The 115,343-nt window shown below is 44.5% G+C and carries 113 protein-coding genes (2 of these 113 cut by a window edge); 51 read left to right on the top strand and 62 right to left on the bottom strand.

The features are described from left to right. The 16 genes from AC6H1S_RS18165 to AC6H1S_RS18090 form a co-directional block, all read right to left on the bottom strand. On the bottom strand, positions 1–621 hold the 5' portion of the coding sequence (locus AC6H1S_RS18165; RefSeq protein ID WP_497564528.1) for an oxygenase MpaB family protein. 204 nt of this gene lie to the left of the window's left edge; only the first 621 of its 825 coding nucleotides appear in the window; it begins with the start codon at positions 619–621; its stop codon lies off the left edge, out of view. A 187-nt stretch (positions 622–808) separates the two neighbouring features. Continuing rightward, a complete protein-coding gene (locus tag AC6H1S_RS18160; protein WP_199139999.1) occupies positions 809–1,249 on the bottom strand; it encodes a pyridoxamine 5'-phosphate oxidase family protein in 441 nt (146 codons plus the stop codon). 110 nt (positions 1,250–1,359) lie between these two features. Beyond that, the gene (locus AC6H1S_RS18155; protein WP_497564527.1) at positions 1,360–1,878 is read right to left on the bottom strand and encodes a thermonuclease family protein; all 519 of its coding nucleotides are present in this window, start codon (positions 1,876–1,878) and stop codon (positions 1,360–1,362) included. Then, positions 1,857–2,069 carry a hypothetical protein gene (locus AC6H1S_RS18150; RefSeq protein WP_199140003.1) on the bottom strand — a complete coding sequence of 71 codons (213 nt, stop codon included), beginning with the start codon at positions 2,067–2,069 and terminating at the stop codon, positions 1,857–1,859. Before AC6H1S_RS18150 ends, AC6H1S_RS18155 begins: the two co-directional genes overlap by 22 nt. Before the next feature lie 9 nt (positions 2,070–2,078). Beyond that, positions 2,079–2,585: a hypothetical protein gene (locus AC6H1S_RS18145; RefSeq protein ID WP_497564526.1), complete on the bottom strand. Its 507-nt coding sequence runs from the start codon at positions 2,583–2,585 to the stop codon at positions 2,079–2,081. 1 nt (position 2,586) lies between these two features. Then, on the bottom strand, positions 2,587–4,551 hold the full coding sequence (locus AC6H1S_RS18140) for a J domain-containing protein (RefSeq protein ID WP_497564525.1): 1,965 nt from the start codon (positions 4,549–4,551) through the stop codon (positions 2,587–2,589). Next, a complete protein-coding gene (locus AC6H1S_RS18135) occupies positions 4,548–5,531 on the bottom strand; it encodes a DUF4407 domain-containing protein (protein ID WP_497564524.1) in 984 nt (327 codons plus the stop codon). The genes AC6H1S_RS18140 and AC6H1S_RS18135 overlap by 4 nt, the downstream gene beginning before the upstream one ends. Continuing rightward, positions 5,531–6,766 (bottom strand): DUF4407 domain-containing protein, encoded by a 1,236-nt coding sequence (locus AC6H1S_RS18130; RefSeq protein WP_199140011.1) that lies wholly within the window; start codon positions 6,764–6,766, stop codon positions 5,531–5,533. Before AC6H1S_RS18130 ends, AC6H1S_RS18135 begins: the two co-directional genes overlap by 1 nt. 6 nt (positions 6,767–6,772) lie before the next feature. Then, positions 6,773–7,240 carry a hypothetical protein gene (locus AC6H1S_RS18125; RefSeq protein ID WP_497564523.1) on the bottom strand — a complete coding sequence of 156 codons (468 nt, stop codon included), beginning with the start codon at positions 7,238–7,240 and terminating at the stop codon, positions 6,773–6,775. Positions 7,241–7,243: 3 nt separating this feature from the next. Further along, positions 7,244–8,311 (bottom strand): type I restriction endonuclease, encoded by a 1,068-nt coding sequence (locus tag AC6H1S_RS18120; protein WP_497564522.1) that lies wholly within the window; start codon positions 8,309–8,311, stop codon positions 7,244–7,246. 34 nt (positions 8,312–8,345) lie between these two features. Beyond that, entirely contained in the window at positions 8,346–8,678 is a 333-nt protein-coding gene (locus AC6H1S_RS18115) for a YegP family protein (protein ID WP_497564521.1), read from the bottom strand. Between the two features lie 13 nt (positions 8,679–8,691). Continuing rightward, positions 8,692–8,976, bottom strand: a complete 285-nt coding sequence (yidD, locus tag AC6H1S_RS18110) for a membrane protein insertion efficiency factor YidD (protein WP_199140019.1) — start codon at positions 8,974–8,976, stop codon at positions 8,692–8,694. 2 nt (positions 8,977–8,978) lie between these two features. Continuing rightward, positions 8,979–9,209 (bottom strand): hypothetical protein, encoded by a 231-nt coding sequence (locus tag AC6H1S_RS18105; RefSeq protein WP_199140021.1) that lies wholly within the window; start codon positions 9,207–9,209, stop codon positions 8,979–8,981. A gap of 217 nt (positions 9,210–9,426) precedes the next feature. Beyond that, positions 9,427–10,092 (bottom strand): helix-turn-helix transcriptional regulator, encoded by a 666-nt coding sequence (locus AC6H1S_RS18100; protein ID WP_497564520.1) that lies wholly within the window; start codon positions 10,090–10,092, stop codon positions 9,427–9,429. Positions 10,093–10,095: 3 nt separating this feature from the next. Beyond that, positions 10,096–11,754, bottom strand: coding sequence for a sensor histidine kinase (locus tag AC6H1S_RS18095; protein ID WP_497564519.1), 1,659 nt, complete (start codon positions 11,752–11,754; stop codon positions 10,096–10,098). A 116-nt stretch (positions 11,755–11,870) separates the two neighbouring features. Beyond that, a complete protein-coding gene (locus tag AC6H1S_RS18090; protein ID WP_497564518.1) occupies positions 11,871–12,095 on the bottom strand; it encodes a hypothetical protein in 225 nt (74 codons plus the stop codon). 382 nt (positions 12,096–12,477) lie between these two features. Between AC6H1S_RS18090 and AC6H1S_RS18085 the strand changes: the two genes are divergently transcribed. Then, the gene (locus tag AC6H1S_RS18085; RefSeq protein ID WP_497564517.1) at positions 12,478–13,422 is read left to right on the top strand and encodes a hypothetical protein; all 945 of its coding nucleotides are present in this window, start codon (positions 12,478–12,480) and stop codon (positions 13,420–13,422) included. Here AC6H1S_RS18085 and AC6H1S_RS18080 read toward each other — a convergent pair. Together AC6H1S_RS18080 and AC6H1S_RS18075 are read right to left on the bottom strand one after the other, a co-directional pair. Beyond that, on the bottom strand, positions 13,419–14,210 hold the full coding sequence (locus AC6H1S_RS18080) for a CPBP family intramembrane glutamic endopeptidase (protein ID WP_497564516.1): 792 nt from the start codon (positions 14,208–14,210) through the stop codon (positions 13,419–13,421). The two genes, AC6H1S_RS18085 and AC6H1S_RS18080, sit on opposite strands and share 4 nt — an antisense overlap. Before the next feature lie 157 nt (positions 14,211–14,367). Continuing rightward, positions 14,368–16,755 (bottom strand): TonB-dependent receptor, encoded by a 2,388-nt coding sequence (locus tag AC6H1S_RS18075; protein WP_497564515.1) that lies wholly within the window; start codon positions 16,753–16,755, stop codon positions 14,368–14,370. A 109-nt stretch (positions 16,756–16,864) separates the two neighbouring features. On the opposite strand from AC6H1S_RS18075, the gene AC6H1S_RS18070 reads away from it, so the two are divergent. Next, entirely contained in the window at positions 16,865–18,538 is a 1,674-nt protein-coding gene (locus tag AC6H1S_RS18070) for a histidine kinase (protein ID WP_497564514.1), read from the top strand. Beyond that, positions 18,535–19,233: a LytR/AlgR family response regulator transcription factor gene (locus tag AC6H1S_RS18065; RefSeq protein WP_497564513.1), complete on the top strand. Its 699-nt coding sequence runs from the start codon at positions 18,535–18,537 to the stop codon at positions 19,231–19,233. Before AC6H1S_RS18070 ends, AC6H1S_RS18065 begins: the two co-directional genes overlap by 4 nt. A gap of 1 nt (position 19,234) precedes the next feature. On the opposite strand, the gene AC6H1S_RS18060 is transcribed toward AC6H1S_RS18065, so the two are convergent. Beyond that, on the bottom strand, positions 19,235–20,905 hold the full coding sequence (locus AC6H1S_RS18060) for a MutS-related protein (RefSeq protein WP_497564512.1): 1,671 nt from the start codon (positions 20,903–20,905) through the stop codon (positions 19,235–19,237). A gap of 188 nt (positions 20,906–21,093) precedes the next feature. On the opposite strand from AC6H1S_RS18060, the gene AC6H1S_RS18055 reads away from it, so the two are divergent. The 4 genes from AC6H1S_RS18055 to AC6H1S_RS18040 all read left to right on the top strand — a co-directional run bounded on the left by AC6H1S_RS18055 (position 21,094) and on the right by AC6H1S_RS18040 (position 23,622). Beyond that, a complete protein-coding gene (locus AC6H1S_RS18055; RefSeq protein WP_497564511.1) occupies positions 21,094–21,648 on the top strand; it encodes a hypothetical protein in 555 nt (184 codons plus the stop codon). Between the two features lie 3 nt (positions 21,649–21,651). Next, complete coding sequence (locus AC6H1S_RS18050; protein WP_199140040.1) at positions 21,652–21,858, top strand: helix-turn-helix domain-containing protein; 207 nt, start codon at positions 21,652–21,654, stop codon at positions 21,856–21,858. A 538-nt stretch (positions 21,859–22,396) separates the two neighbouring features. Then, positions 22,397–23,233 (top strand): M23 family metallopeptidase, encoded by an 837-nt coding sequence (locus AC6H1S_RS18045; RefSeq protein ID WP_233165852.1) that lies wholly within the window; start codon positions 22,397–22,399, stop codon positions 23,231–23,233. After that, positions 23,233–23,622 carry a bactofilin family protein gene (locus AC6H1S_RS18040; RefSeq protein WP_497564510.1) on the top strand — a complete coding sequence of 130 codons (390 nt, stop codon included), beginning with the start codon at positions 23,233–23,235 and terminating at the stop codon, positions 23,620–23,622. The genes AC6H1S_RS18045 and AC6H1S_RS18040 overlap by 1 nt, the downstream gene beginning before the upstream one ends. 45 nt (positions 23,623–23,667) lie before the next feature. Here AC6H1S_RS18040 and AC6H1S_RS18035 read toward each other — a convergent pair whose 3' ends face one another. After that, positions 23,668–24,237 carry a DinB family protein gene (locus tag AC6H1S_RS18035; protein ID WP_497564509.1) on the bottom strand — a complete coding sequence of 190 codons (570 nt, stop codon included), beginning with the start codon at positions 24,235–24,237 and terminating at the stop codon, positions 23,668–23,670. 45 nt (positions 24,238–24,282) lie between these two features. After that, complete coding sequence (locus tag AC6H1S_RS18030; protein WP_497564508.1) at positions 24,283–24,822, bottom strand: Crp/Fnr family transcriptional regulator; 540 nt, start codon at positions 24,820–24,822, stop codon at positions 24,283–24,285. 183 nt (positions 24,823–25,005) lie between these two features. Here AC6H1S_RS18030 and AC6H1S_RS18025 point away from each other — a divergent pair, with 183 nt between their 5' ends. From AC6H1S_RS18025 to AC6H1S_RS18015, 3 genes are all read left to right on the top strand, one after another. After that, complete coding sequence (locus AC6H1S_RS18025) at positions 25,006–25,320, top strand: DUF6660 family protein (protein ID WP_497564507.1); 315 nt, start codon at positions 25,006–25,008, stop codon at positions 25,318–25,320. A 75-nt stretch (positions 25,321–25,395) separates the two neighbouring features. Beyond that, positions 25,396–29,766, top strand: coding sequence for a CusA/CzcA family heavy metal efflux RND transporter (locus tag AC6H1S_RS18020; protein ID WP_497564506.1), 4,371 nt, complete (start codon positions 25,396–25,398; stop codon positions 29,764–29,766). 2 nt (positions 29,767–29,768) lie between these two features. Beyond that, positions 29,769–30,962, top strand: a complete 1,194-nt coding sequence (locus tag AC6H1S_RS18015) for an efflux RND transporter periplasmic adaptor subunit (RefSeq protein WP_497564505.1) — start codon at positions 29,769–29,771, stop codon at positions 30,960–30,962. Between the two features lie 149 nt (positions 30,963–31,111). Here AC6H1S_RS18015 and AC6H1S_RS18010 read toward each other — a convergent pair whose 3' ends face one another. The 3 genes from AC6H1S_RS18010 to AC6H1S_RS18000 all read right to left on the bottom strand — a co-directional run bounded on the left by AC6H1S_RS18010 (position 31,112) and on the right by AC6H1S_RS18000 (position 34,082). Beyond that, complete coding sequence (locus tag AC6H1S_RS18010) at positions 31,112–31,828, bottom strand: LytR/AlgR family response regulator transcription factor (RefSeq protein WP_199140056.1); 717 nt, start codon at positions 31,826–31,828, stop codon at positions 31,112–31,114. Next, on the bottom strand, positions 31,797–32,903 hold the full coding sequence (locus AC6H1S_RS18005) for a sensor histidine kinase (RefSeq protein ID WP_497564504.1): 1,107 nt from the start codon (positions 32,901–32,903) through the stop codon (positions 31,797–31,799). The genes AC6H1S_RS18010 and AC6H1S_RS18005 overlap by 32 nt, the downstream gene beginning before the upstream one ends. A gap of 90 nt (positions 32,904–32,993) precedes the next feature. Further along, positions 32,994–34,082, bottom strand: a complete 1,089-nt coding sequence (locus AC6H1S_RS18000; protein ID WP_497564503.1) for a sensor histidine kinase — start codon at positions 34,080–34,082, stop codon at positions 32,994–32,996. Between the two features lie 200 nt (positions 34,083–34,282). Between AC6H1S_RS18000 and AC6H1S_RS17995 the strand changes: the two genes are divergently transcribed. After that, on the top strand, positions 34,283–36,649 hold the full coding sequence (locus tag AC6H1S_RS17995) for a TonB-dependent receptor (protein ID WP_497564502.1): 2,367 nt from the start codon (positions 34,283–34,285) through the stop codon (positions 36,647–36,649). 116 nt (positions 36,650–36,765) lie between these two features. Here the strand turns inward: AC6H1S_RS17995 and AC6H1S_RS17990 are convergent, their stop codons facing one another. After that, a complete protein-coding gene (locus AC6H1S_RS17990) occupies positions 36,766–38,379 on the bottom strand; it encodes a discoidin domain-containing protein (RefSeq protein ID WP_497564501.1) in 1,614 nt (537 codons plus the stop codon). 594 nt (positions 38,380–38,973) lie between these two features. Here AC6H1S_RS17990 and AC6H1S_RS17985 point away from each other — a divergent pair. After that, on the top strand, positions 38,974–39,147 hold the full coding sequence (locus AC6H1S_RS17985; RefSeq protein WP_199139645.1) for a DUF6496 domain-containing protein: 174 nt from the start codon (positions 38,974–38,976) through the stop codon (positions 39,145–39,147). Positions 39,148–39,229: 82 nt separating this feature from the next. Here AC6H1S_RS17985 and AC6H1S_RS17980 read toward each other — a convergent pair whose 3' ends face one another. From AC6H1S_RS17980 to AC6H1S_RS17970, 3 genes are all read right to left on the bottom strand, one after another. Next, on the bottom strand, positions 39,230–39,559 hold the full coding sequence (locus AC6H1S_RS17980; protein ID WP_497564500.1) for a four-helix bundle copper-binding protein: 330 nt from the start codon (positions 39,557–39,559) through the stop codon (positions 39,230–39,232). A gap of 94 nt (positions 39,560–39,653) precedes the next feature. After that, positions 39,654–39,812, bottom strand: coding sequence for a hypothetical protein (locus tag AC6H1S_RS17975; RefSeq protein WP_199139650.1), 159 nt, complete (start codon positions 39,810–39,812; stop codon positions 39,654–39,656). A gap of 116 nt (positions 39,813–39,928) precedes the next feature. Beyond that, complete coding sequence (locus AC6H1S_RS17970) at positions 39,929–40,429, bottom strand: DUF1579 family protein (RefSeq protein ID WP_199139652.1); 501 nt, start codon at positions 40,427–40,429, stop codon at positions 39,929–39,931. 52 nt (positions 40,430–40,481) lie between these two features. Between AC6H1S_RS17970 and AC6H1S_RS17965 the strand changes: the two genes are divergently transcribed. The 3 genes from AC6H1S_RS17965 (at position 40,482) to AC6H1S_RS17955 (ending at position 42,244) form a co-directional block, all read left to right on the top strand. Beyond that, a complete protein-coding gene (locus AC6H1S_RS17965; protein WP_199139654.1) occupies positions 40,482–41,096 on the top strand; it encodes a hypothetical protein in 615 nt (204 codons plus the stop codon). Positions 41,097–41,189: 93 nt separating this feature from the next. Continuing rightward, positions 41,190–41,753: a thiamine pyrophosphokinase gene (locus AC6H1S_RS17960; RefSeq protein WP_497564499.1), complete on the top strand. Its 564-nt coding sequence runs from the start codon at positions 41,190–41,192 to the stop codon at positions 41,751–41,753. Continuing rightward, positions 41,750–42,244 (top strand): GNAT family N-acetyltransferase, encoded by a 495-nt coding sequence (locus AC6H1S_RS17955; protein ID WP_199139658.1) that lies wholly within the window; start codon positions 41,750–41,752, stop codon positions 42,242–42,244. The genes AC6H1S_RS17960 and AC6H1S_RS17955 overlap by 4 nt, the downstream gene beginning before the upstream one ends. On the opposite strand, the gene AC6H1S_RS17950 is transcribed toward AC6H1S_RS17955, so the two are convergent. The 3 genes from AC6H1S_RS17950 to AC6H1S_RS17940 form a co-directional block, all read right to left on the bottom strand. Then, positions 42,241–45,552, bottom strand: a complete 3,312-nt coding sequence (locus tag AC6H1S_RS17950) for a S41 family peptidase (protein WP_497564498.1) — start codon at positions 45,550–45,552, stop codon at positions 42,241–42,243. The two genes, AC6H1S_RS17955 and AC6H1S_RS17950, sit on opposite strands and share 4 nt — an antisense overlap. 242 nt (positions 45,553–45,794) lie before the next feature. Further along, a complete protein-coding gene (locus AC6H1S_RS17945; protein WP_497564497.1) occupies positions 45,795–47,111 on the bottom strand; it encodes a M20/M25/M40 family metallo-hydrolase in 1,317 nt (438 codons plus the stop codon). Between the two features lie 36 nt (positions 47,112–47,147). Then, entirely contained in the window at positions 47,148–48,974 is a 1,827-nt protein-coding gene (locus tag AC6H1S_RS17940; RefSeq protein ID WP_497564496.1) for a M61 family metallopeptidase, read from the bottom strand. 196 nt (positions 48,975–49,170) lie between these two features. Between AC6H1S_RS17940 and AC6H1S_RS17935 the strand changes: the two genes are divergently transcribed. Both AC6H1S_RS17935 and AC6H1S_RS17930 read left to right on the top strand, forming a co-directional pair. After that, complete coding sequence (locus AC6H1S_RS17935) at positions 49,171–49,764, top strand: Panacea domain-containing protein (protein WP_199139666.1); 594 nt, start codon at positions 49,171–49,173, stop codon at positions 49,762–49,764. Continuing rightward, positions 49,764–50,219: a hypothetical protein gene (locus AC6H1S_RS17930; protein WP_199139668.1), complete on the top strand. Its 456-nt coding sequence runs from the start codon at positions 49,764–49,766 to the stop codon at positions 50,217–50,219. The genes AC6H1S_RS17935 and AC6H1S_RS17930 overlap by 1 nt, the downstream gene beginning before the upstream one ends. On the opposite strand, the gene AC6H1S_RS17925 is transcribed toward AC6H1S_RS17930, so the two are convergent. Then, complete coding sequence (locus AC6H1S_RS17925) at positions 50,216–51,331, bottom strand: DUF4407 domain-containing protein (RefSeq protein ID WP_199139669.1); 1,116 nt, start codon at positions 51,329–51,331, stop codon at positions 50,216–50,218. The two genes, AC6H1S_RS17930 and AC6H1S_RS17925, sit on opposite strands and share 4 nt — an antisense overlap. 155 nt (positions 51,332–51,486) lie before the next feature. Between AC6H1S_RS17925 and AC6H1S_RS17920 the strand changes: the two genes are divergently transcribed. Both AC6H1S_RS17920 and AC6H1S_RS17915 read left to right on the top strand, forming a co-directional pair. Next, entirely contained in the window at positions 51,487–51,804 is a 318-nt protein-coding gene (locus AC6H1S_RS17920) for a rhodanese-like domain-containing protein (RefSeq protein ID WP_199139670.1), read from the top strand. A gap of 109 nt (positions 51,805–51,913) precedes the next feature. Next, complete coding sequence (locus AC6H1S_RS17915) at positions 51,914–52,099, top strand: DUF6358 family protein (protein ID WP_199139671.1); 186 nt, start codon at positions 51,914–51,916, stop codon at positions 52,097–52,099. A gap of 47 nt (positions 52,100–52,146) precedes the next feature. On the opposite strand, the gene AC6H1S_RS17910 is transcribed toward AC6H1S_RS17915, so the two are convergent. After that, positions 52,147–53,172, bottom strand: a complete 1,026-nt coding sequence (locus AC6H1S_RS17910) for a dipeptide epimerase (RefSeq protein WP_497564495.1) — start codon at positions 53,170–53,172, stop codon at positions 52,147–52,149. 68 nt (positions 53,173–53,240) lie between these two features. On the opposite strand from AC6H1S_RS17910, the gene AC6H1S_RS17905 reads away from it, so the two are divergent. Both AC6H1S_RS17905 and AC6H1S_RS17900 read left to right on the top strand, forming a co-directional pair. Then, a complete protein-coding gene (locus AC6H1S_RS17905) occupies positions 53,241–54,377 on the top strand; it encodes a hypothetical protein (RefSeq protein ID WP_497564494.1) in 1,137 nt (378 codons plus the stop codon). A 98-nt stretch (positions 54,378–54,475) separates the two neighbouring features. Continuing rightward, positions 54,476–55,441, top strand: coding sequence for a hypothetical protein (locus AC6H1S_RS17900; protein ID WP_497564493.1), 966 nt, complete (start codon positions 54,476–54,478; stop codon positions 55,439–55,441). On the opposite strand, the gene AC6H1S_RS17895 is transcribed toward AC6H1S_RS17900, so the two are convergent. The 4 genes from AC6H1S_RS17895 to AC6H1S_RS17880 are packed head-to-tail and all read right to left on the bottom strand — an operon-like array spanning position 55,424 to position 59,271. Then, on the bottom strand, positions 55,424–56,053 hold the full coding sequence (locus AC6H1S_RS17895) for a rhomboid family intramembrane serine protease (RefSeq protein ID WP_199139675.1): 630 nt from the start codon (positions 56,051–56,053) through the stop codon (positions 55,424–55,426). The two genes, AC6H1S_RS17900 and AC6H1S_RS17895, sit on opposite strands and share 18 nt — an antisense overlap. A gap of 4 nt (positions 56,054–56,057) precedes the next feature. Beyond that, the gene (locus AC6H1S_RS17890) at positions 56,058–57,800 is read right to left on the bottom strand and encodes a M14 family metallopeptidase (RefSeq protein WP_497564492.1); all 1,743 of its coding nucleotides are present in this window, start codon (positions 57,798–57,800) and stop codon (positions 56,058–56,060) included. Between the two features lie 60 nt (positions 57,801–57,860). Continuing rightward, positions 57,861–58,535 carry a putative outer membrane beta-barrel protein gene (locus AC6H1S_RS17885; protein ID WP_199139677.1) on the bottom strand — a complete coding sequence of 225 codons (675 nt, stop codon included), beginning with the start codon at positions 58,533–58,535 and terminating at the stop codon, positions 57,861–57,863. A 16-nt stretch (positions 58,536–58,551) separates the two neighbouring features. After that, entirely contained in the window at positions 58,552–59,271 is a 720-nt protein-coding gene (locus tag AC6H1S_RS17880; RefSeq protein WP_497564491.1) for a hypothetical protein, read from the bottom strand. Between the two features lie 83 nt (positions 59,272–59,354). Here AC6H1S_RS17880 and pepT point away from each other — a divergent pair, with 83 nt between their 5' ends. Beyond that, positions 59,355–60,608, top strand: a complete 1,254-nt coding sequence (pepT, locus tag AC6H1S_RS17875; protein WP_497564490.1) for a peptidase T — start codon at positions 59,355–59,357, stop codon at positions 60,606–60,608. Here the strand turns inward: pepT and AC6H1S_RS17870 are convergent. Next, the gene (locus tag AC6H1S_RS17870; protein ID WP_497564489.1) at positions 60,605–61,291 is read right to left on the bottom strand and encodes a class I SAM-dependent methyltransferase; all 687 of its coding nucleotides are present in this window, start codon (positions 61,289–61,291) and stop codon (positions 60,605–60,607) included. The two genes, pepT and AC6H1S_RS17870, sit on opposite strands and share 4 nt — an antisense overlap. A gap of 49 nt (positions 61,292–61,340) precedes the next feature. After that, the gene (locus tag AC6H1S_RS17865; protein ID WP_497564488.1) at positions 61,341–61,547 is read right to left on the bottom strand and encodes a YtxH domain-containing protein; all 207 of its coding nucleotides are present in this window, start codon (positions 61,545–61,547) and stop codon (positions 61,341–61,343) included. Positions 61,548–61,632: 85 nt separating this feature from the next. Between AC6H1S_RS17865 and AC6H1S_RS17860 the strand changes: the two genes are divergently transcribed. From AC6H1S_RS17860 to tsf, 6 genes are all read left to right on the top strand, one after another. Beyond that, a complete protein-coding gene (locus tag AC6H1S_RS17860) occupies positions 61,633–61,938 on the top strand; it encodes a hypothetical protein (RefSeq protein ID WP_497564487.1) in 306 nt (101 codons plus the stop codon). Positions 61,939–61,943: 5 nt separating this feature from the next. Beyond that, positions 61,944–62,333 carry a hypothetical protein gene (locus AC6H1S_RS17855; protein WP_497564486.1) on the top strand — a complete coding sequence of 130 codons (390 nt, stop codon included), beginning with the start codon at positions 61,944–61,946 and terminating at the stop codon, positions 62,331–62,333. 271 nt (positions 62,334–62,604) lie between these two features. Further along, a complete protein-coding gene (gene rplM / locus AC6H1S_RS17850; protein WP_199139686.1) occupies positions 62,605–63,048 on the top strand; it encodes a 50S ribosomal protein L13 in 444 nt (147 codons plus the stop codon). 16 nt (positions 63,049–63,064) lie between these two features. Then, complete coding sequence (gene rpsI, locus AC6H1S_RS17845; RefSeq protein ID WP_199139688.1) at positions 63,065–63,451, top strand: 30S ribosomal protein S9; 387 nt, start codon at positions 63,065–63,067, stop codon at positions 63,449–63,451. A gap of 18 nt (positions 63,452–63,469) precedes the next feature. Continuing rightward, the gene (gene rpsB, locus AC6H1S_RS17840; RefSeq protein WP_199139690.1) at positions 63,470–64,291 is read left to right on the top strand and encodes a 30S ribosomal protein S2; all 822 of its coding nucleotides are present in this window, start codon (positions 63,470–63,472) and stop codon (positions 64,289–64,291) included. A gap of 101 nt (positions 64,292–64,392) precedes the next feature. Next, positions 64,393–65,238, top strand: a complete 846-nt coding sequence (tsf, locus tag AC6H1S_RS17835) for a translation elongation factor Ts (protein ID WP_199139692.1) — start codon at positions 64,393–64,395, stop codon at positions 65,236–65,238. A gap of 108 nt (positions 65,239–65,346) precedes the next feature. Here the strand turns inward: tsf and AC6H1S_RS17830 are convergent, their stop codons facing one another. Further along, positions 65,347–66,558: a metallophosphoesterase gene (locus tag AC6H1S_RS17830; RefSeq protein WP_497564485.1), complete on the bottom strand. Its 1,212-nt coding sequence runs from the start codon at positions 66,556–66,558 to the stop codon at positions 65,347–65,349. Between the two features lie 232 nt (positions 66,559–66,790). Here AC6H1S_RS17830 and nagA point away from each other — a divergent pair, with 232 nt between their 5' ends. From nagA to AC6H1S_RS17800, 6 genes are all read left to right on the top strand, one after another. Next, positions 66,791–67,882 (top strand): N-acetylglucosamine-6-phosphate deacetylase, encoded by a 1,092-nt coding sequence (gene nagA, locus AC6H1S_RS17825; protein WP_497564484.1) that lies wholly within the window; start codon positions 66,791–66,793, stop codon positions 67,880–67,882. Positions 67,883–67,951: 69 nt separating this feature from the next. Further along, the gene (gene pyrH / locus AC6H1S_RS17820) at positions 67,952–68,659 is read left to right on the top strand and encodes a UMP kinase (protein WP_330108602.1); all 708 of its coding nucleotides are present in this window, start codon (positions 67,952–67,954) and stop codon (positions 68,657–68,659) included. Positions 68,660–68,712: 53 nt separating this feature from the next. After that, positions 68,713–69,531: a hypothetical protein gene (locus AC6H1S_RS17815; protein WP_497564483.1), complete on the top strand. Its 819-nt coding sequence runs from the start codon at positions 68,713–68,715 to the stop codon at positions 69,529–69,531. Positions 69,532–69,618: 87 nt separating this feature from the next. Beyond that, positions 69,619–70,182 (top strand): ribosome recycling factor, encoded by a 564-nt coding sequence (gene frr / locus AC6H1S_RS17810; protein WP_199139700.1) that lies wholly within the window; start codon positions 69,619–69,621, stop codon positions 70,180–70,182. Between the two features lie 96 nt (positions 70,183–70,278). Next, on the top strand, positions 70,279–72,030 hold the full coding sequence (locus AC6H1S_RS17805) for an ABC transporter ATP-binding protein (RefSeq protein ID WP_497564482.1): 1,752 nt from the start codon (positions 70,279–70,281) through the stop codon (positions 72,028–72,030). Positions 72,031–72,121: 91 nt separating this feature from the next. After that, positions 72,122–72,373 carry a PLDc N-terminal domain-containing protein gene (locus AC6H1S_RS17800; RefSeq protein ID WP_497564481.1) on the top strand — a complete coding sequence of 84 codons (252 nt, stop codon included), beginning with the start codon at positions 72,122–72,124 and terminating at the stop codon, positions 72,371–72,373. Here the strand turns inward: AC6H1S_RS17800 and AC6H1S_RS17795 are convergent. The 8 genes from AC6H1S_RS17795 to AC6H1S_RS17760 all read right to left on the bottom strand — a co-directional run bounded on the left by AC6H1S_RS17795 (position 72,370) and on the right by AC6H1S_RS17760 (position 80,394). Further along, entirely contained in the window at positions 72,370–73,662 is a 1,293-nt protein-coding gene (locus tag AC6H1S_RS17795) for an MFS transporter (protein ID WP_497564480.1), read from the bottom strand. The genes AC6H1S_RS17800 and AC6H1S_RS17795 overlap by 4 nt on opposite strands. Before the next feature lie 115 nt (positions 73,663–73,777). Next, positions 73,778–74,437: a hypothetical protein gene (locus AC6H1S_RS17790; protein WP_497564479.1), complete on the bottom strand. Its 660-nt coding sequence runs from the start codon at positions 74,435–74,437 to the stop codon at positions 73,778–73,780. After that, positions 74,437–74,832 (bottom strand): group III truncated hemoglobin, encoded by a 396-nt coding sequence (locus tag AC6H1S_RS17785; protein ID WP_497564478.1) that lies wholly within the window; start codon positions 74,830–74,832, stop codon positions 74,437–74,439. The genes AC6H1S_RS17790 and AC6H1S_RS17785 overlap by 1 nt, the downstream gene beginning before the upstream one ends. 242 nt (positions 74,833–75,074) lie before the next feature. Next, positions 75,075–77,456 (bottom strand): TonB-dependent receptor, encoded by a 2,382-nt coding sequence (locus AC6H1S_RS17780; RefSeq protein ID WP_497564477.1) that lies wholly within the window; start codon positions 77,454–77,456, stop codon positions 75,075–75,077. A 316-nt stretch (positions 77,457–77,772) separates the two neighbouring features. Beyond that, the gene (locus tag AC6H1S_RS17775) at positions 77,773–78,312 is read right to left on the bottom strand and encodes an AAA family ATPase (RefSeq protein WP_497564476.1); all 540 of its coding nucleotides are present in this window, start codon (positions 78,310–78,312) and stop codon (positions 77,773–77,775) included. Continuing rightward, positions 78,296–78,919, bottom strand: coding sequence for a nicotinamide riboside transporter PnuC (pnuC, locus tag AC6H1S_RS17770; protein WP_497564475.1), 624 nt, complete (start codon positions 78,917–78,919; stop codon positions 78,296–78,298). The genes AC6H1S_RS17775 and pnuC overlap by 17 nt, the downstream gene beginning before the upstream one ends. An 11-nt stretch (positions 78,920–78,930) precedes the next feature. Further along, entirely contained in the window at positions 78,931–79,728 is a 798-nt protein-coding gene (locus tag AC6H1S_RS17765) for a hypothetical protein (RefSeq protein WP_497564474.1), read from the bottom strand. A gap of 207 nt (positions 79,729–79,935) precedes the next feature. Next, a complete protein-coding gene (locus tag AC6H1S_RS17760) occupies positions 79,936–80,394 on the bottom strand; it encodes a hypothetical protein (protein WP_497564473.1) in 459 nt (152 codons plus the stop codon). 285 nt (positions 80,395–80,679) lie between these two features. Between AC6H1S_RS17760 and AC6H1S_RS17755 the strand changes: the two genes are divergently transcribed. Then, entirely contained in the window at positions 80,680–80,997 is a 318-nt protein-coding gene (locus AC6H1S_RS17755; protein ID WP_497564472.1) for a peptidase associated/transthyretin-like domain-containing protein, read from the top strand. A gap of 259 nt (positions 80,998–81,256) precedes the next feature. Continuing rightward, positions 81,257–84,154 (top strand): carbamoyl-phosphate synthase large subunit, encoded by a 2,898-nt coding sequence (carB, locus tag AC6H1S_RS17750; protein ID WP_497564471.1) that lies wholly within the window; start codon positions 81,257–81,259, stop codon positions 84,152–84,154. 166 nt (positions 84,155–84,320) lie between these two features. On the opposite strand, the gene AC6H1S_RS17745 is transcribed toward carB, so the two are convergent. The 4 genes from AC6H1S_RS17745 to radA all read right to left on the bottom strand — a co-directional run bounded on the left by AC6H1S_RS17745 (position 84,321) and on the right by radA (position 88,280). Continuing rightward, positions 84,321–85,277: a DUF3137 domain-containing protein gene (locus AC6H1S_RS17745; RefSeq protein ID WP_497564470.1), complete on the bottom strand. Its 957-nt coding sequence runs from the start codon at positions 85,275–85,277 to the stop codon at positions 84,321–84,323. After that, positions 85,277–85,834, bottom strand: coding sequence for a LemA family protein (locus AC6H1S_RS17740; RefSeq protein WP_497564469.1), 558 nt, complete (start codon positions 85,832–85,834; stop codon positions 85,277–85,279). The genes AC6H1S_RS17745 and AC6H1S_RS17740 overlap by 1 nt, the downstream gene beginning before the upstream one ends. A 126-nt stretch (positions 85,835–85,960) precedes the next feature. Further along, entirely contained in the window at positions 85,961–86,422 is a 462-nt protein-coding gene (locus AC6H1S_RS17735; protein WP_199139935.1) for a DUF4920 domain-containing protein, read from the bottom strand. Between the two features lie 481 nt (positions 86,423–86,903). After that, a complete protein-coding gene (radA, locus tag AC6H1S_RS17730) occupies positions 86,904–88,280 on the bottom strand; it encodes a DNA repair protein RadA (RefSeq protein WP_497564468.1) in 1,377 nt (458 codons plus the stop codon). 275 nt (positions 88,281–88,555) lie between these two features. Between radA and AC6H1S_RS17725 the strand changes: the two genes are divergently transcribed. Together AC6H1S_RS17725 and AC6H1S_RS17720 are read left to right on the top strand one after the other, a co-directional pair. Further along, entirely contained in the window at positions 88,556–88,960 is a 405-nt protein-coding gene (locus AC6H1S_RS17725) for a hypothetical protein (protein ID WP_497564467.1), read from the top strand. A 94-nt stretch (positions 88,961–89,054) separates the two neighbouring features. Continuing rightward, on the top strand, positions 89,055–89,222 hold the full coding sequence (locus AC6H1S_RS17720; protein ID WP_199139941.1) for a hypothetical protein: 168 nt from the start codon (positions 89,055–89,057) through the stop codon (positions 89,220–89,222). 77 nt (positions 89,223–89,299) lie between these two features. Here the strand turns inward: AC6H1S_RS17720 and AC6H1S_RS17715 are convergent, their stop codons facing one another. From AC6H1S_RS17715 to AC6H1S_RS17705, 3 genes are all read right to left on the bottom strand, one after another. Beyond that, the gene (locus AC6H1S_RS17715) at positions 89,300–90,850 is read right to left on the bottom strand and encodes an Rne/Rng family ribonuclease (protein WP_497564466.1); all 1,551 of its coding nucleotides are present in this window, start codon (positions 90,848–90,850) and stop codon (positions 89,300–89,302) included. 249 nt (positions 90,851–91,099) lie between these two features. Further along, the gene (locus AC6H1S_RS17710; protein ID WP_199139945.1) at positions 91,100–91,963 is read right to left on the bottom strand and encodes a tetratricopeptide repeat protein; all 864 of its coding nucleotides are present in this window, start codon (positions 91,961–91,963) and stop codon (positions 91,100–91,102) included. A 10-nt stretch (positions 91,964–91,973) separates the two neighbouring features. Further along, complete coding sequence (locus AC6H1S_RS17705; protein ID WP_055133196.1) at positions 91,974–92,276, bottom strand: HU family DNA-binding protein; 303 nt, start codon at positions 92,274–92,276, stop codon at positions 91,974–91,976. A gap of 171 nt (positions 92,277–92,447) precedes the next feature. Here AC6H1S_RS17705 and mutY point away from each other — a divergent pair, with 171 nt between their 5' ends. Together mutY and AC6H1S_RS17695 are read left to right on the top strand one after the other, a co-directional pair. After that, positions 92,448–93,497: an A/G-specific adenine glycosylase gene (gene mutY, locus AC6H1S_RS17700; RefSeq protein ID WP_497564465.1), complete on the top strand. Its 1,050-nt coding sequence runs from the start codon at positions 92,448–92,450 to the stop codon at positions 93,495–93,497. A 13-nt stretch (positions 93,498–93,510) separates the two neighbouring features. Then, entirely contained in the window at positions 93,511–93,939 is a 429-nt protein-coding gene (locus tag AC6H1S_RS17695) for a single-stranded DNA-binding protein (protein ID WP_199139949.1), read from the top strand. Positions 93,940–93,991: 52 nt separating this feature from the next. On the opposite strand, the gene glmS is transcribed toward AC6H1S_RS17695, so the two are convergent. The 3 genes from glmS to AC6H1S_RS17680 all read right to left on the bottom strand — a co-directional run bounded on the left by glmS (position 93,992) and on the right by AC6H1S_RS17680 (position 98,173). Next, entirely contained in the window at positions 93,992–95,830 is a 1,839-nt protein-coding gene (gene glmS, locus AC6H1S_RS17690; RefSeq protein ID WP_199139951.1) for a glutamine--fructose-6-phosphate transaminase (isomerizing), read from the bottom strand. A gap of 81 nt (positions 95,831–95,911) precedes the next feature. Next, positions 95,912–97,324 carry a DUF4270 domain-containing protein gene (locus AC6H1S_RS17685; RefSeq protein ID WP_497564464.1) on the bottom strand — a complete coding sequence of 471 codons (1,413 nt, stop codon included), beginning with the start codon at positions 97,322–97,324 and terminating at the stop codon, positions 95,912–95,914. A gap of 24 nt (positions 97,325–97,348) precedes the next feature. Further along, on the bottom strand, positions 97,349–98,173 hold the full coding sequence (locus AC6H1S_RS17680; protein WP_233165844.1) for a glycogen/starch synthase: 825 nt from the start codon (positions 98,171–98,173) through the stop codon (positions 97,349–97,351). Between the two features lie 150 nt (positions 98,174–98,323). Here AC6H1S_RS17680 and panC point away from each other — a divergent pair, with 150 nt between their 5' ends. After that, on the top strand, positions 98,324–99,172 hold the full coding sequence (panC, locus tag AC6H1S_RS17675; RefSeq protein ID WP_497564463.1) for a pantoate--beta-alanine ligase: 849 nt from the start codon (positions 98,324–98,326) through the stop codon (positions 99,170–99,172). A 181-nt stretch (positions 99,173–99,353) separates the two neighbouring features. After that, entirely contained in the window at positions 99,354–99,704 is a 351-nt protein-coding gene (panD, locus tag AC6H1S_RS17670; RefSeq protein WP_199139959.1) for an aspartate 1-decarboxylase, read from the top strand. A gap of 8 nt (positions 99,705–99,712) precedes the next feature. Here panD and AC6H1S_RS17665 read toward each other — a convergent pair whose 3' ends face one another. Both AC6H1S_RS17665 and AC6H1S_RS17660 read right to left on the bottom strand, forming a co-directional pair. Continuing rightward, complete coding sequence (locus AC6H1S_RS17665; RefSeq protein WP_497564462.1) at positions 99,713–102,091, bottom strand: TonB-dependent receptor domain-containing protein; 2,379 nt, start codon at positions 102,089–102,091, stop codon at positions 99,713–99,715. A gap of 107 nt (positions 102,092–102,198) precedes the next feature. Further along, the gene (locus AC6H1S_RS17660; protein WP_497564461.1) at positions 102,199–103,275 is read right to left on the bottom strand and encodes a helix-turn-helix domain-containing protein; all 1,077 of its coding nucleotides are present in this window, start codon (positions 103,273–103,275) and stop codon (positions 102,199–102,201) included. A gap of 196 nt (positions 103,276–103,471) precedes the next feature. Here AC6H1S_RS17660 and AC6H1S_RS17655 point away from each other — a divergent pair, with 196 nt between their 5' ends. Continuing rightward, a complete protein-coding gene (locus AC6H1S_RS17655; RefSeq protein WP_497564460.1) occupies positions 103,472–104,611 on the top strand; it encodes an acyl-CoA dehydrogenase in 1,140 nt (379 codons plus the stop codon). 143 nt (positions 104,612–104,754) lie between these two features. On the opposite strand, the gene AC6H1S_RS17650 is transcribed toward AC6H1S_RS17655, so the two are convergent. Further along, positions 104,755–105,102: a phage holin family protein gene (locus tag AC6H1S_RS17650; RefSeq protein ID WP_199139967.1), complete on the bottom strand. Its 348-nt coding sequence runs from the start codon at positions 105,100–105,102 to the stop codon at positions 104,755–104,757. Between the two features lie 19 nt (positions 105,103–105,121). On the opposite strand from AC6H1S_RS17650, the gene AC6H1S_RS17645 reads away from it, so the two are divergent. The 6 genes from AC6H1S_RS17645 (at position 105,122) to AC6H1S_RS17620 (ending at position 112,397) form a co-directional block, all read left to right on the top strand. Then, entirely contained in the window at positions 105,122–105,553 is a 432-nt protein-coding gene (locus AC6H1S_RS17645) for a hypothetical protein (RefSeq protein ID WP_199139969.1), read from the top strand. A 114-nt stretch (positions 105,554–105,667) separates the two neighbouring features. Beyond that, positions 105,668–106,132: a ribosome assembly cofactor RimP gene (gene rimP / locus AC6H1S_RS17640; protein ID WP_199139971.1), complete on the top strand. Its 465-nt coding sequence runs from the start codon at positions 105,668–105,670 to the stop codon at positions 106,130–106,132. 4 nt (positions 106,133–106,136) lie between these two features. Then, positions 106,137–107,372, top strand: a complete 1,236-nt coding sequence (gene nusA, locus AC6H1S_RS17635; RefSeq protein ID WP_199139972.1) for a transcription termination factor NusA — start codon at positions 106,137–106,139, stop codon at positions 107,370–107,372. A 72-nt stretch (positions 107,373–107,444) separates the two neighbouring features. Then, on the top strand, positions 107,445–110,366 hold the full coding sequence (gene infB, locus AC6H1S_RS17630; RefSeq protein WP_199139974.1) for a translation initiation factor IF-2: 2,922 nt from the start codon (positions 107,445–107,447) through the stop codon (positions 110,364–110,366). Positions 110,367–110,444: 78 nt separating this feature from the next. Beyond that, positions 110,445–111,518, top strand: coding sequence for an acyltransferase family protein (locus AC6H1S_RS17625; RefSeq protein ID WP_199139976.1), 1,074 nt, complete (start codon positions 110,445–110,447; stop codon positions 111,516–111,518). 12 nt (positions 111,519–111,530) lie between these two features. After that, positions 111,531–112,397 carry an FkbM family methyltransferase gene (locus tag AC6H1S_RS17620; RefSeq protein ID WP_497564459.1) on the top strand — a complete coding sequence of 289 codons (867 nt, stop codon included), beginning with the start codon at positions 111,531–111,533 and terminating at the stop codon, positions 112,395–112,397. A gap of 2 nt (positions 112,398–112,399) precedes the next feature. On the opposite strand, the gene AC6H1S_RS17615 is transcribed toward AC6H1S_RS17620, so the two are convergent. Further along, positions 112,400–113,500 carry a glycosyltransferase family 4 protein gene (locus AC6H1S_RS17615; RefSeq protein WP_497564458.1) on the bottom strand — a complete coding sequence of 367 codons (1,101 nt, stop codon included), beginning with the start codon at positions 113,498–113,500 and terminating at the stop codon, positions 112,400–112,402. Between the two features lie 62 nt (positions 113,501–113,562). On the opposite strand from AC6H1S_RS17615, the gene AC6H1S_RS17610 reads away from it, so the two are divergent. After that, entirely contained in the window at positions 113,563–114,351 is a 789-nt protein-coding gene (locus AC6H1S_RS17610; protein WP_497564457.1) for a glycosyltransferase family 2 protein, read from the top strand. A gap of 10 nt (positions 114,352–114,361) precedes the next feature. After that, positions 114,362–115,343: the 5' portion of a glycosyltransferase family 4 protein gene (locus AC6H1S_RS17605; protein WP_497564456.1), read on the top strand. Its footprint extends 128 nt past the window's final position; only the first 982 of its 1,110 coding nucleotides appear in the window; the start codon lies at positions 114,362–114,364; its stop codon lies beyond the right edge, outside the window.

Here is a 115,343-nt window from a genome sequence, read left to right as displayed (position 1 = left end):
TTGCGGTACCAATAAGCGTTGGGCCAGCCTTAAAATAAGAAACCGGAACCCGCCCAAATGTTTGCGGTATTGCAGGTAAAGATCTTTGGTAAAATCGCCGTATTGAAGGTTTGCAACCAGGGCAGAGTTTCTTTGAACAAGCCATTGTGTATAGTTGCTGGGCAGGCTGTGGAGCTGCATGCCCGTACCTAATCGGTAAAACACATCAAAAATCTCTTCTTTTTCGGCCATCTCTAGTTTTCTTTCCAATAATTCATACGCCCGTATTGAATAATCGATCAGCAAATACAATACATCACGGTAGGCCCAGTCGGGGATGTTTTGGCCTCGCTGGTTTTCAACGCCTTTGTGGATAGACGCAATTTTGTCAATAGCCTGCAGGGCATCGCCGTAAGTGGCGAAAACAATTTGGCGTGCATAAGATACCGTTGAGAACAGGCGCTTGAGCGGATCGGCAGGCAGCTTTCCGGTAAAATAAAGCCAGTCTACCGCTTTGTTCAGGGCAAACTCTGCGGCGGCTCCCGCAAAAATCAGCAAAATGGTATCGCTGCTGCCCCAAATTTGGCGCACAATCGAATTTTTATCGACGAAGTATGATACATTTTCTCTATCCAAAACCATTACGGCCGTTTAATAAGTGGCCGGCAATCACAAAGTTAGGATATATATTTTATACTTTGAAATAAAAAGTGCTTTGTAAAAATAAATCCGGCTAATGAAGCCTTCCTTTAAACCAGGCAAAGCCTAGCGCATTGCCATGTGGCAGGGCGTACGGATTAGGAAATTGGTTAAAAGGCTTGTTGGGTTATTATTCGTTATGGCTTTCGAAACGGCCGCTTACGGTATCGATGGCAATCTTATACACAATCAACTGATTGTGCTTAGCGGGGTCAATGCCATGCGAAGTTTCCCTTGGCGTGTTTTCCTTTAACGGCATCATTTTTTGGATAATGCCCTGCATCACCTGTTGCCGCTCCTGATCGTGGAGTTCTTCAAACCGACCATCAATAACAACGCTTTTCCAGTGGAAGGAGTTTTTGATATCGCCAATCTGGAAACAAACCTTCGGGTTTTGGCGCATCATGTCGATCTTTTTGCCGGGACCAGAATGTGCGTAAAGCGCATTTTCGCTGTAGATAAAATTGACTGGCACCACATAGGTTTCGCCATTGGCATGGCAACCTAAGTAACCATATAACTGATTTTGAAGCAGGTCTAGAATTTCCTTTTTGCTGAGTTCTCCGAGCATAGCCTATAGTTTAATGGGTTGGTGATTTGGCACTGTCGAGATAATTAATTATAAAGCAATATACGGTTTAATTGGCGAAATATATCTGCATTTAGGAGGGTTTCCCTTAATTATTGAATAGCCCGTTTCCTGAGTTTTCTCCATTCCCATGGGGCAACGGGATGGGCATCTTGCCAAACCCCTATTTTTTGTTTTCGGGCTTCCTGTTCCAGTTTGGCGTAAACCGGGTCTGCTGAATATTTTACAAAATGCCAGGCCATACCCAATTTAATCATTTCCTGGTTTACGATTTGGTGCTGCTGGTTGGTGACAATAGCCACCAGCCTTCTGTAACGGTCGTACTTTTGGGACTGAACCTTTACCTGCTGCCCAAAACATAAATCGGATAATGCTTTTTTGGCTTGTGTGCCAAAGGGCTGCGCATGCCTTTGCTCCGGGCAATCGATGTGGGCCAAACGCAATTTGATGGGTCGCTGTTGGTAAAGCACCTCCAAGGTATCGCCATCCATAATGCGGATTACTTTGGCGGTAAAAGTCCTGTTTTGAAAATCTGTATCATGCTGTTGCTGGTTTAGCAAAGGGCAGCAACAGCAGATTAAAAACGTCGCTACTGTTTTTCCCAGCCACATAAGGTTTTCCCTTCTTTTTTAGCTTTTTCTAAGGTCGTTTTAAGGGTTTTATAGCTACAGTTACGCAAAGCACGACAGTTGGAGCTGAGGTGGTATTTTTTGGTCTTGCCATTGTTGCAGATGTATACATCGGTTGGTTCGGCACAAGAAAAATAGGTAGAGAAAGCCAAAAATAGCAATAGGGTTTTCATGATGATTGTTTAATGATAATAGGGTATTTGAATGGCAGGAATAAACGTTCTCAAGAGTAGGGAAATGACAGCCGATAAAGAAAAAACCATTCCGATCAGCATGGCACTTTTAATGATAAAATAGCCCACATGGTCGTCTTCCATTTCTTCGTTCTCGTTGGTCTTGAACAGTATGAGCTGTATAAAGGTCTTTGTGATAAAAACACACGACACAAAACAGATAAAAGCAGAGCCGCTTACCAAAGCAATAGCTTTGCAGAGCGTTAAAAGGAGCGCAGCAGGATGTATTTTTATCAGATTGTCTATGATTTCGATCGAAATCTCTAGTACCTGCGCTATAATTTTTGCCCCAGATAGGAAAATAGCGGCATACCAAATGGCATAGGAGCGTTTCAGCTTTCCATCCGCATTGAGCTTTGATTTATGTCTTTTGGTTAACAGATAAGCTGTAAGCAACAACAGCATCAACAATAGGATAACGGTGCCTGCAATGGCAATTGGTTTTAAGGAGTTCATGTTATTTTGATTTTAAGGATATCCGCCAATAATTGGTGTTTGAAACATCGTTGGAGAGGATGCCTGGTCGGGCATTAGGCACAGTGGTTTCCCATAGCACGTACCTTTGGTTATTGTATTCGTATGTAAGGCCATCATAAGGTAAATTGATGCCCAGAACGGAATGACTGTAATACGAACTGCTTAATAGCGCTACATCATAACCATAATGCGATAGTACGGTATACAACAATAAGGTTCTGGTATCGCAGTCGCCATTTAACGAAGCCATAAATTCTACCGGCGTATTAATTCCGAACCTTTCATAGCCGTCGCAACGGGCATCGGCGCTGGCCAAATAGCTGGCGGTAAATTCGTCTTGGTAAAGCTGTGCATCGCAGGCCTTAGGTAACACCAGGGTATACGGAATACTTTGCACAAACGAAACAATGATTTCGGCAAATTCTGTTTGACTTGGTTTGCTGGCCCGTTTTAACGAATCAAACATAGCGTATAGCCCTGATAGGCTGTTCTTGTCGTTTTCTTTAAGCGAATAAATGACCCTATCGTAGCTTTGCTCGCTATTGGCCTGAACAGCTAAAGTGTCTTTATAGGCGTGTGCACGGCTAAGGGCACTTTTTTTAATGGCAAAGTGGCCTTCGTAGATCTTTCCATTGTAATCGCTCCAGGTTATATCGTGAGAAATTAGGGTGTCGATTGTTTTGTCGCTTGTATCCGGACTACGTACAGGCGTATGCCTTGGGTTTTTAATGGTGGCCGTTTTTGGCTTTTCTACGGATGCTTCTTTTCTTTTGCCGGTACCTGACCGAAAAGCAGCAATGATAGCGCCGAAGTAGACAAGTGCAAAAAGCATAGAAACAATTCTGGCAATCCAGCCCCAAATGCGGGATGGAATCAGTTTTAACAGCAGCAACAGTATAATAAGCGAAACGAAGAAGGCCAGCTTGGGCAGGAGCAACCAAGAAAATAGTGCGCCAGTTAACAAGGCGAAAATACCGCCTGTTGAACCGAGGCAGCCACTGGCGTTGCTTTGGTAAGAATTGCTTCTAAAAGGCCTTCGATGAGGCCGGCTATAGCTTCCTGTTGAGCCAGCTGTAGTTCGAGATGAACTTGTGCCATGTGCCGTTAAATCAAATGCCCAGTTTCCCCAATAGGTGCTACAGTTGGCATGGTAATATTCTTTTCGGCGGTATTTGATTCCATTATCTATCTTTTCTTCATAGCGGCCGGTTTCTCCATGGCATTCTTCCACTATTGTTGATTCTTCATGGCTTTTAAATTCTCTTACATAGCCATAAAAAGTTCCTGTTACCGTGCCAAAGCTTTCATCTTCATGTTTGGTTACCTTAACGATTTCGGGCTTGGGAATGGTAAGGTCAAGTATTTCTAGCTTATAGTTAGAAGTGTTGTTTAGCCCATCTTTTACCGTGCAGTTGATGGGCTGACTGATGTTGAGGCTGATGGGCTTGTTTGCCGAAAAGACCGCTTGAAATTCGGGCGTTAAATTTTGCCGATAAATACTTTCAATGATGGCATCGGTTTGGGTAACCGTAATTTTGTAAAAAGTTTCCCTTAAAATATCTTCTGCTTGTTGGTTGATATGTTTGCCGAAATATTTGATAAAGATTTGGCCCTTTACATAGGTTCTTTCTTCGGAATATACGGTTGTTGTTTTGGTATAGTGCCGTTTATGGTTTGATGCGGTTTTTTCAGCAGGTTGTTCTTTTTTTTGTTGGGCCTGTTTGTTTACTAAATACTGGTCGTATGCAAAGCGCTCGTCTTTGTTGCCCAAAACCTCATAAGCCTCGTTGATTTCCTTCATCAGGTCTTCAAATTGGGTATTGCCCGGGTGCAGGTCGGGATGGTATTGCTTAACCAACTTTCTATAGGCGAGCTTGATTTCATCGGCCCTAGCCGATGAGGATATCTCCAATATCTTATAGTAATCCTTCTTAAAGTCGCTCATTGCTCAACCAGGTTATTGAAAAAATCAGCTTGCGATAAATAGTTGGGTTGTGGCTTGCGGACCGTATTAAATGGGGGATCGAGAAAGGGCTCGTAAAATACTATGTTTTGGAGCTGGTATTTCCGCTCGAACAACAAGCTGTATCTTGCTTTAAAGAGCGCATATTCTTTCAGAACCAGATTTTTGTCATTCTTTTTCTTTAGGCTGTAATACCTGCTGGTGCCAGATATGGAATAGATCAATACAATAGGTGCAAAGAACAAGACAACAATTAAAAACACCACGATTTTGGCTGTGAAATATTTGCCGGCGAAAGCTATTCTTTTGATGAAAAAATTAGAACCCGAAATGTTGTTTTTGGCTTTCAGGTTGGCCATGGCAATTCGTTGGTCTATCAGGTAAAGTGCGGTATCTATTTTAGCTATTTCGGCAACAAGCGTTTGCGAATATGGCATGGCTTGATACCTGTTCTTGTCGCTTAGCAATTTGTTGATGTCGTTGAAATACAGTTGCTGGTTTACCTTGCAAAAATCTTGATATAGTTGCGTTTTATAGGTTTCAATGTCGGCATCTAATTGTGTCTTGAGTAAAAATATCTTTACGGGTTGTGCAATCAGGAAACCAATCATGAGTACAAAGCCCACCCTCGATAAATTCGACAGGTTGAAGAACTTGACTTTGCTTGTCGTTGGAAATACCTCTTTAGAAAAAGTCTGTATCAGGAAAATGTAAATGGTAAAGAACATGAGCGAGAAAAAAGAGGAAAGCAACAGCTCTGCATGCCACATGTCAAACATCAGGTCGAAGGCATAAAACACGGACAAAAAACTTATCCAGAGAATGCACAGGACCAAAAAACCGGCCAAATAGAATTTAGGGAGGTTGTCGAGTTCAGATTGCTCGAGAATCGGATAGTCGATGCCAATCAGACTCACGATCGACCTCCTGCTCCAAAACCTTACATAGCGTGGCTTCTCCATCAGGCTTCACTTATGTATTCTTCTGGATTTTGAACAATGTCATCCTGTTTCTTTTGTTTCCAGGCATTAATAGCTTCATTGCTCAGCTCACTCTGTACTTCAAGTAACCGGATTTTTTCTTTTAGCAATTTGATCGCCTGATGGTTGATGACCAGATCTCTTTCTATGCCTTCGCCATTGGTATAAAAATCGTGCTGTATTTCTATGCCCTTATCGGCCTTGATCAACTCCTTGATGTTTTCTTCCATGTAATCGTAAGGGCTTTTAATCAGCATCAGCTTGAAGAAGATGGGCGTTAATTCGATGGTCATGAACAAAAGGGTAACAAACAGCGAAATGACCCAGCCAGCCTCCTCATGGGCCAGTTTTATTCTTTCGAGCAACCCATCCAAACCTGCGGCGACCTTGCCGCTTTCTCTCAGCTTGGTTTGCTTGTCTGTTTCTAGTTTTTCGAGGTCTTTTTTGACCTTGATAAATTCTGGGTCGCTGTTTATTTTCGATACTTCTGCTTGGTTTTGTGCCAGTTGTTCTTTAAAGGCATCACACTTTCCGTGGCATCCGCCATGCGAAATTTCGTAGGCGATATCCGCCTTTCTTACCGTGCTGATGCTATCGAGTTGCGCAATCCTGTTCAGCTGTCGCTTAATAATGGCTTGCTTTTTTTCAATCTCGCTGTTGGCCACCTTCTCGATTTCGGTTTTGTACAATTGCTCTTGCTTAATTTGCTTGGCATGCAAGGCTACATCGATTTCGGTTTTGAACATTCTGATCTCTACAGGCTTAGAAATAGTTAAGGCTATAATGGCGCCCATAATGATACGCGGCAAAGCGCCGATCAGTTCTTTTCGGGTAATGGCTTCTGTGCCATCGCCCTTGCCTGTGCTGGTTACGATAAAACGGTCGATGTTGAATATGATGGCCCCCCAAATGAGTCCGAATACGATGGAGATGAGGGCCGTCGGAATGTGCGTAGGATCGTAATCGCCCTGGATGCCTTCTACGGCCTTAAACGAATCGATGGCGTTGCCTTTTGGGGCAAAAATGGTATAGAAGGCATAGCCTCCAGCGATGGCTGCCATTACACCGGTGGCAATGATAATGCCACCCAGGCAAACATATTTAATCTGGTCGCCATAAGTGCTTCTTTCCAGGATATACCTGTCGGCACCTGCGGCTTTCCAAAACAGGCGCATAAAGCGGCTCGATTTGGGCGATTGGTACAATTGATTGTCCATAATAATTTAATTTTCAGCGTAGTTTAGATTGATGATGGTGGCTTGCCCGACTTTAGGTACAACGGTTACAGGCTTTAGCCGAGGCTCCTTTTTGTTAAAGTTGATTTGCGGAATGAGTACGGTATTTTTGTCCAGTTCCTTCACGCGCATACAGCTGTAATCGGGTTGTGCGGGCATTACCGTTTTTAGGAGCTTAACGGTTTCGCTACACGACCACCAGGTATTGGAAATCTTGATGGTTAAGTGTTCGGCTAGGTCGGAAACGGCAACATAAGCGGTGGCCTGTTTTTTGAACGAGTGGAAACCCAATTCGGGAATTGTTAATCGATAGGCCTTCTCCAATTGCCAAGACAGCAAAAACATAGCGTTGCCGTCTACAACAAAGTCGACATACTCCAGGTTTAGAAAGGTAGGTTTGGAGAATGTGAGCGAGTTGAATAGCCAAAATTTAAAGAGCGTTAATTTAGTGGCCATGTGCTATGTTTTGTTTTCTAATTTGGCCACCGATTCTTTGAGCAAATCGTCGTGGCTATAGATTTCGTCTATGCTGTTAATCGGGTGTCTTATTTCCTTTTTGGCCGTGTCTAAAACCACCAGGTATTTTTTGGTGCCCAGGTAAAGTCTGCAGATTGTTTTCCGGTTGTTGTCGTCTAAAAGGATGGCAAAATAAGTCTGCGCATCGCGGTAGCTGATTCTTTTGGGATCAGTGGCTTCGCGCAGGATGGATTTGACGATAAAGAAAGCCTCAATTTCTTCTTCGGTGGTTACGATTTTGTCTTCGGCCATTACCGGTTGCGTAGTGGTGATGGCTTCCTTGTCGTTGCTGTTTGCCTCCTCTTTGTCTAAAGCCGTTTTTAGCCTGTCGGTTATGGCATCGTTCAGCACTTGGTTAGACGACCGTTTAACAAGTTCGGTAAACTGCGTCAGGATACGTTCGGTGATTTTGCCCGGGTACACCTGATTGGCAAAATGCCTGACAAAAATTGGGGTAGGCTCCTTCAGTTCAGAAGTGATGAGGGCCTTGAGTTCATTGGTGTATTTCAAATCGGATGCCGTGTTCGAGATGCTTTCTACATCGAAATATGATTTATGGAACTTTTTGAGCTCCTCAATTTGCGCCTCTTTGATTTCGGCAATATTGAATTCGAAAAAGGGCTTTTCGTCCATCTTGTTGGCATCGTTCAAATCAGTGTAGAAGCGATAGATCAGGCCATTGGTTAAGAGGCCAAACTTTGCCTTACAGGTATGGAAATAGCGAAATAGTTGCGAATTGTGCGGGTCTAGCTTCTCCAGGTGATGCTTGCATTCGATGATGATGATGGGCTCGCCATCTTTCATGATGGCATAATCCACTTTCTCGCCTTTCTTGATGCCAATATCGGCGATAAACTCTGGGTTTACCTCAAACGGATCGAACACATCGAAACCCAGTAATTTGATAAAGGGCATGATCAGAGCATTTTTGGTGGCTTCTTCGGTTTGGAGCTGCGGAAGCATTTTGCTTGCTCTGGCGCCCAGTTGTTTAACCTCGTCTTTAAAATCCATGTTGTTTGTTTGGTTAGGATAGCTTGGGTTTTAACTAAACAGTTTCGTCAACAATTGTAGCCTCTGGCGCATTGGCTTTTACCGATTCGATACCGTTTTCGCGGTTATACACGGAAGTGTACATCTGGCTGGTGCCAATAATTTCGCCATTTCCGGCTTTGAGGTTAAAATAATATTTGTCGTTTTTGGCCATCTCGCGCGCATATCGCGAATCGAGTGGCGCATTGGTCTTTACCGATTCGATACCCGTTTTGCAGGAAGCTTTAGTGGTGTAGCCTTCGCTGGTTAAGATCACCTGCCCGTTTGTGGCTTCGAGGTTGAATTGAAATTCTTCGTTTTTTCTTTTAGTGATTATAAATTTTCCCATGGTTTATATACTTTTATTTGTCGATAAATCTTTCGGCTATTTCGTGTGTTTGCAAAAGTTGGGTATTAGGCAGGATCATCATTCTGCTGCCGTCAATCGGGCTGTCAAAAAGCTGAAAGCCGCTTCTGCAATTCTGAAAGCGATAGCGAAACGCCATCAATCCCTTGCAAAGCCCTTGTGCTTTTGTCTGCTCGTAAACATGCTTAGAGCAGGAAACCCTGAAAAGGCATTTTCGCCTTTTATGCTTGGGGATAACTGCCCAATAAACCTTTATGATGAAGAGTAAAAAAAGCTTCATGCTTAGCTTTTGCTAAAGACAACCATTTGGTAAGCGGCCATACGGCCCGGCTTTGCGCCAATTCCGAAGCAACCAGAGTCGGGCTGAACATAAGTTGAAACACTTTCTAACCTGATGTATGTCCAGCCCTCTTCTGCAAATTGAGCGATTAATTGTTCCAATTGTCTTGCAATCACGCCAGTAGATTCCTTTTGGTTAAAGGTGGCGACGAAGGGTACTACTTTATATTCCATGACCTAGTTTTTGAGTTTGATTATTGATTTAACTCTCCAAAACTAGGCTGCTTAACCGAGGGTTTTTTACGGGAAACCGTAAGAAGTAGAATTTTATAAAATTTTGAAGTACAGCTTATTGTGGCATATTCTTAGCCCCTAAGAAAATAGAAAAGCCATCGGATTTGATAGGCAAACCAGCGATGGCAATGTCGGAAAGGGATAGGATGTTAAGCGGTTAGATAATATTTCGCTCCTTGCAGTACGCAATGAGCTGGCCATTGTTGTTGAAATCAAAAGCATCGCGCATGGTTTTGAGTCGCTTTTCTACGGTGCTAAGGCTTGACGAACCAAACTTTAACGCTTCTAGGTAATCCGGAATTTGCTTCTGCGATTTGCCGTCTAGTAAAAGGCGGATAATGGTTTTGTCCAATGCGTCAAAATCATGGTATTTTTCTTCTGGTTTGAGTTTTGCAGAAAGGTATTTTTTATCTTGATAAACTTCGGTTAATGCATGCTTAAGGTCTTGCGCATCGCCACGGCCCTTGGGTACATAAGCGTCTATGCACAAATCGGCCATCAGACGCTTGGCTTCTGCAACCTTGTTTTCTGCAGAAAATACCAAAACCTTAATGTCGCCCTGCACTTCTTTGACGGCCTTGATCAAAGCCTTTCCATTGTCGATTTCCGGCTTGTGGAACTCGTCTTCTGCAAACGAAAGGTCGGTAAGCAACAGCTCGTAGGGCTCGCCATCGCGAAGCGCTTTTTTGATGCGCGACAAAGCTACGTCGCAATGAGAAACATAATCGGTATCTTTTAAATCAATCTCGAGGCTTTTGAGCATGCTGCAAACAGAAAGGCTCATCATTTCTTCGTCTTCGGCAATTAATACTTTTTTAAACATAAGCTAGGTTTTTGATGAAACGGGAAAAGAGAAATTGATGCGTAATCCTTTCTCTGAACCGGTTTCAAAAGTAATTTGCCCATTTAGGTTTTTTATACGGGTTTCCGTATTGCGCAGCCCGTTGTTTGATTTTACTTCTCCTTTAATGCCGATGCCATTGTCTTCATAAATAATGTGCAGTTCGTGTTCGGTTTTTGTAAATTGAAGCGTTACCTCGCTGGCCTGGCTGTGCTTGCGCATGTTGACGAGCAGTTCCTGCAGGATGTGTATGACTTCGTCTTTTGCCGTTAGCTCTACCTTGTTCCATAAAGCGGCGGTGTTGCCCATAAGGTGTACCTCGATTTGGTCGGTATTGAACGAGTAGATAAGGTTGGCTATTTTTTGATGAAAATGAGCAGTTGGTGCAAGTGGCTTTTCGTAGGAAATGTCGCGCGATTTTTCGTAGAGGTCTTCTATCTCATCCAGCAAAACTTCTTTGTCTAGTTCGGGCTGGTATTCGATCTTGTTCATCACGCGGTAAAGGCCATTGGCCACTACGTCGTGTACTTTTTTGGAAGTTTTAAGGCGGCTTTCCTTGATGGCGTTTTCCTTCTCCATTTCCAACCTTTGTTTTCTTTTCCTGTACCAGAAGGTGCCAGCGCCTAACAGAATCGCCAAAGTAACTACTGCATAGGTTTTTTCGGTATTTTCTTTCTGCAATTTAAGATTGTCTGCCCGATGTTTTTCTATTTCATATCGGATTGGCGCAAATTGGTTTTTGTCATTGTTACGGGCAGTTTCAAGGCTATCTTTTAGGGGTTGATAAAGATTAAAATATTTTACTGCTTTGGATGGGTTAAGTCTAATAAGTTTTTCTAAAGCCTGGCTCTTGTCATCTGGACTATTTGCCGTTTGGGCCATCAGATACATCTTATTGGCAAAGAATAAGGCTGAATCTGGACGTTTTCTTTCATAGAAGTCTGCTAAATGAGCATAACTAGAATTACGACTTAAAATATCATTTTCTTCTTCACGAATATTCATTGCCTTAATTAGCTCCGGAGCAGCATCATAGTTAGGATTCTGCAACCATTTAGTAGTCGCAATATTAGTCGTAACAGTGGCATATTGTTTTGGCGTGTTATGGATTTGATTTAAGATTTTATGATATATTTTTAACGCCGATCTATAGTCTTTAAGGTCTCTATAAACAGTGGCCTCATTGCCCAAATAAGCAAGTGAGTCGGGTGAGTTTTTAGAAAATTTAATTGCCAGATCGTAGTATTTCAATGCATTTTTATATTCTTTTAATCGATAAGACGCAATTCCAAGATTGTTAAAATTAGATCTGATAAATACATATTGCTCTTCGTCTTGTTCCTTGAAATATGACCTTGCATTTAATGAAAGCTCTTGGCCCCCAAAATAATCCCCTTTTTCTGTCGAAAGGATAGCCATATTTAACAAGCTTTTGCCTACACCTAGACTGTCTTTCTTCTCGGAAAAAACATTCTTTGCGAGATCGAAATAAAGGAAAGCACTATCATAAACCTTTAGAGTATCTCTAAACTTAAAGGCTTTATCATAAAAGATGTTCTCTGTTTTTGGCTGTTTCTGTGGCGACTTTTGCGAACATGACACTATAAACAGTAATGAAGATAGGAGCAAGATGAGGCGTTTCATGGTTCAATAGTTTACCCTAAATTATAAAAATAAACTATAGTGCAAATGAAGATGAGCACAGGCCAAATTATGAAGACAAAAAAATAAGGCGGTATTGCCGCCTTATTTTTCTATTGTTATGGTTTTGGTGGAGGAGTTTGGGTAGTGTCGCCACCAGTACCATCTTCACCTGAACCGCCTTCGCCTGAGCCCCCGCTGCCTGGATCGCCAGTACCTGGTTCGTTGCCAGGATCGCCTGGGGTAGTTGAGTTAACGGTTACGGTGCCACCTTTGCATTGCGAATGGCGCATAGTTGGGTTTACCAATCCCAACAGGATGGCTATAAAAATCGGAATAATCATTTGGATAAAAATTTTAAGGTTAAAAAATTGGCCGCGCCCGAAACGGATCAGGAGTTGGGCGTTGCCGTTGATTTTTTAAGAAGCGCTTCTTAAAATTTTTGGGAAGGATTTTGAGCGTCTATCGCGGAAGCAGGTCACTGCTTCCCAAACCAGGTACGAACTCCCGCAATGTCGGCTCTTGGTGTAATTGGTTCTGTTTAAAGGAACTGTTCATAACACAACTCCCGAACTGATTACGAAAGCAAATGTAAAATCGCTAACTTGCTTATGGTTAAGGAATTCCATTGTTTCCTTTTTTCCGGGTTTTTTCCAGCCTTATTCCGGAAAACCGTAAAAATTCCAGAAATTCCAGTTTAGATTTGTCTGATTAATCCTCTTAAAAATGCTCAAGGAATACAAAACAGCGGTACTAAAATTTTATGAAGAAAAGAAAGAAAACAACCTGCTTCGTGACAATTTAAAAGAACCCACTAGGGCCAGGCTGAGAGAAGAAAGCCTTTATGTTTTAAAGGAGAGATATCTGGAAAAGGACGGGCCAACCCTTAAGGCTTTTTTTGACCCAAAATCGAAATACAACGACCACGTACGCAGCATCGAAAATTTTGATGGAGATGGCTTTAAGTCTATGTACGATTTCTTTTTAAACCAGCCAGACATTAGGAAGAAAGAGAACATAGAACTGTTGGCCTGGTTGATAGATTTTGAACCAAGACCCTATAACAATTGGAGTGGTGAAATTGTCCAGCCTCCACCACCACCACCAGTGGATCCCCCTCCACCTCCTATTCCTCTTGGGGGGCGGCTTCCTTTCGAAATCAAAATAATGATCGTTGTCGCCTCGTTGTTGCTGATTTCAGGTGGAGGGATCTACTATATTTGGAATAACAAAAGACACGAGAAAAATCCGTTTGTTGGCCAAAGTGATTGCATGTACTGGGCCGGTGATCACTACGAACTGGTTTCTTGTAATCCAACGGTTGGCTATGCCCAGCATAAAATTCCTTTCGATGCCTTTGAATGGAAGAATCTCAAAAAAATCAATTGCCCAGATACGCTTACCGACAATGATATTGGCAAGGTTTGGTACATGAAAGTGAAAAATGATATCGAATTGTATACGGCCAAAGGGCGATACCCCTTGGACACCAATAGGGTATTAAGGCCGCTCACCAAATACATGTTGGATCAATATATCCCTAGGAAGAAAAAAGTAGCTTTTTTGGAATGGGCATTGAAGGGAATTAGCGGCGTAGCCATTGTTGCTTTTCTAGGCCTGATATGGGCCTTGTGGGCGAAGACGAGAGCCAAAAAACCAAGACTTTCTTAGCAAGATTCCCGTTTCTTCAAAGCATACTTTAACAGCAAAACCGCAATAATGGCACTTCCAAACCTGAGCAGGTTGCCCTCCCAGCCGGTAGCGGCCGAATCGGAAACTACAAAGACATTCCAGGCGGCATTGAGCGAAACATGAAAAACAAAGCCGCTCCATAAGGTGTAGCCATCCAAATGGTTGAGGATGGCAAATAAAATACCTCCTGAAAAAGTAATGAAAAATACCTGCAGGGCTATACCGGTGCCGCCACCCATACCAAGCCAATGTATGCCTCCAAAAATCAGCGATTGCAACAGTAGGGCGGGAATCATAGACCAACCCAGAGTCTGGCGCACAAAGATGAAACCCAAGCCCCTAAATACCAGTTCTTCGGCGAAAGGAAATAATACCGAGAGATATAACAAATCGGTCAGGCCCAGCTGGGTATTCAGTTTGCTGGTTGCGCCAAGCCCAATCCAAAAAGGTAGGGTGGCAAGCAAGGCCAGCAATGGTCCGCGCAGGCCGTTCCAGCCTAGGCCCAGGGCCTGTATCAAGTTTTTTGAAGTTTTGGCCAGTAATCCATAAGCCACCAACAAGGCCAAAATTACAGCCAAAAGGTTGTCTAAAATAGCGCCTCCATATGGAATGGGGAAGCCCGGAATTTTAAAACCCATCCACTGGGCTATATCGCGGATTTCTAAAGCGCTTAACAATGCCAATACTAGGACTAATGCTTTGAGGATTACGTTGGCTGAGCCCGGTTTTTCGCTAGCCAGCAGTTCATGTTGGTGTATTACTCTCATCGTTGTTTGTTGGTTTTTCATTAACAAGATGAGGAGGCCGTAAAAAAGGTTGCAAGCCCTAAGTAAGTTGGCAGCAATGCCCTCGCGAAATTTCAAAGTTTCGCAAGGGCATAAAGATTGGATTGGAAGTGAAGGTGGATATAACCAAAAACGATAACTAATTGCGATTGCCTGCCTTGGCCTGACGGATAGCCTGGTTTTCTTTAAGGTTAAGCCGGTACACAAAGGTCAGCCTGTAACGGGCCGCATTGGGACTGTCCATCCGGTTTAGGGTGTAATCTGCCCCGGTGGTTGTACTCTTGAACTTGCGCAGGTTAAACAAATTGCCCACATCGAACAATAAAGTCGCCTTGTCTTTAAACAGGTTTTTGCTCACGCCAAACTCGAGGTTATGATTGGCCAGCGTACGGGTTTGGGCATTGCTTTGGCCACCAACAAAACTATAACGGCTTTGGATGCTGAGCTTATTGGCAAATTTGAGCTGGCCACTTAGCCTGCTGGTCAGTACATGGCCTTCGTGGCTAAAGTCTTGCGATTGGTATTGTCCCTGTTGGGTAAAGCTGTAGGCGTTCATTTCCAAATTAAGCTGCAGCCATTTGATGGGATTGTAGAGCAAGGAAAGCTCTATGCCCTTGCGGATTTCGCGCTGAATGTTGACCGGTGAAGTTATAAATACATTGTTCTCGTTTCTGAAAGTATAATCGACTATAATACCATTGTTGCGCTGGTAATAAACAGCCGGATTGAACGTAAGCACGTTCCAGTTTTTAATGTAGCCTACTTCAAACACATGAGCGTACGAAGGATCAAGCTCTGGATTGCCCACATAACGCGAGTTGTAATCGGTCAACTCGTTAAAGGGATATAAATTGTTGAGCGAAGGCCGGTTGATTCGTTTGCTGTAGCTGCCTTGCAAAGTGGCGTTGGAGGCGAAACGATAGCTCAGGTTAAGCGTTGGAAAAAGGCGCGTATAGTTTTTGCGATCGTTATAAGTACCCACCCTGTCTTCTATTTTAATGCGGGTGAGTTCGCTGCGCAGGCCCAATTGGTACGAAAAATTGCCAAGCCTGCTCCTCACTTGTGCATAGGCGGCGCCAATCAGCTCGCTATAGGCCAGTTTGTTGTCTATGTTTTCAAAAACACTCCAAGTATTGCCGTTTTGTTGTTCGGCCTTAAAATTGGAGCTTACGCTGCGGTTTTCCATTTTGAGGCCTACTTCCAAACGCGAGGTACTGTCTAAGGGCTGTACCAAGTCGGTTTGTACCATCAAGTCTTTGCTGGCCCCAACAGAGCCGGTGCGGATGCCCGGTAGGTTAAGCAGTGCCGGAAATGTTCTTTGCGTATTGAGGTTCCATTCCTTGTCACTGTCCCAAAAATCATATTGCATGTCGACGGTATATTTCTTAACCGGATTTTTAAAGGTTCTGGTGTAATTGAATTCCAGTTGGTTGTAGCTCCGGGTTTCGAACGATTCGCCTTGGCGCAACAGGCTGCTGTCTGGACCTGCACTGGCATAATTGTAATTCAATGCGGTCTTGTCATGATCTTTGGTGGCATTCTTTAAAAAGGCTGCCGTTAATGTATTGTGGTCGTTAATTTGGTAATCGGCACCCACATAAAGCAGCTTGGCATTGTCGTGGCGATTTTCGTCCTGGCGCTGGTTCAAGGTAGAGGTTAGGCTATGGTTGCGGATCGATTGATCGGTGGTATAAAGCCCTACGTAATCAGATAAACGGATGCCTACGGTAGAAAAAACATTCAGCTTTTCAGATTTGTAATTGATGCTTGGCGTAATCCGGGTTTCGTTCGGAATGCCGCCCACCAACCTCAATTGGCCATTAAAACCGGCTGTTTTGTTTTTCTTTAAAATAATATTGATTATGCCTGCCGATCCGGTGGCATCGTACCTGGAAGAAGGATTGGTAATCACCTCAACTTGGCTAATCTGGTCGGCGGGCAACTGGTCGAGCGCATTGGCGGCGGTAAGACCCGATCTTCGACCATTGATGAGCACCAGCACATTGCTGTTTCCCCGCAGGCTGGCTACGCCCGCTGGGCTTACGCTTACCGAAGGCACGCCATTGAGCAAATCGACTGCCGAACCGGTTTGCGATAGTACATCTTTGCCAGCGGTAAACACTTTTTTGTCTATTTGCAAACTAATGGTTGGTCTTTCGCCGGTTATGGCCACTTCTTGCAGCAACTTGGGGTCGGGTTCAAGGTAAATGGTGCCCAAATTGATGCGGCTGCTAAGGGCGGTTATTTGGAGTGGCCTGCTCAACGCTTGGTAGCCCATAAAGCTAAACTCGATGGTTAGGTTGCCGGTTGGGATAGAGTCCAGCACAAAAGCACCTTTCTCGTCGCTGATGCTTCCAGCCACTATTTTTGCATTTTCGTTTTTTACGGTAATGCTTACATAAGGCATTGCCGTTTGGGTTGATTTTTCTTTAATAAGGCCATGTACCGCCTTTTTGGCTGGGTTGGTTTGGGCCATAGCCAAGGCGCTAAAAAACAGGCCTATGCAGAGCAGAGCAATTCGTTTCATGGTGCAAGATTAGCCCAAGGCCCGGGGCTAACCTAAGAAAAACATGCCAACGGCTCTATATCCTTTTCAAATGCACCTGATGCCCTTATCTTTATCCTAACTTTACCATATGAAAAGGCTCGGCTTCATCTTCGCTTTAATTTTATTTGCCTCCTGTAAAAACAGCACTATCGTTTACGAAGCATCCGATCTGCGCTTTCGAATGGGCGATGACCGGCTTTGGGCCAATAAAAATTATGTGGATACCAATTGGGAAACGGCAAGAGGTTTTACCGAAGACAAGGTGTTTTGGGTGCGCTTTAACATGGCTTTGAAAGAGCGTCCAGACCCGCGCATTCCCCTCGGATTGCAGGTTAACGCCTTCGGCGCTTTCGATGTGTATTGGGATGGCGTGTATTTGGGCCATAACGGAGAGCTTGCCCAGCCTGGAAAATCCGAAATCGCGGGAACAGAAACAACTTATTACCTGGTGCCCGATTCGCTGGCCTACAAAGGCACGCACCTCATTGCGCTCAGAGCCACCCAAAGTTTTAAGAAAACCGAACAGCGGAGTGTTAATGTGAAGCTCCAAGATTATCCCGACCTGCTCCGGTCGTCGCTGCTCACCACTTCGTACATGAACCTCATTGCAGGCGCTTTTCTCATTGCATGCCTCTATTATTTCTTTCTCTACATCAACAGTAGGCGCAAACAGTATCCGGTACTCATTTTTGCCGTTATCTGTTTCTTTTTTTTCGCGTTGCTGATTTTAGAATATGTCAAGTTCTATGTCGCTATTCCCTACACCTATTTTTACGTGCGGCTAGAAGCTATTGGCTGGATAACCTTTCTGCTGGCCTTTTTGGTGCCGTTGTACTTTTGCCTGCAATTTGACTTTAAAAGAAAATGGTGGTTGCTAGGTTTGTTGCTCTGTGTGCTTGTTACAACCTATGTGATCAAATTTGGGCATTACGATGTAACAGCCATTTACTACAGTTATACCATGTGGATGGTTACCATGCTGGTGGTAATCGATGCGGTTGTTAGGAAAGAAAAAGGAGCTTGGGTGGTGTTAATCGGTCTCAGCAGCAGGGTGGTGATCAACTACTTTTTTTATTATGATTTTAGCCTGTTTATCAGCTTTGCCATCGTGGTGCTTTGTATGCTTTACCTGCATGCCATACGCACTCGGGTGATAGAAGAAGAACATGAGGCTTCGCTCCTGCTTTCGGCACGTTTGCAGCTCGATTTGGTGAAGAAAAACATTCAGCCCCATTTCCTTAAAAATACGTTGCTCTCCTTGATCGATTGGGTGGAAGAATCGCCACAACAAGGCGTCAAGTTTCTGCACGCCCTTTCCAACGAATTTGATATCATGAACAGCATTGCGGAGGAGGTGCTCATTCCTGTAAGAAAAGAAATTGAGCTTTGCCAGGCACATTTATCGGTAATGCAGTTTCGAAAGGAAATTGACTATCAATGGCAGGACCAAGGCATTGTAGAAACCGAACTGGTGCCACCGGCGCTTTTTCATACCTTGCTGGAGAATGGCATTACCCACAGCATGCCCATTGATAGACAGATACGCTTCAAGCTGAGCTTTTCGGTAAACGAGGGCTATAAAGTTTATATTTTCGAAACCTTTGCCCTCAACCGCATCAAATCTGGAACCAGGGTTGGTGGCAATGGCCTCAATTATATCAAAGCCAGGCTAACCGAAAGCTATGGCCAGCACTGGGAATTTGCTTCGGTAGCCACCGCAACAGGCTGGCGCAGCACCATTAAAATTAAAGACATTGCATGAGGATATTGATTATAGAAGACGAAGAAAGAATTGCCAAAAGAACACAGCGCATGGCCACGGTTTTTTTTGGTCAACAGCTCGAAGCCCTGGCTGTTTGCGATTCGCTGCAAAAGGGCTTGGCTTATATCGAAAAACATCCAATAGATCTTTTACTGCTCGACCTGAACCTGAACGGCGAAGACGGCTTCGATATTTTGGGCACCGTAGTTGCCGGGTCTTTTCATACCATTATTGTTTCGGCCTATACTGATAAGGCTATCACGGCCTTTGCCTATGGGGTAATTGACTTTGTGCCTAAGCCATTTGACGAAGAAAGGCTTTTTCAGGCTTTTAGAAGGACCATAGCCAGTGTGCAGAAAACCGGCGGACCAATTAAATATTTGGCCGTAAAGAAATCGGGCAACCTGAAGTTGATTGATGTTAATGACCTTCATTACATTAAAGGCGCGGGGATTTACAGCGAACTGCACCTGCGCAACGGCAAGCAGGAGCTTCACGATAAATCGCTCGAAACCCTTGGCCAGTTGCTGCCCAGTTCTTTTGAGCGTATCCATAAATCCTACATCGTGCCACTAAACCAGGCCGAAAAAATAGTAGTCGAAGCGGGCGGCCGTTATAGTCTGTTGCTGAGCAATGGCGAATTGCTGCCTATTGGCCGTTCACGATACAAGGAGCTGAAAGAAAAAATGATCTGAGCTACAGCTGGTATTTTTGGCGCAAAGCGGTGCTGATTTGATTGGCATTGACCACAATTGATGGCGGAAAACCCAGTGCCGACAAAATAGCGATGGCATTTTTGTTTTTGAGCAAACCAGGTTTGATTTTGTAGTCGAATACCAGGCGCGTATCCGATACCACCTCTTCGAACGAATAAACTGCGTATTCTTTGCCCAATAGTTCGGCCAGTTCCAGGTCGTGGGTTGACACGAATGTGAAATTTTGGTGTGCATTGAGGTAAGAGAGGATGGCTTTGGCTCCGGCAACCCTTTCGATGGTATTGGTACCTTTAAAAATCTCGTCGATGATGATGAGGTTGCGGCTTTGCAGGGATTGGCTGTTGTTGATGATGTGGAGCATGGCCATGGCTTCGGCCTTAAAGTAACTTTTGTGTTCCTCTAAATCATCGTTGTTGCGTACGCTGGTCAGCAGCTGCATAAAAGGAGCCGCATAATAATGGCTGCAAGAAGTATATAAAGTTTGGGCCATAAGTGTGTTGATGGCCATGGCACGGATAAAAGTAGTTTTGCCCGACATGTTGGAGCCCGTAACCAGTACGCCCTGCGTGGTGCTGGCCTTGATAGAATTGGGTACGCAATCTTCGATCAGCGGGTGGTAAAGGTCCAAAACTTCCAGCTCCTGCCCGTTTGGTACCAGCTGCGGTTTGCAATAATAAGGCAGGCCTTCTCTTAGCGACTGGATGGCAATGGCCAGGTCTATTTCGGCCACGTAATTAAACAAAACCTCGATGTGCTGGCGTTGCTGGTTAATCCGGTCAACAGAAATCAGGAACATGAGAGGCTCTATCAGCAACAAGGTCTTGATCAGTTCCAGAATACCAGCACTGATATCGGTTGGGTCGCGGTCTACATTGTTCTGAAAATTAACATAGCTTAACGAGCTTTGCAGCGGTTTTAAATTGCCAAGGCTCTGCTGTACCATAACGGCCTTTGGCGTAGCGCTCAACTTTGATAAATTTTTAGCGCAATTAACCAGGGTATAAAGTTGCGGCAGCGAATAAACATAGCCAGAAATTTTCTTCTTGTTGCCGTAGTGGATGTAAAAGTTGAAAAGCGTTAGCCCCAGCAGTGCCAAAAAGCAAAACTGGTTGCGCAAAACGATGGTAAGCACCAGAGAGGCGATCCATAAAATGCCGGCCATTCTTACATATAGGTTTAAACTCTTGCTATACAGCGACTGATAGCTGCTGGTAAACAATTCGTAAATGTAGTAGGCGTTTTTGTTGCCGAGCTTGGCGAGCTCGAGCGATGTGGCCAAACGCAGGTCTTCGTTCGAGCCAAATTTCTCGCTCAATTCATCCAGTTGCTGCAAGGCGTTTACTTCTTGCTGGCTTCTCAGCTGATGATAGAGGTACTGCTGGCCTGGGCTGCTGTTGCAGCGATCTGCATATTCGAATAGGTTTTCGAGATCGATATCGGTGGCAATGGTATCCGATAAGCTGGTGTTTTCGTCGTGATGTTTGGCAAAATGGTAAGCCGAAATGAGGTTGAAATTGCGGTTCACATCGCGAGGCTGGCCCCACTGGCTCAACAACTCCTCTTTTTTCTTGAGCAGATCTTGGCCGTTTTTGTACCTGAAGAACAGGAAAACAAGCAGCAATAAAACCAGCAATACAGCTAAATAGAACATATCGATAAATTACCTAACAAAGCTAAAAACTTTGAGCAATCGGCTTGCCGCATCACAAAATTATTATCGTAGGTAAAATTTTTTCCGCCCAAATGATATTGTTTAAGCTGATTTATCGAAAATAAAAAATAATTTATTGTTTTTCAATAAATAATTATTCATATTTGATGAATTAAATTTTTAAAACCATGACAATTAGAATTAGTGCAAAGCACATGCTACAAGTTTTATATGTTCTTTCGTGGATCATATTTATCGGCGTATGTATCGAAGCCGGAGCCTTTATATTCAATGCCGTTTACACCTTGGCCATTAATCCGGCTGGCGCCAAGTTTGCCGTTCCGGCAATAGACCTAACGTCCCTTTACCATTACGATGCGGGCTATTTTGGAGTGTTTACCTTCATCATGTGTATCGTAGCCATTATGCGCGCCCTGCTGTTTTACCTCATTGTAAAAATTTTGCATGAAAGAAAGCTCGATTTGTCTGCGCCTTTTAATGATGTGGTGAGGCGTTGTATCGCCAATATGGCTTACCTTTCGCTTTTTATTGGCGCATTTTCGTTTAGGGGCGTTAAGTATGCAGAATGGTTTGCCAAGGAAGGGGTAAAAATGCCCGATATAGAATCTTTGCGCCTGGGCGGTGCCGACGTGTGGCTGTTTATGGGGGTTACCCTTTTGGTTATTGCCTACATGTTTAAAAGAGGAATCGAAATTCAATCAGAACACGAACTAACCGTATAAGCTATGCCTATTGTAGTGAATCTGGATGTGATGATGGCCAAGCGGAAAATGTCGCTGAATGAACTTTCGGAAAAGGTAGGCCTTACCTTGGCCAACTTGTCTATCCTTAAAACCGGCAAGGCAAAGGCAGTAAGGTTTAGTACCCTGGAGGCTATTTGCGATGCGCTCGACTGTCAGCCTGCCGATATTTTGGAGTATACCAAGAAATAGTTTTAACCAGTTTTTAGCATTGATGCCTATGTTGTTTCTAGTTTTTGTAGTGGTGCTGCTGTGGTTGCTGGTAACATATGTTTGCCATTTTAAGGGCTATTGGATTTTTTAAATAAACAACCCACCTAAGACACCTTTGAAAGGCTAAGAATTATTTTGCTAAAGTTTTCTGGGGAGACTTAGGTGGCAACATAAGATGTTTTGTTTGCTGGGAGGTTATTCTTCCACAATTTCCAGGTCGCCCTTTCGTTTTTTCATCAAAGTTTAAGAGGGCTTGGCTTTCGGTCGCGAATATAGGGCAAGATGTTCCTCCTGCTATTCAAATTAAAAACCGGAAATCATATCAAATTTTAAAAATCGCCGTTTAAAAAGGCAGACTAAAGTAATGGGAATATTAATTAACTATTAATTAAAAAACGATTTGCTTTGCCTAGCCTATTTCTCTGCCAGCATTTTAAATGGCTAAGCGAGGCGGGGCTTTTATATGGCGCTGAAAATCATATATTTGCATCCTAACCAAAAAAACAAACCACAAACTATGACAAGGAAGAAGGACAAAACCACCATCATCTTTGTAAACAAGAACCAAAATATAAACAAGCCTATCCACGTGCCAAGTACTTATATCAGGCATTGGAAAAAATATGTATGGGCTTTGGGGGCTTGTTTTGCATTGTTGTTGGGTGCTATTTTTTACCTCAGCTACAGCAGGGCATCGGTTCAGTTATCCAAGGATCAGTTAGCCAGGGAATTGGCCAAGGCCAAAAACCAAACCGCGGCATTAGATACCTCGCTCATTAAAAGATATTATCAGTCTATTGACCAGAAATTGGGCAAAATCAACAAATATTTAAAGGCCAGGGGCATTAAGCCCATCACCAAAGCTGCTGGTGGCGAAAAGAGCGACGATTTGGTTTCAGTAGAAGAAATAGGCCAATTTTATGAGGGCTACCTAAACCGCATGGCCAATTATGTAGCCTATACCCCCTTGGGCTACCCGCATTTTGGTGCCATTACTTCAGGTTATGGCCATCGCGAAAATCCTTTTACCGGCGAAAACGTAGAATCGCACAAAGGATTAGACATCAAAGGCAATTATGGCGAAATTGTACGCAGTACCGCTAGTGGCCGTGTGGCTTTTGCAGGCCGAAGAGGTGGCTATGGCAATTGTATCGTGATCAATCACGGCAACGGTTTCGAAACCTATTATGGCCATTTGTCGAAAATCTTGATCGAAGAAGGTCAGAAGGTAAATGTAGGCGATCAGATTGGCAAAATTGGCTCCACTGGCCGTTCCACTGGTCCGCACCTGCACTATGAAGTACATAAAAACGGCAAAGTCATTAATCCCCGTTCCTTTTTAACTTTAGAGTAATGTTCAAGAAAACCAAACAAGCGCCCACCGCGATAGACCAGCAAGAAATATCTACCCTTATTGGCGAAGGATTTGTGCTGAACGGCGACATAACAGGGCAATCGGTAATTAGGATTGATGGCAAAATTGTGGGCCAGGTGAAAGTTGGCGGAGGGATTATCCTGGGCGAAAAAGGCAGCATTGTGGGCGATATCGAAACCACATCGGCCATCATTTATGGTTCGGTTAAGGGCAACGTAAAAGCCAAGCAGCTCGAAATCAAAAAAACGGGCGAAGTAAACGGCGACATCAAAACCGAAACCCTCGAAATAGAATTTGGCGCGCAGTACAATGGCAAGCTCGAAATGAAGCAGCTCATTAAATCGGAAGAAAAGGAACGGCAAGACTAGGGGTTCATTTGCTCACTGGTTATTGGCCAGTTGCTTCTTTTTAAACTATTTGCTGCCGACTGAGAACTGCCTAAGCATCCGTTCCGCCTGATCAACGTGCCTTTCGTTGTGATAAACCACAAAGCGAAGGGTATCGCCCAGCTTTAGCCTGATCAACCTGCTGATGGAGACCGACGTTTTGATTTTGCCTAGATCGAGCGTTTGGGCGCGCTCAAGCAATGCCTTTAATCGTTCTTGTTGCCTTAAAAAGCGATCGATGATGGTAAGGCGAAGCTGCCGATGTTGCTTTGCCGGGTTTTTATCGCTAGTTGTATTCATCTTCTTTTGCTTTGCCTTGACGCGGACGAGCTTTACAAAATAATTGCCCAACATTCCTGGCGTGTAGTTTCCGGTCGTTGTTGTTTTGTGCTCCAGCATTTTGATCTCTATGGCGGGCAAATAAAAATCGCCATACAAATTAAGGTGCTCCAAGCATTCTAATATGTTCCATTCGCTTAGATTGCGCTTAAAGGTGAGCTGCGCCAAATCCAACTTTTTAAAGCCTGCTGTAACGCTGATGAGCCGATTGGTAATGCCCAGCAATTCGGCAATAAGTTGTGTGTTGTTGATTTTCATGGAGGCAAAGATCAAAATTGGCAGGTTCTCAATTCTTGATTCCAATCAAGAATTTCGGATTCGGCTCAGGGTTTCGGGGCTCATGCGCAGGTAAGAGGCAATGTACTTGAGCGGTACCTGCTGAAAAAGATGCGGGCTTCTCTTCAACACCCTTTGCAAACGTTCGGTTGGCGATGCCGTTAAGAGGTCTACTTCCCGTTCCATTTGTTGCGCTATTACGGTTTCCAGCAAGTTGTTGTAGGCCTTTAGGCTGGTCGTGCTGGCTTGGCTAATTTCGATGACCTGCTCTTTAGAGATGACGTTGACCACCGTTTTTCGGATGGCCTCGACATAAAACTCGGATGGTTGTCCGGTTAAAAATGATGCCAGCGAATTGATGATGGAACCCTCATAGCCCAGTCTGATGGTATGCTCTTCGTGGGCCGATGGAAGGAAAATGCGAACAGCGCCGGACACTATAAAATAAAGGTTTTTTTCGGTTTCGCCTGCCCGGAGCAAGTACTGTGCCTTGGCATAGGTTTTTTGAACGCCTGCGGTTTGTAGCGAGTGGATAAGCTGTGGCAAAAAGGATTCTAGGTTGGCCATGATGGAGGATAAAATTAATGGTTTTTGGGCAAAGCTGTTCATCGAAGAACCCAGTATGAAAGCAACTTTTGCTTGGTTGGTGCTCCCCGGCTCTAAACCAGCTGCTAAAGGCTACGAATGATTGACAATCGAGCCCCAATCAAGAACTTCTGACTTTCAAATTTCTTTCCTACCTTTGCCTCCATGAGATACCTAACCATCATCTGTAGCGTGTATATGCTGTTGCTAGCTTTTATGCCTTGCAAGGATGAACTGGTTAATGTCATTTCGCAAACGCAGCAAACACTGCAGAAAGATTCAGGCGGTGCCGGCCATTGTAACCAAGAAGCCTGTCCGCCGTTTTGCACCTGTGCCTGCTGTTCGGTAGTCAGACATTTTTTAACAGCAGAGCCGATTGTTTACATCGAAAAATCGGTTGTAAAGCCTTATTTGCCCACTGCAGTTTCGGCGGTTCAGCAACTGAGCATGCCCATTTGGCAACCCCCACAAAACATTTAATACGACTTTTCCCTATTTCGTGCTGTAGGCCAGAATTGGTCTGCTATTCCGTATCGTATTAAATTTTTCAATTTTATGTTTGATCAAATTATTTCGTTCTCTATCAAGAACAAAGTAACTATCGGGCTGTTTACCTTGGCGTTGGCCTTGGCTGGCGTGTATGCCATCTATAACCTGCCGGTTGATGCGCAGCCCGATATTACCAATAACCAGGTTCAGGTTATTACCCAGGCGCCTAGTTTAGGGGCTCAAGAAGTAGAGCAGTTCATTACCGCGCCCATCGAATTGTCTATGGCCAATATTGCCGGCATTATCGAAAAACGCTCTATTTCACGTTCGGGCATTTCTGTAATTACGCTCGTTTTTAAAGACAATGTAGATGTGTACTGGGCCCGGGCGCAGGTAAATGCCCAGCTTAAAGAGGCCGAAAGCACTATTCCGAAAGGGATGGGCGAGCCGATGCTGGCTCCGATTACCACCGGTCTCGGCGAAATCTACCAATATGTAATCCACCCTAAAAAAGGCTATGAAGACAAATATACTGCTACAGACCTCCGTACTTTGCAAGACTGGCTGGTGCGTACCCAGTTGGCAGGTACGGCGGGTGTGGCAGAGGTAAGTGGCTGGGGAGGTTATGTAAAGCAGTATGAAATTGCTTTAGACAACGACAAGCTCAATTCGCTTGGCTTAACCATTCCCGAAATTTATGAGGCCTTAGCAAAGAACAACGAAAACACAGGCGGTTCTTACATCGAACAGCAGCACAATGCCTATTTTATCAGAGGTTTGGGCCAAATCCAGAACCTGGAAGACATCCGCAAAATTGTGGTCAAAAACCAAAAAGGCACGCCTATCCTGATCCGCGATGTGGCTACGGTGCAATTTGGCAGCGCCACCCGCTACGGAGCGGTTACCCGCAATGGTCAGGGCGAAGTGGTGGCTGGTGTAACGTTGATGCTCAAAGGCGAGAACTTTAGCCAGGTGATTAAGCAGGTGAAAGAGCGCATGGTACAGATCCAAAAATCGCTGCCCGAAGGCGTAGTGATCGAGCCGTTTATAGACCGTACCGAATTGGTTGGCCGGGCCATGGGCACGGTAAAGAAGAACCTGTTGGAGGGGGCGCTCATCGTTATTTTTGTACTGGTGCTTTTGCTGGGCAACTGGCGCGCCGGATTGGTCGTGGCCTCGGTTATTCCGCTGGCCATGCTGTTTGCCTTTTTTATGATGCACCTGTTTGGCGTATCGGGTAATTTAATGAGCCTTGGGGCCATAGATTTCGGGTTGATTGTTGATGGTGCCGTTATTATTGTAGAAAGCGTGGTGCACCATATCGCCACGGGGAATTATCGTAAACAAGGAATCTTGAGGCTGAGCCAGGCGCAGATGGACGAGGAAGTGAACGATAGCGCCGGCAAGTTGATGAAATCGGCGGCTTTTGGCCAGCTCATCATCCTTATTGTTTACCTGCCGCTGCTATCGCTGGTGGGTATTGAAGGCAAAATGTTCAAGCCCATGGCGCAAACCGTAGCCTTTGCCATCATGGGGGCTTTCATCCTGTCGCTAACCTACGTGCCGATGGCCAGCGCCCTTTTCCTCAGTAAAAAAACGGAGCATAAGCCCAATATTTCAGATCGGCTGATTGCCTTTCTGCAACGGATTTATCAACGCGCACTGGTTGGTGTGCTTCAATTCAAAGTTACCGTAGTTGTGGCCGTTTTGCTGCTGTTTTCGATAGCTATTTGGGGTTTTAGTCGGATGGGTGGCGAGTTTATTCCCACTTTGGAAGAAGGCGACCTTACCGTAGAAATCTCGATGATGCAGGGCACTTCGCTTTCGGAAGCTGTAAGCACATTTGGCAAGGCCGAAAAACTGCTAAAAGATAAATTTCCCGAAATCAAACAAGCCGTTACGCGTATCGGAAGTTCCGAAATCCCTACCGACCCCATGCCGATGGAAAGGGGCGATATGATGCTTTCAATGCAGCCTAAAAGCCAATGGAAATCGGCTGGCACCCGTGCAGAGATGATGGAAAAAATGGAAGAAACGCTTGCTGTAATTCCAGGTATCAAAGCAGAGATCTCGCAGCCGATGCAAATGCGTTTCAACGAGCTGATGACGGGTATCAGGCAAGATGTGGCCATTAAAATTTATGGCAACGACCTTGATGTATTGGCGCAGGAGGCGGACAAAATTGCCAAACTGATCCATGGTGTAAACGGCGTAAGCGAGCCTTTTATAGAAAAAGTGAGTGGTTTGCCACAAATACAGGTGGCTTACGACCGCAATAAGATGGCACAGTATGGCCTCAACATCAGTGAGGTAAACATGATCTTGAAAACGGCTTTTGCGGGCAATGCTGCCGGCGTGGTTTTTGAAGGCGAAAAGCGTTTCGACTTGGTTATTCGCTTGGGCCGGGAGCTGCGCGAAAATATTTCCAGTGTCGAAAACCTGCTTATCCCTTTGCCGTCGGGCAATAAAGTGCCGCTAAGCCAGGTGGCCAACATCGAATTTAAGGATGCGCCGGCACAGGTTTCGAGAGAAGAAGGCAATAGACGCATCTATGTAGGCTTTAATGTGCAGGACCGCGATGTAGAAAGTACAGTAGAAGAAATACAACAAAAACTAGATCGCGAACTGAAGTTGCCAAGCGGCTACTACCTTACTTATGGAGGCCAGTTTCAAAACCTGCAGGCCGCCAAGGCCCGCTTGTCGATAGCGGTGCCTATAGCCCTGATCCTGATTTTACTGCTGTTGTATGCCACCTTCAGAAAGGTAAAAGACAGCCTGCTTATTTTCACAGCTGTTCCATTGGCTTCTATTGGTGGTATTGCGGCGCTGTTGCTGCGGGGCATGCCTTTTAGTATTTCGGCTGGTGTTGGTTTTATTGCGCTTTTTGGGGTGGCGGTGCTCAATGGCATCGTACTGATCGGTTATTTTAACCAGCTCAAAAGCGAAGGCATGGACAATATCTACAACCGCGTACTCGAGGGGACTAAAACCAGGTTAAGACCAGTACTCATGACCGCTGCAGTAGCCTCGCTGGGCTTTTTGCCGATGGCGCTTTCTACCAGCGCGGGTGCCGAAGTACAAAAACCTTTGGCTACGGTAGTTATCGGTGGCCTCATGACGGCTACTTTGCTCACCTTGTTTGTGTTGCCTTGTTTATACCTCTTGTTCAATAAAAAAGAAACCATCAGATTTAAAATGCCTAAAACGATGATGATGATAGGCTTGGTTGTGTTGGGAACGCTGTTTGCCAGCCCAGCCAATGCCCAGCAAACACCCTTGAGCCTCGACAGTGCCATTGCCAGGGCCCTGAAAAACAACTTGGAGCTGCGTTCTTCCGATTGGAGCGTAGCGCAGGCCAAAGCCTTGCAAAAATCGGGAGTTGATTTGCCGAAAACCGAACTGATGCTTACCCAAGATCCTACCAGCGGCGGCAATATGGACAATGCCATTGGCATTACCCAAAATATAGCCTGGCCAGGTTTGTATGGCAAGCAGCGTAAATTGCTCAGCCAGCAAAGCACTTTGGCCCAGCGAGGCCTTCAGGCTACACAGGCTGGTGTAGTAAGGGCGGTGCGCAATGCCTGGTATACCCAAGCGCTTTATCAAGAAACCATGCGTATTCTCAACTATCAGGACAGCCTGTATGCAGGTTTTGTCAAAAAAGCGGAAATCAGGTTTAAAACCGGCGAAACATCTAACCTCGAATTGATGAGCGCACGCAACAAATATCAGGAAGTACAAGCCATGAAAATTGGCGCTTTAGCCGAGCTTAAAAATAACGAAATGGCTTTGCAGCAATTGCTCAACACCCAGGAGCCAATCCGGGTAGAGGCTAAGGCCTTGCCTCTTTTCCTGGCTGTTGAAACCAACGATCTACCCACGGCCAACAACGCGGCTTTAGGAATTGCACAGCAGGAGATAGCGGTAGCTACAGCCAAAATTGCGGTAGAACGGGCCAAGAATATGCCCGATTTCATCTTGGGTTATAACCAGCAATTGTTGGTTTCTGGGTTTAATCCGGCCCATATCGGCCGTACTTACTCACCAGGCACGCGCATTGCGGGCATACAGGTTGGGGTAGCTTTGCCCCTGTTTAATCAGGCTGGCCGGGCCAAGGTAAAGGCCGAACAGCTCGGCGTGCAAGTGGCCCAGGCCAATTACGAAAATGCGCAGTCGCAGGTGCAGCTGGCGCTGCAACAGGAACTGCAACGCTACCATAAATTCAAACAGCTGGTTACGTATTACCTCAATGTGGGCCTTAAGCAGGCCGACGAGCAACTGCGCATTGCACAAGTTTCGTTCAATTTGGGAGAAATCGGCTATATCGAATATATCCAAAACACCAGCATCGCGGTACAGGCCAAATTGGCCTACCTCGAAACCGTAAGCCAGCTCAATCAATCAGCCATTCAATTACAGTATCTTAAAGGAGAATAATCATGCAAACCCAAAAATATAAACAGCTCATTTACCTGGCATTGCTAAGCGCAGGCCTGTTGGTGTCATGCACCGGCAAACAACCCGAAAAAGAAACCAATGCAGCTCCGGCCGAAGAAAAAAAAGAGGCCTTGGCGCTTAGCCCCGAACAGTTGAAGGCGGTAGGCATTGAAATTGGCCCGCTTGAACAGCACAACCTTAGTGCAGTAGTAAAAGCCAATGGCCAATTGGCAGTTCCGCCACAAAACCAGGCCGATGTAAGCGTGCTGTATGGCGGGATCATCAGCCGTATTTACGTGCTCGAGGGCCAACAGGTAAAGCAAGGCCAAGTGTTGGCGATGGTTAAAAATCAGGACCTGATCAAGCTGCAACAAGATTACCTGGCCAGCAAAAATAGTTTTGCCTATGTGCAGGCCGAATACGATCGCCAAAAACAGCTGAATGATGCCGGAGCCGGAACGGGCAAATCCTTTCAGTCGGCCACAGCCACCTTTAATGCCGAATCGGCCAGGTTGAAAGCCTACGAAAGCCAGCTGCTGCAGCTGGGCATTTCGCCAGCCAAGATTTCGAGTGGCCATATCGTTTCACAGTTTCCGGTTTCATCGCCTATTAACGGTACCGTTGGACAGATTACCGCCAATACAGGTGCTTTTGTACAACCCGGCACTTCAATTATGGAAGTGGTAGACAATGCTAAAATCCATTGCGACCTTACTGTATTCGAAAAAGACCTGATGGCTGTAAAAATTGGGCAACAAGTTAACTTTCAGCTCACCAACCAAAACAACCAAGTGATTACCGGAACCATCAATGGCATCAACAAATCATTCGAAAACGAAAGCAAGGGCGTAATTGTACATGCGGTAATCCAAAATCCGCAACATCAGAACCTGATTCCGGGCATGTATGTTACCGCCTTGATTAACGTGGGTACGCAAAAAGACTGGGCCGTGCCGGTCACCGCCTTGGTACGTGCGGGTGGCCGAGCCTATATTTTTGTGGTTGAAGAACATGCCGATGGCCAAAAGCACAACGACTATCAGTTTAAGAAAGTGGAAGTATCTACAGGGGTGAGCGAACTGGGCTTTACCCAAATCAAACCGCTAACCGAACTGCCGGCCAAAACAAAGGTGGTAACCAAAGGCGCCTTCTACCTCGAATCGAAAATTGCCGGCGGTGGCGAAGAAGAGGAGTAGCTACTGGTGGCTTTCAGTTCTAGGTTGGCAGTTGCGAATGGCGAACCAAAAACGTCATGGTGATGTGCATCGTGAAGAAGCCAGCTCATAAGAAAAATCATCGTGCTAAATCGAGATAGATTGCTTCGTCTGTCCTCGCAATGGCGGATCTAGACCGGGTTCTTCAAAACCTTGAACACATACGCTTTGTAATTGGTGCCAATGGGGATTTCCTTGGCGCCAATTTCAACATCGTGGGGCGTAAAGGCTGTAATTTTTTGAAGATTGACAATAAAAGAACGGTGTATGCGCAAAAAGCCTTTGCCCTGTAATTCGATTTCTATATCGCTGATTTTGTATTTGGCATTGATTTGTTGCGCAGTACAATGGATGATAATGTAGTCCTTAAAGCTTTCTACATAAAGGACATCATTGGTCAGTATCTTCCTGAATTTGTTGCCTGTTTTGATGTAAATGAAATCCTCCATTGCCAATGGAGGAGCTTGTAATGATAGCAACGGCAAGGATTTGAGCCTCAGGTAGCGGTCTATGGCCTTGAAAAAACGATCAAAAGTGATGGGTTTCAATAAGTAGTCGACAATGTCGAGATCATAGCCTTCTACCGCATACTCGCGATAGGCTGTGGTGATGATAACCGCCGGGGGATTTTTTAGCGTTTTCAAAAAATCGATTCCTGTAAGCTGTGGCATCTTAATATCAAGAAACAACAGGTCTACTGGTTTTGTGCGCAAAAATTCGAGTGCTTTGATGGCATTGCCACAAGCACCGGCCACTTCAAAGCTGTCTAGCAGCGCCATGTGGTTTTTGAGCAGCTCGATGGCCAAAGGCTCATCGTCAACCAATAGGCATTGTATTTTTGAGGTCATTGTGGTTCAGGTTTATGGTGAGCAACACTACGAATATATCGTCATTTGCGGAGATATTAAGCGCGTAGTTTTTTCCATAGATGAGGTCGAGTTGTTTTTTGATGTTATCCAGTCCTATCCTTTCGGCTTTTGAGCTGTTTGGTTGCGGTGCAAAAGAATTGGCAACCACAAACCTAAAGCAGTTGTGTTCCAGTTCGAGCGTTATATCAATGCTCGGGTTGCCAATGTCTTCTCCAGCTCCGTGTTTAAAGGCATTTTCTGTTAGCGATAACAAAATGAGGGGCGCAATTGGCACATCTTGATCAATTTGATGTTTAAAATTTACCTTCAGCCGGTCGTTGTAGCGAAGCTTTTCCAAGCCTATATAGTTGTTTAACAAAGCAATTTCGGTAGAAACAGGTACATAAGTATGATTGCAACGGTAAAGGATATGATCGAGGATTTCAGCAAGCTCAGCTATAGACTTGGATGTAACCGGCGAACCCAGCATTGAAAGCGAATAAATGTTGTTGAGCGTATTGAACAAAAAGTGTGGATTAAGCTGTGTTTTGAGTGCGCGGAGTTCGGTTTCTGCCTTTTCCTTTTCAAGAAGGAGGGTTTTTTGTTGCGCAAGGTATTGCTCTTTCACCAATTTGCAAAAGCCGAAAATACAGGCAATGGTAAAGTTGTGTATAAAATACTCTTCGATAAGCCAAGGAATATCAGTCAGGATTTCTCCTATTGATTCCTGTTCAAATGGTGGTTTTCTTACCAAAGGCTCCAGCAAATAAATACCCGTAGTCCTGGTAAATGCCGCTATGACATAGCTTCCCGCCAAAAAATAAAGCACCACAAAGACATAGTTCCTGCCGGTCATCAATTTGGGAATGATGAGATAGGCTATAAAATAGGCCAACAGCATATAGTAAAAAATGCGGAAGGTGCTTTTGATCAGCTCCGACTTTAAAGATTCGTGGAGCTGATAAGCAGGGTCGAAACCGGTTAGGGTTAGGACAAACACCACTAGCCAAAATAAAAAATGACTCGCTATGCGGTGTCTGCCGCTCCAATATACTAAGCTTTCGAACAATGACATAGGCCAAATATAAGGTTAGTGAAAGTAGGTGTTTAAAAATCGGATAAATAAGCAACAAGAGACGTTTTATTAAGCAGGCTAATCGGCAACTCAGGTTTGGCCATGTGCCTCAAGGTCTATTTTTAGCAATACCGTAAATAAGTCGTCGATGGTACAAATATGCAACACATAGTGCCGGCCGTAAATCAGGTCGAGTTGTTTGCGAATGTTATTGAGACCGATTCTTTCGTCTGATATACTGGTATGGTTTTCCGTAAAAGTATTGGCAATCAAAAATTTGAACTGGCGCTTTTCGATTTCGAGCGAGATTTTAATGCTCGGGTTGCCGATGTCTTCTCCTGCACCATGTTTAAAGGCATTTTCTGTTAAGGCCAGCAAAATTAAGGGAGCTATGGCCAGATCTTGGTCTATATGGTGCCTAAAGTCTACCTCCAGCCTGTCATGGTAGCGGAGTTTTTCAAGCCCGATGTAATTGTGCAACAGGCTAATTTCGGTAGAAACCGGCACATAAGTTTCATTGCATCGGTTAATAACATGGTCTAGAATTTCAGCAAGCTCGGCAATGGATTTGGGTGTAAATGGCGAACCGATTATCGACAGCGAATAGATGTTGTTGAGCGTATTGAAGAGAAAATGTGGATTGAGCTGGGCCTTTAATCCGTGTAGCTCTGTTTCAGTTTGCTGCTTTTGGAGCAACAGGGTTTGCTGTTGCGCCATGTATTGGTCTTTAAGCAGTTTAAAGAAACCAAATATCCAGGCCACAGAAAAAAAATGGATAAAATAATGCTGGATCAGCCAAGGAATGTCGGTAAGGATCTCAGCAATCGACTCCTGCTCAAAAGGGGGGAGCCTGACAATTGGCTCCAAAACGTGAACCATAAGGATACGCATCAGCACTGAAATGAAATAGCTGCCAATTAAGAAAAATACAAGCGCGCGCAGGTATCTTTTTGGGGTAAATAATTGTGGTATAATTAAATAAGCCACAAAATAAGAGCCCAACATGTAATAAAAAACAAAGAATACTGCTTTGATAAGGTCTGAACTGAGGTTGTTCTTTTCATTGTTAGCCGCATCAAATTGGCTTAAGGTAATGATAAACACGACAAGCCAAAAAATAAAATGGCAGGCTATTCGGTGCCTATTGCTCCAACGTACGGCTTTTTCAAACATTGACATTAGGCTCAAAGATAAGAATCGCTGTAACGCCATACGGGCATTGAGGCCAAATACCTCAAAAAAACTGCTCAATAGGTTAAAAACATCGACGAATGGGTTTGGTCAGTACTCATTGGCTATCAAGGTGCTGAAACGGACTTTCCATAGGTGGTTTATTTGCTACATGGGGTAATTCGACACTTTTGGACAAAAAGCCCCAAATGATGAAAATAATAAAAGTAATGCTCGTATACCTGCTGTGTGTGTACGCTTTGCCCAGCATTGGTCAACAGCCTCGAATGTTTAACGTCAGTGGCAACGTAGTAGAACAGCAAAACAAACAACCCTTGGCGAATACCGGAGTGGCCTTGCTCGATCCGTTGAACGGTAACATAATAAAAAGCACGCTAACCGATGGCAATGGCAACTTTAAGCTGAGCTTTGAGCCTGGCAGGTACACGCTGAAAATAGAATTTATTTCTTTTAAGCCCTACATCTTGGGCAACCTGTTGTTGGATAAAGACATCAACTTAGGCACGGTACTTTTAATGGAAGACGTGAAGCTGCTCAAGGCGGTAAGCGTGGTTGGAGAAAAATCTAGTGTCGAACTTAACCTAGACAAAAAGGTATTTAACGTTGGTCAAGATCTGGTTTCAAAAGGTGGAACCGCCACCGATATCCTCAACAATGTACCGTCGGTAAGCGTAGATGCCAACGGGGCTGTAAGCTTGCGGGGTAACAGTGGCGTGCGCGTACTCATTAATGGCAAGCCCTCAACGCTGCTCAATAACAACGGCTTGGCTCAGTTGTCAGCTGGCGATATCGAAAAGGTAGAAGTAATCACCAATCCGTCAGCACGCTATGAGGCACAGGGCGGAGCAGGCATTATTAATATTGTGCTCAAGAAAAACAAGGCTACAGGTTTAAATGGCGCTCTGCAGGCTACGGCAGGCGATCCGGCCAACTATGCCGGAAACCTGAACATGAGCTACAAAACCGAAAAATTCAACCTGTTTGCCAATATGGGTTACCGCTACCGCAACCAATATGGCGATGGTCGTATTGTGCAAACTACGCTGTCTAATGGACAAACCAATCAGTTGCGCCAAGTTTGGGGAATAGGCCGGAATGACGACCTTTACAACGTTTACTTGGGCATAGACTATTATATTAACGAGAAAAATACCCTAACCGGCAGCTATAACCACGGCCTGCTTAAAAACAAGGATACAACAAGTTTCAATTATGGTTACTTTAACGGAAACAATGTATTGGATAGTGCCATTAATCGTTATGAGCATTACAGTGAGCCCCAAAAATACAACAGGCTAGACTTGGATTATGTGAAAACCTTCAGCCAAAAAGACCGCAAATGGACCACGAGTTTACGCTATGATTTTTGGAACGATGATGAAAATCAAGACATCCGTCAGCAAAAATATTTTCCGGCAGGTAATCCTATTTCGCAGCTGTTTACCCGTGATATTGAGAGCAGTGATGATATTTATATTCAAAGCGATTATGTAACGGGCTTGGGCAAGGCTGGCCGATTTGAAGCTGGGGTAAGAACCGACCTTCGTGCCGTTAGAAGTGATTATTGGTCTAAAGAAGATGGCGTATTGCTCGAGGCCTTTACCAACAAGCTCAAGTACGACGAAAACTTGTACAGTGGCTACCTGCAATATGGAAACACAGCCAGTCGGCTCAGTTACTTATTGGGCTTCAGAGCCGAATTATCGGATATTGGCATTTCCGACAGCAAACAGACCTTTAAAAGAAACAAAACCTACCTCAGTCTATTTCCAACGGTGCACCTCACTTACAATCTTAAAGAAAATGCAGACCTGCAGTTGAGCTACAGTCGGCGCATCGAACGGCCAAGCTTCTACATGCTGAACACTTTTTCGGGATTATCCGACACGAGAAACCTGACTACGGGTAATCCAGATCTCGATCCTTCTTTTACCGATTCGTTTGAGCTGGCCTTTTTAAGAAAATGGGGCAAGTTTACCCTTAACCCATCGGTTTATTTTTTGCACAATAAAAACTATATCCAATATATTTTAAAGCAAGGTGAGGAAGGGTTTATCAATACGCCCGCCAACCTCGACTATGAAAACCGCTACGGCCTTGAATTAAATATAATGTACAATCCGCTGGCCTGGTGGCGGCTTTCCTGGGATTTCAACTATTATGGCTATCGGCAACACGGAAGCTACGAGGGTATAGACTATAGCAAGAATAACCAAACCTGGACTACGCGTATCAATTCTAGGATGCGCTTTGCCAAAAACCTGAACATAGAGGCCACGCTAAACTACATAGGCCGAAACGAAGATATCCAAGCGGTGAACCAAAGCCAGTACAGGGTAAATGCTGCACTAAGCAAAGATTTTTTTAAAGAGAAAATGTCGGTCACCTTAAGTGCTAATAATATCTTCGATTCCTTTATTGAGAAGCAGTTATTTACGACGGCAAACTATCGACGCGAAACCACATTCAGGCCTGTTGGCCGATCGGTTCAAGCTACGTTAACCTACAGGTTTAACCGCACCAAGAATGAAAAAGATCGCCTTCCCGACGAATAAAGGAAGGTTAAAAACAGCCCCACTCCGGTTTCGGATGGGGCTGTATCAATTAACTTATAACGAGTAAGAAGCGCTCAATACAAATAGGGACGATTATTTATTGATGGAGTTTGGTTTCAATATAAACCCAGCTCGGCCAGGGCCGCAAACTGCAGTCCGTCTTGTGCCGAGTTGGCAATTACTTTTAAATACCTGAACGTTTTGGCACTGCCGAAATCGAAGTACTGAGGACCATTTACGTTTTGCGCCACATAATTGTTTACCGAGGTAAAGGTGCTGCCGTTTGTGCTGGTTAAGACTTCAAAATTCTTGATGGCTCTGCTTAAGCCGCTTCGTTGGGTTAAACTCAGGCCGCTTGCGGTTTTAGAAGCGCCAAGATCGATAACCACGTAATGCGGATAAGAAGTAGCGGAAGTGGTCCAGCGCGAATGCCAATAGGTGCTGGCGTTGCCGTCAATCAGCCTGGCCGCCCTGCCATTGGTTGCTCCTTCGCCACTGGTTTCTTCAGAGCTGAAAGCATAAATGCTCCAGCCAGTTTTGCTCAACTCATTTTTGGTGCTGAAATTCAATACCGGAACGCCGCCAGCAAAAGTATAGGCATAAATCTGTTCCGTAACAGTGCCGTTGTCGTGTACCAGTTTTACCTTCAGTTCGTAAGGAATGCCGTCGGCTTTCTCTACCAGATCGTTGATAGGCATAACCACATTAAAACTATCGGTTCCAATTTTTTTCGATTCCCAGGTAATGGCATTATAATCATGGTTAACACCCGTTCCTTCGTTGTTTACGTTGGGGTCGTTGTAGTACAGAATACTAGTTACATTACCCGTTGAGGTAAATTTGCCCGATACCACAATGGCGGCCAACGAAGCAGAATAGCTGGCGTATATTTTGTTGATATTCGAAGTAACCGATCCGTAGTAAGTATTGCTGTTGTTGTTAAATACCTGGTTGGTATTGAGGATAGCCGCATCGGCTGCGGTTAAAAAAGTAGGGCTTTTGCCTAGAGTTCCATTGCCTGCCCACATGAGGGCCATGCCCAATGCGGCATCGGTAGTGGCTCTTTGACGGTTATGCGGCAGGTTGAGGCCATGGCCAAGTTCGTGTACCATGCCCCCAAACCAAACGCTGAAACGATTGCCCACTGCATCGGTTTTACCCAGGTTGGCGATGTCCATTTCTTCATAATCCAAGGCATAGCACCACCTGCCCGTACCATAAAACGGACCGCCACTTGGGGTGCCGTTCGAGCCAATAGAATAGCGTGGAATAATAATTAAAGTATGGTCGCTGGTTTTATCAGTCGGATGTGCCGCAAAATAGGCATTTACTTCGCTGGCCACTGCCCCAGATCCACCTGAATATGGATAGCTGCTTTTAGGCAGGCTGCCTCTAATGGTTATGATTTTTACACCGCCGTTGCCATCATCGGCCAGGCCAAAAGTTTTGTTGCCATAACCGTTTCGGTTCATTTCCTGTTTGTACCAGTCTTGGGTCCAAAGCAAAAGATCGCTCAGCCTTTTTCTGTAGCCAGCTAAGGTATCGAGGTCGTTAGGCACGAAATAAACAATGTTTACATTCCGTGTTTGGGTTACAATGTTGGCCACAGCCGATTTGTTGTTAATGGTAAAGGTCTTTGTCGCCGTTTCTGGTGTTTCTGCCTTCTTGCAGGAAAAGACAAAGAGGGAAGCGCAAAAAACGCCAGCTAACAATAGGTTGATTTTTTTCATAAGATAAAATTTAGGGTTTAGGTTATCGTGTTTAGCATATTTGTTAGATCATACTGCTGTAGCCCAGCCTCTTTTCAACCTTTGCTTACCTTATTGTATCGTTAAAAAAAGATACTTTATTTGCCATGCTTTACCTCTTTCCAAATTTTTGGCAAAAATCCTTGCTTCAGAAAATAGATTTGTTTACCCTTTTCTAACAATTAAGTTACAGACAAAACCAAAGAATGGTATAGCTTAAAACCGCGCAAACGTTTGTCTGGTTCCTGCCTAAAGAAACGTATGGACAAAGCCATCAAACAGCCTTATACTACCAATCAGGTAGTTTTAATAGATTGTAAATTTGGGCTTTGCGTTTTTTGACAGCACAAACGTTTGATAAGCAACGATTTAGAGGTTTATTGCAAAATTGATTGGCTGACGCTACCTCTAAACCCTTGAATAAACAGAGAATTGCCAACCGAAAGCTTTTCAAACCAAAGCTCTAAAACGTAACCATTTAGGTTGTATGGATCTTCAAAACCTTTAGCCAGAGTGGCTGTTTTACAAGTATCTCTATCTACAAAACACCTGATTTGTTTACTTCATATTAAGATCATGACAAAGTATTCGGAAAAAGCTAGCGAAAAAGTAGAAAAAGCTATGCACGAAAGAAAGGAAGGCACACTTAAAAGTGGCTCGGGCAAAAAAGTAACCGCTAAAAAACAGGCCATTGCCATTGGCTTATCGGAAGCCCGCAAAGCAGGCGCAAAAGTGCCTAAAAAGAAATAGCCATGAAAAGCCTGGGGTTAAGAGCGTTTTTTGGAACGCTCTTTTAGTGCCTGATTTTTTTGTTAATGCTAAAATGGCCGTATTAAGCAGCCATTTTTTTGCATTCCGTTGCACAGGCTTTGCATAGCTTGGCACATTCCTGACAATGTTCGGTATGGTGTTTTCCGCATTCTTTGGCGCAGGCCTCGCAAAGCTCGGCACAAATGGCACAAAGCTGCTGGGCGTGTTGGCTCCCCATGCTCATGAGCTGGGCGGCGGCATAGCAGATACTGGCGCACTGCATATCCAATTCGATACATTTGGCCATCATTTTTACATCGGGTTCTTGCGTGCACGAGCTGGCACAGTGGTTACATACGGCGGCACAGGCCAAACAGGCATCTATGCACGATTTCCATTCATGATATCCCATAATTTTTTGCTGTTGTTGTCAGTATAACAACATTTAGAAACGGTGGATGTTTCTGTTTTTTGGAAATGGCTAAACGTGGCTTTAATCCAAAGAACTAATTTACTTTAGTTTTTGGTGTCGGTTCTTTTTTGAAGCGGTCGGCCGGCATGCTGGTTTTCAAAAACAAGACAAAGCCTACGCCAGCCAAAGCAATCAGTACAGCAATAATGGTCAGCCAAGAGACTGGCCTTTTGGGAGATTGAGGTGTTGTCATCGGCACAAAAATAGCTTAAATAAGCATTTGGGCAAAACACCACGGACTTTATTGCCAATACTCATCTTCCTGGTGCCTTTGCTCGCCCTTTTGTGGCTGCTTGTCGGAGTTGGCAGCTAAGATTTGATGCGGTGGTAAATTGTTTCGGTGGCCTTGGCTTCCTCGCCCTGTGGCGAAATATTGAAGGCCCTGATGATAAACTGGTCCGAATTGATGATTTCGAGCTCGGTGCGCCAGCCCCAAAGCTCGGCCACACCTGGCCAACCATACTGGCCTGTTACCGAAAACCCAAAACTGGTTTCATGCCCTGTTGATTGTAATATGCCCGTACCCATATGGAAAGTATCAACCCAGCTACACTGGCATTTGGCATTTTGGAGGTCGTAGCCCCAAAGCATTTTGCCTTCGAAAGGTTTTCCGTTAATGCGGCCAACGTATTCGTAGCTTAGAAAACGGCCGTCCATAATCAGGTTCATTCGGCCCCGCATCGGCGATTCGTCGGCCAATACGTCTTTTTCAAACCAGGTGCGTGTTTGCCCATCCCAGCTGCCTACCAGGCCCGCCAGCCTCAGGTGTGGTCCGCTTTGCTTAGAAGTTTCGAAATTAATTGTGCTCATACTTACTAAAATACGGATTTTAAGTAAATTTACATTGACGAAAATATTAAATATGAAAATCAGAATCCTTCCTATATTGTTGTATGTGCTTGGCTTGTTGGCGTGTAGTCCTTCGCCCAAAAAAGAGGAGCCGGCCGTCAAAGAAGAGCCACAAACCTATACCAATGCCACCATTGGCTGGACCATGGCCATACCACAGGGCTTTAAACTGGTTAGCCAAACCAAAATCAAGGAAAGAGAGGAAAAGGGAAAAGAAGCATTAGGCAAGGTATATGATGGCGATATGAGCACCGACAGTTTGCAACATTTGCTGAATTTCCAGAAAAACCAGCTCAACATTTTTGGCTCTACCCTAGAAAAGTATACCGAAAAATACCCCGGCGAGTACCTGAAAAACAACGAGCAGCTTAAAAAACTGCTTTACGATACTTATACGAAGCAAAAGATCAAAGTTGATACGTCTTCGGCTACAGAAAATATCCAAGGCCACCGGTTCCATGTCTTCAACATCAAAATTTACGGGCCAAGTGGCGCCCCGCTCATGAACCAGGTTTTGTATGGCACCCTCATTAAGGGCTACGATTTCGGAATAAACATTAATTACGATAACGAAACCGATAAAAAACTGATCCTCGATGCTTTTAGGCAATCGAAGTTTGAGCAATAGGAAACACACTGCCAGCAAAGTATTTAACCGGCGTTAAAGTTAAATTTCGCAAGTATTACCAATTGAAACTTGGTAAGTTATTATCTTAGCCACATGTCGTCACATCATATTGTAAGAGAGAAACAGGAACCTGCGCTTTACATCCATAGCCTGGGCAATTTTAACGAAGAGTACCTGGGCCAGCTGCTGGAGTGGAGCCCGACGGTAATTGTTGCAGCCAGTGAATACGAAAAAGTCATTTCGCTGGGCCTGAAAATAGATGTGGTTATTGGCCATGCCAAGCCAGAACAAACGCAGGAAAATACCAAATGGCTCAACCTGGCCCAAAACGATTTGGCTACGGTAACCCAATACCTGGTACAGGAGGAATATCCGGCGGTCAACATCATCAGTCAGGAAAGCAAGTTCGACGACCTGGTCGATTGGCTGCCCCGCATCAACGTGGTGCTGTTTACCGAAACCACCAAGAGCTACCCTATTAAACAGGGCTTCAGCATCTGGAAGCCTGCCGGCACTGTTTTTAAGATCGACATCATCAATTATTTCGAAACAGATAACCTGAAGCAGGCAGACAATGGCGATTTTGTGGTAATTAAAGACGGTTTTGTAAGTTTTGTTTTTACAACCGATTACATGTTTTTAAGCGAATTATTATGATTTATCTGAGAAAGGCAAAAGAAGAAGATATAGCCATTATTACCCAGTTGGCCGAAGAAATATGGCCTCAAACCTATAGCGAATATATTAGCGAGGATCAGTTGCGCTACATGTTGGACCTCATGTACAACAAGGGTGAGCTGTTGGGCCAGTTGCGAAAAGGGCATATCTTTTTAATTGCCACCGAGGGCAGCAAGGATGTAGGCTTTGCGGGCTTTTCGCTGGTTAATCCAGAAGAATATGTCTACAAGCTGCACAAGCTCTACGTGCTGCCCGAAATGCACGGTAAAGGCGTAGGCAAGCTGTTGATTAACGAAGTGGCCGATATTGCCAAAAAGAACCATGGCAAAGCGTTGCAACTGAACGTAAATCGCAACAATAAAGCCAAGGATTTTTACGAAAGGGCTGGTTTCCATATCAAAGAAACCGTTGACCTTGATATCGGCAACGGTTTCTATATGAATGATTACGTAATGGAGAAAGCGCTTTAGTGTCCTCTAATCGGATCTTTAGGCTTAGCTACATTTGGGTATTTATAGGTTTTCATTTCCTCTTGCAACAGCTTGATGGTTTTTTCCAGTTGTGGGTCTCTGCCCTCCAACAGGTCTTTCGGCGTTTGCTCTACAAAAACATCGGGTGCTACACCTTCGTTTTCGATGATCCATTTGCCATTGATGTCGTAGATACCAAAGTTTGGCGAGGTAATGCGGCCACCATCCAATAAGCCCGGATAGCCGCTAATGCCTACCAAAATACCCATGGTGGTACGCCCTACCAATTTGCCCAGGCCTTTAAACCTGAACATGTAAGGCATCATATCGCCACCAGAACCAGCATTTTCGTTAATCAACATGGCTTTTGGCCCGAAAATTCCATTGCCTGGCGTGGTGAAGCTTTTACCATCCCTGATGGCCCAATAACTGATGAGGTCGCGGCTTAACAGGTCGATCACGTAGTCGGCAACCGAGCCGCCACCGTTGTTACGCTCGTCAATCAGCAAGGCTTTTTTATCCATTTGCGAGAAATAGTATCGGTTAAAGTTGGCATAGCCTTCGGCTCCGGTATTTGGCATGTAAACGTAGGCAATTTGGCCATTGCTCATTTGGTCAACACGTTTCCTGTTTCTTTCTGTCCATTCGGTTTTGCGGAGGTCCATTTCGGCGGCGGCGGTAATTGGTACCACTACCACCTCTCTGGCGCCCGTTAGGCTTGGCTTGCTGTTAACCTTAATGGCCACTTGTTTGCCTGCCCTGAAATCGAAAAGGCTGTAGATTGAAGTTTCGGCGGTTAAAGGAACGCCGTCAATGGCTACAATGTAGTCGCCTTCGTTAATATTCAGTCCTGGTTCGGCCAATGGGGCTTTAAAAGTAGGGTTCCAATCTAAACGGTTAAAAATCTTGCTGATTTTGTAAAAGCCGTTTTCGATTTGGTAATCGGCACCCAGCATCCCTACCGAAACCGATGGCGCACTAGGCTCATCGCCTGGATAGATGTAGTTGTGGCCAACCACCATCTCGCCCATCATTTCGTTAAACAGGTAAGCCAAATCAGATCTGTGGTTTACGTAGGGCAAGAATTTTTCGTATTTCTTTTTCATGGCGGGCCAATCGGCGCCGTGCATGTTTTCGGCATAGAAATATTCTTTTTCCATTTGCCACACTTCGTTAAACATCTGTTTCCATTCTGCAACAGGATCAACAAAAACTTTGACGCCGTCGGTTTTGATTTTCCCTGCCTCTGACGAAGCAGGTTTCTGTGCAGCCGGAACCACGTAGTAATTGCCACGAGAAGTGTACATCATCGATTTGCCATCGGCACTAACGGTTACTCCAAAAACACCTTGTATTAAGCTGGTGGATTCCATTTTGGCCAAATTCAGGGTGCTTAATTCGCCATTGCGGATAAATAATAACTGCCCCTCAACGCCACCATCGATGCTTGACAGGCCATTGGCCGGAATTGGCAGGGCGATGATGCGGTTGCTCAAGTCGTCTAAATCAATCTCGGTAGCTTTTGCCGCCTCTGCAGGCTTAGCCGGTGTTGCCGCTGGTGTGGTTGGCTTGTCTTTGGCATTCTTGTCGCCCTTTTGAGGTTCCTCTTTTTTAGGCTCTTCCTTTTTCGGGGCATCATCGGCTTTTATCGTTTCTTCGTCGCTTTCTGTTTTGTACAACGAAGGCGTTTTCTTAGATAAAATCAAGGCATAGGCATTGTAGTTTGGCGAACGCTCGTAAGCCGACATGTGCAGGCCACTGTTGGTTAAGCCCACATTGGTGCTGGCCAAAAAGAACAGGTATTTGCCGTCTTTGCTAAATGTTGGGCCAACCGCATTGCTCATGCCATCGGTTACCTGGGTGTGCGTTTGTTTTTCGAGGTTATAAATGAAAACAGCGCTCACCGTATTGGGCAAAGTAGCTACATAAGAAATCCATTTCGAATCTGGCGACCAGGCCGGTTGCAACGTATTGTAGGTTCTGTTGGTGGTAGAAGCTAGCTTGTCCTGTTTCACCAAAACCGGCTTGCGGGTATTGATGTCGATATAGTACAGATTCAAATGGCTATCGCCGTAAAACAGTTTCTTGCTGTCTGGCGACCAAGTAGGCTGGAAATAGAAATGCGAATCGCCCAAGTCGATGTATTCTGGAGCGCCTTTGGTCGCTTGGTTAAGCAACACCAATTGGTATTTTCCGTTTTTGTCTGACAGGTACGAAACGTATTTCCCGTCAGGCGACCAACCCGGATATTTCTCATAACTGCCAGGCGAGTTAGATAGGTTTCTGGCATCGCCTTTTTCTTTAGGCACCGAAAAAATCTCGCCACGGCTTTCGAACAAAGCCCGCACGCCTTTTGGCGATACCTCGAAATTGCGGATATCGTTGGCCATGTCAACATAATGGGTACGTTTGTAAGGTGCGTCGGCCTGTATGCTGATGCTCACCGCGCTTACCTTGTTGGTGTTCGGGTCGAGCAAATTAATGCGGCCGGCCTGTTCAAAGGCCAAAGCACCGTCGCCAGCAACCAACGATTTGATGTCGTAATCCTTGTAGTTGGTTATTTTGTCGACTTTTTTGGTTTTAGTGTCGTAGCTGTACAGGTTAAGGGTCAGGTCTTTGTCGCTTAAGAAATAAACTTTGTTGCCCAGCCATTGCGGTTTTACGTTGTTGGCACCTGCGCCGGGTACGATTTCGATGTCGTTGGTTTTGGTGTCGAAAATCCAAACCTGTGGCATGCCTCCTCCACGGTAGCGTTTAAAGGCCACATTGGCACGGTCGGTAGGATCGGTATTTTTAATGTAGGCCCAATAGCGCTTATCGGCTGATGGCGATCCTTGAACGGCTTCGGGCATTGGCAAGGGCTTTTCGTCTTTGCCGTTCACGTTGATGCTGTGCATGCGCGAAGTAAGCGCATATTGGTAATCGCGGGTTGAGGTAAAATAAACCTCATTGTTGTTGAGCCAGCCCCTTACCAAATCGGCGTTTGGATGATAGGTTATTCTTTTGGGCTCGCCGCCATTAATGGAAATGGTGTAGATGTCGATGTTGCCATCGTAGTTGCCGGTAAAGGCAATCTGCTTGCCATCGGGCGAGAATACCGGACTTTGTTCAACCGCCGGATTAATGGTAAGCCTGCGCGGGTTGCTGCCATCCCTATTGGCTATCCAAATGTCGCCACCATAAACAAAGGCCAAATTATTGGCACTTACGGCAGGGCTTCGGAGCAACAAGGTTTCTGATTGTTGGGCAAATGACGAAACGGATAGCAAAGCTCCGCCAATAAATGCACCAAGAGTTTTGATGTTCATGTTTAAATAGATTGTTTTAGTTGAGGTCTTACAAACATAATGCACACTTTCGAAAAATGTTGTGCGTAGCTTATCTTTTTATTAGAATGACGCTAAGCCGGCCTTTTTCGCAGCGAGATTGCTTGTGTTTTTTGTTGGACTAATTTAATGCAACTTTGTTACAATAAAAAACATCAACTTTGTTTAAAAGAAAAAGGCGTCTATCTTTTTGATAAACGCCTTCTTTAGGGAAATGGAATGCCTTATTGATTTAATTTTGGAATACGGGTTGGTGTATCGATGCCCTTTACAATGCTTACCGCACTTTTGGCAATAGCCTTAATGGTCGACAAGATGTTTTCAACGTCGAGGGTAGAATACTCGTCGCTTACCTGGTGGTAATGCTTGTCGATATCAATTTGGTCGGTACTGATGGTATGTGCTGGTACGCCCAAGGCCGCCAAAGTAGCGTTATCGCTTCGGTAAAAAAGATTTTGTGAGGTGTAAGGATCAGGGTGGAAAGTAAATTCGGTTCCTTCCAGGTTCTTTTGCAAAATCTTGCCGAAGTCTGATTTGTCGTAACCAGTAATAAAGGCCGTGTTTTTGCCAAATTTGCTGTCTTTGCCGATCATTTCGATATTGAACATGGCTACTACCTCATCAGGGTTAAGCTGTTGCGAGAAATAACGCGCGCCATAACCACCGATTTCTTCGGCAGTAAAAGCCACAAAAATCAAGGTACGCTCGTTGTTTTTCAATTTTTTGTAGTATTTGGCTAAGGCAATCATGGCCGAAGTACCCGAAGCATCATCGTCGGCACCGTTCATAATGCTGTCGCCATCTTTAGCTTTTACAATGCCCATGTGGTCGTAGTGGCCCGAGAAAATAACCAGTTCCTTGGCTTTCGATTTGCCGGGAATAACACCTGCAACATTAAACAATGGCATTTTGGTTACTTCGTTTTTCAAGTCCACCTTAAATTCTTTGGCAACGGTATCCTTATCGAGCACCAAAACCATGGCTGGAGCCTTAGGGTTTTTCAGGTCTTTTTCATCAACTGTTGGCGTGCGGTTGGCCATCGCGGTTTTGAGGCTTTTAAAGGAACTTACAAACTTCACATCAACCAATACCAATTGTCTTTTGCCTGCTCTCATCAGGTTGCGGTACTGCGACATGAAGTCCTTTTCCGGATCTAACTTGATCCAGCCATCGCTGTTGCTTTGGTCGAAAGAAGTTTGCTCGGCACTGTTGCCCAACACCAAGATGTTGTCTTTGTTTATGGCCTGGCCATCAATGCTAACGGCCGCCGAAAGTGGTTTTAACTGATATTTGTAAAAAGTTTGGCGATAGCTATTGCCTTCCAAAGGTTTTAATCCAATTTGTTTGAACTCGCTTTCGATGAACGACGCGGCCTTATCAATGCCTGGGGTAAAAGTGCGGCGGCCCTGCATCTCGTCGCTGCTTAGGGTTTTGATCAGGTGGTCTACATAATCTTTGGTAATGATTTTATTAATGTCTTGTGCCGAGGCTACTGCCGCTGCAAACAGCAAGAATAGGGTGTAAATTGTTCTTCTCATCATGATTTGGGTTATTGATTTGGCTATTGCCTTGTTATATTATTTTACCTGCGAATTTAGCCAACTGTCTCTAAATGCCTGCATGGCCGGCGTTAAATTGCCCCCGGTTTTTTCCATGCTTACAATTTCCAGTGCCGGATTTTCGCCGAAGGTGAGTTTGGTGGTTTTGTCTTGTCCGCGATAATTGTAAGTTACCGTCACCACATCGCCGGGTTTATGGTCGTCGGTAACTTTCGTTAGGGTAGCTTGGTCTTTGATTTCTACGCCATCGATGGTCAAGAGTACATCGCCAATATCGAGCCCGGCATCGTAGGCTGGAGTACCCACCGAGGTTTGCGACAAGGTAGCTTTGCCATTTTCGAAAGCTAGCCTGCTTAAGCCGGTATAGGCCTTGCCCGCATTCGATTTGCGCAACACAAAGCCTGCATTGAGTAGCAATTTGGCATAGTCCTCCTTATTGGTACTGTATACATAGTTTTTAAAGAAGTTGCTGGCAAAAGTTGGGTTTTTGGTGAGCTGCGCCAAGGTTTTTTCCAAATCGGCCATGCTATAGGCAATTTCTGTTTTGCCATAGGCTTTCCACAGGGCACGCATGTAATCGTCGAGGGTAAGTTTAAAATCTGCTCTTAGGCGTAGGTCTAGGGCCAAGGCTACCGCCGCGCCATAAGTGTAATAAGAGGTAAAGATATTGACTTTGTTGGTTTGGTCTATGGCCACTCCCGCATCGGCAAATACGGCATAACGGCTGGCTTGTATCGGCGTAAAGTTTTTGGCACCCGGAGTGTTCAATACCTGGTTAACGAGGCCGTTAAAGGTTTGTGCGGCGTTATCTATAGACCTGAAACCAGCACGTGTTAACAACAGATTGCCATAATATTGGGTAAAACCTTCGGCCACCCAAAGTCCGTCGGTAACATTCGAATGCTCGAAGTTGAACGGCTCCAAGCCTTGGGGCCTCAGGCGTTCTACGTTCCAGCTATGGAAATATTCGTGGGAGAAAGTACCTAAAAGTCCTGATTCGTAGCCGGCAATTTTAGGCGTGCGCTGTACAATAGAGGTCGAATTTCTGTGTTCCATGCCATCGCCTGCATTGTCAGGATAAACGTCTTGCAAAAAGTAATAATTGCCATAATCGTAATTGGGAAATTCGCCCCAAACGGCCAGGTGTTCGGCAACCATTTTTTTGAGCATTTCGGCATAGTTGTCTATGGTTTGCTGATTGTCGTTTGAGTGAGAAACCAAATGGATGGTCTGTACTTTTCCATCGGGATTTTTAACCTGCCAACTGGCCGTTTTGTAGTCGGCTATTTCTGTTGGACTGTCCATAAAATATTGGAAGTTGGGCGCATAATAGGTATCGTTGCCCATCGGTTTTAATTGGGTAGCCACTTTCCAGTTTGGCTTGTCGGTATAGTTGAATTTTACGATGCGTGGCCTTTTGTCGAGGCCGATTGGAAAGGCAAAGGTTGCCGGAATGTTCATGTGGGCATGGGTCTCATCAAAACCGGCATAGGTGCCGTCAATCCAGTTGCCAAACAAGGTGTAGGTTACTTTTACGGTTGGTCCATGGGTGGGGATTTCGTACACATCGCCTTCTGGCTGATTTAATTGGAGCACTTTTCCATTGGCATCGAAGGCTTTAACGTTATATACGTTTTTGCCAAACTCGTGCGTGGCATACCTGCCTGGCGACGAACGGCTCATGCGTACCTTTAACGGCCCTGCAGGCACACTAGGGATGGTCATGCTGATTTGTGCCTCGTGGTGGATGGCGTTGGGGAAGCTTACTTCGTAGCGGATTTCCTGCTGCGCGTTTACGGCGGTACAGAGTGCCATTGAACCGATGGCGAGTAAAATTTTCTTCATCATTAAAATAATTGCCTCAAGTTAAGGCTATTCGGCAAGACGAACAAATTGTGAGAAGATTATTACTCAACGAAAGACTTGTTTTTGCTAAAAAATTTAGTATATTTGTAGAGTGGAAAGGAATTGATGGTTTTCTGCTCTGCAATAAAAATGCTATATTGTATAGCATTCATTACTTTTGTGCTAAGTTTCAAATATGGAGTTCAATAGCATTTATACCAAAGATCAAATAGACAAGCTAGGAAATGCTATTATTTTTTTGTGCGAGCAAATGGGTTCGCTTTCTAAAACAAAGCTTTTAAAACTTATTTACCTGATTGAAGAATCGTCGATTAAAAAATACGGCGTGCCTTTTTTTAATTTGAGGTTCGATGTTTGGAAATTAGGGCCTGTTTCTCGCGATTTGTATGCAGAAATTACTTCAGAGCTATTTCTTTTAGAAAACTACATAACCAAAGAGGCAAAAAAGGATAATGTATTTGTGAATGCGAAAAAACCATTTTCAGATGACGAGTTTAGCGACCTTGAAATTGAGTTGCTTCGGCAAATAGCCACTTCTTTTAGGCAATATACAGCCGATGAGCTCATTGAGCTGACCCACAGAAAACATTCGCCTTGGTATACAACAGCCCAAAAAAACGGACTATTAGAAGCTTTCGAAAACGGGCTGGCCAATACTTCGGCTATTGAAATAGATATGTCTACTTTACTTGCTGACGATGAAGCCAAACTGTCTGTTTATAACGGACATAAAGAATTTTTGGAACAGTCTCGGAAGCTGAAAGCCTAATGTATGTTCCTGGAAATATAATCTACTTTGATCCTTTTTATTTTAAGGACGGATCAGCCTCAAAGCCGAAATATTTCCTAGTTATTAAGCTTGTTGGCGAAAGCGTGCTTTTGGCTAGCCTGCCCTCCAGTGTAGATCATTTGCCCAGAAATGTTGAGATAGATCACGGCTGTATCGAAATACCCGAAGGCAATATTAATTGCTATGTTTTCAAGGCCGGTAGAAATATTACCAGTAATGATTGGTGTTTTCCCAAAAACACGTTTTTATATGGGCAATGGCTTGACGACTATGAAATCGCATTATTGAACGATATTTATCCTGTTGAAAATATTGATTACCAAATTATAGGAAAACTTACAGATGCAGAACTTGCCAATGTAATCGGCTGTTTTTTAAATTCGGCTTCGGTTAAGCGCAAGTTCAAACGTATTTTGGCTCAAAACCTAAGTTAATCTTCCCCGTTCAATTCGCGGTGGGCTTGGTTCCTGATCTGGGCCTTGCGCTTTTCTATTTCGGTGCCAACCCGGGTTTCATGAATGCCATCGGCTACTTCCACTTCAAACTCGCGCTCTTTGTTGGAGCGGTGAACCTGACTAAATTCTATATTTTCGATGGCCTGGTCATAAGGTCCGCGGCTACTCATGAGTTTTACAAAAACAGGCAAACATTCAAAGAAAATAAACAAAAGGCCGATAAAGGTTACAGCCATTGCGGTGTTGAGGTCTCTGGTGCCATCCACATTAAAGCCGAGCTGGCCCAAAGCCCAGTTGCGGTCGGCAAAACCGGCAATGTTGCTCAGGCTGTCTAGTTGCTTGGTGGTGTAGAGCTTCTCGGTCATCAGGCCATCAAACTGCTTGCGTCCATCAACAAATTTTTCCATTTGGCGGATATCCGAGTTTAACGTGTCGAGGTTTTGTTCGCGCTGTTTCAGTTCGGCCTCCTTGCGTTTGGCATAAGGTCCGTAGCCCATAATGCCCGAGGTTTCGGTGGTTTTATTGCCGAATATTTCGAAATTGAGTTTTTGCCTGTCTGATTTGATGGCTGCGGCCAACGAATCGCGTTGTGCCTTGGTTTCGTTCAGCTTGCCGATCTCGATGGTGTATTTTTTTTCGAAGGCCTTGTTTAAGGTGTCGATTTTGGAACGTTGCCCGTTCAGGTAGCTTACATGCAAACGCTCTTTGATTTCTTTGTCGAAGATCTTCAATTCTAATGGCCTCGAAATCACAATGCCAATCATAATGGCCAATAAAATGCGGGGCGTAGCTTGCCAGATCTGTTTGCGGCTGCTGGCGTTTTTGTTGATGCTCGATACGATGTAGCGGTCCATGTTAAAAATGGCCAGGCCCCAAATGATGCCAAACAACAGGGCAAAAAACCAGGCAAAATCAGCTCCCTTAAATACAAAATACATGGCATAGCCACCCGAAAGCGCGGCAAATAGGCCGGTAAAGAAAATAGTAGCACCAATACCGATGTACTTGTTGTGTTCTGTTGGGTAATTTTCTAAAGATTCGATGTGCGCTCCGGAGCAGAACCAGAAGAAACGAGAGATGCCATTGTTCATATTGATGCAGCCAATTAAGCCAATTAATCGAGATTTACTATTAAACGCATTTATAGGCAAGTTGTTACAGCTGATGCGATAAATTCAATATTCGGATGACGCACCCGGAAACCAGTCAACCGTGTTTTTTGTATATTTGTAAAAAATATAAAATCATGAAAGAGATTTCAGTACAAGAACTTAAACAAAAAATAGACAATAAGGAAGATTTCCAATTGATCGATGTCAGGGAAACTTTCGAGTATGAAACCTCTAACCTGGATGGCCTGAACATTCCGTTGGGAGGCATTTTGATCGAAGCCGATAAAATTGCTACAGATAAACCTGTAATTGTACAGTGTCGTAGTGGCAAAAGAAGCGCCGCCGCCATTATGCAATTGGAGCAGGCCCATGGTTTTGACAACCTGTATAACCTTAAGGGCGGTATCTTGGCTTGGCAAGAGGCTTTCGATCCGAATATGCCAGTTTATTAATAATTAGCGAATGATAGAATGTTAGAATGAGCGAATGATGGTGTCTTCTGATTGTTGTTCAACACGCTATTCAATCATTCAAAATTAAACCATTCAAAATCTAGATGCCGTGGGTAAGAAAATAGCCATTAACGTATTTTACAATTTAGGACTTATCGCCTCTCTTTTTGGCATGATATGGGCCTTTAACAACAAAAGTCCGCTGATTATCGCTTTTTTTGGCGCAACTTTCGTGGCTTTCCTTTATTTCAAGATCCAATTAATCAAGGATTTTAGAAAAGGGATTAAGAAATAACAGCTGTAGGCTTCGCAGGTTTTCAAAAGTTGCGAAGCCTATTCGGTTTAAAATAAATTTGCCCCACCGGTTAGCCCCAAGCCAGGGAGGCTGTTCAATACGTATTTGCCGTTCTCCATTTTTGGCGCATCAAATGGATTGTTTTTGGTGAGCCATGGGCCATCCAAGTCTGCCCAGTCGCACAAAGGTGCCAAGGCCGCTCCGGCTAAGGTGGCAATAGAGGTTTCGCTCATGCAACCAATCAGTATTTTCATGCCAAAACTTCGCGCCTTTACAATCATTTGATGGGCTTCATATAAGCCTGCACTTTTCATCAGCTTGATGTTGATGCCGTGATAGGCGCCCTTCAGCTTTTCCATGTCGCCAATGCGCTGTACCGCTTCGTCGGCCAGGATCGGAATCGGGCTGCGCTGGGTAAGCCAGGCATTGCCTTCCAGATTATTCTTATCCATCGGCTGTTCGATTAGCACTACGCCCTGGTCATGCAGCCAATACACCATTTCTATGGCTTGTTTGCGGTCAGTCCAGCCTTGGTTGGCATCCACATACAGGGGCAGGCTGCTTACGCTTCGGATGGTTTGGATCAGTTCTTTATCATTATCTCGGCCCAATTTGATCTTCAATACTTTAAAACCTTTTGCGTCGGCTACTTTTTCTCTGATCACTTCTGGACTGTCGATGCCAATGGTATAGGAAGTAACAGGCATTTTTTCGGGGTTGGCCCCATAAATTTCGTAGCAGGGCTTGTTCTGCAACTTGCCGTTAAGGTCGTTCAAGGCAATGTCGATAGCGGCTTTAATGGCCGGGTTGCCGACTTCGAGGCTATCTAAATATTGATGTATGGCCGCAAAGTCGAAAGGGAATTTGAATTTGTTCCAATCCACCTTGGCTAAAAAGGCCTGTGCCGAGGTATGGCTTTCGCCCATATAAGGCACCATGCTGGCTTCGCCATAGCCTGCCATGCCTTCATATTCAACCTTTAAAAGCAATAATGGGGTGCTGGTACGGGTAAATTTAGAAATGGAAAAAGGGTGTTTGAGTTCTAGTTCAAATTCCTTGCTGCTTATCTTCATTGTCAATCGTCTTATTTGTAAAAAGGTAATTTACCTGGAGTATATTTGTAACGCTAATTCTTAACGCCATGAAAACTATTTCAAGATTACGGTATTTTCTTTATTTCTCCATACTTATTGTTGCATCGTGCACAACGGGCAAAAGGGCATTACAAAAAGGCAATTATGATGCTTCGGTATCAAAGGCGGTAGATCGGCTGAAAAGCTCGCCCAAAAATGCCGAGTCTATGAAGGTTTTGCCAGAGGCTTATGGCTTTGCGCTGAACGACCATTTGCGTAAAATAGACGAAGCGAAGTTGTCGTCGGATGTGTTGCGCTGGGAAACGATACTTTACCATTACCAGGCCTTAAATCAATTGGCCGATGAGATCAATGGCTGTCCGGCTTGCTTAACATTGGTGCCAAATGCGCAGCGTTTCATCAACGAAGCAGCCGATTCGAGATCGAGAGCCGCCGAAGCACGCTATGTTCTTGGCCAAAAGCAACTGAACGAAGGCAGCAGGACGAGTGCAAAGAATGCGTACTTCAACTTTGAAAAGGCGCAACAGTTTGATCCGGGCATTAAGGATATCAAGGCCAAAATAAACGAGGCTTATTGGGCTGCCGTTGTAAAAGTGGTGGTGCAGCCGGTAGTGGTTAACAGCACTTATTATAAACTGAGCGCCCAGTATTTTCAACAACAGGTAGATAATTTTATGGCTAACTACCAAAAAAACCGCTTCGTGATTTTTTATTCGGAGCAGCAGGCCAGCAATCAGAAAATTGTTCCCGACCAGGTGCTCAGCCTAAACTTCGACGATTTTGTGGTAGGCCAAACCTATGTGAAAGAGCGCGTAGAAAAGCTGAAAAAAGATAGTGTTGTGATTAGCCGTGGCCGTACCAACGATCCGGTTTATGGAACGGTAAAAGCCACTTTGAGCATCTTCGAAAAGAAAATAACATCTTCAGGTTTGTTGGCCCTAACCATTACCGACTGGCAAACGCGCAAGGTGTTGAGGCAGCAGCGCCTGGCCGGCACCTATGTGTGGCAAGACAGCTGGGCCAGCTTTAAAGGCGACGAAAGGGCATTGACCAAGCAGCAACTGGCCATGACCAACCGCAAAGAAATGCTGCCTCCGCCACCAGCCAATCTTTTTCTCGAGTTTACCAAGCCAATTTATGGCCAATTGGTAGATGAGGTCAATTATTTCTACAATAAGTATTAAGATAAATCAGAGCGCTTGCATCAGCATTTTTGCTTATGCAAGCGCTTTTGACTTAACGCTGATAGCCCAAGCCTGAAAATATTGCTAGTTTTGCAGCAATGAACGGCTTGTACCAACCCTTTAAGAATTTCGATTTCAAAAACGACAAATGCTTTTTAAGCGGCGATGCCTTTGCTACGCCCCTAACCAGCGTAAATGTGCTGCCCGATTGGCTATTGTCAATGGCCAATTTGACCGGCAACGAGCAGATCAAGCTGCTGGATGAGAGCATCCGCACCTACAAAAGCCTGGTGGTGCCTTGCAATGTAACCGTGTCAGACCAGTTTGTGTCGCCGTTGGAAGACCGCGTGGCGCTGGCTTTTGGCAAGGGTTATGCAGGTGTATCGGCTTTGTCCGAAATCGATTTATTTAATTGGATTGGCAAATTCATGTACAGCATTCTGTATATCGAAATGCAAGGTGCCATCCGCCTGCAGCAATTGAGTGGCGATGGCATGAACATGTCGCAGGGGCTGATGCATAAATTCGGCAACCTGCATATCATGTTGCAAAGCATTTATCGCGAAGTGGTTTTCGAAGATTTTACGCCATGGTCTATCCTGGTGGTACCGTTGGAAGAAAAAAAAACCGCTTTCAGCTTCCGCGACGAAATCAATACGCTGACCTTCTCCTTGAAGTTTAAAGACTTCGGTATCATTGCCTGCTTGCAGGATAATGGCACCAACAAAAGATACCATCAGGAATTAGTGGATTCGATACAGGGCAAAAAACTTTCAGAACAACAGTTTGAAGAGGTAGCCGCCCGTTTCTTTTACTCGGCCTATTTGTTTAACCGCTTACCCGAGTATACCATTATGCCGGTAGAGGATACGATTTACATTGACGCTATGCCTTTAAAAGGAACACTGAATAAGGCGCTTTTCGATGTCTGGGCACACAAAACCTACGCACAGGTGCTCGAGAACTTTTGGAAGCCTTGGGGCCACACACTGTTCGAAATCATTAAAGATCCTACGGCACCGATGAGCTATTTTGACGAACCTTTTTTACCTGCCGCCGGTTAGGGCCTGTAAACCCAATTGGATTTCCTCCCAAAAGTGCGGGATAATGCCAGGCACTAAGATTACGGTAAACACCAATCCCGTTAATGCCCCAAAAAAGTGGGCATCGTGACCGATGTTGTCCATGCCTCGTTTGGCCATGTACCAAGAATAGATGAGGTAAAGCACTCCGAAAAGTACGGCGGGCATCGGAATGAACATGACACCCAGCATGGCGGTTGGATCGAATAAAATATAGCTAAAAAGTACGGCACTGATGGCTCCCGAAGCGCCAAGGCTATGGTAGCTGTAATTGTCTTTGTGCTTAATTACGGTTGGGATATCGCTCAATATCAAGCTGCCGATGTAGATTAACGCAAACTGCCAATGCCCAATCATCCTTTCTAAGCCAAAGGCAAAGAAATAAAAGGTAAACATGTTGAAGAACAGGTGCATCCAATCGGCATGGATTAGGCCACTGGTAATGAAAGTATATAGATTCCTGCCCTTGCTTACCGTATAGGGATGCATCATAAACTTGCCCAACAGCTGATGGTCGTTAAAGGCATAGATGCTGGTGATCAGCGTAAAAATGAAGATGATCGAGGCAACCGGAGTTGCGTTAAGGTATTCCATCATGCTAATTGAGGTTGAGTTTGGTGTTTTCCTGCAGGCGGCCTATCGGATAGCGCATGTGTGTTTTTTCGTAATAATCGGAATTTTTGTATACAAAATCCAATTGAGCACTGGCGCTTTTGGCCAGGTCGGGGTTTTTGGCCTTTTCAGCCTCCAGTTTTTGCTTCAGTTCAGGGTTTTTCTTCAGCAGTTCCGCTCCCGTGTCTTCGAAAACATAAGCAGAATAGCCTTCTTTTTGGCCAAGTACCGAGTCGAAGAAATTCCAGTTGAAGAAAGAATCCGCCGCTTGGGGTTCCAGTGTTTCCACAATGTAGCGGTTGGTTGGCTGGTTTACATACACGACATAATCGCCTGCATAGAACTGGATGTCTTGGGTTACCGCATTAACTTTTACGGCCGAGTGCTGATAATGGCCTTCGTACGGACGCGTACCAGTTTTCATATCGGCAATGTAATACATCTCTACCTTGATTTTGGTGTCAGTAGCGAGTTGTTTCATTTGCACGTTGTTCAGCTTTAAAAGTGCAATAACCTTATCCCAGGCTTTCGGAATGATGTAGGCCACAGGCTTGGTTATGCTGAGGCTCGGCTCAAACTTGTCCCAATACTTGATCATTTTGGTATAAGGCGCGTTACGGTCGTAATACAAGCGGTCCATTCCGCTAATTTCGCTCGGTTTATATTTGGCGGCATAGCCTTTAAATTCGATGCTGTCGTAAACCGATCGGTTCAGTTTCCAATCGAGCGGAAATTCTTTTTGCTGGGCTACAAATTGGTCAGCTTTCCGTTTGTTTTCGCCAATCAGCTTGGCATCGCGAACCATAATGTCTATGTAGGTCTGCAATAGCTTGTATGTAGATTCTACCCTCTTGTCAAAGGGTTTAAGCATGTGGGTTTCGGGCATAAAGCCGATGGTATTGTGCAGCGCGGCATAGCCGGTAGAATAGCGTGGCGATTCGATAAAGCCGGTAATGCCGGCATCGGGCGTTTCGTTAATGGAGTTTACATAAGGGATAAGCTCATAGCCCTTGCCTTTCATCTGCTGGTACAAATCGGGCACCATGGTTTGGGTGAGGTACTTGGAAACCATGCCATTCAGTTTGTCCTTCTGGGTTGGAATCAAGGTCATGGTGTACTGGTAGTCGGCGCCATTGCTGGTATGCGTATCTACAAAAATCTCGGGTTGCCAGGTATTGAATAGCTGCTGAAAGGCCTGCGAGTTTTTAGAATCCGTTTTAATGAAATCGCGGTTCAGGTCGTAGTTTTTGCTGTTGCCCCTAAAACCATAGGCTACCGGACCGTTTTGGTTGGCACGCGAGGTACCGGTACGGTTGTGGCTTCCGTCAATGTTGTACAGCGGGATAATGGCGATGACTACATTTTCGGGCAACTTGTTGTTTTTGAGCAGGTCTCTGGCCAACATCATGCTGGCATCTATGCCTTCGGGCTCGCCAGGATGGATGCCATTGTTGATTAATAATATCCGTTTATCGCTTTTTCTTAGGGCTGCCGGATCAAAAACCTTGCTTTTAGAGAGCACCAGCAAGTGTAATGGCTTGCCAAAATCTGTGCTGCCATAGGTAAACAGCTTGGCCTGCTGCGGATAAGCCTTGGCCAGGTTCTCGTAAAACGAAATGGCTTCTGCATAAGTGGTGGTTGCTGTTTTGTGGCTTCGTTCGAATGGGGTTTCTTGCGCCAAAATACTCAATGGGCCCAAGAGGGCAAGCAATAAGGATAGCTTCTTCATAAAAATGAATAAAAATAAAGTTTCCTAAATTACTTTTTTTATTTGACTAGAAAAGTAACACTATCGTCGCCTATCTAGGCCAAGTATGCCAAAATTGTATCGAACGCCTACCGAGAAATAAGCGTAAATGTCATTTTTGTTGCTCGAGCTGTAGCCATCCATCCCTTCGCCCATGGCCATGGTGCTCTGCAGGTTAAAATTAATTGCCAAGCGGTCGCGACCCCATTGGTCGGGAATGTAAAAGTTGATACCCAGGTTAATCGGTACGATCACCTCCGTGCTTTTGTCCTCGCCAGGGAAAATATTATCGCCATAGTAGCGCACATTAGAAAGCTTGTTTTTGATGCCACCGATGCCTGCGCCAAGGTAAAGTCCACGGATGCTGTTCAGGAAAATGTTTCTGCGGTTGTAGCTGGTCAGAAACTCGCCCAGTTGTACTTTGAGGTTTAAAGACCCCGATAGGTAGGAATTGATAAACTGTCGGTGGTTTTCGTCGTATTGCACATCGCCACCAGCCAGTTCGCCTTTTTGTATCTCGAGCCCAAAGCTTACATAGGGCGTGGTGTAATAATCAATAACGCCATAGCCCGCAAAGGCATAGGTTTTCTTTTTAAGATCGGCATAAGCCAGCGTAGTGCCTGCACCGCCTCCTGCACTTAGCCGGAAGAAGTTGGTTTGGCCTAATGCGGCCATGCTTAAAAAAAGGGATGAGAAGAGGAGCGCGGTTCTTTTCAAGTAGTGTTAAATTAGGCTAAAAAATTCTTTTTGCAACGCCAACAGGGCCGAAATTATATTTGAGGCCTACAGAAAAAAGCGTATAAAAATCAGGATTGTTGTTTTTAAAGGTGCCCATCGGGTCGTCGTAGCCATCCAGTCCCTCGCCAAAGGTAAAGTTGCCCTGGTAGTTGAAGTTGAGCACATAGCGAAGACGGTCGTAGCCATCTTTAAAATAAAAGTTCATACCCAAATTGAGGGGCATGAGCAGGTTGGTGCTTTTGTCTTCGCCAGGAAACTTATAGCCCAATGGCGGATATTCGGCTTGGGTATTTGGCTTGTAGCGCACAATATAAGTCATTTTATTTCTGATGGCGCCCAGTCCGGCACCGAAGTATAGGCCTTTAACAACGCTCAGGAATTTGCTGTCAGAATAATCAATAAATTGGCCCAGGGCTACTTTGCCACCGATAGAAAAAGCCATAAAGCTGTTTACAAACTGTCGGTTGTGCGGGTTGGTCACAATGTTGCCTCCTTTAATCTTGCCCATTTGTACTTCTAATCCTGCGTTAACAAAAGGAGTGAAATTGTAGTCTACCGCTCCGTATCCAGCATAACTTTGGCTGTTTTCGCGTACGTCGGCATAAGAAACGGTGGCACCAAAGCCGCCGCCGGCAGCAAGCTTGTAAAAGTTAACCTGACCCTGGCCAGCAAGTGCTAAAAATAAAAATGAAGCGGCTAAAATAAGTTTTTTCAAATCCTTGTTTTTTACTGGTTTAGCAACAAAAGTATAATCTTTTTTGCATTTGTTTAACTTTTATTTAATAATTTTCGCAGGATATGAATACTTACGAAAACAAGTTAAAACAATTACAGGAGCGGTTTATTCGCTATGCGAAAATCGATACGCAGTCTGACCCCGATTCGCCAACCTGCCCTTCAACCCTGAAGCAAAAAGACCTGGGCAAGGTTTTAGTGGCTGAGCTCTTGGAACTTGGCCTAAGCGACGCTTCGTTGGACGAATTTGGCTATGTATACGCCACGCTCCCTTCAAATACAGACAAGCAGGTTCCGGTGATTTGCTTTTGTTCGCACATGGATACTTCGCCCGATTGCAGCGGTGCACAGGTAAAGCCCATTATACACTACAATTACAATGGCGAAGACCTGGTGCTGCCCGACGACCCTAACGTGGTCATCAAAATGAGTGAACACCGCGATTTAAAAGACCAACTAGGCAACGACATCATTACGGCCAGCGGTACCACGTTATTGGGCGCCGATAATAAGGCCGGACTAGCCGAAATTATGGAAGCGGTTAGCTTCCTGAGCCAAAATCAGCAGATTAAGCACGGTACGATTAAAATTCTGTTTACGCCCGACGAAGAAATCGGACGTGGCGTTGACAAGGCCGATTTGAAAAAGCTCGGTGCCGATTTTGGCTATACCATTGATGGCGAAACGCTCGGCTCGATTGAGGATGAGACTTTTTCGGCCGATGGCGCCACTTTAATCATTAAGGGCGTAAGTTCGCATCCGGGCTTTGCCAAAGGAAAAATGGAAAGTGCCATTAAAATCCTGGCCGCCATCATTGATGCATTGCCTAAAGACCACTTAACTCCAGAGAGCACGCATCAAAAAGAAGGATTTATCCATCCCGTAAGCATGCAAGGCCATGTAGAACGGGCCGAAGCGCAATTCATCTTGAGGGATTTTGACGACGAGCTTTTGCGCCAGCATGCCGTTGTTTTGGAAAATGTGGCCAAAGAAGTATTGAAATCTTATCCGGGCTCTGGTTACGAGCTGACTGTAAAACCCCAGTACAGAAACATGAAAAAAGTGCTCGACCAATACCCGCAGGTTATTGCCAATGGCGTACGGGCTATTGAAAGAGCGGAGCTAAAGGTTAAAAAACAAAGCATCAGAGGAGGTACCGACGGTTCGAGGCTATCGTTTATGGGCTTGCCCTGTCCGAATATCTTTGCCGGCGAACATGCCTTTCATGGCAAACAGGAATGGGTTTCGGTGCAGGATATGGAAAAAGCGGTACAAACTATCGTTAACATTGCCTGCATTTGGGAAGAACGGGCTTAGGCAGGTAATTCGAGCTTGGCCAAGTACTGGTCTTCGCCATCGTCATAGCAAATTGTGCAGTGCCAGCCACACTGTTGGGCGGTGCGCAATAAAGTTTGCTGATCGAGGTAAAGCCAGTTAAACCATTTGCCCTTTTGTTGTTGGTATTCATAGCAATAGCTTACCTCGCCAAAGTAATGGCTGTTGGGCATGGGCAGATCGTCGTAGAGGTAAGCAATATTCGAACTGTCGAAGATAAGTTGGCCTTTGGGATTGATTAGGGTCTTGGCTTTTGCTAGAAAACCGACAAACCCTGGGAGGGTACCGGTTAAGCCGATGCCATTCATCATAAACAAAAGGGTGTCGTATTTTTTCTCGAGCGCAAAAATGTCTTGAACCAGCGCATTTTTCACCCCTCTGTTGCGCATGATTTCCACTGCCGTTTCAGAAATGTCGATAGCGGTTACCTCAAAACCATGCTGCTGCAGCCATAAGGCATGGCTGCCCACACCTGCGCCGACATCCAAAATCTTTCCTCTGCAAAGTGCCAAGGCCTGGTGCTCGAGTTCGGGCATATCATCTTCATCCCGAAAAAAAACATCAATGGGCATTTCTTCGGGTTCGTCGTAAGAATTATGCAGCCATAAAGTGCTGGCTTTGCCCTTCTGGTAATAGTCGGCTAGTGCCTTTCCAAAAACATCCATGCCTCAAAGATAGCCATTGGACCGGGCAATTGCTTGGTTGCCTTAAAATCTAGGCCTTGGCCCTGCTCAAGGTATTTTTTACCAATTCGCCAACAGTACTCAATTTATCTTTTGAGCTGCCTAGCAAATCACAAAACCAATCGCCTACCTTGTCTTTAAGGTCGTCGGTTCTGTCTGATGAAACCACCAAGGCCACTACGGCGCCCAATGCGGCACCGGCCAATACACCTGCCAATATTTTTGTTTGCTTTGTCATATCGTCAATATTTATCTATTTAACGTTATACAGACAAAGTTGTTTGCCGTTTTCCGTATTTATGTAGGAACAAAATCGAAATGCCATGAAAAAAGCCTGTTTCGTTGATCTGGACAATACGATTTATTTTACCAGGCCCAATGTTGATGTGCTCGGTCCTTGGTACGGTTTGTTGGCCAGCGAAGGCCTGGGTATTAGTGCCGAAGCCTTTGAAGAGGCAAAGATCGAAATGGTGCGCACGCCATTTCGGAACAAGGCCAGGCTTTATCGGTTTAACGAAGCTGCGATTGCCCATGCCATAGCCTATTTGGAACAGGATGAAGTAAAAGCATCGCTAAGTGTGCACAACGAATACAACTGCCTATCGCTCAACTACCCTAAAAAATACTAACCTGATTGACTAGCACGAACGCCATGTTGCAAAAACTATCGTATTTTAATCTTTTTCTGGCCATGCTCTATTTGATTGTTTACCTCAAAAGTGGCAACCTGACTTCTACGTCGGGTATTTTGGCCATTGTGGTGCTCAACTGGCTGGCGCTGCGGAGTTTTCAGCTGGGCAGCTACCGGTGGGAAATCTGGTTCTATCCATTTGCTTTATGGAGCCTATACTATGCCGGACTATTGGTTTATGGTTTGGTTAATGTAATTGCTCCAGCCATCGAATATAGCTTTATGAGCAATGAAAACCTCGTTTATGTGGCCTTAACTGCAATACTTGTGGCTGGGGTGCTGTGGCACGCCCTTGCCTACTTCCTAAAAAACCTGAAAATGCCACGGCTTTAATTCGGTTCTAGTTCGGCAACCCAAAACTTAAAAGAAATTAGGCCAGATCGATTACCCGATGGAACGGAAAGCCGTGCGGCAAAGTGCATTGGCGCTAAACCCGGCGAGTGCTAACAAGCGCTTAGCATGGGCTTTACGTGTTTTTAATCGGGTATTAGGCAACGCTTAATTTTTTTGCTTCAACTATTTGGTAATTAAAGTATTCTCCCTATCTTTGCAGTCCCTAAAAACTAGGGTAATCAATATTTTTTAACAAATTAAATAAAAGCAAGTGAATACGTTAAGTTACAAAACTGTCTCTGCCAATGCAAAAACTGTTAATAAACAGTGGGTTGTTGTTGATGCACAAGGAGAGATTTTGGGGCGCTTGTCTTCTAAGATCGCGATGATCATCAGAGGAAAACACAAGCCTGAGTTTACCCCAAACGTAGACTGCGGCGATAACGTGATCGTTATTAATGCAGACAAGGTTAAACTGACCGGAAACAAGTTCAGCGAGAAAGAATATGTTTCTTACACTGGATATCCAGGTGGTCAAAGATTCATTTCTCCGAAAGAGTTAATGGCAAAGCACCCAACTCGTGTAATTGAGAAGGCTGTTCGTGGTATGTTGCCTAAAACCAAATTGGGCAAAAAATTGTACACCAATCTTTTTGTTTATGCTGGTGCAGAGCATCCACATGCCGCACAATCACCAAAAACCATTAAACTTTAATTAAAGGAGAAAAGAAATGTCAGTTACAAATACTTCAGGAAGAAGAAAAACTGCAGTTGCCCGTATCTACTTAAAAGAAGGCAACGGCACGATCACCGTAAACGGTAAAGATCACAAAGAATACTTCCCTACCTTGCCTTTACAATATATCGTTAACCAATCGTTCGAAGTTTCTGAACTAGTTGGCAAATACGATGTAACCGTAAACGTAAATGGTGGTGGCGTAAAAGGTCAGGCAGAAGCAGTTCGTTTGGCTATTGCAAAAGCTATTGTCGAGTTAGATGCTGAGAAAAAACCAGCATTGCGCGCTAAAGGGTTAGTAACCCGCGATATGCGTATGGTTGAGCGTAAGAAACCAGGACGCAAAAAAGCACGTAAGAGATTCCAATTCAGTAAACGTTAATCTTAAGGAGACAAAACAATGGCAAGAACTACATATCAAGACTTATTGGATGCAGGTGTACACTTTGGTCACCTTACCCGTAAATGGAATCCAAAAATGGCTCCTTATATTTTCATGGAGCGCAATGGAATTCACATTATAGATTTAAATAAAACTTTAACTAAAACTGAGGAAGCTGCCTCGGCGATTAAACAAATCGTGAAATCAGGTCGTAAGATCCTTTTCGTAGCAACCAAGAAACAAGCTAAAGAAATCGTTGCCGATCAGGCAAAAAAAGTAAACATGCCTTTCGTAACCGAGCGTTGGTTAGGTGGTATGTTAACCAACTTCGCAACCGTGCGCAAGTCGATCAAAAAGATGGTTACCATCGATAAAATGACAAAAGATGGTACTTATTCAATCCTTTCTAAAAAAGAGCGCTTGATGATCCAACGTGAGCGTATCAAATTGGAAAACCTATTGGGTGGTATTGCCGACTTGAACCGTTTGCCAGCTGCGATTTTCTTGATCGACGTGAAGAAAGAGCATATCGCCGTAGCAGAAGCAATGAAATTGAACATTCCTACTTTTGCGATGGTGGATACCAACTCTGATCCTTCAAACATCGATTTCCCAATTCCGGCTAACGACGATGCAACGAAATCAATCTCATTGATTACCGATGTAATTATCAAAGCCATCGAAGAAGGTTTAGAAGAGCGCAAACGCGAGAAAGACGAAGAAGCAGAAAAAGAAGCCGTAGCTGTTAAAGCTGCTGCCGATGCACCTGAGGCTCCTGCGAAAAAAGCGACCAAAAAAGCAACTGCCGAAGCAGAAACTTCGGAAGATACAGAGGCTTAATTCAAATAAAAATGGGTTACGGGTATTATGTTGCAGGCTAGCTTACAACGTAAAACTGGTAACCCATAACTTTTTATAAAAACTTTAAAAAAAGAAACAAAATGTCTACAGTACAAATTTCTGCGGCAGACGTAAACAAATTGCGTCAACAAACAGGTGCCGGTATGATGGATTGCAAAAAAGCATTAGTAGAAGCCAATGGCGATTTCGAAGCTGCTGTTGATTTATTGCGCAAAAAAGGTCAAAAAGTATCGGCTGCTCGTTCTGGTAATGCTACCTCAGAAGGTCAAGTATTAATCCATGTTTCGGCAGATGGTACAAATGGTAAACTAGTTGCTTTAGCTTGTGAAACTGAACCAGTTTCTAAAGTTGAAGATTTCCGTAACCTGGCTCAGGCGGTTTTGGCAGCAGCTGTTGCCAACAATCCTGCTTCTGCTGAAGAGTTATTGGCAATTACTTTGGAAGACGGACGTACAGTTGCCGAAACAATTACTGAACTTACTGGTAAAATTGGCGAGAAAATCGTTATTCAAGAGTACGCAAATATCTCTGGCGAGCAAATCGTTTCTTATATCCACTCTAATGGTAAAATGGGTGTTTTAGTAGTATTTGAAGGCGCTAATGGTGCAGATATTACTGAAGCTGGTAAAGATGTGGCCATGCAAATTGCCGCGATGAACCCAATTGCTGTTGATAAAGATGGCGTTGATCCTGCAACTATCGAGCGTGAAATCGAAATTGCCAAAGACGTGATCCGTCAAGAAGGCAAACCTGAAGAAATGGTAGAAAAAATTGCTGCTGGTAAATTGAACAAATTCTACAAAGACAGCACTTTGTTGAACCAAGAATTCGTTAAAGACGGTTCTATGGATGTTCGTAAATTCTTAGACAACACGGCTAAAGGCCTAACAGTTACTGCTTTCAAACGCGTACAATTAGGTGCTTAAGAAGCTTATACCCTAAAGAAAAGCCCCGAAAATTTTCGGGGCTTTTTTGTTTATCCATAGCTCAGTAGGTGGATGGGAAATCCGGCAAGCTGTGGGTTTTGATAAAAGCTAACGCTTTACCTCCACTCTGCCAACCTCTTTACCCGAATCGTCAAACATTACTGCGCTCAGCAGCTGCTTGTTGGCCTTGATTTTGGTATAGGTTCTGGTGCCTTCTTTGGGCCCTCCGCCAATAATTAAGGGATAATTGTTTTTGCCCTGGGCAGGCTGATGCACCATGTATTTGTGGGTATGTCCGCTCAGTACCAGGTCTACCTTGCCCTTGTTCAATAGGGGCTCAAAAACCTCGGTACAATGTACAGGGCCATGCGCATCGCCAGAGTAACGTGGCGGAATATGCATCATCACCACCCTGAACAGAGCTTTTTTAAAGGCTTTGCTTTGCATTTCGGTGGCTAGCCATTGGGCCTGTTCGATACGGTATTGGTCAAAATCGACAATGCCCGCATAAACCGGATGTGCATCTTCCTTGTCTTCGCCGGTATCTAAAATCACGAACCTAACCGGCCCCAAGGTAAAGGCTGCCCGGCCTACATTCTGAAAATACGCGGGAAATTCCCGGCAGAATTTGCCTCTGGTTTCGTGGTTGCCCCTTACGTAAATGAACGGCGTTTGCTTGGCAAAAGCATCAACGCAAGGTTGCAGCATGTGATCGATGATTTGTTTTTCGTCAGTTTGATAATCGAAGATATCGCCGTTAAAAAAGATGAAGTCATTTTTCTTTTCCTTGTCCAGCTCCAAAAGAAAAGGAATGGATTTAGGCCTGTCGTGAATATCGTTGAGCATTAAAAAACTGATCTGCTCTTTGGTGCTGTCTGCATTAACAAAAGTGCCGGTATCGCTGAGGGTTGCACCATAAGTAAGCTTGTAGGGCTGAAAATCGACTACTTCCTTGCTCACTATCTTGTAATGGTAGGTAACCCCTGGCTTTAGGTTTTTCAGGGTAACGCAGTTGAGCCTTCCTTCAGGCCTTAAGCCTAGTTTGCTTTCGCCATAGGCTTTGAGGTTCAAGGCATCGGCGCTTTCGCCATATTCTACCCAGCTGGCGGCATTTTTGTTGGTAATCCATAAAATGCTCATTTCGTTGCCAAAAGTAGTTTGCAGGTAAGGGCCTACACTAATGCCGAACGCTTCTTCGCTACCTTTTGCAATTGTTGGACTGGCCATGGTCACGGCTGGTGCCATTAAAGTGGCGGCGCCAAGGGCCAAACTGCCTTTGAGAAAGTTTCTCCGCTGTTGTTGGGGATGATTTTTTTCCATGAATTTGTTTTTCTAAGGTGATGAGCTAAATATACTATACAATCGTTGACTCTGGCCCGACGTAAAATAAAATTTACGTTAGTCATAACTGCCCAAGTCCGGGCACAGGCAATCGGCCTGTGTTATTTTTAAAAAACAAGCCGTGGCAGGAAACAATAGGGGGCTGAAACAGTTATACATAAACACCAGCAAAATTGCAGAAACTTCAAACGTGTTATGCTAACTTTGTTACATGATAAACAAGATCGATAACAGCACCTATTTTAATGGGAATGCCATTGTGCACCATCAGCAGCTTACGTTGGAAGGCAGTAAAATTTCCGGTATTGCTTCGGTTGTAAACGGCGCAAAACAAGACAGTTTGGTGGTTCCGGGCTTTATCGATCTGCAGATTTACGGCGCAGGGGGCAAGCTGTTCTCAGCCGAACCATCGGTAGAAGCCTTGGTCCATATTGAAAACGAGTTGCTCAAAACCGGGACCACCGGTTTTTTGGCCTGCATTGCCACCAATACCCCTGCTGTTTTTGAACAATGCATTACAACAGCCAAAGCCCATCGTTCGATAGCTAAAAACTGCCTGGGCTTACACCTCGAAGGCCCTTTTATCAATGCCAAACGCCGAGGAGCCCATGTGGTCGAATACATCCGTAAAGCTACGCTGGACGAGGTTAAAGCCTTGTTGGATTTTGGCGATGGCGTTATCAAAATGATGACGATTGCACCTGAGCTGCAAGACGATCAGGTGCTCCAGTATCTGCTCGATAATGGCGTAGTGGTTTCGCTGGGGCATAGCGATGCCAGTTTTGACGAGGCTACCCATGCCTACGATAAAGGCGTGCAAACCACCACGCACCTGTTCAATGCCATGAGTCCGCTACATCATCGCGAACCGGGCATTCCTGCGGCCGTTTTTAACCATTCTCGCGCCATGGCCAGTATTATTGCCGATAACCAGCATGTAAGTTTTGAAGTGGTAAAAATGGCCCATAAACTGCTTAAAGAGCGTCTGTTTTTGATTACCGACGCCGTTACAGCCTGCGCAACGGGTCCGTACCAGCACCAAGCGTTGGGCGATAAATTTGTAATGCCCGATGGCACCCTTTCGGGATCTTCGCTTAGCATGCTCCAAGCCGTTAAAAACTGTGTAAACGACTGCGACATTGAGCTGATCGATGCCCTGAAAATGGCCAGCCAATATCCAGCTCAGCTCATCGGTTTGGGGGCTTCGATCGGAAAGATTACGCCCGGCGCCGATGCCAATCTCTTGGTGCTCGACGAATCATTGGATCTTAAGGAAGTCATCTTCAAGGGAGAGCCGATTTAAAACCAAATATTTGAACCAATTGTTAAATCAATAGCCGGTAAGTAAAAAATTGTTAATATTTTTGGGGTCATGAAATATAAACGCATCCTGCTAAAACTCAGCGGAGAGTCGCTAATGGGCGAAAAACAATATGGTATTGACAATGAGCGTGTAAGGCAGTATGCCGAAGATATCAAAGCGGTTCATGACAAAGGCCTGGAAATAGCAATTGTAATTGGTGGAGGAAATATTTTTAGGGGCTTAAGCGCCGAAAAATCTGGAATGGATCGTGCACAAGCCGATTATATGGGCATGTTGGCTACCGTAATCAATAGCATGGCTTTGCAAGATGCTTTGGAAAAAGTAGGTTTGAAAACCCGCTTGCTTACCGCCATCAAGATGGAACAGATTTGCGAGCCGTTTATTCGCCGCCGGGCCGTACGCCACTTAGAGAAAGGACGTATCGTTATTTTTGGAGCGGGTACCGGCAATCCTTATTTCACAACCGACTCGGCTGCGGCCTTAAGGGCGATCGAGATCAAAGCTGATGCGGTATTGAAAGGAACCCGTGTTGATGGCATCTACACCGCCGATCCCGAAAAAGATCCAACCGCAACAAAATACAGCGAAATCTCGTTTAGAGAAGTATATGCCAAAGGACTGAATGTAATGGACATGACGGCTTTTACGCTTTGCGAAGAAAACCAACTGCCTATTATTGTGTTCGATATGAATAAAACAGGTAATTTCATGAAAATTGCCAACGGCGAAGAAATCGGAACCTTGGTTCAGGGCTAATGCGGTTCTTGTTGCTGCTGTTGTTAGCTACTCCAACATTTGCGCAAAAAACATTGACCATTACAGACGAACGCAATGTTCCGATACAAGGGGCGTCAGTTTTTTTAGTAGGTGCGCAAAAGGAACTTCTTGCTATTTCTGACGAAAAAGGCTTCATCAATCTAAATTTATTCTCTGGCGATAAGTATTTGATCCACTCCCTAGGGTATATTGATACATTACTGGGTGGAGGCGAGCTTAATCGGCAGTCGAACATACAACTAAAAAGCAGCAACTACCCGTTAAACGAGGTGAAGGCAGGCTTATCGAAAGCAGTTTTTGTGAAAAGTCTACCCGCTATCGGTAAAGATCAAAAAAGCATTATAGATATTCCTCAAAACGCAAACAAGCAACGGGTAATTGCTGTTAACATAGATACGCCAGGGTATTTAAAAAGCCTGAAATTATTTTGTAAGGTTCAGGCTAAGGAGGTTGTGCCAGATTATCGGTTCTTGCTCTACACGGAGAAAGCAGGAGCACCTGATAGCTTGCTCATGCCCTTGAGCATTACGGGAATAAAAAATAGGAAAGAAATTAACTTCGATCTTTCGAAGGCGAATTTTTACCTTGAAATAGGAAAATACTTTATCGGCTATGAAACATTTAACGGAAAGGCTATCGTTAAAAAACAGATTCATACCGACAAAAGCAATAAGCAATTTGTGACCGTACCGATTGTTATCTATAACAGCACCCAAAGAGATGTTAGTTTTGGACGACATAATTTGTCTGCATGGTATAAAATGCAATCGGTAGAAAAAATTGGCGAAAAGATGGTTTGGAAAGACGACCTCGATCAAAACTTTGCCTATGAGCTTACGCTTTTAAACTAGCGCGCAAAACAAAACGGCAAACAGCATAAGCTTAACAATTTAGTCTATTATCTATTTATTTTATATTTTTGTATAAATATTACACATATGAACGACCTCATCAAGAAACAGTTAACTGATGCACAAGCTACCATGGATAAGGCAATTATCCACTGCGAGGCAGAATTGACGAAGATTAGAGCAGGTAAAGCCTCTGCAGGAATGCTCGATGGAATTATGGTAGATTACTACGGCAATCCAACGCCGCTTACCCAAGTAGGGAGCATCAATACACCAGATGCCCGTACCTTGATTATCCAGCCATGGGAAAAAGCCTTGTTAACTCCAATTGAAAGAGCAATTATGGAGGCCAACATTGGTATCAATCCGCAAAACGATGGCACCATTATCCGTTTGGTTGTACCGCCGTTAACTGAAGAACGTCGTAAAGACCTGGTTAAAAAGGTAAAAGAAGAAGCAGAAAGAGGCCGTATTACCATTCGTAACATCCGTAAAGATGCCAACGAAAAAATCAAAAAACTGAAAGGCGAAAGTGTTTCTGACGACGAGATCAAAACCGGTGAAAGCGAAGTGCAAAAAATCACCGATGCTTACATTCTTAAGGTCGACAAGCACGCCGAGGCCAAAGAAAAAGACATCATGACTGTTTAAGGGCAATCCTAAATCTAGTCTAAATGTAATATAAAAGGGAATGTGGTTCAGCTACATTCCCTTTGTTTATTTTTGCAATCCCAAACATAAAAATAGATGAATTTACTACTCCAATACTTAAAACAACATAAGTGGGTAGTGGTGGTGGCGCTGTTTCTGGCAGCCATTAACATTGGCTTCTCGCTAATGGACCCCTACTTCACCGGAAGAATTTTAGACAGGTTTATCAATAGGAGGCACGAATTTGGCAACGAAAGCGACTACTTGTGGGGCGTGCTCTCTTTGGTAGGACTGGCGGTTGGCGCGGCCATGGTATCGCGTATTGCCAAAAACTTCCAGGATTATTTTACCAGCATCATCGTACAAAAAGTAGGTGCCAAAATGTATGCCGATGGCCTAAAGCATTCGCTTGAACTGCCTTATCAGGTGTTTGAAGACCAACGGAGCGGCGAGACCTTGGGCATTTTGCAAAAGGTGAGATTAGACAGCGAAAAGTTTATCACCTCTTTCATTAGCATCTTATTTGTGAGTTTGATCGGATTGATTTTCGTTATTGTGTATTCGCTTTCTGTAAGCTATAAAGTATCGTTGGTTTATGCAGCTTCTATTCCAATCATCAGCTTCCTGAGCTGGTTTCTGAGCCGTAAAATCAAAACCATCCAGCGTTCTATTGTAGCCGAAACCACAGCCTTGGCCGGTTCTACCACCGAATCATTGCGCAATATCGAATTGGTAAAAAGCCTGGGCTTGGCCAATCAGGAAATAGACCGCTTGAACAAAACCACCTATAAAATTCTTGGCCTAGAGTTGCGCAAGGTAAAATATGTGCGTAGCATGAGCTTTGTGCAGGGCACTACCGTTAACCTGGTGCGCAGCACGATGGTTGTGGTGTTGCTGATGCTCATTTTCCACGATACCATTTCGCCGGGACAGTACTTTTCGTTTTTGTTCTATTCTTTCTTCTTGTTCGGACCATTGCAAGAGTTGGGCAATGTTATCCTGGCTTGGCGCGAGGCTGAAATCTCGTTGGGCAACTTTAAAAAAATTCTCAATACGCCTGCAGATCCAAAGCCGGCCAATCCGGTTAAACTGGAAAAAGTAGAAACCCTGTCTTTTTCAAACGTAAGCTTCAAGCACTTATCGGGTAAGAACAACGCCCTGAACAACATCAGTTTTACCACTAACAATGGCGAAACCATTGCTTTTGTTGGCCCTTCGGGATCGGGTAAAACCACGTTGGTTAAGCTTTTGGTAGGTTTGTACCAACCTATTGAAGGCGAGGTTTTTTATAACCAAACCTCCAGCAAGGATATCGATTTAGATCAATTGCGAGAGAAGATAGGCTTTGTAACCCAGGATACGCAATTGTTTTCGGGCACCATTAGAGAGAACCTGCAGTTTGTAAGGCCAAACGCTACCGACGAGGAGTGTCTGCGGGTTTTGCAACAGGCAGCTTGCCAGAATTTGATGGCCAGGGCCGATAAAGGCTTGGATACCGTAATTGGCGAAGGTGGCGTAAAGGTTTCCGGTGGCGAAAAGCAGCGCTTGTCTATTGCCCGGGCTTTGTTACGCAACCCCGATATTTTGGTATTTGATGAAGCTACTTCGTCATTGGATTCGTTAACCGAAGAAGAGATTACGGCTACAATCAGAGATGTGTCCGTATTAAGCAGCCATGTTACGATTTTGATTGCCCACCGCCTGTCTACCATCCGCCATGCGGATCGGATTTATGTGTTGGAGAAAGGCCATATCATTGAGCAAGGCAAACACGCCGATTTGTTGGCCGAAAAGGGATTGTACTTCGCCATGTGGAGGCAACAAGTAGGCGAAAGATTCGACAATTAGTACTTCCAACATAAAACCCTCGATAACTTTTAGTTAGATGAACTATGAATTGTCGAGGGTTAATTCGATATTTAGGTTTTAAACAAAGCCGATGAATTTGCTCGAATTTTTGAACTTAGGGGTAATGGAAGTCCTTATTATCTTGGTTATATTAATTGTGCCTGCCATTTTAACCATTTATTGTTTGGTCGATATATTTAGAGCAAAATTTGTGGATAATAATAGCCGAATCCTGTTTTTACTATTGGTTTTATTGGTGCCAATTATTGGAAGCATTCTTTATTTGGCCATGCGTAGCAATTATGTGAAGCCCAAAATGCCACCGTTTAATCAATTTCCTTAAATCTGATCTTCGATTTTATCCGCAGGCTTAATGTCATTGAGCGTTAGGGGCAAGAGATTTTTGGTTTTGAGATAGGTGATAAATACTATCCCTATGGTCATGCTGCCCCCAAATACTACAGCAGGTACCACACGCATTAACTTGGCCGTTAAGCCTGATTCGAAAGCGCCAATTTCATTTGACGAGCCGATAAACATACTGTTCACCGCCGAGACACGCCCGCGCATCTGATCTGGCGTAAGCAGCTGCATAATGGTTGATCGGATAATTACGCTTACACTATCAAAAGCCCCTTCGCAGAACAGAAAAAAAAGCGTAAGGTAAAAACTTTTGGATAGCCCATAGCAGATAATGCTCAGTCCGAACCCCGTTACTGCAATCAGTAAATTGCGCCAAGGCTTGTTCATAGGCGAAAAACGGGTCATGGCCAGCATGGTAATTACGGCACCACTTGAGGCCGCGGCGCGCATAAAGCCCAATCCTTCTGAGCCCACTTTTAAAATATCATTAGCAAAAACAGGCAGCAAGGCCACCGCTCCTCCAAAGAAAACCGAGAAAAGGTCCAAACTCATTGCGCCCAGCATCATTTTGCTCTTGAAAACAAAGTTGATGCCTTCTTTAAGGCTTTGAACGATGCTTTCTTTCGGGATAAAAGTTGGCGGATGGGTTTTCAAAAAGAAAATACACACCAGCGATATCAGAATAAAAGTAATGATGACGATATAAGTTGGCGTAATGCCGTAAAAACCATAGATCAACCCTCCTACTGCCGGACCTAAAATAGAGGCCAGTTGCCAGCTCGAGCTGCTCCAGGTACTGGCATTGGGGTAAAGTTCTTTGGGCAGGATCTGTGCCATTAGCGAAAAAGTAGCCGGGCCAAAAAAGCCTCTGGCCAAGCCAATGCCAAAAACCATGGCATACATGATAGGTACAATGTAGCTGGTGGGGATGTAGGCATGCATCTGCTTGGTGGTCACCACCAGCATGGTTAGCGAACAGAGAAATACACCAAAAAATATTTTGAGCAGCAGACCCCTTTTCTCCGATTTATCGGCCACATAGCCCCCATAAAGTGCGATGCCGATGGCAGGAATAGCTTCCGACAATCCAATGAGGCCTAAAGCGAGCGGGTCTTTGGTTAAATGATAAATGTGAAAGCCGATGATAACGGCTTGCATCTGATAAGCAAAGGTAAAGAAGAAACGCATGCCCAAATAAGAGCGAAATTCTCGGTAACGCAGGGCCGCAAATGGATCTTTCTTGGCGGGTATAACGGGTTCAGCTTCCAAAGCAATGGGTTTTAGACAAATGTAAGATTAAGTCGCTTAAAAATGGATAACCTATTTATGTTTCGAGCGCAAAAATCTGGATATAAAGTTGCCCGCTCACTGAAAAGAAACCCCATCAAATATGCCTGAAAAGGCCGAAGGCAATAATGGCGATGAACGAGATAATCCCAAGCGCCAATATGTTGTAGCCGTTTTTTCGGTCTGCATCAGTGTATGCCTGGATGCTTTCGCCACTGGGAAGTGTTTTTTTGTGGTTAATGAGGTGCCAGCCAATGAAAAACCCCAGCAATCCTCCTAATACGGCCAATAAATAGCCAGTAAAAACCCAAAACCAGTTTGCCTTTTGAGGCTCGCTTAAGATAGCCAAGCGCTCTGACCTGAATTGCTGCAAGGTGTTGTTATTCAGTTCTTTTCCTCGCTGTTTTAAGATGTCTTTGGCCAAGGCCACATCAAAGGCATTCCATTCATCGGCCTTTTGAAGCAGGTCTATCAGCTCCTCGTCCGAAAATTGGTAAAGGTAGTGGCTTTCGTCGGCCAATTCGATGCTCTTTTTCGAAAGCTCCTGTAACAGCTCATCGGCGCGTTTAAAATCGTTGTCCCTAAGCTTCACCCTAAACTCCTTGTTAATTTCGTTGTATGCAAATGAAACATCGAAGTTGATGGAACTGTCTTCCAATTCGTAAGCCAATCCGTTTTCGCCAAGGAATTGAGCGAGCTCGGATGCGGCGGCCTGGTCGTTAAATTTTTGATAGGTTAAGAACGTTTCTTGGCTCATTAGATTAACGGTTTTGCCGGATTGTTTTTATAGTAGTCTAATTTGTACTGAAACATTTCGCTCATGCGGGCGGCGCGCCATTTCGCTTCATCGGCCTTTGCCCCAATAAAATGTTCGTCTACGGTTTCGTTGAATAAGCGAATCCAGGTATCGAAATGTTCGGCGGCGACAGGTAGTTTGGCATGCTTTAAAAACGGGCTGCCACTATAGGCTGGCGTATCGAGTAGCAAGGTTTGCCAAAAGCCATACATTTTTTCGAGGTGTACCGGCCAGTTATTGCCAATTACCTCATTAAAAATTGGGGCCAGCAAAGCATTGTCACGAACTTTGCCGTAAAAATCGTTAACTAATAGTTTTACGTCATCCAGGTTCAAGATGTCGGTTGAAGTGCTCATTTGCTTTCGGAAATTAATTCAAATATAAGCGCTTGTAGCTGGGCAACCTGATTTACGATCATAAAATGACCCCCATTTGGTATTTCGATAATTGACAGCATCATTAAAGCCACGGTTTATGGATTGTTTGGTGCCAGGTGGCCGGAAGCTATATCGCCAAATCTTCATCGCTTTAGGTAAAAAATAACCCACCAGATTTTGAGGCCTGATGGGTCGGTATGAAGATGTTGTTTTAGGGTTGCTTAGAATTTTACGTTCAGGCTTAACAAAAAGTTTCGGGTAGCCTGCGGATAGTAATAATTTGTTCGGCTCAAATCGCCGGCATACAGGTAAGGATAGGTACCCCCATTGTTTTCGTAAAGGGTGCTAAATACGTTGTTTACCAAAAGACTTAATCCAACATTTTTAATCCCCGCTATCGAGGTGTTGTAGCCTAAACGCACATCGTTCACAAAGAAGTTTGACAAAATGCGCGTAGCGGCCTGGGTATTGTCCAGGTATTGCTTGCCTACATACTTGCTAATCAAGGCAATTTCTGCATTTTTGATGGGGTTATAAGCAATCTCGCTCGATACGATAAGGGCCGGCGAATAAGAAATATCAGTGTTTTTGTAAGTATTGGTTACAAAGGTTTTTCCGCTCGCATCGGCATCGTCGTAGATGTACTCGGTAAATTCCTTGATTTTATTGCGGCTCAAGGTAGCCGTAGCACTCCACGACAAATTTTTAAGGATTTGCCAACGGCCGTCCAATTCTAAACCTAAACGGTAGCTATCGGGTACATTCTGACGGGTTTGTCCGCCAACATCGTTCAGCTTTCCGGTATTGATCAGCTGGTCTTTGTACAGCATGGCAAAGCCATTCAAGCCCATACTGAACACCTCTTGCTGGGTACGGTAGCCAAATTCGAAGTCGGTTAGTTGTTCCGATTTAGGGCGGGTATTGATGTTTGAATCGGTAAAATCTCTCCTGTTAGGCTCTTTGTGTCCAACGGCAACAGATGCATATACATTGCTTTTGGAATCAATATTATAGGTTAAACCCAGTTTGGGATTGAAAAATTCGAGTCTGGCATTTTGTTGTGCCGGATTTCCAGCTTCGTCCTTGCCGAAATAAGAATAGTAAACGTTTCTGTACTGCAAATCGGCAAAGATGTTAAACCGTTCAATTTGGTAATTGGCCCGTCCAAAAATATTGAAATCGCTTTTAAAGGCATCATTGTCGTTGTAGATATGTCTGGCCGATTGGCTGGCATCGTAATTGGCAAACTGGGCCCAGATCACTTCGTCAAAGTGACGGCCTTTGTATTCGTTGTAAGCGCCACCCAAGGTAAAGCTCAGGTCGGTTTTAGGCGTGTAGTTTAAAGAGTAGGTTACGCCATAAAAATCATTGTCGAGCCACAAGCGCCTCACCAAGTCAGATTTATCGATGGTTGTTCCACCAACAACGACCGGCTTTATTTGATATTTGGCCAAACTTTGGTCGTCTTTGTATTCCTCGTAATAGCCTCGGCCATAAGTATAATGCAAGGCGGCGTTGGCCGTGAGTGTTTTGGCCAAGTTACGGGTGTAAAACAATTGGTAGTGGTCTTGCTGGTAGTTATCGGTTTGATTGTCGTAGGTAAAATCGTTGTGTCTGCGGTCTGTTTGCAACAGGTCTTCGGTAACACCGTTCCAAGCCTGATATGTCTTTTCGGTACCGCTAAATACGTTGGCACGTAAAATATCATTTTTGCCATAGTAGGCACCTGTTACAAAAAACGATTTCAGGTTCGACGAAGCCCGGTCGATGTAGCCATCAGATTTAATTCTCGATAAACGGCCATCAAAACTAAATTTGTTACCAATCAAGCCGGAACCTACACTTACGGTATTTTTCCAGGTATTGTAGGAGCCATAAGTGTTGTTCAGCTCGGCATAAGCCGAATCTCTTCTGGTAGTGGTTTGGATGTTCAGGCTGGCTCCAAAAGCACCTGCGCCATTGGTAGAAGTGCCCACGCCTCGTTGGATCTGGATATTATCGACCGACGAAGCCAAATCAGGCAAATTGATGAAGAAGCTGCCTTGGCTTTCGGCGTCGTTGAGCGGAATACCGTTGAGCGTTACGTTGATGCGCGTGGCATCGCTGCCCCTGATCCTGATGCCGGTATAGCCTACGCCTGCGCCTGCATCGGAGCTTACCACTACCGAGGGCGTTTGGTTCAAGATGTAGGGTAAATCCTGACCCACGTTCTTCTTAGCAATTTCGGCCCGGTTGAGGTCTTTATAGGTCGTTGCTGTGTTTTTTGAGGCCCTGGTGGCGCTTACCACAACCTCATCGGCCAAGAAAGAAAGTGCGCTGAGCTTAAAATCGACAACAGTGTTTGCGGTAAGATTGATTGTTTTTTCTTGGGTGGCATAACCCACGTAGCTTACCACTAAGGTGTAGCTCCCGGCTGGGAGGTTGCTAAATTCGTAACGCCCGTTGGCGCCGGCAATTACGCTTTGTCCCTTGTTTTTGAGTTTGATGCCTGCTCCTGGCAATACAGAGCTGTTCTCGGCCACAGTGCCCGAAATGTTGAATTGTGCCATCGAACTAATTGGGCACAACAGCGCAGCAAATACTGCGATCACTAATTTTTTCAATTTGTTTTTTTGTTTTAGTAAAACCTATCGGCAGTAGGGGTACTCCCGACTTTAGTTAAACTCCATAAACCATTCCCTACGCCAGCATTACCTGGATCAGGTGTATTTAGGGTTGAGGGTTGAAAGGCTTGAGGACGGGAGGGTAAACCTTCTGCCTTGTCGCCTTTTGCCTTCAGCCTTAAAATGGGTATGTTCTCAGCCTGTATTTGTGTTTTTACAAAACAAGGCACCCCTTATTGATGGCACAAAGGTATAAATTTTTTCGAAATGCAAAATTGGCGGTAAAACATACGAGGTTTTTAAAACTTCGTCTATGTTATTTGGCGCTATCCAACAGGAAATCGTCGATGGCAGCCACGGCATTATTAAGCCTCGCCTCGCCAAGGCCTCCGATCACTTTGTAGTTGGCATTTAAGGCCAGGAGTTCTTGGTGCCAAACCTGCATAAAATGTTCACGCTGGGTAGGGAAGTCGCGCAGGGGATCGTCTTGCCAAGGCAGGTCGATGTCTAACAGCAGGTAAAAATCGTAGGTGTATTGGGTGAGTGCATCTAAAACGGCCTGTGGCGTTTCACCGAAAAAGGCATCGCTCCAGATCTTAACGGTAACAAACGTGGTGTCGCAGATTACAAAATCGGTTTCTGTCATCGATAGTACCGAATCTTCGAGCGCTACCTGTCCGTGAAACATGTTGGTTTCGTCTTGTAGGGTACAAGGCGTAGTAAGGTTGGCGCAATAATAACGGGCATATTCTGGCACCCAAGGTACATTATAGTATTTGGCCAATTGCAAAGATATGGTCGATTTGCCAGTACTCTCGGGGCCAACAATGGCTATTTTTTTAATTTGCTTGTTCACGGTATATCTTTTTCCAATCGATGTAGCCTATCAGCGCGATGGCCATATAAATGGCATACATCAATCCAGTGGCGTAAAGTTCTTTAGAAAAATACACAATTACATAAATAATATCTACAAAAACCCAGATGAGCCAGTTCTGCAATACCCTTCGCGCCAGAAAAACCTGTGCAATAATGCTCGTTGCCGTGCAAAAGCTGTCTATAAAGGGAAAAGAGGCATCTGTTTTTTTGTGCAGCAAGAAACCGAGTCCTGTTGTAAATACGATAACGCCTAAAACGGAGTACATGACTTCCTGCCGGGTAATCTGACTAATAGGTCTTTGCGCGCCCGGGTTTTTCCGCTGTTCGCTCCAATAATACCAGCCATAAATGTTCATCAGCAAGAGGTAAACCTGCAGGCCCATGTCGGCATAGAGCTTGCTCTCCAAAAAGATAAACAGGTAGGTGAGTACGCTTGCGATGGCGAAAGGCCAGTTCCAGATGTTGTTCTTCGCAGCCAGCCAAACACAAAGCAGTCCCGTAATCACACCAAACCATTCCAGTGGGCTTGTTCCGAAAAGGAACTGTTTTACGCTCTCGATGAGTCCGTTGGCCAATACCAGCATACCCAAAGATATTATAAATCGCTTGATGGGTTCAAATTAATTACAAAAGGCGCAATTTGGCTAAACTTGACCTTCTTTTTGATTTGAAGGAGAAAACTAACCAGCTCCTTGGTAATTGGCGGTAAGATATCTTGTTTGAGTTGTTTCGATTGCTGATTGTAGTCGACCTGCAGGGTGTATTCATCGCCATCGTAAACTATTTGACTGTCTGGTTTGAGTTTGTCTATCTCAGACGACTTGATGATTTTGATGAATTCGGCATAGGTGTCGTCATCAAATTTACCCATGCCATATTCGCGTGGCAGTGATTCGCCCCTGTCTGTATACATCACCTTCTTGGCGCTGTCTATAAAAACCGAAAAATTTACAAGCCGGTTCCAAGATGTTCCATAAACATTGAATTTAAGTTGTTTAAAAACGAAGTTCTTGTCGACTACATTTTTTCTGTCAATATATACCAACCTTCTTTTGCCGCCAAACATGTGCTTTGAATTCGAATCGAGGGGAATAAGGATCAGTCTGTTCGCGGTTTGCTTGCTGATCAAAAAATCATAATTGTCAATACGCTCTTTCGAAAAGTCGTCTCCCGAAAGGAAATATCTGTCGTAGAGCCTTAATGTATCCCCAATCAGATGATACGGTCTTACTGGCTGCCAGTTTCCTGCGGTTTCAAAGTAAACCCTATCAGAATCTATTTTGATATATTCCAAATTCTTGCCCGACCAGGCCTTGAACAATGTTTTTTCTTGCGCGTTGCCACGGCACAAAAAAAAGAAAATAAAGATCAGTAGAAGTAGTTTTTTCTTCATTGATTATAGAATAGGACATAGCAGATCTGTTTTGCTACATCGTTATGATGCAGAAGCCGTTCTAATCCATAACGAGGGGAAAAAATTAATAGACGAAGGGATAAAACAAAAAATCCGATAGGGAACAACCCCTACCGGATAATAAACCAAACAAACTATTTATGAAGAATACCCTCGGGCAAATCACTTGCCGAGGATGCTTTAGATCTATTGATTAGGCGATGCACTAAAATTTATCGCCGCTCTCACGCTCACCTCGCTGGCTAAACTATTCCTGAGCACATATTCCATTCTCACTTTCAAATTACTTCCTCTGATGTAATCATCTACAAAACGCGAGTTGTCTATATCTAGTACAAGATTGTTGCCAATATTTTCAGATACATCACTTCTTGACGCTACCATGACTTCCGAGCCGCTTGTATTGACCACAAACAGCTTTACCGACTTGAAAATGCCCAAGCTTTGTCTGGTTGGGTTGCTAGCGTCTAACCTTACCGAGGCCACTTTTACGTCTTTGATATAGGACGTTCCGTTTTGATTGCCAAAAATCTCGTCGAAACTGCTGGTGCTGCTGCTCACCGTTTGTGCAGTATTACTTTTCGTATTGGCGGGAATGGTTAAAATTGCCGTGTATGGAAAAGTAGACTTAATAATTGATTGCACGGTGGCGCAACCTGTTACAACTATGCAAATAACTATAAATGAAAGCACTAATTTTTTCATCTTTCTCATCAACAAACCGAAAACGATTTGGTTTTTAAAATTTACAAATTAATTTATTCTTGCCCTTATGCTTGGCATCCGAAGCTGAAACGCAAAAAGAATTAAAATATTCTTTAAAACAATTTTTAGAAGGCAATGTTTTTTAGGGGCGACCATCTAAATGAAAGAGATTAACAGGTAACAAACTTACGCTCAGGTAACAAGTTAAATTAAAAATTGATGATCATGAAAAGAGCGAGTTTAAATTTTTTAGCCATTGCAGGCCTTTCTATAGGATTATTTGCATTCGGATCCATTAAGCAAGGTGGCATACAAGGCAAAGTAACCCCAGCCGAAGGCGCCAAGGAAGTAGTGGCGGTTGCAGGTTCAGATACCTTGCGAAGCCAAATGAGCAACGGCTCGTTTGTATTTGGCAATGTTAAAAAAGGCACCTATACGGTTTGGGTAAAAGCCAATGCGCCTTATAAAGATGCTTCTGTAGAAAACGTAGCGGTAACCGACAGTGCCACTACTGATATCGGAGAAATCAAGTTGCAGCAATAAGTATAAAAATAACGTTGTGTGTGAAATGAAAAAAGAGGGTGAAAGCCCTCTTTTTTCATTTCTTTCTGTATCGTTTTTAGGGTCTTTTACACCAGTAGCATTGGCTCAAATATTTTTAAAATAATCGTCCTATATTCCAGTCAAAAAACCTATCTTTGCATCCCGACAGAGCAGTTGGGATTATCATTTCATAGCAGAGGAGTTCTCCCAGCTATCAGTCAAATTTGACTTTTACTTTAGACTTTTTTAAAAACCCCACATGCCTAAAGACACCTCGATACGTTCGGTATTGATCATCGGATCTGGACCAATCATCATTGGCCAAGCTTGCGAATTTGATTATTCAGGTTCACAAGCCGCACTTTCTTTGAAAGAAGAAGGAATTTCAGTAGCTATCATCAATTCAAACCCTGCAACCATTATGACCGACAAGGTAATTGGCGATCATGTATACTTGCGGCCGTTGACAGTTGAATCGATAGAGCAAATTCTAATTGAACATGCCAATTCTCCAGACTTGCCCACCATTGATGCGGTATTGCCCACTATGGGCGGCCAAACAGCCTTAAATCTTTGCGTTGATGCCGAAGAGCGAGGCATTTGGAAGGCGCATAAGGTGAGGATTATTGGGGTAGATGTAGCGGCTATCGACAAAACCGAGAACAGGGAATCGTTCCGCCAGTTGATGGTTGATATAGGGGTGGGCGTTGCCCCATCAAAAATTGCCAATTCCTTCTTGGAAGGAAAAGAGGCTGCCCAACAAATCGGCTTTCCCTTGGTAATTCGCCCTTCGTATACCTTGGGTGGTTCTGGTGGCGGTTTTGTACACAAAAAAGAAGACTTTGATGCGGCCCTTAAACGTGGCCTGGAAGCCTCGCCAACGCACGAAGTATTGGTAGAAAAAGCGGTTTTGGGTTGGAAAGAATACGAATTGGAGTTGTTGAGGGATGGAAATGACAATGTGATCATCATCTGCTCTATCGAAAACTTCGACCCGATGGGAATCCACACCGGCGACTCGATTACCGTAGCTCCGGCCATGACCTTGTCTGACCGTTGCTACCAGGAAATGCGTAACCAAGCCATTAAAATGATGCGTGCCATCGGCAACTTTGCCGGAGGCTGTAACGTACAGTTCTCGGTCAATCCTGAAAACGACGACATCATTGCCATCGAGATCAACCCGCGCGTGTCGCGCTCGTCGGCTTTGGCCAGTAAGGCAACCGGTTATCCAATTGCAAAAATCGCGGCCAAATTAGCCATCGGTTATAACCTGGATGAAATCGATAATCAGATTACCAAAACCACTTCGGCTTATTTTGAGCCAACGCTTGATTATGTGATCGTAAAAATACCTCGCTGGAACTTCGATAAATTCAAAGGTGCCAATCCTGAATTGGGCTTGCAAATGAAAGCTGTGGGCGAGGTGATGGCCATCGGTCGTAACTTTATCGAGGCTTTGCAAAAAGCCTGTCAGAGTTTAGAGATTGGTCGTGCGGGCTTAGGTGCCGATGGTCGCCAAAAAAGAAATATCGAAGAAATCATGCACGGCTTGGAGCATCCAAGTTGGAACCGCTTGTTCCTGATCAAAGATGCCATGAGCATGGGCGTTCCGTTGGAATCGATCCGTAAGGTAACCAAAATCGACAAATGGTTCCTGATCCAAATTCAAGAGCTGGTTAATCTGGAAGTTGAGCTTAAACGCTACTCTTTGAACAATATTCCTAAAGATTTCTTCTTCAACTTAAAGCAAAAAGGCTTCTCTGATTTGCAGATTGCCTACGTGTTGGGCAATGTAACCGAAGATGAGGTGTATAACCGCCGCAAGGAACTGGGCATTAGAAGGGTTTACAAAATGGTAGATACCTGCGCAGCAGAATTCGCGGCGCAAACCCCATACTTCTATTCGACTTTCGAAGAAGCGCCAATCCAGATTTCTCTGGTTGGCAACGAAATCCTGTCGAACGGCGATGAATTGGGCACCAACGAATCAATACCTTCCGACCGCAAAAAAGTAATTGTACTGGGTTCTGGGCCTAACCGTATCGGTCAAGGTATCGAATTCGACTATTCTTGTGTACACGGCTTATTGGCTGCTAAAGAAACAGGCTTCGAAGCCATCATGATCAACTGTAACCCCGAAACGGTATCAACCGATTTTAACATGGCCGATAAGCTTTATTTTGAGCCGGTGTTCTGGGAGCATGTACGCGAAATCATCGAACTGGAAAACCCTATTGGCGTAATTGTGCAGTTGGGTGGCCAAACAGCGCTTAAAATGGCCGAGAAGCTGTACGAAAACAATATCAAAATCATCGGTACGGCTTATAGCGATATGGACGTGGCCGAAGATCGTGGCCGTTTCTCAGACTTGTTAAAAGAACTTGATATTCCCTATCCAAAATATGGTGTAGCCGAAAATGCCGAGGAAGCCATTAAAGTGGCTAATGAGGTTGGCTATCCGGTGTTGGTACGCCCGAGCTACGTATTGGGTGGCCAGGGTATGAGCATCGTCATTAACGATGAGGATTTGGAAAAAGCCGTAGTAAAGCTGCTGGGCGATTTGCCGGGTAACCGCGTATTGATCGACCACTTCCTAGATCGAGCCGAAGAAACCGAATCAGACTCGATCTGCGATGGCGTAGACGTACATATTGTAGGTTTGATGGAGCACATTGAGCCTGCCGGTATCCACTCGGGCGACTCGAGTGCGGTATTGCCGCCGTTCAGCTTGTCTGACAAGGTAATTGCCGATATGGAAGCCTACTCGAAGAAAATTGCCAAAGCCTTGAACGTTATCGGTTTGCTCAACATCCAGTTTGCGGTAAAAGACGATAAGGTTTATGTAATCGAAGCCAACCCAAGGGCATCGAGAACGGTTCCTTTCATTGCTAAGGCCTACGATGTGCCTTACATCAATATCGCCGCAAGGATCATGTTGGGTGTAAACAAACTGAAAGACTTCAATATTGTGCGCAAGCTGGAAGGCTATGCCATCAAAGAACCGGTATTCTCTTTCGAGAAATTCCCTGAGGTAACCAAGGAGCTTGGTCCAGAAATGAAATCGACTGGTGAAGCTATCCGTTTCATCAAAGACCTGGAAGATCCTTATTTCCGCAAGCTTTACAAAGACAAGTCGATGTACCTGTCTAAATAGGCTAAAGGAGAAAGACTAATGCATAAACAAAAAATCCCTCAACATTTGTTGAGGGATTTTTTGTTGAAGGATATTTCGCCTATTTGAGTCCAATTTTTATCAGGGAAAGCAATCTTTATTGAACATAGATCGCTTCATCACTGTGCCGCTTTTAAGGATACTTTAACTACTGCTTCGTCCAAATTCGGGTATTCAGATCTAACTCTTGTACAATGGCGTACATAAAATGGAGTACCGAAAGATCTTCGTTGAGTGCATCGGCATTGAGCAGGCTTTTGAAAAGCGGCGCTTCAAAGTAATTTTTGGCCAGTGGAAAAGCGATGTACATATTCGAATTGACAAACGATACCGAAATGGCATAGGCGGCGCGCTGGTTTAATTCGCAGAGACGATCCATGAGGGCAGGTGTAAGGATATACCTGGCCTCGATCTGATCGGTACTGTAAGTGACAAAATTCTTGTTAAAGGCCTCGTTTTCCAGTTCAACGATGTTTTTATCGCCAAACGAGTAGATGTTTTTAGCAAACCAGGCACCAATGCTGCTCCCGAAATCCTTAGGCCTGATAACCGTAATGCCGTTAAAGTTTTTGTTGAAATCGGCTACGAATACAATGCCTTTTAGAATGTCGTGCCAATGCTCCTGCCTGCCGTTCTTTCCTTGGGTTTCGGTTTTGTACTCGGCATGCACCTCGGCAAAATAAATGCTGGTTCTGCCTATTTTTCCGCTAATCAGGTCTTCGGTACTGTAGCGGTCGGGATCAGTTGTAAAGAGCTGCGATTGCCTAAATTCGCCCTCGGTAATACCTCTGCTGGGCTGTATCGTTAGGCTTTGGTCTACATTGCTAAGCAATGCGCCCACAACATCCATTTTAAAACGGTTTTTGTAGTCGGTAGCGGCATCGCTGATGCGGAAGAGGATAACGCCTCCAAAAATAATGGCCGCCAAGCCGGTAACCATGCCCGCCACCAAAAGTCCCATCACGGCCAGTGCCACAATCAGTACAATGCCCAATATAATGGCGCCGTAGCCTTGTGTATTGGCCGATAAAACTTTTTTACGCTCAACTTCTAACTCGGCTAACACGCTTTGTAGCTTGCCGTTTTGCGTATAATTGACATCCATTAGTTATTGAAAAGCTCTTTTGCGCTGATATTTTTACGTTCTTCTTCGGTAGCAGCCAAAACCTGCATAGGCTGATAGCCCAACATACCGGCAAACATGTTGCCTGGAAACATCATCACGGCGTTATTGTAAGTGGTTACACTGGCATTGTAGTTTCTTCTGGCGGCGGCAATCTGCTCTTCGCTTTCGGTCCAGGTGCTTTGCAGGTTCAGAAAATTGGTGTTGGCTTTTAGATCTGGATAATTTTCTACGCTTACCATCAGGCCTTTTACGGCTGCGCCCAATTGCTGGTCTATAGCTAGTTTATCTCCTTCGGTAACATGGCTGCCCATGGCCTTGCCACGCAGCTCAGTAATTTTGGTCAAGGTGTCGCCTTCGTACTGGGTGTATTGTTTTACTACTTCAACCAAGTTGGGAATGAGGTCGAAACGTTTTTTCACCATAACGTCAATGGCCGAAAAGGCATTGGCAACCTGGTTCTTTTTGCTGATGAGCGAGTTGTAAATTCCGATGCCGAAAATGAGCACCAAAACGGCAATAATAGCTACAATAATCATATTTAAATTTGTTGGTTAGGATAAATATAGAAATTTTAGCCTTTTGTACGGCTATATAAAAAAAGAACCCCGCTCCGGAGAGAGCAGGGTTCAACCAATCAATATTAAAAAGGAGAACCTTTCTAATTAGTTCAAAATTACGACTCCTTTTGCTTCAAACACAATTTCTTTTTTAGGTTGTGTAATTTTTGCTATTTCTTCAGCCGATTTCTTCTCATCTTCGGCAATGTGTTTCAAGTCTTCGACAGAAGTAGTCTTTCTTTCCGCAAAACCATCGATCACTACTTTTTTGCCTGCAATATCCTTTGGCATAAAGAAAGCATAGTCTTTGAAGTTAACGTACATGGTCTCGCCATTTGGCATTTTTAGATTCATAAAGCAGCCTTTTTTCTTGCATACGCTTACAACCTCGCCAATCACCTTCATGTCGGCCTTGGTTTTATCGCCTAATTTCGTGTTGATCTCTGCAGTGGTAATTGTGTTTCCTTTTTTAACGCCATCGCCAAACGACTGGCCTTCGTAGGCATCTTGTGCAAAGGCAAATGTAGCAAACAGGCATAATGCCAAGCTTAAAACTAATTTTTTCATCTGTTTTATAATTTTGTTTTTAGTGGTGGATGAAGTCATCAAGGTTTGGTTATTCATGCCCTTAGGGCTGCAAAGCCATGATGGTTCATTGGTTATTCGTCTTTGGTATAAACTCTTATCTTCCACAAAAATATTTAAAATCTTTATAAATGGCATAAGGTGCAAAGGGAAATTTTAAAACATAAAAAAAACCCCACTGCTCTTAGCAGTGAGGTTAATCATCCCTATTGTTGTTTTACCCATTACTGGATAAGAACGATAAGAGTAATACAACAAGCTATCCAATTTTGATGTTTTTTATTGAATAGCATTTAATCTATTGATTACTAGTATTTTAAATTGTTTTATTTTTGGTGTGCCAAACTTTTTTTATACTCGGTGTGTAGAGAAAAATGCCAGTTTGCCACAAAAGTGTAGAGAAAAATGCCACCCCAGTAGCAAAACTTGGGGAGTTTTTAAGCTCTGCAATGGTGGTGTGGGCTTAGCCAAAGAGCAAGGCAAACACTTCTTCAATCTTGCTTACGGTAATGAGCTGGATCTTGAATTTAGCTCGGTCAACCCCTTTCAGGTTATAATTCGAAACAACTATTTTTTCGAAGCCTAGCTTCTCGGCCTCGGCTATACGTTGCTCGATACGGTTAACGGCCCTGATTTCGCCCGATAAGCCTACTTCGGCCGCAAAGCATATTTTAGACGAAATGGAAATATCCTCATGCGAAGAAATAATAGCGGCCATGATGGCCAAATCGATGGCGGGATCTTCAACTTTGATGCCCCCGGCAATATTGAGGAAAACATCTTTAACCCCCAGCCTAAAGCCACATTTTTTTTCGAGTACCGCCAGCAGCATGTTCATGCGCCTGATATCGAAGCCCGTGGCCGAGCGTTGTGGCGTTCCGTAAGCCGAAATGCTGACCAAAGCCTGTGTTTCGATAAGCATGGGCCTGGCACCTTCCAAGGTAGCACCGATGGTAATGCCACTTAACTCCTCATCGCGTTGCGAGAGCAAAATTTCCGAGGGGTTAGACACTTCTCTTAATCCATTGCCCTGCATGGCATAAATACCCAATTCGGCAGTGGCACCAAAGCGGTTTTTAATGGAGCGGAGAATACGGTAAATATGGTGCCTATCGCCCTCAAACTGCAGCACGGTATCAACCATGTGTTCCAAAATTTTCGGACCGGCAATGGCACCGTCTTTGGTAATATGGCCAATCAGAAAAACAGGAGTGGCGGTTTCCTTGGCAAAACGCAACAGTTCGGCCGTACACTCGCGGACCTGCGAAACGCTGCCTGGTGTTGATTCGATGTGTGCCGAATGCAGGGTCTGGATGGAATCGACAATAACGATTTCAGGTTCCAGCTGTTCAATCTGCTTAAAAATATTTTGTGTAGCCGTTTCGGTCAAAATATAACAATCGGCTTTAGGGCTATTGGTAATGCGTTCGGCACGCATTTTAATCTGCTGTTCGCTTTCTTCGCCCGAAATATACAGAATTCTTTTGTTGGGCATGTTGAGCGCCAGTTGCAGCATTAGGGTCGATTTGCCGATGCCGGGTTCGCCGCCAATGAGGATTACGGAGCCAGCTACCAGTCCGCCGCCCAGCACGCGGTCTAATTCTGCATCGCTGGTCAGGGTTCTTTCTTCAGTAGTGGCTTCGATCTGCTCAACTTTGCTGGGCTTGTTGAGGCGCTGGGTACCGCTGGCCGATTTCCAGGTGGGCACATGTAGAGCGCCCTTGTCGATAACCTCTTCTACAAAGGTATTCCATTGGTTGCAGGATGGACACTTGCCCAACCATTTTGGCGATTCGTAGCCGCAACTCTGACAAAAATATGCTGATTTCGTTTTAGCCAAGTGATTTTAGGTGTTAGATTGACGATTTTAGATTTTTTATCCAGCTAATTTAGCTAAAATATTTAGCAAAATAAATTTTTTTGTACAGTCGAACACTTAAGAGCCTAATCCAAGCCACTATCGAACAATCTGCGATTAAAACGGTAATTAACAAGGTGTTTTTACCCGAGCGCTGAAAAAAGGTCTGAGTTAACTTTAGGTGTTAATCGTGAATAGCGACAACCAGCGGCGCCGAAAACTGCATATTGGAAGAGTAGGCAACAACATTAATCACTATGGGATACGGACCAGACAACAATCTCCAAATCGATTGGGGAAAAACAATTCAATTGAAAGTGCCGAGATATGCACAGGTAAAACTTGCTTTTTCTTCGGAAGCGGCCTGGGAAAATGCCATATGCATCTATGATTCGGCATATAACAAGCTTTTCGAAAAAGGGAACCAGGCCGGGAGGAATTTGAACCCTGAAGTTTATGGACGAAACAGGGTAGAAGAACGAATGATTTTTATCACAGGCTGGCACAAGAACGGGCCTGCCGACGGAGGAAAGCCCTGGTATCAATCGCCATGCAGGTATTCTCCTCATGCAGGCGATAATTTTGGCAGCGGGGTAATCGGTTTCGAAGATGCAGGCGATGGCGACTACAACGATATCATGGTATCTTATGTATTCGAATAAAAGGCAATAGTGGCAGGTATTTTGGTATTTGACTTTGTATCCAATATTTATTAACTTAAAGTTAATTAAACAACCTAACCAAAACTTAAAAATTATGAACAAGGAAAACCTGCTCAGCAAAGCTGAAATGAAAAAAGTAATGGGTGGCGACGGCCCGCCTCCGGAGTCTTGCCTTGGTAAGCCCGAATGCAAGGATTGTTGCAGATACACGGCTAATGTAGGCCGTTGCGAAATGCTATGCGACATGCACCAGACAACTTAGCTTATTTAAGATCCAATCATTAAAAAAGCCTGGCTTCTTTTACAGAAACCAGGCTTTTAAATGTTTTGAAAGGCCAGTTACAATTTGATTTCCTCGTCTTTGGAAGAAAGGAAATGAAATTCGGTCAAGTGGTAAGAAGATACCGCTTTTACCTTAACGCGCTGGCCAAATTTGAAAAACCATTTCCACTGGAGGGAGAACAGTCCTTTTTTAATGAAGGCCGCTATATAGGGATGAACGCATAAAGTGATGTTCTTCTCGTTTTGTTCTTGTAGGATATAGGTAAGGTTGCTCTCTATATCGTCCATCAGCACAATACTGGCTTTGATCTCGCCGGTACCATCGCAGGTTGGGCATTTCTCTACCGTTACAATGTTCATTTCTGGCCTTACCCTTTGTCGGGTAATTTGTACCAGGCCAAATTTGCTCGGTGGCAAAATGGTATGCTTGGCACGATCGAGTAGCATGAGCTCGCGCAGGTAATCAAAAAGCACTTTGCGGTTGGCCGGTTTGTGCATGTCGATAAAATCGATTACCACAATGCCCCCCATATCCCTCAGCCTCAGCTGACGGGCAATTTCTTTAGCTGCTTCCTTGTTTACCTGAAGCGCATTTTCTTCCTGATTTTCCTTGCTGGCCGTCCGGTTGCCACTGTTTACGTCGATCACGTGCAACGCTTCGGTATGTTCAACTACCAAGTAGGCGCCACCGGCCAAATTTACAGTTTTGCCAAAGGCATTCTTGATTTGTTTCTCTACACCGAAATGTTCGAAAATAGGCTCCTTGTGCTTGTAATACTTCACGATCTTTTCCATCTCTGGCGAAATTTCGTGCACATAAGACTTGATATCTTCGTACAGGTTCGCATCGTTTACGTAAACGTTGGCGAAATCGGTATTTAAAATATCTCTGATTAGGGTAGAAGTACGATCCATCTCTCCCCAAACACGTTTAGAGGGCTCGGTATCGGGCAGTTTCTTGGTGAAGCTTTCCCATTTTGATATCGAATCCAATAAATCCTTTTGCAGTTCGGCAACGCCCTTTCCTTCCGAAACCGTTCTAATGATAACTCCAAAGTTTTGAGGTTTGATACTTTCGATAATCTTTTTGAGACGATTACGTTCGGTATTACTCTTAATCTTTTTAGAAATCGATATGACGTTAGAAAAAGGTACGAGCACAATATATCTTCCGGCAATCGAAAGATCAGAGCTCAACCTCGGTCCTTTAGTGGAAATGGGTTCTTTGGCAATTTGAACCGGCAAGATTAAATTTTTGCTGACGATTTCGGATATCTTACCCGCTTTGTTAATGTCGGCTTCTAATTTAAAATTATCTAATAAAGTGCCATTGACCGTGCCGTTACGCTTAATTTTAGTAAGCTTTATCAAAGATTGTACCTGGGGCCCGAGGTCGAAATAATGCAAAAACGCATCTTTTTCGTAGCCAACATCAACAAAAGCAGCATTTAGGCCAGGCATGATTTTTTTGATGCGGCCCAAATAAATATCGCCTACGGCGTAGTTATTGTTAACGTGCTCTTTATGGAGCTCGACGAGGTATTTGTCTTCAATTAAAGCTATGGTTACTCCCGTAGGAGTAGAATCGATTATTAATTCCTTTACCAAAAGCTACAGATTTTAAGGCAATTGAATGCCCTATTACACTTGGACAAAAAACACATAGAATCCAAAAATAAATACCGTTTAGCGGGGTATTTATTTTTGGCCAATACACAGATAGGAAAAACCTATTTTTTCTTGTGTCTGTTTTTTCTTAAACGTTTTTTGCGTTTGTGGGTAGCCATTTTATGTCTTTTTCTTTTTTTACCGCTTGGCATAATCTTAAGTTTTTAAATGTTTTTATTAATCTGTTAATTAACGTTTATTTTTTAACTCGGCCACTTTCTTGTCTATAAACGACGACAAGGTTGGGTTGGCCGCTAATTTCTTGCTGTTCAAATAAGCGTCTATTGCTTCTTTGTTCTGGCCCAGGCTTTCGTAAGCCGTAGCCAGGTAAAAATAGGCATCTGGTGTTGCTTTAATTTGGCTAATGATATTGTTGAAGCGAACAATAGCTTTGTCAAACTGGCCAGATTTGATGGCGAACATGCCTAAATTCATGTTTGCCTTTAAGTTTTTTGGATCTTGCTCTACCACTTGTCGCAACATGGCAATGCCCTGCATCGGAGCACCCAAGCCATTTACGATGGTAATGCCCAATCCGGTTTTGGCATCTAGGCTGGTCGAGTCAAGCGCTAAAGCCTTGGTAAACGCGTTATTGGCTTTTTGAAGCATATGGGGTTGCAAAAGGCTATCCTGTGTATTATCGAAAGCCTTTAAAAACCTATTGCCTGCATTGAGCCAATTAGCTAAAGAAGATTCTCCATTGGCTACAACTTCGAGGTACAGGGCACTGGGTGCTGGCTGTTCCAAATCTTCCCATTTCTGGGCCAGCTTTTGCGCCTGCGCTAGTTTTTCGGTTCCAGAAGCACCTTTGTAAGTGTTTTCCAGTACCGTAATCTCTTTGCCGGAAGCGCTGCTGATCAAGTTTTTTGCGGTGGAAGATATTTCTTCTAGGCTAAGTTGTGGCGAAGCGGTTTGGTCTGCCATGGCAGCCGGTTTGGCCGCTTCTTCCTTAGGTTTGACCAAGCCTTTGATCGGTCTGGTAAACAAAAATCCAGCAAGCAATACAATTGCAACAATGATAAGCGCTTGTTTTGTACGGATATTGTTTGCCATGGCGATAGGATTAAGCTTCTGCTTTAACTTTTTTAGAGTTGTTTTTTACTTTGTCAACAAAAACTTTTGCTGGCTTAAAGCTAGGAACAAAATGCTCTGGGATAATGATCGCCGTATTTTTAGAAATATTTCTAGCAGTTTTTTGCGCTCTCTTTTTTACAACGAAACTACCAAAACCTCTTACGTAAACATTTTCGCCGCCAATCATGCTGTTTTTGATTACTTTGAAAAATGCCTCTACTGTTTCCTGCACGTCTACTTTTTCAATTCCTGTCTTTGTTGATATTTCCGAAATAATATCTGCCTTAGTCATATTTTCTATTTATTAAGTTATTGAGTGTTAAATATTATAACTGTTTTGGGGTTGCAAAAGTATTGCTTTTTAATGAGATAGGAAAATAAAAGATGATTTATTTACAATTGGACGTATCATGTAAATGCAAGTTTTATCAAAATGCTAGATTAAGGTTGTATTTTTGACAAAATGAGCTTTCAACAGGAAATTGTAAAATGGTATAAAATCAATAAACGCAGCCTTCCTTGGCGCGGCACAACCGACGCTTATGTCATCTGGCTTTCGGAAATCATCCTGCAGCAGACCAGGGTAGAGCAGGGGCTTCCTTATTTCAACAAGTTTCTTGAAAACTTTCCAACGGTAAGTGATTTTGCCAGCGCCAGCGAAGTACAGGTGCTTAAGCTTTGGCAGGGACTGGGCTATTATTCGAGGGGGCGTAACATGCTGTTCACGGCCAAACAGGTCATGGACGAGCATAATGGCGTGTTTCCGGTTCGGTATGAGCAATTGGTGAAGCTAAAAGGGGTGGGCGATTACACCGCGGCCGCCATTTCTTCATTTTCGAACAATGAAGCAAAGGCCGTACTTGATGGTAACGTGTTTAGGGTTTTGGCCAGGTATTTTGGAATAGAAGAGCCGATCAACTCTACCCAGGGCAAAAAAACGTTTGCAGCACTGGCCCAAAGCCTGATTGAAGGGCAGGAACCATCGCTGTATAACCAGGCTATGATGGAGTTTGGTGCCTTGCAGTGCAAGCCCAAGTCGCCAGACTGCCAGATTTGCCCCCTGCAGCTTGGCTGCTATGCCCTGCAGCATAAAAAGGTAGCGGTTTTACCAGTTAAGCTGAAAACAGTAAAGGTAAAAGAGCGGTGGTTCAATTATTTTGTAGCGCTTAAGGATGGGCATATCCTCAGCAAGGAAAGAAAAGCGGGCGACGTATGGCAGCACCTCTACGATTTTCCGCTGATCGAGACGCCGCAAGCAGTTAGCCTCGGCGACGAAAGCTTTTGGCAGGAAATAGAAAATCAGTTTGGCAAGGATGCCAAAATCAGCCTTTTAATGCAAAAGAAGCACGTATTGACACACCAAATTATATATGTACAATTTTTTGCTTTAGACAATTATATTGTTAACTTTAAGTTGCATACAGAAATTAAATCGGTTTTGCTCGAAGAATTTGAGGCTTTGCCACATCCGAAAGTAATCAGCGAATTTATGGAACTGTATGTAAGGAACTAATCAAATAGAATATATGTCGGGTATTAACAAAGTTATTTTAGTAGGGCATTTGGGCAAAGACCCAGAAGTTAGGCATTTAGAAGGAGGAGTTACAGTAGCTAGTTTTCCGTTGGCCACGTCAGAGACTTTTAACAAGGATGGCAAGCGTGTAGAACAGACCGAATGGCATAACATCGTGTTATGGCGCGGCTTGGCCGAGGTGGCCTCCAAATACTTGCAGAAAGGCAAGCTGGTTTATATTGAAGGCAAATTACGTACACGTTCTTTTGAAGACAAAGAGCGCGTTAAAAAATATGTAACAGAGGTTGTGGCAGAGAACTTTACCATGTTGGGCAGAAAAAGCGATTTTGAGGCTCCATCAAACGGTCAGGAAAATACCACAACCAAAACAGAAGACGATTATGTTAGTCCTGTAGATGAAACAGGAGATCTGCCCTTTTAAATCTAATCTCAAACGCTGTTATGGAAAAGGGCCCGAATTTCGGGCCCTTTTCTTATTCTACGGTTACTGATTTGGCTAAATTTCTTGGCTGGTCTACATTGCAGCCTCTTAGTACGGCAATGTGGTAAGAAAGCAGCTGCAGCGGAATGGTAGCCAGCAAAGGCAAGAAAGCTTCGCTCGCATCCGGGATCTCGATGCAATAATCGGCCATTTTCTTAACGTCGGTATCACCTTCGGTTACGATGGCGATGACCACGCCTTTTCTGGCCTTTACTTCCTGGATGTTACTGATTACCTTTTCGTACGACGAGTTTTTGGTGGCGATGAAAACTACCGGCATTTCTTCGTCTATCAAGGCAATAGGACCGTGCTTCATTTCTGCGGCAGGATAGCCTTCTGCATGGATATATGAAATTTCCTTCAGTTTTAAGGCACCCTCCAGGGCTACCGGGAAACCGCTGCCCCTGCCCAAAAACAGGCAGTTTCTTGAATCCTTGAATTTTTCGGCTATGGTTTTGATTTGGTCGTTCGATTCCAAGGCATGATGGATTTTTTCTGGAATGCAATCCAATTCTGTTAAAAGTTCAACCAGTTTCGAGTTGACAATGGTGCCTTTTTGTTGTGCCATATAGAACGCCATTAAGGTAAGTACGGTTACCTGTGCGGTAAAGGCTTTGGTAGAAGCTACCCCAATTTCTGGGCCGGCGTGGGTATAAACACCGGCATGGGTAATCCTCGGAATAGAAGCGCCTACTACGTTGCATACCCCAAATATGGTAGCGCCTTTTTCTTTGGCCATTTCAATGGCCGCCATGGTGTCGGCGGTTTCTCCAGATTGCGAAATCGCAATCACCACATCCTTTTCGGTAATAATCGGGTTCCTGTACCTGAATTCGGAGGCATATTCTACTTCTACAGGGATACGCGCATATTCCTCGATGAGGTATTCGCCTACCAGACCGGCATGCCACGAGGTACCGCAGGCTACGATGATGATCCGGTCTATGTTTTTGAGCTTTTCAGCGAATTCCTTAATGCCTCCCAGCTGTACCTTGCCTTCAGCAGGATAAATACGGCCGCGCATACAATCTCTGATTGAACGTGGCTGTTCGTAGATCTCTTTCAGCATGAAATGGTCGTAGCCACCTTTTTCCAGCATTTCCAGTTGTAGTTCCAGGGCCTGGATGTAAGGCGTTTGCACCACGTTGTCGAGCCTTTTGATCAAAAGTTCGTCACGTTTGATGAAAGCGATTTCATTATCGTTAAGGTAGATGACGTTTTTGGTGTATTCGATGATAGGTGTCGCATCAGAAGCGATAAAATACTCGCCTTCGCCAACGCCAATTACCATGGGGCTTCCTTTTCTGGCCGCAATGAGCTGGTCGGGATGGTCTTGGTCCATGATAACGATGGCATAAGCGCCGTTTACTTCGTTAAGGGCCAAACGTACGGCTTCCAACAAGTCTATTTTTTCGTTTTGATAGATATCTTCTACCAAATGAACCAATACTTCGGTGTCCGTATCGCTGTTAAAGGTATGGCCTCTTCTCAAAAGCTCTTCTTTGAGCGTAGCGTAGTTTTCGATAATGCCGTTATGGATGATGCTGAGCCTGCCGTTGTTGGAGGTGTGCGGGTGAGAGTTCCTGTCTGATGGTGCTCCGTGCGTAGCCCAGCGCGTATGACCCATGCCGATAGTGCCGTTCAGGTTTTTGTTCTCAGCAAAATTTTCCAGCTCTTGAACCTTCCCGGCCTTTTTATAGATGTTGAGGTTGTTATGGTCGATTAAGGCTATGCCTGCACTGTCATAACCTCTGTATTCTAGTCTTTTTAAGCCTTTAATTACGATTGGCCATGCCTCGCGAAAGCCAATATAGCCTACAATTCCACACATATAGTATTGGTTTAAAAATAAATCGCTCAAAAGTATTGCTTTTGAGCGATTTAATCAAACGTTTGCGTAGAATATATTTGACTAGTTGATTTTCGTGTAATAGATGTTCAGTTTCATGACGTTATCGCCTGCCACCGGATTCTTTTTGAATGATCCGATAACTGCTCTTGCACCTGATGCCATCGATGGAGCAAGGCTAAATTGGTCTGTAGGCGTTGGAGCCAAAAACGTACCGTAATCCTGTGTTTTTCCATTAATCAGGTCCTGGATGTACGCCGTAACCACAAAAACGTATTGCTTTTTGATGGCGTTGAAATAGCCGCCAAAAATTGCGGCGGTTTGCGTTACCCTGGGGTCGGCCGGGGTAGTTAGGCTTCCCCTGTCGTTATCCGGAATGTTTTTGCGTTGTTCGGCAATGTCATATCGGTAAAGAGCTAAACGTGGCGCGGCATTGAATGGAATAGGGTCGGTACCGCTGCTCAGGTCAATAACCAATTCGGCTTTGTTTACAACTACTTTGCCCACATTGGCTACGAAGTTTTTGAGGTAAGGAAAAGCAATCTTGGTTCTTAAGCCCGATAAGGGTTGCAAATAAGTAACCGGATATTGTTGGTTTGGATTGGCCAGCTGGGCCGAAACCGCTGTGCTGTAGGTTTGCGTAACAGTGGAAGCCACTGGACTGCTCGAGTTCAGGATCGGGAAATTAACCGCAATCGTATCGGGCTTATTGGTTGTGGTGTTTTGGTTTTTGTAATACAGGTACAGCCCAGAGGTTGAACCGGTAAATTCAAAAAACATCATGCCGCCGTTGGTAGCCGAAGTGTTCGCCTTAACTTGTAATCCCCTGAAAAAGCGAACGAAGTTCTGGTTGGTTTTTAAGTTTTCGGCGTTTGTGTTAATGATGTTGTTTTCAATAAAGGTTTTGTTGAGCGAAATCCTGATTTGTGGCGAGGCGCTTCGTATGGTATCGGCCTTGCCGGCTACAATATCAGTTACCTTAACCCTGGTATTGGGATATAGCTTGCCGCTTTTGCTTCCGATAACCGTGTTTGAGGCTAGCCAGCTTTGGTTGCTTAAAAACGATTCGGATGCAGAAAGATCATCTACCAGCTGATGTACTTCCAAGTTAAAGTTGGAGGTGCTGTCGCCATAAAACTCGCCGCCGTAATTAAGGACCAAAACCGCCGAGTCGAGCGTTGGCGTAGTGCCGAAGTTATAGGCATTGCTAGGCACGTTAACGGCCATTGACAGGTTGGCTTCGGTTTTTCCCAATAAGGGGTCGGTTAAAAGGCCCAGCGGGTTTCTGGCCAGGCCGTTGGTAGAAACGATTTGGTCGCTCAACGTCCTCGAACTGATGGTTACCGTATCGACCAATGAGCCTTGTATGGCTGTACTAGGATCAATTTGCAGACCTATGGTTGAAGTCTTTTCGCACGAAGCGAAAAGAAAAAGACTTATTAACAGGGTCAATAAGTCTAATTTTAAGAATCTCATATTTATATTAAAAATAATGCTGTATTAAGCTACTGAAACCAATTCTTCATTAGAGATCTCTTCGTAAAAAGTAAAGAAGTTCTCGTAATTTTCGGTTAAATTAAAGGCTAAAGTCGGCTTATTAGAATCTTTAACAAATTTTAACACATCATTATCCAGCTTTTCGTCGGCTAAAACCACTGCATCTGAGTGGGTTACGGCGCCAATGTGCATGCTGTTGCAATCGGCTTTGATAAAGGCTTTGGTATCCTCTTCGGTCATGTTGCTCATTACCGCCTTTTTATGCAGGTCTGCATTTAAGGTTTCGGCAAAGCAGTTCTCGTAGATGGAATAAACTACTTTCGAGTTTTTGAACGTAGGATCGTTTTTGTAAGTGGTTTTGATATAAGTAGGTACTAAAGCGGTCATCCAGCCATGGCAATGTACAATGTCTGGTGCCCATCCAAGTTTCTTAACGGTTTCCAAGGCGCCTTTGCAAAAGAAAATCGTACGCTCGTCGTTGTCGGCATAAAACTTGTTCTCTTTGTCCCTGAAAACGTGCTTTCTTTGAAAATAATCTTCGTTGTCTAGGAAGTAAACCTGCATGCGTGCTGCAGGGATTGAGGCTACCTTGATAATTAATGGGTTGTCATTGTCATCAATAATAATGTTCATACCCGATAAACGAATAACCTCGTGCAGCCTGTTTCTTCTTTCGTTAATGTTGCCGAACCTAGGCATCAAGATGCGGATTTCGAATCCTTTTTCCTGCATGGCCTGTGGCAGTTGACGTGTAATTTCAGAAATTTTAGTGAGTTCGAGGAAAGGCGACATCTCGTGGGTAACAATCAGTAGCTTCGTTTTTGCCATCTCCATATTATATATTAAATTATGTTAATTTAAAGATTATCAAGGGGCAAAGGTACGAATAATATTAATATTTATCAATAACTTATGCAATAGGCTTTGTAAGTTTTGGATAAATGCTCAACTTAGCACCCTTAAAATTAAACCGACAACTTGGAAATTCTACATACCATAACCGCATTGAAAGCCTGGCTCCAACCCATGCAGGATGCTCCCTCCAAAATTGCCCTGGTGCCTACCATGGGTGCGTTGCATAAAGGCCACCTGTCGCTCATCGAAATTGCGCAGCAGCAGGCGTCTATAGTGGTATGCAGCATCTTTGTCAACCCTACCCAGTTTACCGATCCCAAGGATTTGGAAAAATACCCGAGGCCCTTGGCGCACGATATCAAAATGCTGCAGGAAGCGGGTTGCAGTGCGGTGTTTATGCCAACGGTTAAAGAAATGTACCCCCACTACCCAACGCCCGAAAATTGGCATATCGACTTGGGAAGTGCCGAGTTTTTGCTGGAGGGCGAGTTTAGAAAAGGCCACTACCAGGGTGTAACCCAAATTGTAAAGAAGCTTTTTGATGCGGTACAGCCAGATCTAGCCTTTTTTGGCCAAAAGGATTTTCAGCAGGTGCTGATGATCAAAAATATGGTAAAGTATTTTAAACTGCCAGTCGAGATTGTTTCGTGCCCCATTATTAGGGAAGACGACGGTTTGGCCATGAGCTCCAGAAATATCCATCTTTCGGCCAGCGACAGGCAACATGCTTTGGTGCTGAGCCGCGCGTTGCAGTTTGTGAAAGACGGCTACCATCAATTGACCTTGGAAGAATTGTTGGCCCACGCCAAGCAGCTGATCAGTGCAACGCCCGATGTTGAGCTCGATTATTTTACCATTGCCGATCAGGAAACCTTGTTGCCCATTGCCGACAAAACCAACAAGAATGCCATTGCCTTGGTGGCAGCCAAAGTTGGCGAGACACGATTGATTGATAACATGTTGTTGGATTAGATGTTTGGTTGGGAAGATATGAGGCTTGGAATATGAGAAGTGAGACATGAGATGTAAGACTGAGAGAACTAGAACCCCCAGCCTTCCACCCTTCAACCTTCTAACCCTCCACCTTTAAGATATGACCTACCTTTTACCCTAAACCTTTTCAACCCTCAACCTTTATTCCTAACTTTGCATCATGATTATCGAGATTTTAAAATCGAAAATACACCGTGTTAAAGTAACACAGGCAGAATTGAACTATGTAGGCAGCATTACCATCGACGAAGACTTGATGGATGCGGCCAATATCATTGCCAACGAAAAGGTGCAGATTGTGAACAACAACAATGGCGAGCGTTTCGAAACCTATGCCATCCGCGGCGAGCGTGGTACAGGTACCATTTGCCTGAACGGGGCAACTGCCAGAAAAGTACAGGTGGGCGATATTCTCATCATCATGTCGTACGGTTCTTTGCCTATGGAAGAAGCCAAAAAATACCAGCCTATACTGGTATTTCCTGATGATAACAATCGCTTGCTTAAATAGTCCCGGGCTTAATTAGCCCTGTTTTCCTCTTCGGTTTTTTTGCTTTCCCTGGCCTTGTAGGTCGAACTGCCAAAGTTGTAGGTTAAGGCAAATACCAATCGCTGTGCGCCAAAATAATGGTAGAAATCGTTGTTGAAAATGGTCAGATCCCTAAAAATCAACCTGCGCTTTAAATTGTCGAAGGCGTCGTAAAGGGTTAGTTTGGTATTGACCCTGTTGCCGAACCAGGTTTTCTGGAGGCCAAAATCAATGGCGTAAACAGGTTTCATGAGATAAAGCCCATTGCCGCTTTTCGATTCGTAGGTGTAGCTTACATCCAATAACCAATCTTTTAGGCTAAAAACCTGGCTGCCGTTAAGCGTGTAGCTGTATATCGGTATTTGATAGGTACGCCCGAAGTAAGGCCTTAATTCCTTGTTGTAGTAGAAGCCAACATTGTTGTTCATCCGCCACCATTTGTTGAGCGTAATGGGTAAGCTTGCCAACAGGTTGGCAAAATCCCTATAAGGTATGTTGCGCCCCAAAAAGATCAGTTCGTTGGTCGTGGGGTTGTATTCGGGGTAACGTTCCATGGGCTCGATCTCGCGACCTACGTTGAGCGATAGGTTGAGCGCTTTCCTGCCGTAAGATAGAGAAAGCAAACTGGTTGTGGAGGGTTGCAGGTAAGGGTTGCCTATCCAATAATGCCTCGGACTGTAATAAAACCTGAAAGGATTGAGCATGGCAAAAGTGGGTCTGGTCATCCGGCGGCTGTAGCTCAACGTCAGCTGCTCGGTTGGATTGAGGACGTAAGTGAGGCTTGCGCTAGGCAACCATTTCAGGTATTTTCGGTCGGTAACCAATCCGGTAGTGATAGAGTTGGCCTCGGTGCTGGTATGTTCTGCCCTCAAACCGGCACTATACTTAAATTTATTCCATTGCCCGCTGTACGAGAGGTAAGCGGCCGCAATGTATTCTCCGTAGCTGAATTCGTTGCTGCGGTTAGTATCCAGGTTAAAAACACTGTTGCCCAAGGTATCGTAACGGAGGTTGTTTTGGGTAGTAGTGTAAGCAAATTTACCGCCAAAGTCTAACCTGTCTTGGTTTAGGTTTTGCGTGTAATCTGCCTGCGCGGTTCTGATCAGGATGTTGTTGCTCGAATTAGTTTTCCAATAGTTCATCAGCTGGTTGCTAAACACATTGCGGTTTTGGATGTCTTCTGTTTGGCGGTTGTCTATTTGGGCTACCGAAGCAATTACATGCAGTTCACTGCGCCGAAATTGGGCATCGTAGTTAAGGCCACCGGCGTAGTTGTGTTGCTTGGGCAAGGCATCGTTATTGCTCTTCACAAGCCCGATGGTATTGGCCAGATCGGCGGTTTGGGTAATCAATAAGTTGCGCGAAGTGGCCTTTCTGTCTAGTTGGTAAGTGCGCACAAAAGCCTCCAGGTTTTGTCCTTTTTGCAGTTCGTAGGCCACTTTGGCCTGTATGTTGTAATTCTGGTTGGCCGTTACGGTTCGCGTATCGGTAATCATGGCATGGGTATTGGGCAAAAACTGCAGGGCGTGGTATTTGTAAAAAGTGCTTCCGCTGGTATGGCCAAGCTTGATATCGTAAATAAACCGGTTGGTCTTGTATACCAGCGAAAGGTTATTGTCGAGCAGGCTGTAGTTGTTGCGTTGCAAGCGAAGGTTGTAGGTGCCCCGAAGCCCTAGCGACTGGTTTTTTTTGAGCTTTACATCGATAATGCCTTGGTATTCGCCATCGTATCGGGCAGCGGGCTGATTGGTCATTTCAATCGATTCGACCATGTCTGGCGACAAACTGCTGAGGTAAGCCAATATTTCGTCGTTGTTCATGTTTACGGGCCTGCCATCAACAAATAAGGTTGGCGTTGCCCTGCTGGCCATTTGCATGGTGCCATCTTGGTTAACCTGCAGGCCGGGAAGCTTCCTGAAAACATCCAGCAAATTAGCCGACGATTTAAAAAAGGCATTATTGGCTACTCCAATTTTAAGCTGGCCATTTTGGGTGCTCAAACTGGGTGTGCCACCGGTAATGGTTACTTCTTTCAGGAGATTGGGGTCTTCGACCATCAAGATATCGCCCAGCTCTAAAATCTTTGGGTTTTGCGCCTGCAGGCTGATGTCTCTTTGGATTTGCCGGTAGCCCATTAAAGTAGCCGATAAAAGATATTTTCCAGGTTCAACATCCTGCAGCTCAAAAGAGCCGGTGCTGTCGCTGGCCGCATATTTAACGGCGATGGGTTGGTTTGGCTTGGTCAAAATTAAATTAACCATGGGGATGCCTTGTTTGGTTTGCGCATCGATCAATCGGCCCTTAACGGTTTGGGCATTTAGCCATAAGCTGGTGCAGGCAAAAAGACAGCAAAGTAATAGTGGTTTCATCTTCGTGTTTTTGGATTTGAGGTGATGGTCCAAAACTAGAAGAGCGGAACTGCCAGGAGGTTTTGATTCTCAGATTTGGGAGTTCGGAATTATAAAACGGTACCGGTTTAGCTTATTACAGCCGCCGATAGTTGTTCCTTATAAAGCGTTGGCGTGGTATGCCGATGCTTTTTGAAAGCCGTATAAAAAGTAGATTTGGAGTTGAATCCCACTTCGTAGCCAATAGCTTCGAGCTTGATGCCTCTGTCGTTGGCAATGAGTTCGCAAGCCTCTTTGATGCGAAATTCGTTGATATAGGCTGCAAAGCTTTGGCCCAGGTTATCGTTCAGCAATTGCGAAAGCTGATGGCCTGAAACATTGATCCTTTTGGCTAAATCGTTCAGTTTTAGGTCTGGATTTTTATAGAGCTGTTCTTCCAAAAGAATTTTTTGCAGTTTTTCGGTCAGGGCCAGCGCCTGCACTGTGGCAATTTTTTTATTGGCGTAGCGTGCCGGCTCTGTTGCGCCCAATAGCGGATTTCCGGTTTTCCTCGGGCTCATAAAAAGGAAAATGTTCAAGTAAAGCACAAGCGAGAAAAACAAGGCCCCACTGATGCAAGGGCCGTTAAAGAAATCAAAAACAGGTAGTTTAAAGGCCGCGGGAACGATGATGTTGCCAGCGTATACGGCAATCAACAGTTTTTCTGCCCTCGAAACCTTTTCTTTTGCGCTAAAAATTTTGAGAAAGGCAGGCCTGAGCTGCCAACCCGTAAGTAAAATGCAACCAACCAATTGTGCCGAAATAATGGTGCCGATAGATTTGTTCCAGGAGTCGGGCTGTTGATCATAAGGAACAAGTATACTGGCTGTCGCGATAGCCAATGTCCAAAACAGGTAGATCCAAATGGATTTGGTAGACATCTTTGTGTCTTGCGCCAGGGTAGCTCTCACAAAGTAGAAAAGCGAAGGTCCAACAAAAGCGCTTCCCAAAATGCCTATTTCGATATAGATGCCCGGAAGCTGGGGATAGAAATATAAAATAAAGGATTTGCCTATTTTCAAACATACCGCCAGCAACAATAAGCCTAAAAAAAACAGCGCCGGCGATTTCGGCTTTTTAAAAAACAAAAGGTAAAGGCTAATGATAAAGCCATTGAATACACCCAGGGCGCTAAAGAAAAACAAGATTTGCTGGCTCAGGTTCATTTAGCAAAAATAATAATCTTGGCTTAACGGCAAACTTATTGCGCAGCCCTATTTTGGCTCAGGTGTATTAAAGTTGTGATATACTGCCCGCATTGGCTTTTAAAGGCATTGCTGGATAAAAAATTGCTATGGCAGCATAGTAATTTCCAGAAGAAGTACTAAATTTGGAAAATCTAACCAATTATAGACCATAATTATGCATTTTGAATTAAGTGAAGAACAATTGATGATACAACAGGCCGCTCGCGATTTTGCGCAGAACGAATTAAAGCCTGGGGTAATTGAGCGTGACGAACATCAGAAATTTCCGACCGAGCAGGTTAAAAAACTAGGCGAACTCGGATTTTTGGGAATGATGGTTGACGGAAAGTACAATGGCAGCGGCATGGATGCCTTGTCTTACGTACTGGTTATGGAAGAGCTTTCAAAAATCGATGCCTCGGCTTCGGTAGTGGTTTCGGTCAACAACTCCTTGGTTTGCTATGGGTTGGAAAGCTATGGCACCGAAGCCCAAAAAGAAAAATACCTGAAACCCTTGGCTTCTGGCCAAATGATTGGCGCCTTTTGTTTGTCGGAGCCGGAGGCTGGATCCGATGCCACTTCGCAGCAAACTACCGCTGAAGACAAAGGCGATTACTATTTGCTAAACGGTACCAAAAACTGGATTACCAATGGCAGTACTGCTGGTGTTTATTTGGTTATTGCCCAAACCCATAAAGAATTAAAGCACAAAGGCATCAATGCTTTCATCGTAGAGAAAGGAACGCCTGGCTTTACAGTTGGGCCTAAAGAAAATAAACTGGGCATTCGTGGTTCAGACACACATTCGTTGATGTTCAACGACGTAAAAGTGCCTAAAGAAAACCGCATCGGCGAAGATGGCTTCGGCTTTAAGTTTGCCATGAAAACCTTGGAAGGTGGCCGTATCGGTATTGCTGCGCAAGCCTTGGGTATTGCAGCGGGGGCTTATGAGTTGGCTTTGGCCTATGCCCAGCAACGCAAATCGTTCGGAAAACCCATCGCCGAACACCAGGCCATCGCCTTTAAACTGGCCGACATGGCTACGCAGATAGAGGCAGCCCGTATGCTGGTTTATAAAGCGGCTTGGCTAAAAGACCAAGGACAGTCGTATACCTTGGCGGGTTCTATGGCCAAGCTTTACGCAAGCAAGGTGGCCATGGACGTTACCGTAGAGGCCGTTCAGATACATGGTGGCTATGGCTTTGTAAAAGAATACCACGTTGAGCGACTCATGCGCGATGCCAAGATTACCCAGATTTATGAAGGTACAAGTGAAATTCAGAAGATGGTGATCAGTCGTAATATTCTAGACTAAAAGTTAAATATTAATACTTGAATAGAAAAGCCACAGCTTAACAGACTTTAAGTTTGTTGAGCTGTGGCTTTTGTGTTAAAAATGCCTGACGCGTAGCGACTTGCGTTTTGTTCGTCGCAATACCCAATACGCTGTACGCTCTACTAATCCTGATCCGTTCCAAATATCGAATCGAGGATCATTTTGATCACGGCAACGGCGATGGCCAAAATAGCGGCCGATAAGAAGCCGGAGGTGTTAAAGCCGGTCATGAAGTGGTCAACCAACAAGATCATCAATACGGTAATGATGAAAGAGATAAGGCCCAATGTCAGTACGTTGAGTACAAAGGTGAATATTCTCAAAATAAACCCAATAGTAGCATTGGCCAAGGCAATCAATACCGCGGCAATAATGGCGCTTCCAAAGCCGTCAACATGTACGCCTGGTACCAGGTAGGCGCCAGCCATCATGGCAACGCCCATTAATAAAATTTCTAAAATCAATCTCATAATTAGCTAATTTAGCAAGATGCATAATAAAATTACATTTTTTGTGGCAATTTGTTTGGGGCTGGTGCTTTTGGGCTGTGGCAATACCGAAAGCCGGCCTTTGTCTATCCATTTTTCGGCCGACAGTACGGCCATTGTCATTTCCGGTATCGGCGAAACGGGATTGTTCCAGCTCAAAACCAATCTCGAAAAAGATACAGCCTACCAGCAACTGGTTTCGGTGCTGCAAACGCCGGCCGAAGATGATTCGACCGGAATGGAAACCGATTGGCCCGGAAAGCTGCGCATGAAAGGCGATAGCCTGTGGTTCGAGCCTACAAATCCCTTTGTTAAGGGGAAAAACTATTTGGTCGAAACCATGCTCAACACCCAATTTGCCAGTGGCGGAGCTATTGTGCGGGCCAAAGTGGGCCACACGGTAAAGCCACAGCAGCAAATTTTGGTGCGTTAGTAGCTCATTTGCAGCGCACTGTTGCATTTTGAAAAAATAATTCGTACATTTGCGTCGTAATAAAGGAAGAAGAGGGGACCGTGTCCCCTCTTTTCTTTTGCAAGAATTTAGGATATGCAGGTAGAAAACAGGGTTAGAGAACTCGTAGAAGAGAAGATTGCAGACAGGCCTGAGCTGTTTTTGGTAGAAGTGAAGATGTTGCCAAACAACAAATTGATCATCCATGTAGACGGCGATGAAGGAATAAACATTCAAGATTGTGCCGCCATCAGTCGCCATGTAGGCTTTCATTTGGAAGAAGAAAACGCCATCGAAAAAGCCTATAACTTGGAAGTTTCTTCGCCGGGAGTTGGCGAACCGCTCCAGCTCAAGCGCCAATACCACAAAAACATAGGTCGTGAGCTGGGCATTAAGCTGGCCGATGGCACCAAAAAAGAAGGCAAGCTTTTAGAAGTTGGCGAAAATGCCATCGTTATTGAAGAGAAAGTAAAAGAAAAAGGAAAAAAAGCACAACTGGTAGAAACATCGGTTGAGTTTGAAAATATAACAGAAACTAAGGTTTTAATTTCATTTAAGTAGCAAAATGAGCAATATTAATTTAATCGATTCATTTCAGGAGTTCAAAGACTTCAAAAATATCGACCGCCCAACAGTAATCAGCGTACTGGAAGAGGTATTTCGCAGTATGTTGCGTAAAAAATATGGAACAGACGAGAACTGTGACGTAATTGTGAACCCAGATAACGGGGATTTGGAAATCTGGAGAACCAGAAGAGTAATGGAAGACGGGTTTTCTGAAGACGACGACCTCGAGATCGAGCTTGCCGAAGTAAAACAGCTGGATCCGGATATGGAAGTTGGCGACGACTACATCGAGCAGATTACTTTGGAGAGCTTTGGCCGCCGAGCCATTTTGGCCGCGCGCCAAACTTTGGTATCGAAAGTTTTGGAACTAGAGAAAGACGAAATCTTCAAAAAATATAAAGACAGGGTTGGCGAGATCGTAACCGGCGAGGTTTACCAAGTTTGGAAAAAAGAAACGTTGGTATTAGACGATGAAGGCAACGAGTTATTGATGCCTAAAACCGAGCAAATTCCGGCCGACTATTTCAAAAAGGGAGATGCCGTACGTGCGGTAATTTCTAAAGTAGACATGGTTAATGCAACGCCAAAAATCATCATCTCTAGGATTGCGCCAGAGTTCTTGCAACGTTTGTTCGAAATCGAGGTTCCAGAGATTTTCGATGGTTTGATCACCATTAAAAAGATTGTCCGCGAACCAGGAGAGCGTGCCAAGGTTGCCGTAGAATCGTACGACGACAGGATTGACCCGGTAGGTGCCTGCGTAGGGATGAAAGGTTCTCGTATCCACGGTATCGTGAGAGAGCTTAAAAACGAAAATATCGACGTTATCAACTTCACCAACAACATTTCGTTGTACATCCAACGTGCGTTGAGCCCTGCAAAAATTACTTCTATCAAGTTAGACGATGCCACTAAACATGCTTCGGTTTACTTGAAGCCAGATCAGGTTTCGTTGGCTATCGGCCGTGGCGGACACAACATTAAATTGGCTGGTAAATTAACTGGATACGAAATCGATGTGTATCGTGAAGCAGGCGAGGAAGACGAGGATGTGGATATCGAAGAATTCTCGGATGAAATCGACAGCTGGATCATCGACGAGCTGAAAGCAATCGGCCTAGATACGGCCAAGAGCGTACTGGCCTTGTCTGTTGACGAGCTGGTGAAGCGTACCGATTTGGAAGAAGAAACAATTAAAGAAGTGATTGCCATTTTGCAATCGGAATTTGAATAACGCTTATGGCTTGAATAAGACAAGAATAAACGTTACTTTTGTATATAAACAGTAAAAAAAATAGGATAATAAATGTCAGACGATAAACCCATAATTTTATTTAAAGCAGCTAAGGAACTTAACATCGGAATTGCTACAGCCGTAGATTTTCTGGGTAAGAAGGGCTTTGCTGTGGAAAATAAGCCCACTACGAAACTTTCAAAAGATATGTATGATACCTTGTTGAAAGAGTTTCAGGGGGACAAAATCGTGAAAGAAGAAGCCAATCAGATAGTTATAGGTAAAATTCGTCGTGATGAACCCGAAGCAGCTGAGAGAGCTCCTGAGACGCCTAGAAAAAAACAAGATTTTGAAAACGAAGGTGTTTTAATCAAAAACCTTCATTCCTATACGCCTCCTGCAGAAAAACCTGTAGCAGAGAAGCCTGTTGAGGCTCCTAAAGAAGAACCAGCTCCGAAAGCAGAGCCAGTTGAAGAAGGCGCATTGCCAGGCGTTAAGATCGTAGGTAAAATAGACCTGAACGACCTTAACCCTAAAAACCGTGCACCTAAGGCCGCAGAGCCTGCTCCTGTAGTTGAAGAGAAAAAAGAAGCTCCAGTTGAGGCGCCTAAAGCCGAAGCACCGGTAACGCCAGCGCCAGTTCAGGAAGAAAAACCAGTAGAGGCTCCAAAAGCAGCGCCGAAAGTTGAGGTACAGCCTCCGGTTCAGCCGGCAGCTAAGCCAGTTGCACCAGAAGACGAAGTTATCAAAGCACGCTCGGTTAAATTGTCGGGGCCAAATATTATTGGCAAAATCGAATTGCCGGTAACACCTGACCGCAGAAACCAGCCTGTAGCCTCATCTGCTGATAGCGAAGCGGCTAAACGCAAGCGCAAACGCAAGAAAACCGTTGGCGGTAATCCAAATGCTCCTGGTCAGCCAGGAGGCCAGCCAGGCCAAGGACAACCGGGACAACCCCGCAATCCGAATGCGCCAGGTGGCAACAGGCCAGACTTTAGGAACAATTCTAACCACCAAGGCAACCGCTCTAATTTTAGAGGCAACAAGCCAGGAGGTCCGGTAACCCCTAAAGAAGAGCCAACAGAAAAAGAAATACAAGACCAGATTAAGGCAACCTTAGCCCGTTTGAGTGGCGCCGGTAAGTCGGGTAAATTTGCCCAACGTGCCAAATTACGTCGTCAGAAACGCGATGATGTAGCTTTGAATGCCGAAGAATTGGCAGCAGAAGAACAGTTGCAATCGAGGGTGTTAAAGGTTACCGAGTTTGTTACGGCAAACGAGTTGGCCAATATGATGGATGTACCGGTTACAAAAATTATTGGTACCTGTATGAGCTTGGGCATGTTCGTGTCGATCAACCAGCGTTTAGACGCGGAGACCCTGACCATTGTGGCCGACGAGTTTGGCTACGAAATCCAGTTTGTAAAACCAGACGAAGAAGAGGATCGGGTAATTGAAGAAGAAGATGCACCAGAAGATTTAGTGTCGCGCGTACCGGTAGTAACCATTATGGGCCACGTTGACCACGGTAAAACTTCCTTGCTCGATTATATCCGTAAGGCAAATGTGGTAGCTGGCGAGGCTGGTGGTATTACGCAGCACATTGGTGCCTACAAAGTAACCACTAACTCGGGCAAACAAGTAACTTTCTTAGATACACCGGGTCACGAAGCGTTTACCGCCATGCGTGCCCGTGGTGCCAAAGTAGCCGATATTGCCATTATTGTAATCGCGGCGGATGATGCAGTGATGCCTCAAACCAAAGAGGCCATTAACCATGCCCAGGCAGCAGGCGTACCTTTGGTATTTGCCTTCACCAAAATTGATAAGCCAGGTGCCAACACCGACCGAATCAAGGAGCAGCTTTCTACCATGAACATCTTGGTTGAAGAGTGGGGCGGTAAATTCCAATCGCAGGAAATTTCGAGCAAAAGCGGCTTAAACGTCGATTTGCTGTTAGATAAAGTGTTGCTAGAAGCCGAGTTGCTAGAGTTGAAAGCCAATCCTAACAAACGCGCTACTGGTACCGTAATCGAGGCTACTTTAGATAAAGGCCGTGGTATTGTAACTACCGTTTTGGTACAAGGTGGTACCCTCAAAGTGGGAGATCCGATCTTGGCTGGTAGCTATAGCGGTAAGGTAAAAGCCTTGTTTAACGAGCGGGGCCAAAAAGTAGCCGAAGCGGGCCCATCAGTACCGGTACAGGTATTGGGTATGCAAGGCGCACCAACAGCCGGCGATCGTTTCAACGCGTTGGAAAGCGAAGTTGAAGCCAGGGAAATTGCCAACAAACGTTTACAATTGATGCGTGAGCAAGGCTTGCGTACGCAAAAACATATCACTTTAGATGAGATCGGTCGTCGTTTGGCTATCGGTAACTTTAAAGAACTGAACCTGATCGTTAAAGGCGACGTGGATGGTTCGATCGAGGCTTTGGCAGATTCGTTATTGAAACTTTCTACCGAAGAAATCCAGATCAACATCATCAGCAAAGCGGTGGGTCAGATTTCAGAATCAGATGTATTGCTGGCTTCGGCTTCAGATGCGATCATCGTTGGTTTCCAGGTACGTCCTTCGCCAGGCGCACGTAAATTGGCCGAGCAAGAGCAGATCGATATCCGCTTGTACTCGATCATCTACGATGCCATCAACGAAATCAAAGCGGCGATGGAGGGTATGTTGGCCCCAGAATTCGAAGAGAAGATCGTGGCCAATGTGGAAATCAGAGAAACCTTCAAAATCACCAAAGTGGGCACCATTGCCGGCTGTATGGTATTGGATGGTAAGATTTCGAGAAACAGCAAAATCCGCGTGGTTCGCGATGGTGTAGTTATCTATACCGGAGAGCTGGCTTCGCTAAAACGTTTCAAAGACGATGTGAAAGAAGTATCTAAAGGTTACGAGTGCGGTCTGAATATCCAAAACTTCAACAACATTGAAGTGGGTGATATCGTTGAAGCCTACGAACAAGTAGAAGTAAAACGCAAACTGTAACAATTCTACAGATTTAATAAATAAAGGAGCGATTTTTGTCGCTCCTTTTTAATTTAAGTCCATCATCTAAATTAGTTAATGTCAGACAACCTTATTTCGCAGCCTGCCAAGAAGAATTTTGATTTTATAGATTCCATTCGTTGCCTCTCTATGATGTGCATTGTATTTGAGCATGCCACCCACGTAGGGATTTATATTTTTCCGAGTGTTGATACCCAAAATATCGTATATATGTGTCTGGTACAGCTGGCCAAACTGGGCACCATTTCCTTTTTCATCCTGGCCGGTTTTCTGATCGGAAGCAATTTTACCAAGTACACGCCACTTGAGTATTTTAAGCGCAGGCTTTCCAACACCTTTATCCCCTGGATCATCTGGTCGCTGGTATTTGTGTTTGCCATGACGTATAAATTTTATTTTATCAGGCACAATGATCCTGGCTTTGATTTGGGCCAAACCATTTCCGAATCTTTCATTACGGTATATTTTTATTCCAACTACTGGTTTATCATTAATTTTCTGATCTGCATCGGTGTGCTCTTGCTGTTTAGAAAGCACCTTTATTCGCTCTGGCTTGGCGCTATCCTGCTGCTGTTTACTTTAATTTATAGCGTTAATATCTATTTCAGCTGGTTTCCGCCCATGCATACCATGGCCATTTTTGGCTTTGTGTTTTTCTTGTGGCTGGGTGCGCAGCTCAATCAGCATTGGACGGCAGTTGCCAACTGGATCAACAGCATTCCAAACTGGATATGGGCCATTCTTTTTGTACTCACATTTGCCCTGTCTGTTTACGAAACGATTAACCTTTATCAGCAGCACAATATAGACCCTTACAATACCCTGCGCTTTAGCAATATCCTTTATTCGCTGGTATGCATATTGATTTTGTTAAAAATCAGGGATTTTGGCTTTACCAAATACTTTAAGCCCAGAGAAACCACTTTCGGTATCTACCTGATCCACTACATCATTGTGTTTAATGTGCTGCCCGAAATCCTAAGGCCTTTCCACTTCCCCGAGCCTAAAGACATGTCTATATTTTTGATGGTTGCGCTATCGCTGCTAAGATTTATTATAGTATATTCGCTTACTTTTGGCCTGGTTGCTCTCCTTAACAAAACAAAACTGAAGTGGACTATTGGGCGTTAGTTAATCTATACTATGGGCTTAAGAACAATTCTCGGACTAAAAAAAGCTAAGAAACACGCGGCAGAAAAAATGGTTAAGGTAGGTAATTACAGCCTGCTGGCCGATCATGAGCACCGTATCCAACTGCACCTGGAGCAGTTCAAATATTACTCGAGAAATTTTTCGCGCATCGCTAAATACATCGAAAGCAAGTACCCAAGCTACCAGATTATAGATGTGGGCGCCAATATTGGCGATACCGTAGCCCTGCTGCGTACGGAAAACGTACAGCAGTTTGTGCACCTGATAGAAGGAGATCCGGTTTTTGTGGCCTTTCTAGAAAAAAACCTCCCCTTGTTTACCAACGTAAAAGCCTATGAAACATTTTTGGGCGAGGAGAGCATGGAGCAAACCATCGAGGTAGACAATACCAAGGGTACGGCCAAACTGAACGTAGGTTCAGGCACCCAGAAAATGGCTATCGTTAAACTCGATGATTTGGTGAAGCAGAACCAAATTGAAAACATCAAGCTGCTGAAAACGGATACCGATGGTTTTGACTTTAAAGTACTGCGAGGGTCTTTTGAAACCATTAAAAGAGACAAGCCGGTCTTGTTTTTTGAATATGATTCAGTTTTTCTGAAAGAGCAAAACGAAGACGGACTGGCCATTTTCGAAGACTTTGCCAGCTTAGGCTACAAAACGGCGCTATATTACGATAATTATGGCAAGTTTGTGATATCGACCGCTATTGACAACAAGGCGCTCATTGCACAGCTTTATGCCTACATCAACAAAAAAGAAGGTGCCTATTTATACTACGATGTTTGTCTTTTCCATCAGGATGACGAAGATTTGGCCCAAGCCTGCATCCAAAAAGAAATGGAGTTTTATAACTAGCCTTAGCTTTTTTTCAGCAATGCTTTATAAACCTTCACGGTACTTTCTATACAGCGCTGCATGGTAAAATGTGTAAGCCTTTCTTGTCCTTTTGCCCTTAATTCATTGGCATAAAGAGTCTCCTTGATTATTTTTTCTACCGTGGTCAATATCGTATCTGCTTTTGTCGGGTCGAAGTAAGCAACGGCATCGCCACCAATTTCGGGCAGGCACGAAGCATGGCTGCAGGCAATGGGGCAATGGTTTCTGAAAGCTTCGAGCATGGGTAGGCCAAATCCCTCCTGCGACGATGGGTAAACAAAAACCAACGCACGTTGGTAAAGCAGTTTAAGTTCTTCGTCGGTAGCATCCAGCTGTTGGCATTGCTTGCCAAGTTGCAGCTTTTCCAAAAGCTCTTTTTCCTCGGCCGTAAATGCTCCGCCCCCCGTACAAAGCAGCATAAGGTCTTTGTTTTGATGCAATAACGGAGCCAATGCCTTAGCCATAGGGGCAAAGTTTTTATAATGGCTCCGGCCACCTACAAAAAGTATAAATCGTTCGGGTGTACTGATGTTGGCTTGGCTGGTTGGTTCTTCATGGGGCAGACCATGGTACACCACGCTGGTTTTGTTGGCATATTGGGGGTAAATACGCAAAATCTCGTTCAGCGTGTAGTTGGAAATGGCAATAATCGCTCCGGCTGCATCCATCATCTGCTTCTTTTTCGAGATCACCTCGGCGGCATCGGCAAACATTTCCGGACTGTTTTCATAAATCATGTCGTGCACGGTAACCACCATAGGCCTGCGGTTGTAGGCCAGCGAATAGGTGTCGTAATAAGTGGCGTGAAAAATATCGTAATCGCCTTTTTTAAGCAGCGATTTGCTGTATTTTTTGTTCCAATAATAGCGCTTGTGGGTTTTTCGGAGGTACCACCTGCCCAATATCGTATTGAACGGCTGCCTTACGTTTCTGATGTAATAGTTTTTTACATAGAGTACCGCAATTTTTACGCGGAGCGATTGGTCTTTGTTCATCTCGCTGGCCAGGTTGGCAAAATACCTCGAAATGCCACCATAGCGCTGTTCGCTGAATATCTCGTGATCGAACAAAATCTTAATCATTCCTTTTTTTGGTTTTTATAGTCTATTTTTGGTGCGCGTGCCTATGGGCTAAAGATAGAAAAATGACGACAAACAAACCCAAAATATCCATTATTACCGTTAATTACAACAATGCCGATGGACTAAGGGAGACCATTAAATCGGTAATGGAGCAAAGCTACGATGCCATAGAATATATTGTGGTTGATGGTGCATCTACCGATGGGGGCGTTGAGGTTTTAGAATCTTTTAGGCCGAGCCTGGCACATGCCCTTAGCGAAAAAGATGCCGGCATTTATAACGCCATGAACAAAGGCATTAAGTTGGCCACAGGCGATTACCTGCTTTTTTTAAACAGTGGCGACAAACTGATTGGTCCCCGGATTATTGAAGAAGTGGTGGCGCAGGGCCTGCCAGCCGATTTGGTATATGGCGATTTGAAGTTCTTTGATGAGGTAAAAGCATGGACCTGGAATCTGCCTGACAAATTGACTTTTCGTTTTTTTTATGATTCTACCCTGCCACATCCGAGTACTTTCATCAGGAGAGAATTGTTCGACACGGTAGGCCTTTATGATGAGGAACTGAAAATAGTTTCCGATTGGAAGTTTTTTATGCTGGCCGTGGCCAGACATAACTGCAGCTATCGGCACATCGGCCAAATTGTTTCGGCTTATAATTTTGAGGGCATTAGTTCGAAGCCCGAAAATCAGCAGGCTATTCAAGTTGAGCGGTCTAAAGTATTGGCCGAAACCTTTCCCTTGTTTATTGCCGATTATGAGGAATTGGGGCAGCTGCAAAAGGAAATGAGAAAAATAAAGTACTTTTTGAAAATTCGAAAAGCCGTTAAAAAGATATTCAACTCCAAATAGAGCTTGCCCAATGAAGAAAAAAGTGCTATTGATTACGCCAAGTTTAGACCGTACCGGATCGGAAATGCTGTTGTGGTACCTCATCAATAATTTGGACCTCCATCGGTTTGAGCTTTATGTGTTCTCGTTGCGCAAGGGCCAGCTCTATCGCCAGCTTCCGGAAAGGATTGGCAAAAGCGCCGCCTATAGGGTAGGCAAATGGTACCACAAGGTTTTTAGGGGCTTGCTTAAGTTGTTGGGCACAGAACCCATCGGTTATCAGCTTAAACAGATTCAAAAACGATTCAAAGCCGATTTATGGTATGCCAACACCATTCTTATCCCGCAGGCACCCCCTGTGGCCAAGGCTGTTGGGGTTAAAATGGCTACTCATTTCCACGAGTTTATGTATGCCTATGGCTTCATCAAATCAACCGCTTTTAAAGACATTGTTGAGCATTCGGATGCACTGGTTGGTTGTTCGCCCTTGGTATGCGAAAAACTAAGGGCTTTGGGCCATCCCAAAGTACTGTTACAGAACAGTTTTATCGATGTGCAAAAAATCAAGCCCGATGCGCAAAGGGTAGCCGCGCTTAGGCAACAACATGGCTTAGCCGAAACCGATTTCGTTTGGCTTATTTCGGGATCTATGGCCTACATGAAAGGCTTGGATATGGTATTGGCCATTGCCGAACATTTTAAGAAACAGCCGGTAAAAATAATCTGGGTGGGTGGCGATTTGCACAACGGACTGGATTATTACGTGAAAACAGTGGTGGCGAAGCAGAATTGCCAAAACCTTATTTTTACCGGAGCCATTGCCGCAGATTATTACAATTATTTTGCCTTGGCCAATGCCTATTTGTCGCTTTCGAGAGAAGAATGTTTGTCGCTGGCCATGCTCGAAGCGGCCAGTTTGGGCAAACCGATTGTAAGCTTCGATACCGGCATTGCCAAAACTTTTGTAAAAGAAGGTATGGGCGTGGTTGTGGATAGCTTTAACGTGGCCGATA

The sequence above is a fragment of the Pedobacter sp. TM02 genome (assembly GCF_059705275.1).
Note: the sequence above shows the minus strand (reverse complement) of the source record. Positions and strands in the feature narration are given on the sequence as shown.

Coding starts and splice junctions, on each gene's coding strand:
- AC6H1S_RS18160 (WP_199139999.1), bottom strand. CDS start 1,249: ATGCTCGGAGAACTCAGCAAAAAGGAAATTCTAGACCTGCTTCAAAAT.
- AC6H1S_RS18155 (WP_497564527.1), bottom strand. CDS start 1,878: ATGTGGCTGGGAAAAACAGTAGCGACGTTTTTAATCTGCTGTTGCTGC.
- AC6H1S_RS18150 (WP_199140003.1), bottom strand. CDS start 2,069: ATGAAAACCCTATTGCTATTTTTGGCTTTCTCTACCTATTTTTCTTGT.
- AC6H1S_RS18145 (WP_497564526.1), bottom strand. CDS start 2,585: ATGAACTCCTTAAAACCAATTGCCATTGCAGGCACCGTTATCCTATTG.
- AC6H1S_RS18140 (WP_497564525.1), bottom strand. CDS start 4,551: ATGAGCGACTTTAAGAAGGATTACTATAAGATATTGGAGATATCCTCA.
- AC6H1S_RS18135 (WP_497564524.1), bottom strand. CDS start 5,531: ATGGAGAAGCCACGCTATGTAAGGTTTTGGAGCAGGAGGTCGATCGTG.
- AC6H1S_RS18130 (WP_199140011.1), bottom strand. CDS start 6,766: ATGGACAATCAATTGTACCAATCGCCCAAATCGAGCCGCTTTATGCGC.
- AC6H1S_RS18125 (WP_497564523.1), bottom strand. CDS start 7,240: ATGGCCACTAAATTAACGCTCTTTAAATTTTGGCTATTCAACTCGCTC.
- AC6H1S_RS18120 (WP_497564522.1), bottom strand. CDS start 8,311: ATGGATTTTAAAGACGAGGTTAAACAACTGGGCGCCAGAGCAAGCAAA.
- AC6H1S_RS18115 (WP_497564521.1), bottom strand. CDS start 8,678: ATGGGAAAATTTATAATCACTAAAAGAAAAAACGAAGAATTTCAATTC.
- yidD (WP_199140019.1), bottom strand. CDS start 8,976: ATGAAGCTTTTTTTACTCTTCATCATAAAGGTTTATTGGGCAGTTATC.
- AC6H1S_RS18105 (WP_199140021.1), bottom strand. CDS start 9,209: ATGGAATATAAAGTAGTACCCTTCGTCGCCACCTTTAACCAAAAGGAA.
- AC6H1S_RS18100 (WP_497564520.1), bottom strand. CDS start 10,092: ATGTTTAAAAAAGTATTAATTGCCGAAGACGAAGAAATGATGAGCCTT.
- AC6H1S_RS18095 (WP_497564519.1), bottom strand. CDS start 11,754: ATGAAACGCCTCATCTTGCTCCTATCTTCATTACTGTTTATAGTGTCA.
- AC6H1S_RS18090 (WP_497564518.1), bottom strand. CDS start 12,095: ATGATTATTCCGATTTTTATAGCCATCCTGTTGGGATTGGTAAACCCA.
- AC6H1S_RS18085 (WP_497564517.1), top strand. CDS start 12,478: ATGCTCAAGGAATACAAAACAGCGGTACTAAAATTTTATGAAGAAAAG.
- AC6H1S_RS18080 (WP_497564516.1), bottom strand. CDS start 14,210: ATGAGAGTAATACACCAACATGAACTGCTGGCTAGCGAAAAACCGGGC.
- AC6H1S_RS18075 (WP_497564515.1), bottom strand. CDS start 16,755: ATGAAACGAATTGCTCTGCTCTGCATAGGCCTGTTTTTTAGCGCCTTG.
- AC6H1S_RS18070 (WP_497564514.1), top strand. CDS start 16,865: ATGAAAAGGCTCGGCTTCATCTTCGCTTTAATTTTATTTGCCTCCTGT.
- AC6H1S_RS18065 (WP_497564513.1), top strand. CDS start 18,535: ATGAGGATATTGATTATAGAAGACGAAGAAAGAATTGCCAAAAGAACA.
- AC6H1S_RS18060 (WP_497564512.1), bottom strand. CDS start 20,905: ATGTTCTATTTAGCTGTATTGCTGGTTTTATTGCTGCTTGTTTTCCTG.
- AC6H1S_RS18055 (WP_497564511.1), top strand. CDS start 21,094: ATGACAATTAGAATTAGTGCAAAGCACATGCTACAAGTTTTATATGTT.
- AC6H1S_RS18050 (WP_199140040.1), top strand. CDS start 21,652: ATGCCTATTGTAGTGAATCTGGATGTGATGATGGCCAAGCGGAAAATG.
- AC6H1S_RS18045 (WP_233165852.1), top strand. CDS start 22,397: ATGACAAGGAAGAAGGACAAAACCACCATCATCTTTGTAAACAAGAAC.
- AC6H1S_RS18040 (WP_497564510.1), top strand. CDS start 23,233: ATGTTCAAGAAAACCAAACAAGCGCCCACCGCGATAGACCAGCAAGAA.
- AC6H1S_RS18035 (WP_497564509.1), bottom strand. CDS start 24,237: ATGAAAATCAACAACACACAACTTATTGCCGAATTGCTGGGCATTACC.
- AC6H1S_RS18030 (WP_497564508.1), bottom strand. CDS start 24,822: ATGGCCAACCTAGAATCCTTTTTGCCACAGCTTATCCACTCGCTACAA.
- AC6H1S_RS18025 (WP_497564507.1), top strand. CDS start 25,006: ATGAGATACCTAACCATCATCTGTAGCGTGTATATGCTGTTGCTAGCT.
- AC6H1S_RS18020 (WP_497564506.1), top strand. CDS start 25,396: ATGTTTGATCAAATTATTTCGTTCTCTATCAAGAACAAAGTAACTATC.
- AC6H1S_RS18015 (WP_497564505.1), top strand. CDS start 29,769: ATGCAAACCCAAAAATATAAACAGCTCATTTACCTGGCATTGCTAAGC.
- AC6H1S_RS18010 (WP_199140056.1), bottom strand. CDS start 31,828: ATGACCTCAAAAATACAATGCCTATTGGTTGACGATGAGCCTTTGGCC.
- AC6H1S_RS18005 (WP_497564504.1), bottom strand. CDS start 32,903: ATGTCATTGTTCGAAAGCTTAGTATATTGGAGCGGCAGACACCGCATA.
- AC6H1S_RS18000 (WP_497564503.1), bottom strand. CDS start 34,082: ATGTCAATGTTTGAAAAAGCCGTACGTTGGAGCAATAGGCACCGAATA.
- AC6H1S_RS17995 (WP_497564502.1), top strand. CDS start 34,283: ATGATGAAAATAATAAAAGTAATGCTCGTATACCTGCTGTGTGTGTAC.
- AC6H1S_RS17990 (WP_497564501.1), bottom strand. CDS start 38,379: ATGAAAAAAATCAACCTATTGTTAGCTGGCGTTTTTTGCGCTTCCCTC.
- AC6H1S_RS17985 (WP_199139645.1), top strand. CDS start 38,974: ATGACAAAGTATTCGGAAAAAGCTAGCGAAAAAGTAGAAAAAGCTATG.
- AC6H1S_RS17980 (WP_497564500.1), bottom strand. CDS start 39,559: ATGGGATATCATGAATGGAAATCGTGCATAGATGCCTGTTTGGCCTGT.
- AC6H1S_RS17975 (WP_199139650.1), bottom strand. CDS start 39,812: ATGACAACACCTCAATCTCCCAAAAGGCCAGTCTCTTGGCTGACCATT.
- AC6H1S_RS17970 (WP_199139652.1), bottom strand. CDS start 40,429: ATGAGCACAATTAATTTCGAAACTTCTAAGCAAAGCGGACCACACCTG.
- AC6H1S_RS17965 (WP_199139654.1), top strand. CDS start 40,482: ATGAAAATCAGAATCCTTCCTATATTGTTGTATGTGCTTGGCTTGTTG.
- AC6H1S_RS17960 (WP_497564499.1), top strand. CDS start 41,190: ATGTCGTCACATCATATTGTAAGAGAGAAACAGGAACCTGCGCTTTAC.
- AC6H1S_RS17955 (WP_199139658.1), top strand. CDS start 41,750: ATGATTTATCTGAGAAAGGCAAAAGAAGAAGATATAGCCATTATTACC.
- AC6H1S_RS17950 (WP_497564498.1), bottom strand. CDS start 45,552: ATGAACATCAAAACTCTTGGTGCATTTATTGGCGGAGCTTTGCTATCC.
- AC6H1S_RS17945 (WP_497564497.1), bottom strand. CDS start 47,111: ATGATGAGAAGAACAATTTACACCCTATTCTTGCTGTTTGCAGCGGCA.
- AC6H1S_RS17940 (WP_497564496.1), bottom strand. CDS start 48,974: ATGAAGAAAATTTTACTCGCCATCGGTTCAATGGCACTCTGTACCGCC.
- AC6H1S_RS17935 (WP_199139666.1), top strand. CDS start 49,171: ATGGAGTTCAATAGCATTTATACCAAAGATCAAATAGACAAGCTAGGA.
- AC6H1S_RS17930 (WP_199139668.1), top strand. CDS start 49,764: ATGTATGTTCCTGGAAATATAATCTACTTTGATCCTTTTTATTTTAAG.
- AC6H1S_RS17925 (WP_199139669.1), bottom strand. CDS start 51,331: ATGAACAATGGCATCTCTCGTTTCTTCTGGTTCTGCTCCGGAGCGCAC.
- AC6H1S_RS17920 (WP_199139670.1), top strand. CDS start 51,487: ATGAAAGAGATTTCAGTACAAGAACTTAAACAAAAAATAGACAATAAG.
- AC6H1S_RS17910 (WP_497564495.1), bottom strand. CDS start 53,172: ATGAAGATAAGCAGCAAGGAATTTGAACTAGAACTCAAACACCCTTTT.
- AC6H1S_RS17905 (WP_497564494.1), top strand. CDS start 53,241: ATGAAAACTATTTCAAGATTACGGTATTTTCTTTATTTCTCCATACTT.
- AC6H1S_RS17900 (WP_497564493.1), top strand. CDS start 54,476: ATGAACGGCTTGTACCAACCCTTTAAGAATTTCGATTTCAAAAACGAC.
- AC6H1S_RS17895 (WP_199139675.1), bottom strand. CDS start 56,053: ATGGAATACCTTAACGCAACTCCGGTTGCCTCGATCATCTTCATTTTT.
- AC6H1S_RS17890 (WP_497564492.1), bottom strand. CDS start 57,800: ATGAAGAAGCTATCCTTATTGCTTGCCCTCTTGGGCCCATTGAGTATT.
- pepT (WP_497564490.1), top strand. CDS start 59,355: ATGAATACTTACGAAAACAAGTTAAAACAATTACAGGAGCGGTTTATT.
- AC6H1S_RS17870 (WP_497564489.1), bottom strand. CDS start 61,291: ATGGATGTTTTTGGAAAGGCACTAGCCGACTATTACCAGAAGGGCAAA.
- AC6H1S_RS17865 (WP_497564488.1), bottom strand. CDS start 61,547: ATGACAAAGCAAACAAAAATATTGGCAGGTGTATTGGCCGGTGCCGCA.
- AC6H1S_RS17860 (WP_497564487.1), top strand. CDS start 61,633: ATGAAAAAAGCCTGTTTCGTTGATCTGGACAATACGATTTATTTTACC.
- rpsI (WP_199139688.1), top strand. CDS start 63,065: ATGTCAGTTACAAATACTTCAGGAAGAAGAAAAACTGCAGTTGCCCGT.
- rpsB (WP_199139690.1), top strand. CDS start 63,470: ATGGCAAGAACTACATATCAAGACTTATTGGATGCAGGTGTACACTTT.
- tsf (WP_199139692.1), top strand. CDS start 64,393: ATGTCTACAGTACAAATTTCTGCGGCAGACGTAAACAAATTGCGTCAA.
- AC6H1S_RS17830 (WP_497564485.1), bottom strand. CDS start 66,558: ATGGAAAAAAATCATCCCCAACAACAGCGGAGAAACTTTCTCAAAGGC.
- nagA (WP_497564484.1), top strand. CDS start 66,791: ATGATAAACAAGATCGATAACAGCACCTATTTTAATGGGAATGCCATT.
- pyrH (WP_330108602.1), top strand. CDS start 67,952: ATGAAATATAAACGCATCCTGCTAAAACTCAGCGGAGAGTCGCTAATG.
- frr (WP_199139700.1), top strand. CDS start 69,619: ATGAACGACCTCATCAAGAAACAGTTAACTGATGCACAAGCTACCATG.
- AC6H1S_RS17805 (WP_497564482.1), top strand. CDS start 70,279: ATGAATTTACTACTCCAATACTTAAAACAACATAAGTGGGTAGTGGTG.
- AC6H1S_RS17800 (WP_497564481.1), top strand. CDS start 72,122: ATGAATTTGCTCGAATTTTTGAACTTAGGGGTAATGGAAGTCCTTATT.
- AC6H1S_RS17790 (WP_497564479.1), bottom strand. CDS start 74,437: ATGAGCCAAGAAACGTTCTTAACCTATCAAAAATTTAACGACCAGGCC.
- AC6H1S_RS17785 (WP_497564478.1), bottom strand. CDS start 74,832: ATGAGCACTTCAACCGACATCTTGAACCTGGATGACGTAAAACTATTA.
- pnuC (WP_497564475.1), bottom strand. CDS start 78,919: ATGCTGGTATTGGCCAACGGACTCATCGAGAGCGTAAAACAGTTCCTT.
- AC6H1S_RS17765 (WP_497564474.1), bottom strand. CDS start 79,728: ATGAAGAAAAAACTACTTCTACTGATCTTTATTTTCTTTTTTTTGTGC.
- AC6H1S_RS17755 (WP_497564472.1), top strand. CDS start 80,680: ATGAAAAGAGCGAGTTTAAATTTTTTAGCCATTGCAGGCCTTTCTATA.
- carB (WP_497564471.1), top strand. CDS start 81,257: ATGCCTAAAGACACCTCGATACGTTCGGTATTGATCATCGGATCTGGA.
- AC6H1S_RS17745 (WP_497564470.1), bottom strand. CDS start 85,277: ATGGATGTCAATTATACGCAAAACGGCAAGCTACAAAGCGTGTTAGCC.
- AC6H1S_RS17740 (WP_497564469.1), bottom strand. CDS start 85,834: ATGATTATTGTAGCTATTATTGCCGTTTTGGTGCTCATTTTCGGCATC.
- AC6H1S_RS17735 (WP_199139935.1), bottom strand. CDS start 86,422: ATGAAAAAATTAGTTTTAAGCTTGGCATTATGCCTGTTTGCTACATTT.
- AC6H1S_RS17725 (WP_497564467.1), top strand. CDS start 88,556: ATGGGATACGGACCAGACAACAATCTCCAAATCGATTGGGGAAAAACA.
- AC6H1S_RS17720 (WP_199139941.1), top strand. CDS start 89,055: ATGAACAAGGAAAACCTGCTCAGCAAAGCTGAAATGAAAAAAGTAATG.
- AC6H1S_RS17710 (WP_199139945.1), bottom strand. CDS start 91,963: ATGGCAAACAATATCCGTACAAAACAAGCGCTTATCATTGTTGCAATT.
- AC6H1S_RS17705 (WP_055133196.1), bottom strand. CDS start 92,276: ATGACTAAGGCAGATATTATTTCGGAAATATCAACAAAGACAGGAATT.
- mutY (WP_497564465.1), top strand. CDS start 92,448: ATGAGCTTTCAACAGGAAATTGTAAAATGGTATAAAATCAATAAACGC.
- AC6H1S_RS17695 (WP_199139949.1), top strand. CDS start 93,511: ATGTCGGGTATTAACAAAGTTATTTTAGTAGGGCATTTGGGCAAAGAC.
- glmS (WP_199139951.1), bottom strand. CDS start 95,830: ATGTGTGGAATTGTAGGCTATATTGGCTTTCGCGAGGCATGGCCAATC.
- AC6H1S_RS17685 (WP_497564464.1), bottom strand. CDS start 97,324: ATGAGATTCTTAAAATTAGACTTATTGACCCTGTTAATAAGTCTTTTT.
- AC6H1S_RS17680 (WP_233165844.1), bottom strand. CDS start 98,173: ATGGCAAAAACGAAGCTACTGATTGTTACCCACGAGATGTCGCCTTTC.
- panD (WP_199139959.1), top strand. CDS start 99,354: ATGATTATCGAGATTTTAAAATCGAAAATACACCGTGTTAAAGTAACA.
- AC6H1S_RS17665 (WP_497564462.1), bottom strand. CDS start 102,091: ATGAAACCACTATTACTTTGCTGTCTTTTTGCCTGCACCAGCTTATGG.
- AC6H1S_RS17660 (WP_497564461.1), bottom strand. CDS start 103,275: ATGAACCTGAGCCAGCAAATCTTGTTTTTCTTTAGCGCCCTGGGTGTA.
- AC6H1S_RS17655 (WP_497564460.1), top strand. CDS start 103,472: ATGCATTTTGAATTAAGTGAAGAACAATTGATGATACAACAGGCCGCT.
- AC6H1S_RS17650 (WP_199139967.1), bottom strand. CDS start 105,102: ATGAGATTGATTTTAGAAATTTTATTAATGGGCGTTGCCATGATGGCT.
- AC6H1S_RS17645 (WP_199139969.1), top strand. CDS start 105,122: ATGCATAATAAAATTACATTTTTTGTGGCAATTTGTTTGGGGCTGGTG.
- rimP (WP_199139971.1), top strand. CDS start 105,668: ATGCAGGTAGAAAACAGGGTTAGAGAACTCGTAGAAGAGAAGATTGCA.
- nusA (WP_199139972.1), top strand. CDS start 106,137: ATGAGCAATATTAATTTAATCGATTCATTTCAGGAGTTCAAAGACTTC.
- infB (WP_199139974.1), top strand. CDS start 107,445: ATGTCAGACGATAAACCCATAATTTTATTTAAAGCAGCTAAGGAACTT.
- AC6H1S_RS17625 (WP_199139976.1), top strand. CDS start 110,445: ATGTCAGACAACCTTATTTCGCAGCCTGCCAAGAAGAATTTTGATTTT.
- AC6H1S_RS17620 (WP_497564459.1), top strand. CDS start 111,531: ATGGGCTTAAGAACAATTCTCGGACTAAAAAAAGCTAAGAAACACGCG.
- AC6H1S_RS17615 (WP_497564458.1), bottom strand. CDS start 113,500: ATGATTAAGATTTTGTTCGATCACGAGATATTCAGCGAACAGCGCTAT.
- AC6H1S_RS17610 (WP_497564457.1), top strand. CDS start 113,563: ATGACGACAAACAAACCCAAAATATCCATTATTACCGTTAATTACAAC.